111 protein-coding genes, 4 tRNA genes and 1 rRNA gene (1 of these 116 cut by a window edge) are annotated in these 112,444 nt (G+C 55.7%); 69 read left to right on the forward strand and 47 right to left on the reverse strand.

Annotation, left to right across the window (positions count from 1 at the left end; all coding sequences use genetic code 11):
- The first annotated feature begins 1 nt into the window (after position 1).
- Positions 2-117: ribosomal RNA gene (gene rrf / locus K5E19_RS12310) — 5S ribosomal RNA — on the forward strand.
- A 220-nt stretch (positions 118-337) separates the two neighbouring features.
- Here the strand turns inward: rrf and K5E19_RS12315 are convergent.
- Positions 338-413, reverse strand: a tRNA-Phe gene (locus K5E19_RS12315).
- A 169-nt stretch (positions 414-582) separates the two neighbouring features.
- Between K5E19_RS12315 and K5E19_RS12320 the strand changes: the two genes are divergently transcribed.
- The gene (locus tag K5E19_RS12320; RefSeq protein ID WP_219324273.1) at positions 583-1,428 is read left to right on the forward strand and encodes an AraC family transcriptional regulator; all 846 of its coding nucleotides are present in this window, start codon (positions 583-585) and stop codon (positions 1,426-1,428) included.
- A 36-nt stretch (positions 1,429-1,464) separates the two neighbouring features.
- On the forward strand, positions 1,465-2,055 hold the full coding sequence (locus K5E19_RS12325; RefSeq protein WP_221551456.1) for a LysE family translocator: 591 nt from the start codon (positions 1,465-1,467) through the stop codon (positions 2,053-2,055).
- Here K5E19_RS12325 and K5E19_RS12330 read toward each other — a convergent pair.
- From K5E19_RS12330 to aspA, 5 genes are all read right to left on the reverse strand, one after another.
- Positions 2,052-2,627, reverse strand: coding sequence for a transcriptional regulator (locus tag K5E19_RS12330; protein WP_089601520.1), 576 nt, complete (start codon positions 2,625-2,627; stop codon positions 2,052-2,054). The two genes, K5E19_RS12325 and K5E19_RS12330, sit on opposite strands and share 4 nt — an antisense overlap.
- A 49-nt stretch (positions 2,628-2,676) precedes the next feature.
- A complete protein-coding gene (locus K5E19_RS12335; RefSeq protein WP_221551457.1) occupies positions 2,677-4,392 on the reverse strand; it encodes a protein-disulfide reductase DsbD in 1,716 nt (571 codons plus the stop codon).
- Entirely contained in the window at positions 4,368-4,691 is a 324-nt protein-coding gene (cutA, locus tag K5E19_RS12340) for a divalent cation tolerance protein CutA (protein ID WP_221551459.1), read from the reverse strand. Before cutA ends, K5E19_RS12335 begins: the two co-directional genes overlap by 25 nt.
- 113 nt (positions 4,692-4,804) lie before the next feature.
- Positions 4,805-6,106 (reverse strand): anaerobic C4-dicarboxylate transporter, encoded by a 1,302-nt coding sequence (locus K5E19_RS12345; protein WP_221551461.1) that lies wholly within the window; start codon positions 6,104-6,106, stop codon positions 4,805-4,807.
- A gap of 117 nt (positions 6,107-6,223) precedes the next feature.
- Positions 6,224-7,660 (reverse strand): aspartate ammonia-lyase, encoded by a 1,437-nt coding sequence (aspA, locus tag K5E19_RS12350; protein WP_010427776.1) that lies wholly within the window; start codon positions 7,658-7,660, stop codon positions 6,224-6,226.
- Between the two features lie 335 nt (positions 7,661-7,995).
- On the opposite strand from aspA, the gene K5E19_RS12355 reads away from it, so the two are divergent.
- On the forward strand, positions 7,996-8,460 hold the full coding sequence (locus tag K5E19_RS12355; protein WP_010427775.1) for an FxsA family protein: 465 nt from the start codon (positions 7,996-7,998) through the stop codon (positions 8,458-8,460).
- A gap of 32 nt (positions 8,461-8,492) precedes the next feature.
- Here K5E19_RS12355 and yjeH read toward each other — a convergent pair whose 3' ends face one another.
- A complete protein-coding gene (gene yjeH / locus K5E19_RS12360) occupies positions 8,493-9,734 on the reverse strand; it encodes an L-methionine/branched-chain amino acid transporter (protein WP_221551462.1) in 1,242 nt (413 codons plus the stop codon).
- A 178-nt stretch (positions 9,735-9,912) separates the two neighbouring features.
- On the opposite strand from yjeH, the gene K5E19_RS12365 reads away from it, so the two are divergent.
- From K5E19_RS12365 to K5E19_RS12375, 3 genes are all read left to right on the forward strand, one after another.
- On the forward strand, positions 9,913-10,206 hold the full coding sequence (locus K5E19_RS12365; protein ID WP_003855929.1) for a co-chaperone GroES: 294 nt from the start codon (positions 9,913-9,915) through the stop codon (positions 10,204-10,206).
- 39 nt (positions 10,207-10,245) lie between these two features.
- Positions 10,246-11,889: a chaperonin GroEL gene (gene groL, locus K5E19_RS12370; RefSeq protein WP_010427772.1), complete on the forward strand. Its 1,644-nt coding sequence runs from the start codon at positions 10,246-10,248 to the stop codon at positions 11,887-11,889.
- Positions 11,890-12,023: 134 nt separating this feature from the next.
- Positions 12,024-12,377, forward strand: coding sequence for a DUF4156 domain-containing protein (locus tag K5E19_RS12375; protein ID WP_010427771.1), 354 nt, complete (start codon positions 12,024-12,026; stop codon positions 12,375-12,377).
- Positions 12,378-12,443: 66 nt separating this feature from the next.
- On the opposite strand, the gene epmB is transcribed toward K5E19_RS12375, so the two are convergent.
- Complete coding sequence (gene epmB / locus K5E19_RS12380) at positions 12,444-13,472, reverse strand: EF-P beta-lysylation protein EpmB (RefSeq protein WP_221551464.1); 1,029 nt, start codon at positions 13,470-13,472, stop codon at positions 12,444-12,446.
- Between the two features lie 40 nt (positions 13,473-13,512).
- Here epmB and efp point away from each other — a divergent pair, with 40 nt between their 5' ends.
- The 3 genes from efp (at position 13,513) to ecnB (ending at position 14,524) form a co-directional block, all read left to right on the forward strand.
- On the forward strand, positions 13,513-14,079 hold the full coding sequence (efp, locus tag K5E19_RS12385) for an elongation factor P (protein WP_010427766.1): 567 nt from the start codon (positions 13,513-13,515) through the stop codon (positions 14,077-14,079).
- A 58-nt stretch (positions 14,080-14,137) separates the two neighbouring features.
- Positions 14,138-14,269, forward strand: coding sequence for an entericidin A/B family lipoprotein (locus K5E19_RS12390; RefSeq protein ID WP_010427765.1), 132 nt, complete (start codon positions 14,138-14,140; stop codon positions 14,267-14,269).
- 108 nt (positions 14,270-14,377) lie between these two features.
- Positions 14,378-14,524, forward strand: coding sequence for a lipoprotein toxin entericidin B (gene ecnB / locus K5E19_RS12395; RefSeq protein ID WP_003855942.1), 147 nt, complete (start codon positions 14,378-14,380; stop codon positions 14,522-14,524).
- A 40-nt stretch (positions 14,525-14,564) separates the two neighbouring features.
- On the opposite strand, the gene K5E19_RS12400 is transcribed toward ecnB, so the two are convergent.
- The gene (locus K5E19_RS12400; RefSeq protein ID WP_221551466.1) at positions 14,565-15,164 is read right to left on the reverse strand and encodes a LuxR C-terminal-related transcriptional regulator; all 600 of its coding nucleotides are present in this window, start codon (positions 15,162-15,164) and stop codon (positions 14,565-14,567) included.
- A 262-nt stretch (positions 15,165-15,426) separates the two neighbouring features.
- Between K5E19_RS12400 and sugE the strand changes: the two genes are divergently transcribed.
- Positions 15,427-15,744: a quaternary ammonium compound efflux SMR transporter SugE gene (sugE, locus tag K5E19_RS12405; RefSeq protein ID WP_100165646.1), complete on the forward strand. Its 318-nt coding sequence runs from the start codon at positions 15,427-15,429 to the stop codon at positions 15,742-15,744.
- Here the strand turns inward: sugE and K5E19_RS12410 are convergent.
- Positions 15,741-16,271 (reverse strand): lipocalin family protein, encoded by a 531-nt coding sequence (locus K5E19_RS12410; RefSeq protein ID WP_221551468.1) that lies wholly within the window; start codon positions 16,269-16,271, stop codon positions 15,741-15,743. The two genes, sugE and K5E19_RS12410, sit on opposite strands and share 4 nt — an antisense overlap.
- Positions 16,272-16,406: 135 nt before the next feature.
- Positions 16,407-17,552, reverse strand: a complete 1,146-nt coding sequence (gene blaACT, locus K5E19_RS12415; protein WP_221551469.1) for an ACT family cephalosporin-hydrolyzing class C beta-lactamase — start codon at positions 17,550-17,552, stop codon at positions 16,407-16,409.
- 132 nt (positions 17,553-17,684) lie between these two features.
- Between blaACT and ampR the strand changes: the two genes are divergently transcribed.
- Positions 17,685-18,560 carry a LysR family transcriptional regulator AmpR gene (gene ampR / locus K5E19_RS12420; protein ID WP_221551470.1) on the forward strand — a complete coding sequence of 292 codons (876 nt, stop codon included), beginning with the start codon at positions 17,685-17,687 and terminating at the stop codon, positions 18,558-18,560.
- Positions 18,561-18,589: 29 nt separating this feature from the next.
- On the opposite strand, the gene frdD is transcribed toward ampR, so the two are convergent.
- From frdD to frdA, 4 genes are read right to left on the reverse strand one after another with little or no spacing between them, the layout of a single operon-like run.
- The gene (frdD, locus tag K5E19_RS12425; protein WP_221551471.1) at positions 18,590-18,949 is read right to left on the reverse strand and encodes a fumarate reductase subunit FrdD; all 360 of its coding nucleotides are present in this window, start codon (positions 18,947-18,949) and stop codon (positions 18,590-18,592) included.
- Positions 18,950-18,959: 10 nt separating this feature from the next.
- Positions 18,960-19,355 carry a fumarate reductase subunit FrdC gene (gene frdC, locus K5E19_RS12430; RefSeq protein WP_010427752.1) on the reverse strand — a complete coding sequence of 132 codons (396 nt, stop codon included), beginning with the start codon at positions 19,353-19,355 and terminating at the stop codon, positions 18,960-18,962.
- A 10-nt stretch (positions 19,356-19,365) separates the two neighbouring features.
- A complete protein-coding gene (locus K5E19_RS12435) occupies positions 19,366-20,100 on the reverse strand; it encodes a succinate dehydrogenase/fumarate reductase iron-sulfur subunit (RefSeq protein ID WP_221551472.1) in 735 nt (244 codons plus the stop codon).
- Complete coding sequence (frdA, locus tag K5E19_RS12440; RefSeq protein ID WP_089600273.1) at positions 20,093-21,883, reverse strand: fumarate reductase (quinol) flavoprotein subunit; 1,791 nt, start codon at positions 21,881-21,883, stop codon at positions 20,093-20,095. Before frdA ends, K5E19_RS12435 begins: the two co-directional genes overlap by 8 nt.
- Positions 21,884-22,193: 310 nt before the next feature.
- Here frdA and epmA point away from each other — a divergent pair, with 310 nt between their 5' ends.
- Positions 22,194-23,171: an elongation factor P--(R)-beta-lysine ligase gene (gene epmA, locus K5E19_RS12445; RefSeq protein ID WP_010427746.1), complete on the forward strand. Its 978-nt coding sequence runs from the start codon at positions 22,194-22,196 to the stop codon at positions 23,169-23,171.
- Between the two features lie 195 nt (positions 23,172-23,366).
- Positions 23,367-24,866 carry a glutamate/gamma-aminobutyrate family transporter YjeM gene (gene yjeM / locus K5E19_RS12450; RefSeq protein ID WP_221551473.1) on the forward strand — a complete coding sequence of 500 codons (1,500 nt, stop codon included), beginning with the start codon at positions 23,367-23,369 and terminating at the stop codon, positions 24,864-24,866.
- A gap of 36 nt (positions 24,867-24,902) precedes the next feature.
- On the opposite strand, the gene mscM is transcribed toward yjeM, so the two are convergent.
- From mscM to rsgA, 3 genes are all read right to left on the reverse strand, one after another.
- Complete coding sequence (mscM, locus tag K5E19_RS12455; protein WP_221551474.1) at positions 24,903-28,226, reverse strand: miniconductance mechanosensitive channel MscM; 3,324 nt, start codon at positions 28,224-28,226, stop codon at positions 24,903-24,905.
- A gap of 19 nt (positions 28,227-28,245) precedes the next feature.
- Positions 28,246-29,214, reverse strand: a complete 969-nt coding sequence (asd, locus tag K5E19_RS12460) for an archaetidylserine decarboxylase (protein WP_221551475.1) — start codon at positions 29,212-29,214, stop codon at positions 28,246-28,248.
- 97 nt (positions 29,215-29,311) lie between these two features.
- On the reverse strand, positions 29,312-30,364 hold the full coding sequence (rsgA, locus tag K5E19_RS12465) for a small ribosomal subunit biogenesis GTPase RsgA (protein WP_010427739.1): 1,053 nt from the start codon (positions 30,362-30,364) through the stop codon (positions 29,312-29,314).
- A gap of 107 nt (positions 30,365-30,471) precedes the next feature.
- On the opposite strand from rsgA, the gene orn reads away from it, so the two are divergent.
- From orn to K5E19_RS12485, 4 genes are all read left to right on the forward strand, one after another.
- Positions 30,472-31,017, forward strand: coding sequence for an oligoribonuclease (gene orn, locus K5E19_RS12470; RefSeq protein WP_089600925.1), 546 nt, complete (start codon positions 30,472-30,474; stop codon positions 31,015-31,017).
- Between the two features lie 196 nt (positions 31,018-31,213).
- A tRNA-Gly gene (locus tag K5E19_RS12475) sits at positions 31,214-31,289 on the forward strand.
- A gap of 44 nt (positions 31,290-31,333) precedes the next feature.
- Positions 31,334-31,409, forward strand: a tRNA-Gly gene (locus K5E19_RS12480).
- Positions 31,410-31,454: 45 nt separating this feature from the next.
- Positions 31,455-31,530: transfer RNA gene (locus tag K5E19_RS12485), tRNA-Gly, on the forward strand.
- A 269-nt stretch (positions 31,531-31,799) separates the two neighbouring features.
- On the opposite strand, the gene queG is transcribed toward K5E19_RS12485, so the two are convergent.
- The gene (gene queG / locus K5E19_RS12490) at positions 31,800-32,939 is read right to left on the reverse strand and encodes a tRNA epoxyqueuosine(34) reductase QueG (RefSeq protein WP_221551476.1); all 1,140 of its coding nucleotides are present in this window, start codon (positions 32,937-32,939) and stop codon (positions 31,800-31,802) included.
- On the opposite strand from queG, the gene nnr reads away from it, so the two are divergent.
- From nnr to rlmB, 14 genes are all read left to right on the forward strand, one after another.
- Positions 32,938-34,461 (forward strand): bifunctional ADP-dependent NAD(P)H-hydrate dehydratase/NAD(P)H-hydrate epimerase, encoded by a 1,524-nt coding sequence (nnr, locus tag K5E19_RS12495; protein WP_221551478.1) that lies wholly within the window; start codon positions 32,938-32,940, stop codon positions 34,459-34,461. The two genes, queG and nnr, sit on opposite strands and share 2 nt — an antisense overlap.
- A complete protein-coding gene (gene tsaE / locus K5E19_RS12500; RefSeq protein ID WP_221551480.1) occupies positions 34,454-34,915 on the forward strand; it encodes a tRNA (adenosine(37)-N6)-threonylcarbamoyltransferase complex ATPase subunit type 1 TsaE in 462 nt (153 codons plus the stop codon). Before nnr ends, tsaE begins: the two co-directional genes overlap by 8 nt.
- A 16-nt stretch (positions 34,916-34,931) precedes the next feature.
- Positions 34,932-36,272, forward strand: coding sequence for an N-acetylmuramoyl-L-alanine amidase AmiB (amiB, locus tag K5E19_RS12505; RefSeq protein WP_221551482.1), 1,341 nt, complete (start codon positions 34,932-34,934; stop codon positions 36,270-36,272).
- A gap of 9 nt (positions 36,273-36,281) precedes the next feature.
- The gene (mutL, locus tag K5E19_RS12510) at positions 36,282-38,126 is read left to right on the forward strand and encodes a DNA mismatch repair endonuclease MutL (protein ID WP_221551483.1); all 1,845 of its coding nucleotides are present in this window, start codon (positions 36,282-36,284) and stop codon (positions 38,124-38,126) included.
- Entirely contained in the window at positions 38,119-39,069 is a 951-nt protein-coding gene (miaA, locus tag K5E19_RS12515; RefSeq protein WP_221551484.1) for a tRNA (adenosine(37)-N6)-dimethylallyltransferase MiaA, read from the forward strand. The genes mutL and miaA overlap by 8 nt, the downstream gene beginning before the upstream one ends.
- A gap of 85 nt (positions 39,070-39,154) precedes the next feature.
- Positions 39,155-39,466, forward strand: a complete 312-nt coding sequence (gene hfq, locus K5E19_RS12520; protein WP_008502919.1) for an RNA chaperone Hfq — start codon at positions 39,155-39,157, stop codon at positions 39,464-39,466.
- 74 nt (positions 39,467-39,540) lie between these two features.
- Entirely contained in the window at positions 39,541-40,821 is a 1,281-nt protein-coding gene (gene hflX / locus K5E19_RS12525; RefSeq protein WP_010427502.1) for a ribosome rescue GTPase HflX, read from the forward strand.
- Between the two features lie 56 nt (positions 40,822-40,877).
- Positions 40,878-42,137, forward strand: coding sequence for an FtsH protease activity modulator HflK (gene hflK, locus K5E19_RS12530; RefSeq protein WP_042713437.1), 1,260 nt, complete (start codon positions 40,878-40,880; stop codon positions 42,135-42,137).
- 2 nt (positions 42,138-42,139) lie between these two features.
- A complete protein-coding gene (gene hflC, locus K5E19_RS12535) occupies positions 42,140-43,144 on the forward strand; it encodes a protease modulator HflC (protein WP_010427498.1) in 1,005 nt (334 codons plus the stop codon).
- A 71-nt stretch (positions 43,145-43,215) separates the two neighbouring features.
- Positions 43,216-43,413, forward strand: coding sequence for a DUF2065 domain-containing protein (locus tag K5E19_RS12540; protein WP_063450929.1), 198 nt, complete (start codon positions 43,216-43,218; stop codon positions 43,411-43,413).
- 104 nt (positions 43,414-43,517) lie between these two features.
- Complete coding sequence (locus K5E19_RS12545) at positions 43,518-44,816, forward strand: adenylosuccinate synthase (RefSeq protein WP_042713442.1); 1,299 nt, start codon at positions 43,518-43,520, stop codon at positions 44,814-44,816.
- Between the two features lie 202 nt (positions 44,817-45,018).
- The gene (nsrR, locus tag K5E19_RS12550; protein ID WP_023334253.1) at positions 45,019-45,444 is read left to right on the forward strand and encodes a nitric oxide-sensing transcriptional repressor NsrR; all 426 of its coding nucleotides are present in this window, start codon (positions 45,019-45,021) and stop codon (positions 45,442-45,444) included.
- Positions 45,445-45,482: 38 nt separating this feature from the next.
- On the forward strand, positions 45,483-47,927 hold the full coding sequence (gene rnr, locus K5E19_RS12555) for a ribonuclease R (protein WP_221551485.1): 2,445 nt from the start codon (positions 45,483-45,485) through the stop codon (positions 47,925-47,927).
- 66 nt (positions 47,928-47,993) lie between these two features.
- Positions 47,994-48,728 (forward strand): 23S rRNA (guanosine(2251)-2'-O)-methyltransferase RlmB, encoded by a 735-nt coding sequence (gene rlmB / locus K5E19_RS12560; protein ID WP_010427468.1) that lies wholly within the window; start codon positions 47,994-47,996, stop codon positions 48,726-48,728.
- Between the two features lie 90 nt (positions 48,729-48,818).
- On the opposite strand, the gene K5E19_RS12565 is transcribed toward rlmB, so the two are convergent.
- Positions 48,819-50,093 carry an MFS transporter gene (locus K5E19_RS12565; protein WP_163354268.1) on the reverse strand — a complete coding sequence of 425 codons (1,275 nt, stop codon included), beginning with the start codon at positions 50,091-50,093 and terminating at the stop codon, positions 48,819-48,821.
- A gap of 193 nt (positions 50,094-50,286) precedes the next feature.
- Here K5E19_RS12565 and K5E19_RS12570 point away from each other — a divergent pair, with 193 nt between their 5' ends.
- Positions 50,287-51,909: an isovaleryl-CoA dehydrogenase gene (locus K5E19_RS12570; protein WP_221551486.1), complete on the forward strand. Its 1,623-nt coding sequence runs from the start codon at positions 50,287-50,289 to the stop codon at positions 51,907-51,909.
- Here K5E19_RS12570 and K5E19_RS12575 read toward each other — a convergent pair.
- From K5E19_RS12575 to bsmA, 3 genes are all read right to left on the reverse strand, one after another.
- Positions 51,906-53,837, reverse strand: a complete 1,932-nt coding sequence (locus K5E19_RS12575) for a methyl-accepting chemotaxis protein (RefSeq protein ID WP_221551487.1) — start codon at positions 53,835-53,837, stop codon at positions 51,906-51,908. The two genes, K5E19_RS12570 and K5E19_RS12575, sit on opposite strands and share 4 nt — an antisense overlap.
- A 170-nt stretch (positions 53,838-54,007) precedes the next feature.
- A complete protein-coding gene (gene yjfN / locus K5E19_RS12580) occupies positions 54,008-54,283 on the reverse strand; it encodes a DUF1471 family protease activator YjfN (RefSeq protein WP_139157912.1) in 276 nt (91 codons plus the stop codon).
- A 148-nt stretch (positions 54,284-54,431) separates the two neighbouring features.
- The gene (gene bsmA, locus K5E19_RS12585) at positions 54,432-54,761 is read right to left on the reverse strand and encodes a biofilm peroxide resistance protein BsmA (protein WP_221551488.1); all 330 of its coding nucleotides are present in this window, start codon (positions 54,759-54,761) and stop codon (positions 54,432-54,434) included.
- Positions 54,762-54,899: 138 nt separating this feature from the next.
- On the opposite strand from bsmA, the gene yjfP reads away from it, so the two are divergent.
- Entirely contained in the window at positions 54,900-55,622 is a 723-nt protein-coding gene (yjfP, locus tag K5E19_RS12590) for an esterase (protein WP_221551490.1), read from the forward strand.
- On the opposite strand, the gene ulaR is transcribed toward yjfP, so the two are convergent.
- Both ulaR and ulaG read right to left on the reverse strand, forming a co-directional pair.
- A complete protein-coding gene (gene ulaR / locus K5E19_RS12595; RefSeq protein ID WP_221551492.1) occupies positions 55,619-56,374 on the reverse strand; it encodes an HTH-type transcriptional regulator UlaR in 756 nt (251 codons plus the stop codon). The genes yjfP and ulaR overlap by 4 nt on opposite strands.
- Positions 56,375-56,484: 110 nt before the next feature.
- Positions 56,485-57,549 carry an L-ascorbate 6-phosphate lactonase gene (ulaG, locus tag K5E19_RS12600; protein ID WP_010427455.1) on the reverse strand — a complete coding sequence of 355 codons (1,065 nt, stop codon included), beginning with the start codon at positions 57,547-57,549 and terminating at the stop codon, positions 56,485-56,487.
- Positions 57,550-57,907: 358 nt separating this feature from the next.
- Between ulaG and ulaA the strand changes: the two genes are divergently transcribed.
- From ulaA to K5E19_RS12630, 6 genes are read left to right on the forward strand one after another with little or no spacing between them, the layout of a single operon-like run.
- Positions 57,908-59,308 carry a PTS ascorbate transporter subunit IIC gene (gene ulaA / locus K5E19_RS12605; RefSeq protein ID WP_221551494.1) on the forward strand — a complete coding sequence of 467 codons (1,401 nt, stop codon included), beginning with the start codon at positions 57,908-57,910 and terminating at the stop codon, positions 59,306-59,308.
- 12 nt (positions 59,309-59,320) lie between these two features.
- Positions 59,321-59,626, forward strand: coding sequence for a PTS ascorbate transporter subunit IIB (gene ulaB / locus K5E19_RS12610; protein ID WP_221551495.1), 306 nt, complete (start codon positions 59,321-59,323; stop codon positions 59,624-59,626).
- 9 nt (positions 59,627-59,635) lie between these two features.
- Entirely contained in the window at positions 59,636-60,103 is a 468-nt protein-coding gene (gene ulaC, locus K5E19_RS12615; RefSeq protein WP_221551496.1) for a PTS ascorbate transporter subunit IIA, read from the forward strand.
- A gap of 12 nt (positions 60,104-60,115) precedes the next feature.
- Positions 60,116-60,766, forward strand: coding sequence for a 3-keto-L-gulonate-6-phosphate decarboxylase UlaD (ulaD, locus tag K5E19_RS12620; RefSeq protein WP_023334265.1), 651 nt, complete (start codon positions 60,116-60,118; stop codon positions 60,764-60,766).
- Positions 60,767-60,775: 9 nt separating this feature from the next.
- Positions 60,776-61,636 carry an L-ribulose-5-phosphate 3-epimerase gene (locus K5E19_RS12625; protein ID WP_221551497.1) on the forward strand — a complete coding sequence of 287 codons (861 nt, stop codon included), beginning with the start codon at positions 60,776-60,778 and terminating at the stop codon, positions 61,634-61,636.
- Positions 61,629-62,315 (forward strand): L-ribulose-5-phosphate 4-epimerase, encoded by a 687-nt coding sequence (locus tag K5E19_RS12630; RefSeq protein WP_221551498.1) that lies wholly within the window; start codon positions 61,629-61,631, stop codon positions 62,313-62,315. The genes K5E19_RS12625 and K5E19_RS12630 overlap by 8 nt, the downstream gene beginning before the upstream one ends.
- A gap of 139 nt (positions 62,316-62,454) precedes the next feature.
- Here K5E19_RS12630 and yjfY read toward each other — a convergent pair whose 3' ends face one another.
- A complete protein-coding gene (gene yjfY / locus K5E19_RS12635) occupies positions 62,455-62,730 on the reverse strand; it encodes a DUF1471 family protein YjfY (protein ID WP_221551499.1) in 276 nt (91 codons plus the stop codon).
- 343 nt (positions 62,731-63,073) lie between these two features.
- On the opposite strand from yjfY, the gene rpsF reads away from it, so the two are divergent.
- From rpsF to K5E19_RS12660, 5 genes are all read left to right on the forward strand, one after another.
- Positions 63,074-63,469, forward strand: a complete 396-nt coding sequence (gene rpsF, locus K5E19_RS12640) for a 30S ribosomal protein S6 (RefSeq protein ID WP_014068637.1) — start codon at positions 63,074-63,076, stop codon at positions 63,467-63,469.
- Between the two features lie 6 nt (positions 63,470-63,475).
- Positions 63,476-63,790 carry a primosomal replication protein N gene (gene priB, locus K5E19_RS12645; protein ID WP_008502895.1) on the forward strand — a complete coding sequence of 105 codons (315 nt, stop codon included), beginning with the start codon at positions 63,476-63,478 and terminating at the stop codon, positions 63,788-63,790.
- A gap of 4 nt (positions 63,791-63,794) precedes the next feature.
- On the forward strand, positions 63,795-64,022 hold the full coding sequence (gene rpsR / locus K5E19_RS12650; RefSeq protein ID WP_000135199.1) for a 30S ribosomal protein S18: 228 nt from the start codon (positions 63,795-63,797) through the stop codon (positions 64,020-64,022).
- A gap of 41 nt (positions 64,023-64,063) precedes the next feature.
- Complete coding sequence (gene rplI / locus K5E19_RS12655) at positions 64,064-64,513, forward strand: 50S ribosomal protein L9 (RefSeq protein WP_008502894.1); 450 nt, start codon at positions 64,064-64,066, stop codon at positions 64,511-64,513.
- 152 nt (positions 64,514-64,665) lie between these two features.
- Entirely contained in the window at positions 64,666-65,595 is a 930-nt protein-coding gene (locus tag K5E19_RS12660) for a DMT family transporter (RefSeq protein WP_221551500.1), read from the forward strand.
- 45 nt (positions 65,596-65,640) lie between these two features.
- On the opposite strand, the gene K5E19_RS12665 is transcribed toward K5E19_RS12660, so the two are convergent.
- A complete protein-coding gene (locus K5E19_RS12665; protein ID WP_221551501.1) occupies positions 65,641-66,276 on the reverse strand; it encodes an OapA family protein in 636 nt (211 codons plus the stop codon).
- 233 nt (positions 66,277-66,509) lie between these two features.
- On the opposite strand from K5E19_RS12665, the gene fklB reads away from it, so the two are divergent.
- Both fklB and cycA read left to right on the forward strand, forming a co-directional pair.
- Positions 66,510-67,130, forward strand: coding sequence for an FKBP-type peptidyl-prolyl cis-trans isomerase (gene fklB, locus K5E19_RS12670; protein WP_172411118.1), 621 nt, complete (start codon positions 66,510-66,512; stop codon positions 67,128-67,130).
- A 311-nt stretch (positions 67,131-67,441) separates the two neighbouring features.
- Positions 67,442-68,851: a D-serine/D-alanine/glycine transporter gene (gene cycA, locus K5E19_RS12675; protein ID WP_221551503.1), complete on the forward strand. Its 1,410-nt coding sequence runs from the start codon at positions 67,442-67,444 to the stop codon at positions 68,849-68,851.
- Positions 68,852-68,936: 85 nt separating this feature from the next.
- Here the strand turns inward: cycA and ytfE are convergent, their stop codons facing one another.
- Positions 68,937-69,599 (reverse strand): iron-sulfur cluster repair protein YtfE, encoded by a 663-nt coding sequence (gene ytfE, locus K5E19_RS12680; RefSeq protein WP_221551504.1) that lies wholly within the window; start codon positions 69,597-69,599, stop codon positions 68,937-68,939.
- A 244-nt stretch (positions 69,600-69,843) separates the two neighbouring features.
- Between ytfE and K5E19_RS12685 the strand changes: the two genes are divergently transcribed.
- Entirely contained in the window at positions 69,844-71,493 is a 1,650-nt protein-coding gene (locus K5E19_RS12685; protein WP_221551505.1) for a methyl-accepting chemotaxis protein, read from the forward strand.
- An 87-nt stretch (positions 71,494-71,580) separates the two neighbouring features.
- On the opposite strand, the gene K5E19_RS12690 is transcribed toward K5E19_RS12685, so the two are convergent.
- From K5E19_RS12690 to K5E19_RS12700, 3 genes are all read right to left on the reverse strand, one after another.
- A complete protein-coding gene (locus K5E19_RS12690; protein ID WP_221551661.1) occupies positions 71,581-72,546 on the reverse strand; it encodes a DMT family transporter in 966 nt (321 codons plus the stop codon).
- Positions 72,547-72,621: 75 nt separating this feature from the next.
- The gene (locus K5E19_RS12695; protein ID WP_221551506.1) at positions 72,622-73,446 is read right to left on the reverse strand and encodes an AraC family transcriptional regulator; all 825 of its coding nucleotides are present in this window, start codon (positions 73,444-73,446) and stop codon (positions 72,622-72,624) included.
- A gap of 81 nt (positions 73,447-73,527) precedes the next feature.
- Positions 73,528-74,376 (reverse strand): SDR family oxidoreductase, encoded by an 849-nt coding sequence (locus K5E19_RS12700; protein ID WP_221551507.1) that lies wholly within the window; start codon positions 74,374-74,376, stop codon positions 73,528-73,530.
- Positions 74,377-74,460: 84 nt separating this feature from the next.
- On the opposite strand from K5E19_RS12700, the gene K5E19_RS12705 reads away from it, so the two are divergent.
- Positions 74,461-74,847 (forward strand): helix-turn-helix domain-containing protein, encoded by a 387-nt coding sequence (locus K5E19_RS12705; protein WP_221551508.1) that lies wholly within the window; start codon positions 74,461-74,463, stop codon positions 74,845-74,847.
- Positions 74,848-74,945: 98 nt separating this feature from the next.
- On the opposite strand, the gene K5E19_RS12710 is transcribed toward K5E19_RS12705, so the two are convergent.
- On the reverse strand, positions 74,946-76,889 hold the full coding sequence (locus K5E19_RS12710) for a bifunctional 2',3'-cyclic-nucleotide 2'-phosphodiesterase/3'-nucleotidase (protein WP_221551509.1): 1,944 nt from the start codon (positions 76,887-76,889) through the stop codon (positions 74,946-74,948).
- A 190-nt stretch (positions 76,890-77,079) separates the two neighbouring features.
- Here K5E19_RS12710 and cysQ point away from each other — a divergent pair, with 190 nt between their 5' ends.
- Positions 77,080-77,820: a 3'(2'),5'-bisphosphate nucleotidase CysQ gene (gene cysQ, locus K5E19_RS12715; RefSeq protein WP_221551510.1), complete on the forward strand. Its 741-nt coding sequence runs from the start codon at positions 77,080-77,082 to the stop codon at positions 77,818-77,820.
- Here the strand turns inward: cysQ and K5E19_RS12720 are convergent.
- Complete coding sequence (locus tag K5E19_RS12720; protein ID WP_221551511.1) at positions 77,814-78,371, reverse strand: YtfJ family protein; 558 nt, start codon at positions 78,369-78,371, stop codon at positions 77,814-77,816. The two genes, cysQ and K5E19_RS12720, sit on opposite strands and share 7 nt — an antisense overlap.
- A 325-nt stretch (positions 78,372-78,696) precedes the next feature.
- On the opposite strand from K5E19_RS12720, the gene K5E19_RS12725 reads away from it, so the two are divergent.
- Positions 78,697-78,903, forward strand: a complete 207-nt coding sequence (locus K5E19_RS12725) for a DUF1107 domain-containing protein (RefSeq protein WP_003856054.1) — start codon at positions 78,697-78,699, stop codon at positions 78,901-78,903.
- Between the two features lie 70 nt (positions 78,904-78,973).
- On the opposite strand, the gene K5E19_RS12730 is transcribed toward K5E19_RS12725, so the two are convergent.
- From K5E19_RS12730 to K5E19_RS12755, 6 genes are all read right to left on the reverse strand, one after another.
- Positions 78,974-80,311 (reverse strand): hemolysin family protein, encoded by a 1,338-nt coding sequence (locus tag K5E19_RS12730; protein ID WP_221551512.1) that lies wholly within the window; start codon positions 80,309-80,311, stop codon positions 78,974-78,976.
- A 196-nt stretch (positions 80,312-80,507) separates the two neighbouring features.
- Entirely contained in the window at positions 80,508-82,055 is a 1,548-nt protein-coding gene (locus K5E19_RS12735) for an MFS transporter (RefSeq protein WP_221551514.1), read from the reverse strand.
- Between the two features lie 79 nt (positions 82,056-82,134).
- Entirely contained in the window at positions 82,135-83,157 is a 1,023-nt protein-coding gene (locus K5E19_RS12740) for a Gfo/Idh/MocA family protein (RefSeq protein WP_221551516.1), read from the reverse strand.
- Positions 83,158-83,168: 11 nt separating this feature from the next.
- Complete coding sequence (locus tag K5E19_RS12745; protein WP_221551518.1) at positions 83,169-84,236, reverse strand: Gfo/Idh/MocA family protein; 1,068 nt, start codon at positions 84,234-84,236, stop codon at positions 83,169-83,171.
- On the reverse strand, positions 84,233-85,417 hold the full coding sequence (locus K5E19_RS12750) for a Gfo/Idh/MocA family protein (protein ID WP_221551519.1): 1,185 nt from the start codon (positions 85,415-85,417) through the stop codon (positions 84,233-84,235). Before K5E19_RS12750 ends, K5E19_RS12745 begins: the two co-directional genes overlap by 4 nt.
- Positions 85,418-85,433: 16 nt before the next feature.
- A complete protein-coding gene (locus tag K5E19_RS12755) occupies positions 85,434-86,585 on the reverse strand; it encodes a Gfo/Idh/MocA family protein (protein ID WP_221551521.1) in 1,152 nt (383 codons plus the stop codon).
- 192 nt (positions 86,586-86,777) lie between these two features.
- Here K5E19_RS12755 and K5E19_RS12760 point away from each other — a divergent pair, with 192 nt between their 5' ends.
- Positions 86,778-87,836 carry a LacI family DNA-binding transcriptional regulator gene (locus tag K5E19_RS12760; RefSeq protein WP_221551662.1) on the forward strand — a complete coding sequence of 353 codons (1,059 nt, stop codon included), beginning with the start codon at positions 86,778-86,780 and terminating at the stop codon, positions 87,834-87,836.
- On the opposite strand, the gene msrA is transcribed toward K5E19_RS12760, so the two are convergent.
- Positions 87,837-88,478 carry a peptide-methionine (S)-S-oxide reductase MsrA gene (gene msrA / locus K5E19_RS12765; protein ID WP_010427407.1) on the reverse strand — a complete coding sequence of 214 codons (642 nt, stop codon included), beginning with the start codon at positions 88,476-88,478 and terminating at the stop codon, positions 87,837-87,839.
- Positions 88,479-88,703: 225 nt separating this feature from the next.
- Between msrA and tamA the strand changes: the two genes are divergently transcribed.
- From tamA to K5E19_RS12780, 3 genes are read left to right on the forward strand one after another with little or no spacing between them, the layout of a single operon-like run.
- Positions 88,704-90,437 carry an autotransporter assembly complex protein TamA gene (gene tamA / locus K5E19_RS12770; protein ID WP_221551522.1) on the forward strand — a complete coding sequence of 578 codons (1,734 nt, stop codon included), beginning with the start codon at positions 88,704-88,706 and terminating at the stop codon, positions 90,435-90,437.
- Positions 90,434-94,210, forward strand: a complete 3,777-nt coding sequence (gene tamB, locus K5E19_RS12775; RefSeq protein WP_221551525.1) for an autotransporter assembly complex protein TamB — start codon at positions 90,434-90,436, stop codon at positions 94,208-94,210. Before tamA ends, tamB begins: the two co-directional genes overlap by 4 nt.
- A gap of 2 nt (positions 94,211-94,212) precedes the next feature.
- Positions 94,213-94,557, forward strand: coding sequence for a gamma-glutamylcyclotransferase (locus tag K5E19_RS12780; protein WP_010427401.1), 345 nt, complete (start codon positions 94,213-94,215; stop codon positions 94,555-94,557).
- Between the two features lie 314 nt (positions 94,558-94,871).
- Here K5E19_RS12780 and K5E19_RS12785 read toward each other — a convergent pair whose 3' ends face one another.
- The 3 genes from K5E19_RS12785 to ppa all read right to left on the reverse strand — a co-directional run bounded on the left by K5E19_RS12785 (position 94,872) and on the right by ppa (position 96,677).
- Positions 94,872-95,342 (reverse strand): hypothetical protein, encoded by a 471-nt coding sequence (locus tag K5E19_RS12785; protein WP_221551527.1) that lies wholly within the window; start codon positions 95,340-95,342, stop codon positions 94,872-94,874.
- Positions 95,339-95,923, reverse strand: a complete 585-nt coding sequence (locus tag K5E19_RS12790; protein WP_221551529.1) for a hypothetical protein — start codon at positions 95,921-95,923, stop codon at positions 95,339-95,341. Before K5E19_RS12790 ends, K5E19_RS12785 begins: the two co-directional genes overlap by 4 nt.
- 223 nt (positions 95,924-96,146) lie before the next feature.
- Positions 96,147-96,677 carry an inorganic diphosphatase gene (gene ppa / locus K5E19_RS12795; protein ID WP_020684412.1) on the reverse strand — a complete coding sequence of 177 codons (531 nt, stop codon included), beginning with the start codon at positions 96,675-96,677 and terminating at the stop codon, positions 96,147-96,149.
- A 309-nt stretch (positions 96,678-96,986) separates the two neighbouring features.
- Here ppa and ytfQ point away from each other — a divergent pair, with 309 nt between their 5' ends.
- The 5 genes from ytfQ to K5E19_RS12820 all read left to right on the forward strand — a co-directional run bounded on the left by ytfQ (position 96,987) and on the right by K5E19_RS12820 (position 103,200).
- Positions 96,987-97,943, forward strand: coding sequence for a galactofuranose ABC transporter substrate-binding protein YtfQ (gene ytfQ, locus K5E19_RS12800; RefSeq protein ID WP_014882271.1), 957 nt, complete (start codon positions 96,987-96,989; stop codon positions 97,941-97,943).
- A 65-nt stretch (positions 97,944-98,008) separates the two neighbouring features.
- Positions 98,009-99,511, forward strand: coding sequence for a galactofuranose ABC transporter, ATP-binding protein YtfR (gene ytfR, locus K5E19_RS12805; RefSeq protein ID WP_221551531.1), 1,503 nt, complete (start codon positions 98,009-98,011; stop codon positions 99,509-99,511).
- Positions 99,512-99,521: 10 nt separating this feature from the next.
- Positions 99,522-100,547 (forward strand): galactofuranose ABC transporter, ATP-binding protein YtfT, encoded by a 1,026-nt coding sequence (ytfT, locus tag K5E19_RS12810; protein WP_221551533.1) that lies wholly within the window; start codon positions 99,522-99,524, stop codon positions 100,545-100,547.
- The gene (gene yjfF / locus K5E19_RS12815) at positions 100,534-101,535 is read left to right on the forward strand and encodes a galactofuranose ABC transporter, permease protein YjfF (RefSeq protein WP_023334296.1); all 1,002 of its coding nucleotides are present in this window, start codon (positions 100,534-100,536) and stop codon (positions 101,533-101,535) included. The genes ytfT and yjfF overlap by 14 nt, the downstream gene beginning before the upstream one ends.
- 93 nt (positions 101,536-101,628) lie before the next feature.
- On the forward strand, positions 101,629-103,200 hold the full coding sequence (locus K5E19_RS12820) for a methyl-accepting chemotaxis protein (RefSeq protein ID WP_221551535.1): 1,572 nt from the start codon (positions 101,629-101,631) through the stop codon (positions 103,198-103,200).
- Here the strand turns inward: K5E19_RS12820 and K5E19_RS12825 are convergent.
- Positions 103,172-103,528 (reverse strand): LysR family transcriptional regulator, encoded by a 357-nt coding sequence (locus K5E19_RS12825; RefSeq protein WP_221551537.1) that lies wholly within the window; start codon positions 103,526-103,528, stop codon positions 103,172-103,174. The genes K5E19_RS12820 and K5E19_RS12825 overlap by 29 nt on opposite strands.
- Before the next feature lie 148 nt (positions 103,529-103,676).
- Positions 103,677-104,675 (reverse strand): class 1 fructose-bisphosphatase, encoded by a 999-nt coding sequence (fbp, locus tag K5E19_RS12830; RefSeq protein ID WP_010427386.1) that lies wholly within the window; start codon positions 104,673-104,675, stop codon positions 103,677-103,679.
- Positions 104,676-104,872: 197 nt separating this feature from the next.
- Here fbp and mpl point away from each other — a divergent pair, with 197 nt between their 5' ends.
- Positions 104,873-106,252, forward strand: coding sequence for a UDP-N-acetylmuramate:L-alanyl-gamma-D-glutamyl-meso-diaminopimelate ligase (gene mpl / locus K5E19_RS12835; protein ID WP_221551539.1), 1,380 nt, complete (start codon positions 104,873-104,875; stop codon positions 106,250-106,252).
- A 102-nt stretch (positions 106,253-106,354) separates the two neighbouring features.
- Here the strand turns inward: mpl and yjgA are convergent, their stop codons facing one another.
- Complete coding sequence (gene yjgA / locus K5E19_RS12840; protein WP_042713463.1) at positions 106,355-106,906, reverse strand: ribosome biogenesis factor YjgA; 552 nt, start codon at positions 106,904-106,906, stop codon at positions 106,355-106,357.
- A 95-nt stretch (positions 106,907-107,001) separates the two neighbouring features.
- Here yjgA and pmbA point away from each other — a divergent pair, with 95 nt between their 5' ends.
- Entirely contained in the window at positions 107,002-108,354 is a 1,353-nt protein-coding gene (pmbA, locus tag K5E19_RS12845) for a metalloprotease PmbA (RefSeq protein ID WP_063430236.1), read from the forward strand.
- A 41-nt stretch (positions 108,355-108,395) separates the two neighbouring features.
- The gene (gene cybC, locus K5E19_RS12850; protein WP_221551540.1) at positions 108,396-108,782 is read left to right on the forward strand and encodes a cytochrome b562; all 387 of its coding nucleotides are present in this window, start codon (positions 108,396-108,398) and stop codon (positions 108,780-108,782) included.
- A 70-nt stretch (positions 108,783-108,852) separates the two neighbouring features.
- Here cybC and K5E19_RS12855 read toward each other — a convergent pair whose 3' ends face one another.
- Complete coding sequence (locus K5E19_RS12855; RefSeq protein WP_045908049.1) at positions 108,853-109,008, reverse strand: Hok/Gef family protein; 156 nt, start codon at positions 109,006-109,008, stop codon at positions 108,853-108,855.
- Positions 109,009-109,424: 416 nt separating this feature from the next.
- Here K5E19_RS12855 and K5E19_RS12860 point away from each other — a divergent pair, with 416 nt between their 5' ends.
- The 6 genes in view from K5E19_RS12860 to K5E19_RS12885 are tightly spaced (at most 42 nt apart) and all read left to right on the forward strand, a layout consistent with a single transcriptional unit that may run on beyond the window.
- Positions 109,425-109,763, forward strand: a complete 339-nt coding sequence (locus K5E19_RS12860) for a glycine dehydrogenase (RefSeq protein ID WP_221551541.1) — start codon at positions 109,425-109,427, stop codon at positions 109,761-109,763.
- Between the two features lie 10 nt (positions 109,764-109,773).
- On the forward strand, positions 109,774-110,136 hold the full coding sequence (locus K5E19_RS12865; RefSeq protein ID WP_010427372.1) for an SFCGS family glycine-rich protein: 363 nt from the start codon (positions 109,774-109,776) through the stop codon (positions 110,134-110,136).
- A 2-nt stretch (positions 110,137-110,138) separates the two neighbouring features.
- Positions 110,139-110,438 carry a DUF4312 family protein gene (locus K5E19_RS12870; protein WP_006810338.1) on the forward strand — a complete coding sequence of 100 codons (300 nt, stop codon included), beginning with the start codon at positions 110,139-110,141 and terminating at the stop codon, positions 110,436-110,438.
- A 22-nt stretch (positions 110,439-110,460) separates the two neighbouring features.
- The gene (locus K5E19_RS12875) at positions 110,461-111,237 is read left to right on the forward strand and encodes a DUF4311 domain-containing protein (RefSeq protein ID WP_008501408.1); all 777 of its coding nucleotides are present in this window, start codon (positions 110,461-110,463) and stop codon (positions 111,235-111,237) included.
- Between the two features lie 13 nt (positions 111,238-111,250).
- Positions 111,251-111,892 carry a DUF4310 family protein gene (locus K5E19_RS12880; RefSeq protein WP_023310183.1) on the forward strand — a complete coding sequence of 214 codons (642 nt, stop codon included), beginning with the start codon at positions 111,251-111,253 and terminating at the stop codon, positions 111,890-111,892.
- A gap of 42 nt (positions 111,893-111,934) precedes the next feature.
- A protein-coding gene (locus tag K5E19_RS12885; RefSeq protein WP_221551542.1) for an amidohydrolase/deacetylase family metallohydrolase crosses the window boundary here: on the forward strand, positions 111,935-112,444 show its beginning. 624 nt of this gene lie beyond the right edge of the window; 510 of the gene's 1,134 nt are visible here — the first part of the coding sequence; the start codon lies at positions 111,935-111,937; its stop codon lies beyond the right edge, outside the window.

The raw sequence follows: 112,444 nt of genomic DNA on the forward strand, positions 1-112,444 counted from the left end.
GCCTGGCGGCTTTAGCGCGGTGGTCCCACCTGACCCCATGCCGAACTCAGAAGTGAAACGCCGTAGCGCCGATGGTAGTGTGGGGTCTCCCCATGTGAGAGTAGGGAACTGCCAGGCATCAATTAAGAAGAACCCCGTACCGTAAGGTGCGGGGTTTTTTGCTTTGTGCGTAGAAAAAACCAGTAGCGCTGCGGGCTTAGTAGGCCGGATAAGGCAAAGCCGCCATCCGGCAACGCAGGCCGCACGATCCCACGACAAAGAGAAACAAGAATACAAAGAAGGGATTTATAAACGCAGAAAAGCAAAAACCCAGCCATAGGCTGGGTTCTTTAAATAGTGGTGCCCGGACTCGGAATCGAACCAAGGACACGGGGATTTTCAATCCCCTGCTCTACCGACTGAGCTATCCGGGCAACGGAGCGCATTAAACCGCAATCACGCCCGATCGTCAACATTATTTCGGGAAAAGCTGTTCAACTGCTTAAGTTTGCGGCAATCTGTCCGCTTTCGCCGTGAAAATGCACAAATCTTCCAGACAGTACCTGTGTGATACGGCAATGCTGAGAGTAAGAGGAGGGCAGTATGACGAATGACTGGCTTGAACTGCGTCAGCATGCAGATACGGGTATTGAGACGATTAAAGCGCATTTCGAAGGGCATGCCTTTGATCCGCACTGGCACGATAGCTATCTGGTAGGGATAACCCTCTCCGGCACGCAGCAGTTTCATTGCCGCCGTGAGCGTCATCGTAGCCAGCCGGGCGACGCATTTCTCCTCGAGCCTGGAGAAATTCACGACGGAGATGCGCCTGTAGAGGGCGGTTTTACCTATCTGACCTTCTATCTTGATGAGCGCTGGCTTACCCATGCGCTACAGGGGCTCTACGAATCGACTCCCGGGAGTTATTCACTCCACTTTGCCCAAACGCTGACGCGGGAGCCGCAGCTGGTGCGCGCTATCGGTGAGACATTCTCTACCCTGCATAATGACGAGATGAAAATCGTTCAGCAGAGCACAATGGATAATCTGCTCTCCCGGATCACCGCCCATTGTCACTGGCGTAAGAAATTGCCGTCGCAGTTACAAAGCGCTGCCGTGGCGCATCGTGCGCGCGACTATCTCTATGCCCATATCGGTGAGAACGTCGGGCTGTCAGACCTTGCGCGCGAGACGGGCACGGATCGCTTTACCCTGACGCGCTGTTTCAAGCGCGAGTTCAACCTGGCGCCCCACGCGTGGCTTATTCAGCTGCGTCTGGCAAAGGCCCGACAGCTGCTGGCGCGCGGCGACCAGCCCGTAGATGTAGCTGCCGCAGTGGGTTTTGCCGATCAAAGCCATCTGGGGCGATGGTTTCAACGGGCTTACCGTATCTCTCCTGCACACTACCGCCGGTTGTGCACAAACCTTCCAGACGTTTCCAAAAAATAACGGCACATTCATGGCTCTAATAAAAAGGAGCCACCTGTGAGTTTGATACCCTTTCTGTTGTTCGCATTTGTCGCCTCCATTACGCCGGGGCCAACCAATATCCTGGTGCTGACGAACAGCCAGCACTTTGGCGTAAAAAATACCCTACCTTCTATTCTGGGCGGGTGTATCGCGGCCAGTGCGATCGTGCTGGTATCAGGCGCGGGCGCAGGAGAAGTGCTGCGTCAGTATCCTCTGATACGTCAGATAATGAGCTGGGCAGGCGTGCTGTGGCTAAGCTGGATGAGCTGGCAGCTGTTTCGCGCTCCGGCCGCCCGTCTTTCCGCTGAGAACCGTATCCGATTCACCGCTCAGGCGGCGGCGCTGCTGCAGATCGTGAACCCCAAAACCTGGATGATGGCGCTGGCGGTCGTCAGTCTGTTTGCCCCTGCTGGCGACCATGCATTGCGGGATATTGCGCTAATGGCGCTATGGTTTCTGCTGATCTCAATAGTCTGTTTGATGTGCTGGGCGTGGTTGGGTAAAGCGGTGAACCGAATTTTTCGCACCACCGTGGCGATGGTGCGGTTTCAGCGCCTGATGGCGCTGTGTCTTCTCGTCTCTGCCTGGGCGGGCATCCTGGCTTAGGTCAGTGCTCCGCCCATACGGCATTGAGCGAATCGCAGAATGTCCTCCGCCAGACGGTGAGCGGTATCCACGTCGGCTTGGCTACGGTTCACCAGCATGCGGCTCAGGCAACCCTCCAGCACCAGCTCCATCTGCTTCGCCACCATCGCCGGGTCATCGACTTCCAGCGTGGTCAGCAGCTCGTGGGTGAAGTCATGCGCAGCCCGTTTTTGCTGATCCGCCAACTGGTGGATAGGATGGCCTGGGTCGGGAAAATAAGTGCAGGCGGCAATGAACAGACAGCCCGGATAACGGTTGTTGCTGACGCATTCCGTCAGAGCGGTATAGCGAGCCAGCAGCTTTTGCTCTGCCGTGAGCTCTTCATTCAACATCAACTGCCTGCGCCAGATATCCACCTGCTGGCTGAGATAGCGCAGGGCGTCATAGAGCAGCGCCTCTTTATCGGGCCAGAAGCGGGTAAGCTCGTCCAGAGGGTAATCGATACGGTCGGCGACCATCTCAAGCGTGGTGCTGGCGATCCCTTGAATCTCAAGTAATTGCAGGGCTTGTCCCAGTACGTCTTCACGTTGCACGGTTTTCTCCTCCGTTATGCCCAACGGTTTGTCCCGTTTAGAGTGTTGTTTACGGTTGGCGATTGCGCAAATGCGCGCTGAACGCCGTTGCATCCATAAACCCGGTTACACGCTGCATCGGCTGCTCTTCGCCTTGCTCATTGAAGAACAGAATCGTTGGCAGCCCAAGAACGTTAAGTTGTTTTAGCAGCGCTTTGTCCTGCGCATTATTGGCCGTCACATTCGCCTGGAGAAGGACAGTTTCTTTCAGAGCTTGTTGTACCTGTGGATCGCTAAAGGTGTATTTTTCAAACTCTTTACAGGCGACACACCAGTCGGCATAGAGATCGAGCATCACCGGTTTGCCTTTGGCTTGCGTCAGGGCGGCGTTGAGTTCATCCACGTTATTAATCTGCGTGAAATTCAGGTGCGCCTGCGTCTGGCTAACGGGTGAGTCGAACGCCCAATCCTGTAGCGGACGTACGCTCACCAGCGCGGCAGCCAGCAGAATAATTTGCACCATGCGCATCCACGCTTTTTTTGCCCCCAGGCTGACGATAAATGCCCACGCGAAGAAGGCCACGCCGAGCATTGCCCACAGGCGAATGCCCCAGGCGTCACCGACAATACGCTCCAGCAGGAACACAGGCAACGCCAGGATCACAAAGCCAAACGCGGTTTTTACCGTCTCCATCCACGGGCCACTCTTCGGCAACAGACGGTTGCCAAACACCGTCACCAGAATCAGTGGCAGGCCCATGCCGAGTGCATAGAGGTACAACGTCCCGCCGCCGAGCCACATATTGCCGCTCTGGGCGATGTACAGCAGGATGGCGCTCAGCGGCGCGGTGGTGCAGGGGGAGCAGATCAGCCCTGCTATCGCGCCCATCGCGAACACTCCGCCTGCCGATCCGCCCTGCTGACGGTTACTCATCAGCGTTAAGCGAGTTTGCAGCGAGGAGGGCAGCTGCAGCGTGAACAGGCCAAACATCGACAGCGCCAGCAGGATAAACACCGCAGAGAGGCCTATAAGCACGTAAGGGTGCTGAAGGGCAGCCTGGAACTGCAATCCGGCAGCGGCGACGACGAGGCCGAGCGCGGTGTAGGTGAGCGCCATACCCTGCACGTAAATGAACGCCAGCAGTAACGCACGGGCCGTGGAGAGGCGTTGTTTGCCTCCCAGCACGATGCCTGAAATAAGCGGGTACATTGGCAGGACGCATGGCGTAAAGGCGATGCCGATGCCAATCAGTAAGGCCCACAGCGCCGAGAATGGAAGGTCTGATGCGGCTTCGCCTTCTCCTTCCCCACTCACCCTGGCCCTCTCCCCTGAGGGGAGAGGGGAAATAGCGGCGGCGGCTTTCACTTCGCTGAGGGGCACGACCTTCGTTTCCGGCGGATAGCAGAATCCCGCGTCGGCGCAGCCCTGATACGTCACCGTCAGCGTTGCGCCTTTATCGGCCTTATTCACCGTAACGGGCACGCTTAAGCGCTGGCGGTAGATTTCACTCTTACCGTAGAACTCGTCCTCGTGCCACTCGCCCGCGGGCATCTGCAGTGCGCCCACCTTAGCCCGGGCAGGCGTAATGCTCACCTGCTTGCGGTAGAGGTAATAACCCTCTTTCACCTGCCAGGTAAGATTGAGATCGTGCTGGTTTTGTTGAAAGTCGAAAACGAACGCCTGGTCGGCAGGAATAAAGTTCGAACGGCCGGGCGCGTCAAACAACCCGGCAAAAGCTGACGTGCTGCACAGCAGCAGGATCAGCGTAAGGAAGCGTTGAGCCATGTGAGATAGTCGTTATCGCCATGGACCACTGGCAGCACCAGCAGTTCCGGAGTTTGGTAAGGATGATGAGATTTGAGGCAGTCGAGTAGCGCCTGCTGATTCGCCAGATTGGTTTTGAGCAACATCTGAACTTCGTACTCCTGCTCCAGCTTGCCTTCCCAGTAATAAAGGGAGGTGGCACCGGGGAGGAGCGTCACGCAGGCAGCCAGTTTTTCGGCCAGCACTTTGGCGGCGAGATCCTGGGCAGAGGCTTCATCAGGGGCGGTACACAGTACGACAACAGCATCAGGCGTGTTCACAAGTCGACCTCCTCATCACGAAAGTCTTCACTATATCACGCAAGGCGGTTGGTCATTAATGAAACGGGCCGCAGAGCGGCCCGATTTTAACTATTTTTACAACGGCAATTCGTTTACAGCACAACGCCGCCGATGATAAAGCCGAGGATCACGCAAAGCGTAATGGCGACGACGCCCGGGATCAGGAACGCGTGGTTAAACACGTACTTACCGATACGGGTGGAGCCGGTGTCATCCATTTCAACCGCCGCCAGCAGGGTTGGGTAGGTTGGGAGTACGAACAGCGCAGAAACCGCCGCGAAAGAGGCAATCGCCGTCAGCGGCGTCACACCCAGCATCAGTGCCGCAGGCATCAGCGCTTTGGTGGTGGCGGCCTGAGAGTAGAGCAGGGTCGCGGCAAAGAACAGCACTACCGCCAGCAGCCACGGATAGTTGTGCAGCAGGTCGCCCGCAACGGTCTGGATGTCACTGATGTGCGCTTTCACGAAGGTGTCACCGAGCCAGGCCACGCCCAGCACGCAGACGCAGGCGCTCATACCGGATTTGAAGGTGCTGGCGTTCAGCACTTCGCTGGTGTCGATTTTACAGGTGATGCTAATCAGCGTTGCGATGGTCAGCATGAACACCACAATTGCTTCGTTACGCGGCAGGACCGGGTTCTGAATCAGCCCTACGGTGTCGCTGATGGCGGTCGCGTAGAACATCACGGCGACAATACCGATCAGGAACAGCAGCACGGAGCGTTTTGCGTGTGGCTTCAGCTCGAAGACCTGGCTACCGCGCAACTTCACTTCACCCTTGGCAAGGCGTTCCTGATAAACCGGATCGTCTTTCAGCTCAGCACCGAGGAAGTTACACAGCACCGCGGTGATCATCACCGCAATCAGCGTCACCGGGATACAGATCGCCAGCAGCGTCAGATAGCTAACGCCCATCGGCTCAAGGATACCGGCGAAGAAGACCACCGCAGCGGAAATCGGTGAGGCGGTAATCGCAATCTGGGACGCGACGACGGCAATAGAGAGCGGTCGAGACGGGCGAATGCCTTGTTCCTTCGCCACTTCAGTAATCACTGGCAGCGTAGAAAAAGCGGTGTGGCCCGTACCGGCGAGAATGGTCATAAACCAGGTCACCAGTGGGGCAAGGAAGGTAATGTATTTTGGATGGCGGCGCAGCATACGCTCCGCCAGGCTCACCAGGTAGTCCATACCGCCTGCGACCTGCATGGCCGCGATAGCGGCAATAACTGCCATGATGATTTCGATAACGTCAAAAGGGATTGCGCCGGGTTTGATCTGAAAGATAAGGGTAAGAACGAGCACCCCGAGACCGCCGGCAAAACCGATGCCGATCCCCCCGAGTCGTGCGCCCAAATAAATCGCCAACAAGACGATGACGAGTTCTGCTCCAAACATAAGTGCCTTCCTTGTTTATTAACAAGTTGATATTGAAATGTTGTGTAATTGGTAATGCTTAAAAAGAAAAAAGGCACGTCACAAGTGACGTGCCTTTCGGAAGCTTAGCCTGAACTGTTACTGTTCGCTTTCATCGGTATATCGTTTCGCTTTATACGCCGGGTGCATCAGGTTCTGGGCCGAGAAGATATCGTCCAGCTCGGCTTCGGTCAACAGTCCGCGCTCAAGCACGACCTCACGCACGCTCTTACCGGTTTCGGCACAAATCTTACCGACGATATCGCCGTTGTGGTGGCCGATGAACGGGTTGAGGTAGGTGACGATCCCGATGGAGTTATAGACGTAACCTTCACACACTTCTTTATTCGCGGTGATGCCGTTGATGCATTTTTCCAGCAGGTTATAGCAGGCGTTGGTCAGGATGTGAATAGATTCAAACATCGCCTGGCCAATCACTGGCTCCATCACGTTCAGCTGCAGCTGACCGGCTTCAGAGGCCATGGTCACGGTGGTGTCGTTACCAATGACTTTGAAGCAAACCTGATTGACCACTTCCGGCACAACCGGGTTCACCTTGGCTGGCATGATGGACGAACCGGCCTGCAGTTCTGGCAGGTTGATCTCGTTCAGACCCGCGCGCGGGCCCGAGGAGAGCAGGCGCAGGTCGTTACAGATTTTGGACAGTTTCACCGCCAGACGTTTCAGGGCGCTGTGAACCATGACGTATGCGCCGCAGTCGGACGTCGCTTCAATCAGGTCTTCCGCAGGGACAACGGCCAGGTTAGAGACTTCAGCCAGCTTCTGTACCGCCAGCTGCTGATAGCCGTCTGGCGTGTTCAGGCGTGTACCGATGGCGGTTGCGCCCAGGTTCACTTCGAGCAGCAGCTCAGAGGTGCGCAGCAGGTTTTTGGTCTCTTCATTCAGCAGCACGTTAAACGCGTGGAATTCCTGACCGAGGGTCATGGGTACTGCATCCTGCAACTGGGTACGACCCATTTTCAGGATATCCTGGAACTCAACCGCTTTACGCTGGAAGCCATCGCCCAACTGGTTGATCGCGTCTACCAGTTTCACCACAGAAGCATAAACCGCGATGCGAAAGCCGGTTGGGTAAGCGTCGTTGGTAGACTGACACTTGTTAACGTGGTCATTCGGGTTGAGGTACTGGTATTCACCTTTCTGGTGACCCATCAGCTCCAGGCCAATGTTTGCCAGCACTTCGTTGGTATTCATGTTGACGGAGGTGCCCGCGCCGCCCTGGTAGACGTCAACCGGGAACTGGTCCATGCATTTGCCGTTGTTCAGCACTTCATCGCACGCGGCGATAATCGCATTTGCAGCGCTTTTAGGAATGGTTTGCAGCTCTTTGTTTGCCAGTGCTGCGGCTTTCTTCACCATCACCATGCCACGGACAAATTCAGGGATGTCGCTGATTTTGCTGTTGCTGATGTAGAAGTTTTCAATCGCTCTCAGAGTGTGAACACCGTAGTAGGCATCCGCTGGAACTTCCCTGGTACCCAACAAGTCTTCTTCGATACGAATGTTGTTTAACATGTGAACCTTCTTTTCAAGCTGCCGATGGATTGTACTAAACACACAGTATATATGTGGTTTTGAATATTTTCTGACCGACGATTATTCCCTCAATCGGCCAGATGCTCGAGATCATATGCTGATGATAGCGAATTGCCGTAAGCTGGATCACTTATTATCGAGCCGATTCCATGATAATTATTAATCTGTGAAATGGGTCACCGCTTTAATATTTCCAAAAAAAATATCCGTGCAAACCGATTGAATTTTGGCTAACCGTCGCCATCTCTAAAAAACGCGTTTTGCGAACACATTCAGACAGGGGCCAGATGGCGCCTGCCCTACAGGAGATGCCAGTGCGCTGGATACCGTTTATTGCTTTCTTTCTCTATGTTTACATTGAGATTTCCATTTTCATTCAGGTTGCCCACGTGCTGGGCGTCCTGCTGACGCTGATTCTGGTGATCTTCACCTCCGTCATCGGCATGTCGCTGGTGCGTAATCAGGGTTTCAAAAATTTCCTGTTAATGCAGCAGAAGATGGCTGCGGGCGAAAGCCCGGCAGCCGAGATGATCAAAAGCGTATCGCTGATTATTGCGGGCCTGCTGCTGATCCTGCCGGGGTTCTTCACCGATTTCCTCGGCCTGTTGCTGCTGTTACCGCCGGTGCAGAAGCACCTGACCATGAAGCTGCTGCCGCATCTGCGTTTCAGCCGCATGCCGGGTGGTGGGTTCAGCACCGGGCCGGGCGATACCTTTGAAGGGGAGTATCAGCGCAAGGATGACCAGCGCGACCGTTTAGACCATAAAGACGATCGGTGATTTTTTTGCCCGGTGGCGCTTCGCTACCGGGCCTACCAGCGCGCGCCGCGCTTCGGCAAAAACAGCCACAGCCCTGCCAGCATGGCAATCGCGTACAGACTCTTCCATCCCACCATCGCCAGCAGCAGAAGGCAAAGCACGCCCCCGACGACCGCCAGCGCTTTATAGCGACCTTTCAGCAGACGACAACCCGCCAGCATGCACAGCAGGTAGATCATGATGAAAATGCCGTTGGCATAGATAATCAGCGCGTCCAGATTGATATCCAGCGCGTAAATGCACAGCGAGCTCAGGACGCAGCAGCCCAGTACGGCATTCAGGGCATTCAGCGGAAGCTGGCGTTTAGACAGGCGCGCGAGGCGATTCTCAGGTTTGTCGAGCGCCTGCGACCACACCAGCCGGGCAAAGCTCTGGATATAGATATTCAGGCTGGCAAAACAGGCCAGATAGCCGATGACGCAGGCGACCCACAGCGCTTTCACGCCGAACAGTTCCACCACGATACCCGGCAGCGATGCAGCAGCGGCGAGATCCGCACCGAACGCGTCGAAGTGTAATACCAGCACGGTGCACGCCCAATAGACCGTACCCGCCAGCAGCAAGCCAATCATCAGCGCGCGGGGGAAATCGCGCTCAGGCTGCTTAAATTCCGACGCCAGATGGGCAAAGGCTTCCAGGCCCACAAAACACCAGAACATGACGGAGAGCGCGGCGAAAAGCTGTGAATGGTCGACGTCCGTTACCGCCGGAAAGGGAATTTCTTTGATTGTGATGTCGCCCGCCCACCAGATAGCGGCCACGAGCGCGACAATCAGCACCGCAACCAGCGTCTGCAGGTTGGCGCTGGAGCTGGCTCCGCGCGAGCCCACCCACCAGACGAGAGCCAGCGTGCCCAGTTCGGCCAGCAACAACTGCTCGTTGTGCCAGCCAAACAGCGCCTGACCAAAGCCGGTCGCAATATGCAACGCCGCAGGAAGGCCAACGGGAATGACGGAGAGAAACAGCCAGCCGGTGACGCGCTCAAGGCGCGGACCAAACGCCATGCCGACAAAATGCGCCACGCCGCCCGCGCTGGGAAAATGCCGTCCGAGGATGGCGAAGACAATTGCCACCGGGAAAACCAGCACAATCAACACAGGCCATGCCCACAGGCTGTTATTTCCCGCCACCAGCGCTGCCAGGGCGGGTACGGCAAACACGCCCGTGCCTAACAAGGAGGTGGAGAGTAAGCCAACGCCCTGTGCCAGCCCCAACTCCTGCTTGAGTCCACTCATTTCCATCGTCCTGCCACCAACAAAAGAGAGGCGATGGTAACACTTTCGCAAATTTTTTTTCGATTCCCCCTTGAAGGGGGAAAAAGCTATCCCCATCTCTCAGGGCACTAGCCGGAAAACCGCGTGCGGCCCGGCGTCATCCATAACTGATAATGACTTTCTCAAAGGAGAGCTATCAATGAGTATTCGTCCGTTACATGATCGTGTGATCGTCAAACGTAAAGAAGTTGAAACCAAGTCTGCTGGCGGCATCGTTCTGACCGGTTCTGCGGCAGCCAAATCAACGCGTGGCGAAATCATCGCTGTCGGTAAGGGCCGCATCCTGGAAAACGGAACTGTGCAGCCGCTGGACGTTAAAGTTGGTGACATCGTCATTTTCAACGATGGCTACGGCGTGAAATCCGAGAAGATCGACAATGAAGAAGTGTTGATCATGTCCGAGAGCGACATTCTGGCAATTGTTGAAGCGTAATTTACGCACGAAACTGTACGAATTTGAGGAAATAAGAACATGGCAGCTAAAGACGTAAAATTCGGTAACGACGCTCGTGTAAAAATGCTCCGCGGCGTAAACGTACTGGCAGACGCAGTGAAAGTGACCCTGGGTCCGAAAGGTCGTAACGTAGTGCTGGACAAATCCTTCGGCGCGCCAACCATCACCAAAGATGGTGTTTCTGTTGCACGTGAAATCGAGCTGGAAGACAAGTTCGAAAACATGGGCGCGCAGATGGTGAAAGAAGTGGCCTCTAAAGCGAACGACGCTGCAGGCGACGGTACCACCACCGCGACCGTACTGGCACAGGCTATCATCACTGAAGGTCTGAAAGCCGTTGCTGCGGGCATGAACCCAATGGATCTGAAACGTGGTATCGACAAAGCTGTCGCATCCGCTGTTGAAGAACTGAAAGCGCTGTCCGTACCGTGCTCTGACTCTAAAGCTATTGCTCAGGTTGGTACCATCTCCGCTAACTCCGACGAAACCGTAGGTAAACTGATCGCAGAAGCGATGGACAAAGTCGGTAAAGAAGGCGTGATCACCGTTGAAGACGGTACCGGTCTGGAAGACGAACTGGACGTGGTTGAAGGTATGCAGTTCGACCGCGGTTACCTGTCCCCATACTTCATCAACAAGCCAGAGACTGGCGCTGTTGAGCTGGAAAGCCCGTTCATCCTGCTGGCTGACAAGAAAATCTCCAACATCCGCGAAATGCTGCCAGTGCTGGAAGCCGTTGCGAAAGCAGGCAAGCCGCTGGTTATCATCGCTGAAGATGTTGAAGGCGAAGCGCTGGCGACCCTGGTGGTTAACACCATGCGCGGCATCGTGAAAGTGGCTGCGGTTAAAGCACCTGGCTTCGGCGATCGCCGTAAAGCGATGCTGCAGGATATCGCTACCCTGACCGGCGGTACCGTGATCTCTGAAGAGATCGGTATGGAGCTGGAAAAAGCGACCCTGGAAGACCTCGGCCAGGCGAAACGCGTTGTGATCAACAAAGACACCACCACCATCATCGATGGCGTGGGTGAAGAAGCCGCTATTCAGGGCCGCGTTGGTCAGATCCGTAAGCAGATCGAAGAAGCAACTTCTGACTACGACCGTGAAAAACTGCAGGAGCGCGTAGCGAAACTGGCTGGCGGCGTTGCGGTAATCAAAGTCGGTGCAGCGACCGAAGTTGAAATGAAAGAGAAAAAAGCACGCGTTGACGATGCCCTGCACGCGACCCGTGCTGCGGTAGAAGAAGGCGTGGTTGCTGGTGGTGGTGTTGCGCTGGTGCGTGTTGCCGCTAAGCTGGCTGGCCTGACCGCACAGAACGAAGATCAGAACGTAGGTATCAAAGTTGCGCTGCGCGCAATGGAAGCACCTCTGCGTCAGATCGTGTCCAACGCCGGTGAAGAGCCATCTGTTGTGACCAACAACGTGAAAGCGGGCGAAGGTAACTACGGTTACAACGCAGCAACTGAAGAATACGGCAACATGATCGACTTCGGTATCCTGGACCCAACAAAAGTAACTCGTTCTGCTCTGCAGTACGCGGCTTCTGTTGCTGGCCTGATGATCACCACCGAGTGCATGGTGACCGACCTGCCAAAAGGCGACGCGCCTGACTTAGGTGCTGCTGGTATGGGCGGCATGGGCGGTATGGGCGGCATGATGTAATCGTGCGCTTTACCTCTTAGAATGTGAAAAACCCCCGGGCAGAAATGCTCGGGGGTTTTTCTTTTGGTCATCTTTTAGGTATAAGATTTACACACGGACAACTACTGTCCAGCTTATTGAAAACGAGGAATAACATGCGCGTAAAAGTCTGTGCAGGGATTGTAGGGGCAGCGTTGCTGCTGGCGGGTTGTAGCTCCAGCAATGAGCTGTCGGCAGCGGGCCAGGGCGTTCGCTTTGTGGAAGATAAGCCGGGCAGTGAATGCCAGCTGTTAGGCACGGCAACCGGTGAGCAAAGCAACTGGATGTCAGGTCAGCATGGCGAAGAAGGTGGCTCTATGCGCGGTGCGGCGAATGCCCTGCGTAACCAGGCTGCGGCAATGGGCGGTAACGTGATTTACGGCGTGAGCAGCCCAACGCAGGGGATGCTATCAAGCTTCGTCCCGACCGCCAGCCAGATGAACGGCCAGGTCTATAAGTGCCCGAACTGAGTTAACTTGCTGATGGCGCTGCGCCCGGACCCCATAGGGCAGGGAAGCGTAGCGCCACCTGCCTTTTTAGTTCTGCCGCAGCTGCAAATCCAGCGGCGTCTTGCTCGGCTCGCCGCCAATCTCGCGTGCCAGCTTCGGCACCATATAGCCTGAAACCAGCGTTAACAGTTCGCGCATAATCTGCCGGGCTTCTTCATCCGTCACCATGAAATGTGCAGCGCCCTGGACGCGATCCAGTACGTGCAGGTAATAGGGCATCACGCCCGCATCAAATAATGCATTGCTCAAATCTGCCAGCACGCGGGCGCTATCATTTACGCCGCGCAGCAGCACGCTCTGGTTCAGCAGCGTCACGCCTGCTTTACGCAGACGCGCCATCGCTGCACGAAATTCATCGTCAATTTCGTTTGCGTGGTTGATATGGTTCACCAGCAGCACCTGTAAACGCGACTGCTCAAGGCGGGAAACCAGTCCATCGGTGATCCGCGCCGGAATAACAATCGGCAAACGGCTGTGAATGCGCAGACGCTTAATATGCGGGATGGCTTCCAGCTGCGTCAGCAGCCAGTCCAGCTCGTGATCTTTCGCCATCAGCGGGTCGCCGCCGGAAAAAATAATCTCATCCAGCTCAGGATGGGCGGCGATATAGTCCAGCGCGACCTGCCAGTTGCGTTTATTGCCCTGATTGTCGGCATACGGGAAGTGCCGACGGAAGCAATAACGACAATTTACCGCACAGCCGCCTTTTACCAGCAGCAGGGCGCGGTTGAGGTACTTGTGCAGTAAACCCGGCACCACGCTGTTCTGTTCTTCCAGCGGATCGGTGCTGTAACCCGGCGCGGTGACAAACTCATCCTGCAAAGTAAGCGTTTGTTTTAATAGCGGATCGTCGGGGTTGCCTTTCTCCATCCGCGCCACAAACGCACGGGGAACGCGCAGGGCAAAAAGGCGCTTTGCCTCGCGGCCTGCAAGCAACTCTTCGTGTTGATCGAGGTCTAAAAGACGCAGCAATTCATCAGGACTGGTGATTACATCGGCAAGTTGCGATAACCAATCTTCTCTGGACGGGGTGTTTAGGGTTACAATATGCGCCATTTTGTGGCTTAGCTACCAGTTAACAAATTTAGAGGGCCTTATGGCAACGTACTATAGCAACGATTTTCGTGCTGGTCTTAAAATCATGATGGACGGCGAACCGTACGCGGTTGAAGCCAGCGAATTCGTTAAACCAGGTAAAGGCCAGGCATTCGCACGCGTTAAGCTGCGCCGCCTGCTGACCGGTACCCGTGTTGAGAAAACCTTCAAGTCTACTGACTCTGCTGAAGGCGCTGATGTTGTTGATATGAACCTGACCTATCTGTACAACGACGGTGAGTTCTATCATTTCATGAACAACTCTACTTTCGAACAGCTGTCTGCTGATGAGAAAGCTGTAGGCGACAGCGCTAAATGGCTGCTGGATCAGGCTGAGTGCATCGTGACCCTGTGGAACGGCCAGCCTATCGCTGTGACCCCACCAAACTTCGTAGAACTGGAAATCGTTGAAACCGATCCAGGTCTGAAAGGTGACACCGCAGGTACCGGCGGTAAGCCAGCTAAACTGTCTACCGGCGCAGTGGTTAAAGTTCCGCTGTTCGTACAGACTGGCGAAGTGATCAAAGTGGATACCCGCTCCGGCGAATACGTGTCCCGCGTGAAGTAATTTACGTCATGACTGAAGGCGCAGCGCCCGCTGCGCCTGATTTTTGCAGGCAGGGATGATGAAACGTACCGTTAAAATTCTGCTTCTGTTAGCGCTGACCAGCGCAATCCTTTCTGGATGCAACACCGCGCGCGGCGTGGGTGAAGACATCAAAGATCTTGGCCACGTCATTTCTAATGCAGCCAGCTAATTTCGTCTAATTTTCTTAAAAATGCTTCCTGCGCCGTCAAATGACGGGATCTTGTCTATCCTTAAGTTGCTATACACAAAACAACTTTGGCTATAAAAGGAAGATATTATGGTTAAGAAAACAATTGCAGCGATCTTTTCTGTTCTGGTGCTTTCTTCTGTACTGACTGCATGTAATACCACCCGCGGTGTAGGGGAAGATATCTCCGATGGTGGCAATGCTATTTCTGGTGCAGCCACCAAAGCTCAGAACTAATGACGCACTGACGGTACGGCGCACTACTCTTACCGTACCGTCAATTCTCTGCTTCCTGCAGGGATAAAAACGGTGAATAGCGCGTGTCCATATGCAGCTTCATCCTGATATTGCGTTTGTAGGTATAAACCGTTTTTCCGTTAATACTTAAATGGCTGGCAATCTTCTGGTTGCTCGCGCCGTCCATCCACAGCGTTAGCACTTTCTCCTCCTGACGTGTCAGCAGCGGGGCCGCAATCTGCGGCACTTCAACGCTTGCGCATGACGTCAGCGCGTCATTAATCACCATCGCGACCTCTTCCAGATCGGCATTTTTTAACAGTGAAGCCCATACCGGAAATTGTGTCAGGTAGTTGGTCATGCCTTGCTCTTCGCCCGACTGGAGTAAAATAAAGGGCTGCGTTTCGCTGGCAACCATCAGGGAAGAAAGTTGCTGAAAATGATGAAAATCGTGTCGAAAACCGTGTAGGTCAGCGATAACCAGTGTCGGTTTCCACTGGAGGATATGCTCTCTGGCGAGGAAGAGATTATTCAACCCGGTCACGACGAAGTGACCCGGAAAAAGACCAGAATGATTGAGCCATGCTTCAAAACCCGTGCGGGTGAAGTGGCAACGGTCAATCAAAAGAATTTTGAACATATTGGATTCGCAGTCGGCTAGTGGTTTGGCTTCCTGCCATCAGAAAGCACATCATCATAGAGAAGTCGGATGAGTGATAAATGCCTGAACTTCGCGCCATACTGCGGCTATTTCTTGCCTTAACATATTCAGCACAAAAGGATTGAAAAAAAAGCGCACTCTATCCAAAATATTGAGCGTAATCTCTGCCTTTCGGGACGACCCGTAAGCGCTTCTTTCACCGGGGACGGCCCCAACTTGTACTTAAGTTAAGGAGCCTGAAATGTCCTGGATTATTCTTTTCATTGCCGGTTTGCTCGAAGTGGTTTGGGCAATTGGTCTGAAATATACCCACGGTTTTACCCGCCTGACGCCCAGCGTCATTACCGTTACCGCAATGATTGTCAGTATTGTCATGCTGTCATGGGCAATGCGTACCCTGCCTGTTGGGACGGCTTATGCGGTCTGGACTGGAATTGGAGCGGTAGGCGCGGCCATCACCGGCATTCTGTTGCTGGGAGAGTCAGCGAGTCTGGCGCGTATTGCCAGCCTCGCCCTGATTGTTGCCGGGATCGTTGGCCTGAAGCTCAGCACGCATTAATGCGGCTGTTTGACCCAAACTAATTTCGATACATCAAACCCTTGCCGGGTCGCCACGTCCAGCATCTGCTGTTTCATTTCAGGTGAAATGGTCGGTGTGCGGGAGAGTATCCACAGGTAGTCGCGATCCGGCCCGCACACTAACGCGTGACGATATTCTCTGTCGAGTGCAATCACGTTATATCCCCCGTAGAACGGGCCGATGAAAGAGACTTTCAACGCGGCACGGCTCGCGTCGCCAGTGAAGTACGCCTTGCCAACCGACTGTTGCCACATCGCCCGGTCCGGGTTGTAACCACGGTTAACGACCTGAATACCGCCGTCATCCATTGAACTGTAATGTGCTGTGACTTTTTCTAAACCGCGCTCGAACCGATGATCCATTCGGGCGATTTCATACCAGGTTCCAAGGAAGCGTTGTGAATCGAAAGGCGTGACGACGGTAACGCCGGATGGTGGGGTAGGGGAACTGCAGGCAACCACTAAAAACGCGGCTGTCACTGCGGCGATAACAGGCAGAATGCGCATAGGTGTTTCCTTACTGTTTTCTGTTAAGTGTAGATTACAGCAAGGAAAATGTGGTTTTTGTGCGGTGTGTTTCGCCGGGTGACCATCCCGTGGATTTTGTAGGCCGGGTAAGCGTTAGCGCCACCCGGCAATGTTTTACTGCAGCGCGTCGAGGATACGGTATGCCACCTCAACGCGTGCCGGGTTCGGATAGCTCTTGTTCGCCAGCATCACGATGCCAAGCTGCTTCTCCGGGATAAAGGCCACATAGCTGCCGAACCCGCCGGTGGAGCCGGTTTTGTGCACCCATGAGGCTTTTACCGGAGGTGCCGGAGGATCCACTTCTCTCGCAGGCTGTGGTGCCAGCGCGACCTTATTGTCACTGCCTTCAACCACGGTTTTGGCATCGACCGGCCAGTTAAGCATTTCCCAACCTAACCCTTGATACATGGCCCCCACGCGCCAGTAGCGCGACTGCGCCAGCGTAATGCCTTGCTTAAGCGATGCATCCTGAACGTTATTCGGAGCCATATTGGCCATCACCCAGCTCGCCATATCCTGCACGTTGGTTTTCACGCCATAGGCTTCGGCGTCCAGCATGCCTGGTGACACGTGTACCGCTTTACCGTCACGGTATCCCCAGGCGTAATGCGCCTCTTCCGCTTTCGGAACGTTGATCCACGTATGGTCGAGCCCGAGCGGTTTAAAGACCCGCGTAGTCATGGCCTGTTCAAAGCTCATGCCGGAAGGCTTAACCGCCAGCGCGCCAAACAGGCCGATGCTGGTGTTCGCATACAGTCGCGTGGTGCCCGGCTTCCACTGCGGCTGCCATGTCTGGTAAAAGTGCAGCAGCGACGCGCTGTCTGTCGCCTCATCCGGCACCTGGAGCGGTAACCCTCCTGCGGTATAGGTCGCCAGATCCAGCAGGTGAATCCCCTGCCACTGCTTGCCCGTCAGTTCAGGCCAGTATTTGGTTACCGGATCGTCCAGCGAAATCTCGCCGCGAGCAATGGCATCGCCACCCAATACGCCGGTGAAAGTTTTACTGATAGAACCCAGTTCGAACAGGGTTTGCGGGGTAACAGATTTGTTCGCCGCAACATCGGCTTTACCGAAGGTAAAGTAGTGCGGCTGACCCTGATAGATCACGGCAACCGCCATGCCCGGAATGGACTGCGCTTTCATCAGGGGGGTAATGCTTTTTTCCACCACGTCAGCCAGCTGTTTCTCTGACATCGCCGCAGCAAGGCTGGAGCATGAAACGCCGAGCAACAGGGCGCAATAAAGGGATTTTTTGATCATCAGTTATCTTCCATAATCGCGGTTCAGGGGAGTGTCCGGGCCCATCAGACGAGCGTAGTCTGTGGGATTTGACTGTGGCTGACAAACGGTTAAATTTAGCATTAGCTGTTAATTTTTCTAACGGAACGACAGATGACACGAAGCTACCTCCCTCTCAACTCGCTTCGTGCTTTCGAAGCGGCCGCCAGGCATCTTAGTTTTACGCATGCTGCCATTGAGCTCAATGTGACCCATTCAGCCATTAGCCAACACGTGAAGGCGCTGGAGCAGCACCTGCACTGCCAGCTGTTCGTTCGCGTTTCCCGTGGGCTGATGTTGACCACAGAAGGCGAGAATTTACTGCCGGTGCTGAACGATTCGTTCGATCGTATCGCCGGAATGCTGGATCGCTTTGCTAGCCAGCGCGCTCAGGAGAAGCTCAAAATAGGTGTGGTAGGGACCTTTGCCACGGGGGTTTTATTCTCTGAGCTTGCGGACTTTCGTCGCTGCTATCCGCATATTGATCTTCAACTTTCTACCCATAACAATCGCGTCGATCCGGCGGCTGAAGGGCTTGATTACACCATTCGCTACGGTGGCGGCGCGTGGCATGGAACCGATGCTGAATTCCTTTGCCCTGCGCCGCTGTCTCCGCTCTGTACACCCGACATTGCCTCCTGCCTAAAAAGCCCGGCAGATATCCTGAAGTTTACCCTGCTGCGCTCCTACCGGCGCGACGAATGGTCGGCATGGATGCAGGCCGCGGGTGAACATCCCCCCTCGCCGACGCACCGGGTGATGGTGTTTGATTCGTCCGTGACCATGCTGGAAGCCGCTCTGGCGGGCGTGGGAATAGCCATCGCGCCTGTCGATATGTTTAGCCATTTGCTGAACAGCGAGCGTATCGTGCAGCCGTTTGCGACGCAGATAGACTTGGGCAGCTACTGGCTGACGCGACTACAATCGCGGGCAGAAACCCCCGCAATGCGCGAGTTTTCCCAGTGGCTGGTGGGGAAGATTCAGAAATAAAAGGCCCGCCGAATGGCGGGCCTGAAGCGTCAGATGGTGACCACCGCAATCAGCGTCACCACGGTCAGGATGGTTGCCAGACCGTAGAACACCCATTTACCGTTCGGTACATGGATTTTCAGGTCATGCATCGCATGGTGAATACGGTGCAGACCACACCACAGCGGCAGGACGATCATCAGGAAGATGAACACGCGGCCGATAAAACTGCTCGCGAAGGCCAGTACGCGCTCGTAGCCCAGTGCATCGCCCGGGAACAGCCCCAGCGGCAGCATAATGCCGACCAGCAGGATAATGACCGGCGCGATGATGGCGCTCCACATGCCACCTGCGCCGAACAGTCCCCAGAAGACCGGCTCGTCAGAACGTTTTGGATTTGGATTGATCACAGGTGTCTCCTTACCAGAACAGTGCGACGAACAGAATGACCACAGTGACCAGAATCGTCACTGCCCAGAGCCCTTTAATCACCGGCTCTGGCCCCATTTTTTCGCCTTTAACGATAATGTTCGCCGCTTTTGGCGCCAGTTCAAACCAGGTTTTGGTATGAAGCAGCGCGGCCGCGAGTACGATCAGGTTCAGCACAACGATGATCGGGTTTTGCAGGAAACCGACAAAGCTGGCCCAGGTTTCCGGACCGTGTTTGAGGGCGAAAACTCCGTACATCAGCTCAAGGCTGAACCAGACCGCCGGTACAGCCGTGCCTTCACGCAGCATATAGAAGCGATAAAACGGCAGGTTTTTCCACCAGGTGGACGGCATTGGCCGTACATAGGCTTTGCGTTTAGTCGTCATCATGCACTCCTTAGCGTGGTTTCAGGGTAGCGATAAGAAAGTCTTTCGAGCTTTCCACTTTACCCTGCTGAATAGCGGCGGCCGGGTCGACGTGCTTCGGACAGACTTCTGAGCAGTAGCCCACAAAGGTACAGCTCCAGACGCCGTTCTGGCTGTTTAGCTGCGCCATACGTTCTTTTTTACCGTGGTCACGGCTGTCTTCGTTATAGCGGTGCGCCAGGGTAATGGCGGCCGGGCCAATGAACTCCTTGTTCAGGCCAAACTGTGGACAGGCGGCGTAGCACAGGCCGCAGTTGATGCAGCCGGAGAACTGATGGTATTTCTCCATCTGAGCCGGCGTCTGGGTGTTTGGCCCCTGATCCGGCGTGCGTGGGTTACCAATGATGTACGGCTTAATGGCTTCCAGGCTTTCGATAAAGTGGGTCATATCGACCACCAGATCGCGTTCAATCGGGAAGTTGCCCAGGGCTTCAACCTTAATGCCTTTGGTGTACTCGCGCAGGAAGGTCTTACAGGCCAGCTTCGGCACCTTGTTGACCATCATGCCGCAGGAGCCACAGATGGCCATGCGGCAGGACCAGCGGTAGCTCAGGTCTGGCGCCAGGTTATCTTTGATATAGCCGAGCGCATCCAGCAGGGAGGTTTGCTCGTCATAAGGGACTTCATAGAAAGCGCTGTGCGGTGCGGCGTCCACTTCCGGGTTGTAGCGCACCACTTCAACTTTCAGTTTTTGCATCTCAGCCATTCGCCTTCTCCTTCTTCTCGGCGTCTTCTGCTTCTGCACCGTAAACGCGCTTCGCCGGTGGCAGCGTGGTGATTTTCACGTCGCTGTAGTCCAGACGGGTAGTGCCATCCGCATCGCGCCAGGCGAGGGTATGTTTCAGGAAGTTGACGTCATCTCGTTCGGTACAGCCTTCATCAAGGCGCTGGTGCGCGCCGCGCGATTCTTTACGCGCCAGCGCGGAGTGCGCCATACATTCCGCGACGTTCAGACCGTGACCCAGCTCGATGGTGTAGAGCAGGTCGGTGTTGAAGACGCTGGAGGTGTCGGTGATGCGCACGCGCTTGAAGCGCTCCTGCAGCTCTGCCAGCTTGTCGACGGTTTTCTGCATCAGCTCCGGCGTACGGTAGATACCGCAGCCTTCTTCCATCGACAGGCCCATTTCATCGCGGATCTTAGACCAGTTCTCGTTACCTTCCTGATTCACCAGATCCTTCAGGCGTTTTTCAACGTCTGCGACCTGCGCATCCAGCGCGGCACCGTTGGCTTCACCTGCGGTAGCCGCCCGCTCCATTGCGCGTTCGCCCGCCATGCGGCCAAAGACGACCAGTTCTGCCAGCGAGTTAGACCCGAGACGGTTCGCACCGTGCAGGCCCACAGAGGAACACTCGCCGACGGCGAACAGTCCTTTGATGCGGGTTTCGCACTGCTGATCGGTTTCGATACCGCCCATGGTGTAGTGCGCGGTTGGACGCACCGGAATCGGCTCTTTCACCGGGTCAACGCCCACGTAGGCTTTTGCCAGCTCGCAGATGAACGGCAGACGCTCCAGCAGTTTCTTCTCGCCGAGGTGACGCAGGTCGAGATAGACCACATCGCCGCGCGGCGTGGAGATGGTGTTGCCTTTGCGCCATTCGTGCCAGAAGGCCTGAGACACTTTGTCGCGCGGACCGAGTTCCATGTATTTGTTCTTCGGCTCGCCGAGCGGGGTTTCCGGGCCCATGCCGTAATCCTGCAGATAGCGGTAGCCGTTTTTATTGACCAGGATACCGCCTTCACCGCGGCAGCCTTCCGTCATCAGAATGCCGGAGCCCGGCAGACCGGTTGGGTGATACTGCACAAACTCCATATCGCGCAGCGGCACGCCGTGGCTGAGCGCCATGCCCATGCCGTCGCCGGTGACGATGCCGCCGTTGGTGTTGTAGCGATAAACGCGGCCTGCACCACCTGTTGCCATCACCACGGCTTTCGCGCGGATCTGGACAAGCGTGCCTTCCATCATGTTCATCGCCACCAGGCCGCGCGCCTCGCCGTCATCGACCAGAATGTCGAGAACGAAATGTTCATCAAAGCGTTGAATTTGCGGGAACTGAAGGGAGGTCTGGAACAGGGTGTGCAGCATATGGAAGCCGGTCTTATCGGCGGCGAACCAGGTGCGTTCAATCTTCATTCCGCCGAAGCGGCGAACGTTGACGCTGCCGTCCGGACGTCGACTCCACGGACATCCCCACTGCTCAAGCTGGGTCATTTCCGTAGGACAGTGGTGCACGAAGTAGTCAACGACATCCTGCTCGCAAAGCCAGTCGCCCCCTGCAACCGTGTCGTGGAAATGGTATTCGAAGCTGTCATGATCCTGCGCAACGGCGGCGGATCCTCCTTCTGCAGCAACCGTATGGCTACGCATGGGATAGACTTTTGAAATCAGTGCGATTTTAGCGTTGGGATTAGCTTGTGCTGCAGCAATTGCAGCGCGTAATCCCGCTCCGCCAGCGCCTATTACGGCAAGATCGGCTTGAAAAGTTTGCACGACATTCCTCCAGATTTTTGTTTTTCCGCAATGCGTTGAACTAAAGGTAGCTCACCTGTCCGAGCGGACAATTGCGAAAGCGATTCCACTGCTCCTTTATGGGTAAAACAGTATAACCGTATGGATGTGGGGGAAATTTGACGTGTTCGATTTTTTTGCTGTTCAGTGCGGTGATTTATCATCGTTATTGATGTATTCCGTCACGTTATTATCTTCGCAGTGAAAAAGGCGCTTTTACCGCGCAAAATTTGTCTCCGCCCCAGCTTACGAGTAGACTTCGTGCCCTTGTCTGAAAATCGGAGAATGACTCATGAGCGAAACGGCCACCTGGCAGCCGAGCGCATCCATCCCAAACCTGTTAAAACGCGCAGCAGTAATGGCGGAGATCCGCCGCTTCTTTGCTGACCGCGGTGTTCTGGAGGTGGAAACCCCGTGCATGAGTCAGGCAACGGTAACGGATATTCATCTGGTCCCGTTTGAAACCCGTTTTGTTGGCCCAGGCCATTCTCAGGGTATGAATCTGTATCTGATGACCAGCCCGGAATACCACATGAAGCGCCTGCTGGCGGCGGGCTGCGGTCCGGTATATCAGCTGTGCCGCAGCTTCCGTAATGAAGAGATGGGTCGTCACCACAACCCGGAATTCACCATGCTGGAGTGGTACCGCCCGCATTATGATATGTATCGCCTGATGAACGAGGTGGACGATCTGCTGCAGCAGGTACTGGACTGCTCAGAAGCGGAAACGCTCTCCTATCAGCAGGCTTTCCAGCGTTGTCTGGAAATCGATCCTCTGTCAGCGGATAAGGCCCAACTGCGTGAAGTGGCGGCAAAGCTGGATCTGAGCAACGTGGCGGATACCGAGGAAGATCGCGATACGCTGCTGCAGCTGCTTTTCACCTTTGGCGTGGAACCGCAGATTGGCAAGGATCGTCCGACGTTTGTTTATCACTTCCCGGCAAGCCAGGCTTCACTGGCGCAGATCAGCACCGAAGACCACCGCGTGGCGGAACGTTTTGAGGTTTATTATAAAGGTATTGAGCTGGCGAACGGTTTCCACGAACTGACTGACGCGCGCGAACAGCAGCAGCGTTTTGAGCAGGATAACCGTAAGCGTGCCGCGCGCGGTCTGCCGCAGCAGCCGATTGATACCAACCTCCTGGAGGCGTTAAAAGCCGGCCTGCCGGATTGTTCTGGTGTGGCGCTGGGCGTTGACCGTCTGGTGATGCTGGCGCTGGGGGCAGAACAGCTTGGCGATGTGATTGCCTTTACGGTCGATCGCGCCTGATAAAATGCCGGGTGGCGTTGCGCTTACCCGGCCTGCCATTCCTGTCAATTAACCTTTCCATTTCCGCACAACAACATTAAAAACTGCCACTTTCTCTATACACGGGTCTTTTTCTTAATTTGCCCCTTATAGACACAATATTCATCCGGTCTTCTGCTACCATCCGCGCAATTTAATTCCTCTTCGGATGGTTCTATGTCCCAGTCACTTAAAAAGATGACCCTCACCGGGCTCATCCTGATGATTTTTACCTCGGTCTTTGGCTTCGCCAACAGCCCGTCGGCCTTCTACCTGATGGGCTACAGCGCGACGCCATTTTATATCGTCTCTGCGCTATTCTTCTTCATTCCGTTTGCGCTGATGATGGCGGAAATGGGATCGGCCTATCGCAAAGAAGAGGGCGGGATCTATTCGTGGATGAACAACAGCGTTGGCCCGCGCTATGCGTTTATCGGCACGTTTATGTGGTTCTCCTCTTACGTCGTCTGGATGGTCAGTACGGCCGCGAAAGTGTGGGTTCCATTCTCGACGTTTGTGTTCGGTGCCGATAAAACCCAGGTCTGGTCGCTGGCGGGCCTCAGTTCTACGCAGGTGGTGGGGATTCTGGCGGTCTGCTGGATGGTTGTTGTAACGCTGGTGGCGTCTAAAGGCATCAACAAAATAGCCCGGATTACCGCTGTGGGCGGGATCTCGGTTATGGGATTGAATCTGGTACTGCTGCTGGCGAGCATCGCTATCCTGTGCCTGAACGGTGGTCATTTCGCGCAGGAGGTGAACTTTGCCTCCTCGCCAAATCCGAGCTACCAGTCCGGGCTCGCCATGCTCTCCTTCGTGGTATTTGCCATCTTCGCTTATGGCGGTATTGAAGCCGTAGGCGGCCTGGTTGATAAGACGGAGAACCCGGAAAAGAATTTTGCGAAAGGCATTATTTTTGCCGCCATCGTCATTTCCATTGGCTATTCGCTAGCGATTTTCCTCTGGGGCGTCAGCACCAACTGGCAGCAGGTACTGAGCAACAACACTACCAACCTCGGGAACATCACCTATGTTCTGATGAAAAGTCTGGGCATGACGCTGGGGCAGGCGATGAACCTGACGCCGGACGCGTCGACGATGATGGGCATTTGGTTTGCGCGCATCACCGGGCTGTCGATGTTCCTTGCGTATACGGGCGCGTTCTTCACGCTGATTTACTCTCCGCTGAAAGCGATTATTCAGGGTACGCCAAAAGCGCTGTGGCCAGCGCGCATGACGCAGTTGAATCCAACCGGCATGCCCGCTAACGCTATGTGGATGCAGTGTCTGCTGGTGTGCGTTTTCATTCTGCTGGTGTCGTTTGGTGGAGATACGGCGTCAGCGTTTTACAACAAGCTGACCCTGATGGCGAACGTCTCGATGACGCTCCCGTATCTGTTCCTGACGCTCGCGTTCCCGTTCTTTAAGGCGAAGCAGGGGCTGGAACGTCCGTTCGTAATTTTCAAAACCCGCGCAACAACGCTGCTGGCAACCACGGTGGTGGTGCTGGTGGTGGCGTTTGCCAATATATTCACCGTGATCCAGCCCATCATTGAGGCAGGTGACTGGAACAGCGCGCTGTGGATGGTTGGCGGTCCGATCTTCTTCTCGCTGCTGGCGATGGGGATTTATGAAAATTATCGTCGTCGCTCGATGGCGTACGTCGCGGAAGTCGCGTAGCGGTAAAACGCCCCTCCCCGAAGGGAGGGGCGAGTATTACAAACTTCCTGCCGGGCGCTTGCGCCCCGCTGATGACAGCGTTCTTGAGGTTTTAGTCCCGCCGAGGCTTTCCAGACGCATCTGGAACGGTGGGAACGGCATATCAATCCCGTGCTCGCGGAAGCCAGCCAGAATGAGCTGGTGGATCTCATGGCGTAACGGCATGCGGTGTCCCATCTCGGCGGCGTAGATACGCAGCTCGAAGATCTGAATCCCCTGCTGTAAATCCACAAGGAATACTTCCGGCGGCGGGTTGTCGATCACCAGCGAGCAGCGCTCTGCCGCGGTGTACAGGATCTGCGTCACCTCTTCGCTGTTGGCATCAGACGGTGCCGGCACGGTCAGCACCACACGAGTAACGGAATCTGACAGCGACCAGTTGATAAACTGCTCGGTGATAAACGCCTTGTTCGGGACGATGATCTCTTTACGGTCCCAGTCGCTGATCGTGGTGGCACGCGTATTGATCTTCGTGACGCTACCGGTCAAATCGCGGATGGTCACTGTATCGCCAATACGGATCGGCTTCTCAAACAAAATGATCAGACCGGAAACGAAGTTGGCAAAAATCTCCTGCAGACCAAAGCCCAGCCCCACGGTCAGGGCGGCGACCAGCCACTGCAGTTTTGACCACTCAATACCAATCATCGAGAAACCAACCAGCCCACCAAACAGCATGATCAGATACTTGGTGATGGTGGTAATGGCATAGCCGGTGCCGGGGGTTAAATCCAGGTGCTGCAGCAGCGCCAGCTCCAGAAGAGCAGGGAAGTTACGTATCAGCTGCGTGGTAATGATCAGAACCAAAATCGCAATCAGAACGGCACCTAAGGTTATCGGCTCCAGACTTTCAACGCCCTGCACCGTGGACGTCACATCCCACAACGAGATGTTCTCCAGGAAGCCAAACGCCGAGTGTATTTCCGACCAGAGAAAAATCACTGACAACAGCGCAACCAGCATCAGGATGGAACGCACCAGCCGCAATGACTGGGTACTGATGGTATCCAGATCGATTTCGACGTCGTCGGCATCCGTTGTGCCTTCAGTACTGTTGACGTGGTTTGGCTCTTCTTCACCGCGTGCGCGCTGGGCCAGAATTTCGGCGCGGCGATGCTTGGCCCGGTCAAACGCCAGACGACGACGCTGGATCAGCATTCCGCGGCGGATGACATGGTAGACGACCAGCAGCAGGAACCAGATGGCGACGGAGGTTTCAAGACGTGCCAGCAGCGCCTGCGCGGTTGCCAGATATCCCACGGCTGCGGCCAGAATGGCCACCAAAGGCGCGGAGAGCATCAGGTTCCACAGCATGCGGTTGAGCATGTTATCGCCGCTGCCCGTCTTATCGAGATACAGCGGAATGCCGGCGCGTTTAAGGCTGAGTTTCACCACTGCCAGCGCGCCGCAGATGAGGATAAAGCAGAGACGGCCCAGCGAACCGGAGAACTCCCGGTCATTGAGGTTATCGAACATGATCAGCGCCATGATTAGCGGCACGATCAGACCGATGCTCATCAGGTAGTAACGCATGCCGCGCGCGACGCGGCTGCGCGGCCAGCCAAAGTGGGCGACAAACAGACCGTTTGGTCGCGCGAAGGTGGCGCAAATCATCACGACCCACAGCAGGGGCACGGTGGCGGTGACGCCATCGCCAATCGCCACCGCAAGCGGGTAGGGCCAGGCCTCGCGCAGGCCGTATCCCAGCGTCATCCACAGCACCGGCAGCGGTGAAGCAACAAGAATCGACCAGAAGACGGTACGCAGCGTCAGCCAGAAGTGATCCTGCGTCACTTTCCCGACGCGCGCGCTGGAACGTTCGAGGAAGCGCGTAAAGTGCCTGCGGGAGTAGATGCTGAAGCCCACCAGAATCAGCGCGCCCAGCAGCGGGAAGATGGTCTCCTTACTGGTAATCATCATCACGCTGGCCTGGCCTAACTGACTGAAGGTATCGAGCGAAATCAGGCGGCGCAGATCCTGCACAATCTCTATTGGCCATGAGAAGGTCATTGGCCGCACGTCGGACGTCCAGAAGAGATAACGGTGCGTCGCCTCGTTGACCTCTTTCAGCGCATCTTCCAGCTGGCTATTCGACACTTTCAGCTTGGTGAGTTCGAGGATCAGCGTATCGCCGCCCTGCAGCAGAGAGTTCAGCAGTTCGCGCTGCGTGCGCAACTGGGCTTCGAGAATGCGGTTTTGCTCACCGGTAAGCGGTTGTCCATCGGCCTGGCGGATCTGGCGGATTTGCGGCTGCTTATTGAGAAGGTCTTCAAAATGCAGGCGCTGGACGCGCAGTTGCGCCATCTCGGTATCAAGCTGCTGCGGCTTTGGCATTTCCGGCAGGCGGGCTACCTGGGCGCGTAAGGCTTCGCCGAGAAGGTTGGAGGACCCCAGCCACTGGGACTGCTCACGCAGGGTGTTAAGCGCCTGGCGCACTTGCAGCGTTTGATTGGTCGCCTGTCGCTGCTGCGACGCAACCAAATCCATACGCTGCGCCTGCTGGTTTAGCGCGGCTGAAAGCTCGCGGTTGACCTTGAATTGTTCGTTGATACCTGCAGGCAGGTTTTCGCTGTTTTCAGCGAGCAGTTCTGTACTTTCCAGCGCCCGTTCGGCTTCACGCTGGCGCTGACTGTTCAGCTGATTGCGCAGGGCCTGAAGGTAGGCATCAAGCTGCTCGCTCTGCTTTTGCGCCAGTTCAGCGCGCATGCGTGACAGCTCCTGACGGTTGTTAGCAGAAAGCTGCGCCAGCTCGAGTTCATCCACAAGGGCCTTCAGGCGAGCCGATTCTGCCTGCAGGCCTAGATTTTGTGCCTGAGCCTGCGGGGTGTTGCCGCTTTGCGTACCTACGCGACGCTCAACTTCATTAAGCTGGCGGCGGGCGTCAGTTTGCTGCTGTGGAAGCTGGCTGAGTGAGTCGGCGATTTCACGCGCGCGCTCCTGTTCTTGCTGCGCCTGGCGGCTCTTTTCCAGAAGCTGGCTGCTGACCTGGAGGATCTCCTGGTTGAGCGCATCGGAGGTTAAGCCCGCAGGAACATCACGCGGTTCGTCCCGCAGATTATTAAGCTGCGCGCGAAGTGTCTGCGAGAGTTTGGGGAAGTTGTCGATAACCTGCTGGTATTGCTGGGCACGCTCGAGGGAGCCTTTTCGCTCCTCAAGCGCGTTCAGTGCAGACTGGAGCGACTCGACGGTCTCTGGCTGAGCGGGTTTCGCCGCTTTTGCCTGCTCCAGTTCCTGGGTTATCTGTTTGGCGTCGGGGGCTGTCGCTGCGTACGCCCCCATGCTGAGGCACCAGGCCATCAGTAGAACGATAATCGGGCGCACGTCAGCGGTCCTTCTGTTGTTAGCCTTCGTCTTTTTTGTCGTCAACCAGCGGGCTGGCGTCATGCTCGGCGTTGATCTCTTCTTCAGGCAGCGGCGCAGGTTCTGCGTGCGGCGTCACGAAGGTTTCGGTAGAAATCGCCAGCGGCTGGCCCAGCTTGGTCACCGACAGGCTTTCGAGCTGTTCTACCAGGTTCACTTTACCCGGTGCAAACAGGTTGATCACGGTAGAGCCCAGCTTAAAGCGGCCCATTTCCTGACCTTTCAGCAGGGCCACAGAGCCTTCCGCTTCACCGGCAGGCCAGGTCCAGCGTTTGATCACGCCTTCGCGCGGTGGGGTGATGGTGCCCGCCCAGACGGTTTCGATACTGCCTACAATGGTAGCACCCACCAGAATCTGTGCCATTGGGCCAAATTCAGTATCAAACAGGCAGATGACGCGCTCGTTACGTGCGAACAGGTTCGGAACGTTCTGGGCGGTCAGGTGGTTCACGGAGAACAGATCCCCCGGCACGTAGATCATCTCACGCAGGATACCGTTACACGGCATGTGTACGCGGTGATAGTCGCGCGGCGACAGGTAGGTGGTCGCGAAGGAACCGTTACGGAACAGATCCGCCATCAGGTAGTTACCTGCCAGCAGCGCCTCCAGGGTGTAGTTATGGCCTTTGGCCTGCAGAATTTTGTCGTCTTCGATTTTACCGAGCTGGCTAATCACGCCATCCGCGGGCATCACCAGCACGTTAGGATCGGTATTTAACGGGCGCACTTCATCGCGCAACGGGCGCACGAAGAATTCGTTAAACGTGCGGTAGCTGGCGGTGTCCGGCTTCTGCGCCTCTTTCATGTCGACCTTGTAGTATTTCACGAACAGGTCGATGACCAGTTTGGTCAGCCAGCCCGCTCGTTTGCTCGCGCCCCAGCCCGCCAGGCGAGTGAGCCACAGTTTTGGCAGAATGTATTGAAGCGAAAGTTTGAATGAGTTTAACAAGGTAGCCTCCAGGCCATTGTTTTGTCGTTCCTGATCCGGCGGAAAAGCGCCGGAACCTGAAAAAAGGGGACGATTTTAGCGATGCTTAGCTTAGTTGTCAGTTATCAGAATCAGAAAAGTTTTTACGCGTTTTTACGTCTTCCATGCTCTCAAGAATGCGGTGATAGTTTTCGAAGCGGGTTTCCGCAATTTCACCGTTCTCAACCGCCTCGCGGATAGCGCAGCCAGGGTCGTTGTCGTGCTTACAGTCGCGATATTTGCAAGCGCCTAAATAGTCATGGAATTCGACAAACCCGTTGAAGATTTGTTCCGGCTCAAGGTGCCACAGACCAAACTCACGCACGCCCGGCGAGTCAATCACGTCGCCGCCGTGCGGGAAGTGATAAAGACGCGAGGCGGTGGTGGTGTGCTGGCCAAGACCCGAAACGTTGGACACATCGTTGGTCAGGATCTCTTGCTGGAGGCCGAGAAGGTTGTTCAGCAGGCTCGATTTACCTACGCCTGATTGACCCGCAAAGATACTGATTCGGTCGGTCAGCGCTTCTTCTAACGGCTTCAGGCCATCTTTGGTGTGGCTGGAAACCATCAGAACGCGATAGCCGATCTTGCGATAGATATCCATCTGCTCATTTACGAAGGCCATGCCGTCGTCATCCAGCAGATCGATCTTGTTCAATACGATGATTGGTTCAACCTGCAGCGTTTCGCAGGCGACAAGGTAACGGTCGATGATGTTGAGCGAAAGCTCAGGCAAAATCGCCGAAACGATGACGATCTGGTTAATATTGGCGGCAATGGGTTTAACACCGTCGTAGAAATCAGGACGGGTCAGCACCGACGTGCGTTCATGCACGGCTTCAACGATGCCTTTTACCGTGACCCCTTCAGCGGCTTCTTTACCCGGACGCCAGACAACACGATCGCCGGTTACCAGTGAACGGATAGTGCGACGGATATTGCAACGGTGGATATCCCCGTCGGCGGATTCGACATCGGCATGCATACCAAAACGGCTAATCACGACGCCCTCTGTCGCTTCACCAAACAGGTTGTCGTCGTAATCCGGCTTCTCCGAAGTGGTTTTAAGACGGCGCTGGTGGTTGGCGTTTACGCGGCGCTGCTGCCCTTTGGAGAGTTTATTTTTACTCAATCGCGCTGGCTCCTGGTCGCCCGTAAGGGGCAAAACCTCTATGATACACTCTAATTAATACTAGTTAACCTGCTACTGCCGGTTATGCGAGAAGGGTGGAAAATAACATGAGCGCGGATGAAAACAACCTGATTTGGATCGATCTTGAAATGACCGGGCTGGATCCCGAGCGCGATCGCATTATTGAAATTGCAACGCTGGTCACCGATGCCAACCTGAATATTCTGGCTGAAGGGCCCACCATCGCGGTACATCAGTCTGACGATCAACTTGCGCTGATGGATGAATGGAACGTGCGTACCCATACCGGTAGCGGGCTGGTAGAGCGCGTGAAGGCCAGCACCCAGGGCGACCGCGAAGCAGAGCTGGCAACCATTGAATTCCTGAAACAGTGGGTTCCGGCGGGCAAATCGCCTATCTGCGGTAACAGCATTGGTCAGGATCGTCGCTTCCTGTTTAAGTACATGCCGGAGCTGGAATCCTATTTCCACTACCGCTATCTGGATGTTAGTACCCTGAAAGAGCTGGCGCGCCGCTGGAAACCGGAAATTCTCGATGGCTTTAAAAAGCAGGGAACACACCAGGCAATGGACGACATTCGCGAGTCGGTTGCGGAGCTGGCGTACTACCGCGAAAACTTTATAAAGCTGTGATTTTGAGACCCGGCGCCTTGCGCAGCCGGGTTTTTGTCGTTAAATTGTGCAGCTTGCCGATTAATTAAGCATTTGAACGGAATTTCAAAAAAATCGCTTTAAGGGGGGTTGCAGCTAAAAGGATTTCTCGTATAATGCGCCTCCCGTAACGACAGAGAATTACACGTTACGACAGCAACAAAAGCAGTACAGATTTGCGGGAATAGCTCAGTTGGTAGAGCACGACCTTGCCAAGGTCGGGGTCGCGAGTTCGAGTCTCGTTTCCCGCTCCAAAATTTGAAAGTATCTCCGGATACGCCAGCACCAGAACACCCAAGCGGGAATAGCTCAGTTGGTAGAGCACGACCTTGCCAAGGTCGGGGTCGCGAGTTCGAGTCTCGTTTCCCGCTCCAAAATTTGAAAGTATCGCAAGATACGCACAGCACCAGAACACCCAAGCGGGAATAGCTCAGTTGGTAGAGCACGACCTTGCCAAGGTCGGGGTCGCGAGTTCGAGTCTCGTTTCCCGCTCCAAATTCTTCTTATATCCAAATTATCCACAGCGAAATGCTTCGTTGGGGACGTTTTCTATTTCATCTGAAATACTCTTGTAAACAGAGTTATCCACAGAACCTGCCGTTTATCTGTGAGTGCCAAACGCTTCGCAGGGTGAATAGTATTTCTATAACGCCATGATTTATAAGAATGAAATTTCATTTCAAGATGTTAGTGAGATCACTTGACCTCTTAGCCAGCCCTGATGGCGCTTGAGTTTGTAATTTTATACACAGGCTGTGAATAGTTCAGGCGTCCCGCGTTAGCCCTTTTTCGATCACCCTCACCAGGCGCTGTTTCTTTGGTAACTGCACTTCGACCACGCAGGCGTTTCGCTTCTCAATTTGCTGTGCAACCGCCCATTCTATGTGTTCATCAAGAAGTGGGTGCTCACCTCTACGGCTTTCGAGTGCCTGAATATTCGCTTCATCCCACGGGGCATTGCCCAGCGCAACGGCAACATTTCGCAGCCAGCGCAAATGACCGATACGGCGAATGGCCGAACCTTCCGTCACTTTCAGGAACCAGGCTTCTGTCCAGGCGAACAGCTCAATAAGCGGTGGCGCATGCAGCGCCTTACGCGGGCTGAAATCCTCTTCGTCCGTGAGCTGCGAATAGCGGTTCCACGGACAGATCAACTGGCAGTCGTCGCAGCCGTAGATCCGGTTGCCGATAAGCGGTCGGAACTCTTCAGGGATCGCACCTTCCAGTTCAATAGTGAGATAGGAGATGCAGCGGCGCGCATCAACGGTATAAGGCTCGACGATGGCGCCCGTCGGGCAGATGGTCATGCAGGCCACGCAGCGGCCGCAGCCTTCTTCTACCGGGCCGTCTACCGGCAGCGGTAAATCTATCAGCAGTTCACCCAGGAAAAAGAACGATCCGGCGTCGCGGCTAAGGATAAGTGAGTGCTTACCTGTCCAGCCAAGCCCCGCTTTTTCAGCGATCGGGCGCTCAAGAATAGGCGCGGAATCCACAAAGGGTCTAAAATTCAGCGAAACACAGTGCTGCTGAATCATTTCCCCAAGCTTTTTTAAACGGTTGCGCAGAAGCTTATGGTAGTCACGCCCCAGAGCATACCGGCTGACGTAACCTAAAGAGGGATTTTTGAGCGTGCGCGCAAAGGCTGCATTGGCGGGCAGGTAGTTCATGCGCACGCTGATGACGCGTAATGTGCCCGGCAACAGCTCGTGTGGACGAGCGCGCATCATGCCGTGACGCGCCATCCACTCCATCTCGCCGTGGTACTGTTTGTCCAGCCACGCCTGCAGTTTCGGCTCGCTGGCGGAGAGGTCGGTATCGGTGATGCCCACCTTCTGGAAGCCAAGCTCAGCACCCCACTGTTTTATATTTAGCGCTAACTGATTGAGATCGAGGGGCTGTGACATGACGGACCATACGGTGAAGAAAAACCCCACAAGTATACCACATTCCATCTGGCATGCGGATGACCTCCGACGCGCCGAAAAAGAGGCAGCAGACAGCCTCGGCATTACCCTTTATGAACTGATGCTGCGCGCGGGCGAGGCGGCGTTTAACGTTGCCCGCAGCGCGTACCCGCTGGCCGCACACTGGCTCATTTTATGTGGGCACGGTAATAACGGCGGCGATGGTTATGTCGTCGCCCGTCTGGCCGTGGCGGCAGGTCTTCGCGTCACGTTACTGGCCGTTGAGAGTGAACATCCCTTGCCGGAAGAAGCCAGCGCGGCGCGAGAGGCATGGCTGAACGCAGGCGGCGTGATTCATGCGCCAGATATCGTCTGGCCGGAAGCGGTGGATCTGGTCGTTGATGGCCTGCTGGGCACCGGTCTGATGCGCGCGCCCCGCGACAACATTGCCGCGCTGATTGAGCGTGCTAACGCGCATCCCGCACCGGTGGTGGCGCTGGACATCCCCTCTGGACTGCTCGCGCAAACCGGCGCGACGCCGGGGGCGGTGATTCATGCGTCACATACTGTCACCTTTATTGCCCTGAAACCGGGTCTGCTAACCGGAAAAGCGCGGGATGTGGTGGGGAAACTGCATCACAACGCGTTGGGGCTTGAAAGCTGGCTGGCGGGACAGGATACGTTAGTTTCACGATATGACCCCGCACAACTGACCCGATGGCTACCGCCGCGCCGTCCAACCTCCCATAAGGGCGATCACGGCAGGCTGGTGATTATTGGCGGCGACCATGGTACGGCAGGTGCGATTCGCATGACCGGCGAGGCGGCGCTGCGCTGCGGTGCCGGTTTAGTGCGGGTGTTAACGCGTAGTGACAATATCATCCCGATTATTACCGCCCGACCGGAACTGATGGTTCATGAGCTTACGCCCCAGGCGCTGGAAGAGAGCCTCGAATGGGCCGATGTCGTGGTGATTGGCCCCGGGCTGGGGCAGCAGGCATGGGGTAAACAAGCCCTGCAAAAGGTCGAGAATTTTCGTAAACCGATGCTGTGGGATGCTGACGCGCTTAACCTTCTGGCAATAAACCCGGATAAGCGTCACAATCGCATTCTGACGCCACACCCCGGCGAAGCCGCGCGCCTGCTTAACTGCAGCGTGGCAGAAATTGAAAGCGATCGCTTACTTTCTGCCCAGCGTCTGGTAAAACGTTACGGAGGTGTTGCTGTTTTGAAAGGGGCGGGAACCGTTGTCGCCAGCGAGGATGCATTGGGTATTATCGATGCCGGAAATCCGGGCATGGCGAGCGGGGGCATGGGCGATGTGTTGTCTGGCATCATTGGCGCATTGCTCGGACAGAAACTTCCCCTTTATGATGCAGCCTGTGCGGGCTGTGTGGCCCACGGCGCAGCGGCTGACCAGCTTGCTGCACGCTATGGTACGCGCGGTATGCTGGCCACCGATCTTTTTTGCACGCTACAGCGTGTTGTTAACCCGGATGTGATTGACGTAGAAAATGACTAATCGAGCGATTCCTTTACCTGATGAACAAGCCACTTTAGATCTCGGCAAGCGCGTGGCGCAGGCCTGTCAGGGGGCAACCGTCATTTATCTTTATGGTGATTTAGGCGCGGGTAAAACCACCTTCAGCCGGGGTTTTTTGCAGGCGTTAGGCCATAACGGGAACGTAAAAAGCCCGACCTACACGCTCGTCGAGCCTTACACCCTGGACAATCTCATGGTGTACCACTTTGATTTATACCGTCTTGCGGATCCTGAGGAGCTGGAATTTATGGGGATCCGTGATTATTTTGCCAACGATGCCATCTGCCTGGTGGAGTGGCCGCAACAAGGTGCGGGTGTGCTGCCTGACCCGGATGTCGAAATTCACTTAGATTACCAGGCACAAGGGCGTGAGGCACGCATCAGTGCTGTTTCCTCATCGGGCAGTTCCTTACTGGCGCGACTGGCCGGTTAAGCGTAGGGATGACGGGATGAAAAATCGCGTTAAAGGTTGGTTATTGGCTGCCACGGTGCTGCTGTGCGCGCAGGCCGGGGCGGCGAGCCTCTCAGATATTCAGGTGTCGAACGGGGAAAGTCAGGCCCGGATCACCTTCAGCTTTATGGGCGATCCTGAGTATGCATTCTCACAGCCAGACAGCCACAGCGTGGCGCTGGATATTAAACAAACGGGCGTGATCCAGGGGCTGCCGCTCCAGTTCAGTGGCAACAATCTGGTGAAAAGCATTCGTTCCGGTACGCCTAAAGACACTCAATCACTGCGGCTGGTTGTCGATCTGACTGAAAAGGGTAAAACCCGAGCGGTGAAGCAGCAAAACGGTGCCAATTATACGGTGGTCTTTACCATCAATGCCGACGCACCGCCGCCACCGCCGCCTGCGCCAGTGGTGGCGAAGCGCGTGGAAGAACCTGTGTATACGCCGCGTCCTTCAGAACCTGCCCGTAATCCGTTTAAGTCGCAAAACGATCGCATCACAGCGGCAACCAGCAGTAATACGGTGACGCGTCCGGCGGCCAGCGCACGACGCGCGGCGGTCAGCGGTGACAAAGTGATCATCGCCATCGATGCAGGTCACGGCGGGCAGGATCCGGGCGCAATTGGCCCGGGCGGTACACGAGAGAAAAACGTTACCATCGCGGTAGCCCGCAAGCTCAGGACGCTGTTAAACGACGATCCAATGTTCAAAGGCGTGCTCACTCGCGACGGCGACTATTTTATCTCCGTAATGGGGCGCTCGGACGTGGCGCGTAAGCAAAACGCAAACTTCCTGGTCTCCATCCACGCGGATGCCGCGCCGAATCGCAGCGCGACCGGTGCCTCTGTTTGGGTACTGTCGAACCGTCGCGCCAACAGCGAAATGGCCAACTGGCTGGAAGAACATGAGAAGCAGTCCGAACTGCTGGGTGGCGCAGGGGACGTGCTGGCGAACAGCCAGTCTGACCCGTATCTCAGCCAGGCGGTGCTGGATTTACAGTTCGGTCATTCCCAGCGCGTCGGGTATGATGTCGCCACTAACGTACTGAACCAGCTGCAGGGCATCGGGGCATTGCACAAGCGCCGTCCGGAACATGCCAGCCTCGGCGTTCTGCGCTCGCCGGATATTCCGTCCATCCTGGTTGAGACGGGCTTTATCAGCAACAACGGTGAAGAGCGCCTGCTGGGAAGCGACAGTTACCAGCAGCAGATTGCCGAAGCGATTTATAACGGTCTGCGTAAATATTTTGAAGCCCATCCGCTTCAGTCCGCACCGCAAAGCGGTGCAGGCCAGACGGCCAGTGCCGCGCTGCCGGGTGAGATGACCGCCACAAATTAAGGAGAATTCATGCCGATTCAGGTTCTACCGCCGCAGCTCGCGAACCAAATCGCCGCCGGTGAGGTGGTGGAGCGCCCTGCGTCGGTGGTGAAGGAACTGGTGGAAAACAGCCTCGATGCGGGGGCAACCCGCATTGATATTGATATCGAACGCGGTGGCGCAAAGCTTATTCGCATTCGTGACAACGGCTGTGGCATCAAAAAAGACGAGCTGGCGCTGGCGCTGGCGCGTCACGCCACCAGTAAAATTGCCTCTCTGGACGATCTGGAAGCCATTATCAGCCTTGGTTTTCGCGGCGAAGCGCTGGCGAGCATCAGTTCCGTCTCCCGCTTAACGCTGACCTCCCGTACGGCGGAACAGCAGGAGGCCTGGCAGGCCTACGCTGAAGGGCGCGATATGGACGTCACGGTCAAACCTGCGGCGCACCCTGTCGGCACCACGCTCGAAGTACTGGACCTGTTCTATAACACCCCAGCCCGACGCAAGTTCATGCGTACCGAGAAGACCGAATTCGGACACATTGATGAGATCATTCGCCGTATCGCGCTGGCGCGTTTCGATGTCACCATCAATCTCAGCCATAACGGCAAGGTGATGCGTCAGTATCGTGCGGTGGCGGAAGGTGGGCAGAAGGAGCGCCGGTTAGGTGCTATCTGCGGCACGCCGTTCCTGGAAAAAGCGCTGGCGATTGAGTGGCAGCATGGCGATCTGGCGCTGCGCGGCTGGGTGGCCGATCCGAACGTGAGCAGCGCCGCCTTTGCCGAGATCCAGTACTGCTACGTAAATGGCCGCATGATGCGCGACCGCCTGATCAACCACGCCATTCGTCAGGCCTGTGAAGACAAGCTCGGCGCGGATCAACAGCCCGCGTTTGTGCTTTATCTGGAGATCGACCCCCATCAGGTGGATGTGAACGTCCACCCTGCCAAGCATGAGGTGCGGTTCCACCAGTCTCGTCTGGTTCATGACTTTATTTATCAAGGTGTTGTCACGGTATTGCAGAAGCAGGCTGAGCCAACGCTGCCGCTGGAAAACGACGCCCCGGTACCGCGTCCGCTGCCGGAAAACCGGGTGGCGGCGGGCCGTAACCACTTTGCTGAACCCGCCGCTGCCCGCGAACCGGCGGCACCGCGTTTCTCAGCGGCAGGCAGTGCGCCTCGCCCTACGGGCGCGAACTACCCCAACGCTCAGCCGGGTTATCAAAAGCAGCAGGGGGCGTTGTACCGCAAACTGCTTGATACGCCCGCCGTGGAACGTAAAGAGCATATCGAGGTGTCGCAACCTTCACTGGACGGGCATAGCCAGAGCTTTGGTCGTGTGCTGACGATTGTTGCGCCGGACGTAGCATTGCTCGAACGCGAGGGGAAATTGATGCTGCTGGCGTTGCCGGTCGCGGAACGCTGGCTTAAACAGGCGCAGCTGACGCCGGGGGAAAACGCAGCCTGTGCGCAGCCGTTGCTGATCCCGGTTCGGTTAAAAATATCCCCTGAAGAAACAGGGGTTTTGCAGCGTGCACAGGCGCTTCTTGCCGAAATGGGCATTGAAATCGTGCTGGAAGCGCAGCATGTGACAATTCGCGCAGTGCCTTTACCCTTACGCCAACAAAATTTACAAAACTTGATTCCTGAACTGATAGGCTACCTGGCGCAGCAAACGTCGTTTGATGCCGCCAACACCGCGCAGTGGATCGCTCGCCATCTGGCTAGCGAACACTCACCATGGAGTATGGCGCAGGCGATTACCGTGTTGGCAGAGGTTGAACGCCTTTGCCCACATCTGGTGAAAACGCCGCCGGGTGGATTATTACAACCTGTTGATATAAAAACGGCGATGACCGCCCTGAGACATGATTGACGTAAGTAAGGCGAGCCTGCCTAAGGCGATTTTTTTAATGGGCCCTACGGCCTCCGGTAAAACAGCGTTAGCCATTGAGTTACGTAAAGTTTTGCCTGTAGAGTTGATTAGCGTGGATTCCGCCCTCATCTATCGAGGGATGGACATCGGTACGGCGAAGCCAGACGCAGACGAACTGCGCGCGGCACCGCACCGTTTGCTGGATATACTCGACCCGGCTCAGGCCTATTCCGCAGCAGATTTTCGCCGCGATGCCTTAGCCGAGATGGCCGACATTACCGCAGCGGGACGAATCCCGCTACTGGTTGGCGGAACCATGCTCTACTTCAAGGCGCTGCTGGAGGGGTTATCGCCTCTGCCATCGGCAGATCCGGAAGTACGAGCCAGGATTGAGCAGCAGGCGGCAGAGCAGGGATGGGACGTTTTGCACCAGCAACTGGCGGAGATTGACCCGGTTGCGGCAGCGCGAATCCATCCGAATGATCCGCAAAGGCTTTCCCGGGCACTGGAAGTTTTTTTCATTTCGGGTAAAACTTTAACGGAACTGACGCAAACGTCAGGAGACGCTCTGCCGTATCAGGTGCATCAGTTCGCCATCGCCCCGGCGAGCCGTGAACTGCTCCATCAACGAATTGAGCAGCGTTTTCATCAGATGTTGGCTTCAGATTTTGAAGCAGAAGTGCGGGCGCTATTTGCCCGTGGAGATTTGCATACGGACATGCCTTCCGTTCGTTGTGTGGGATACCGCCAGATGTGGTCGTATCTTGAAGGTGAGATTTCATACGATGAAATGGTTTATCGAGGTGTTTGCGCCACGAGACAGTTAGCGAAGCGCCAGATCACCTGGCTGCGCGGTTGGGAGGGCGTTCACTGGTTAGACAGTGAAAAGCCGCAACAGGCGTTAAACGAAGTGATTGAGGTTGTTGGTGATATCGCTGACTGAATGTGTACAATTGAGACGTATCGTGCGCAATTTTTCAGAATCGCAAGGTTCTAAGTACAAAACAAGCATATAAGGAAAAGATAGAATGGCTAAGGGGCAATCTTTACAAGATCCGTTCCTGAACGCATTGCGTCGGGAACGTGTTCCAGTTTCTATTTATTTGGTGAATGGTATTAAGCTGCAAGGTCAGATTGAGTCTTTCGATCAGTTCGTGATTCTGTTGAAAAACACGGTCAGTCAGATGGTCTACAAGCACGCTATTTCTACTGTTGTTCCGTCCCGTCCGGTATCTCATCACAGCAATAACGCTGGCGGCGGCACTGGTAGTAACTACCATCATGGCAGCAACGCGCAAGGTTCTTCAACGCCTGCGCAGGACAGCGACGAGACCGAATAAGGTTTCGCACTGTTATCCACACGGGGAGCCAGGGATCCTGCGTTCCCCGCTGATCTTTTTAGAGAGGTTTACGCTTGTTTGACCGTTATGATGCCGGTGAGCAGGCGGTGCTGGTACACATCTATTTTTCGCAAGACAAAGATATGGAAGACCTCCAGGAGTTTGAATCTCTGGTCTCTTCCGCCGGTGTCGAAGCAATGCAGGTGATTACCGGTAGCCGTAAAGCGCCGCACCCAAAGTATTTTGTTGGTGAAGGTAAAGCAGTCGAAATTGCGGATGCCGTAAAAGCAACCGGCGCGTCAGTCGTGTTGTTTGATCATGCGCTGTCTCCAGCCCAGGAGCGCAACCTGGAAGCCCTTTGCGAATGCCGTGTTATCGATCGCACGGGATTGATTTTAGATATTTTTGCTCAGCGTGCGCGTACCCACGAAGGTAAGCTGCAGGTTGAGCTGGCGCAGCTGCGCCATCTGGCAACGCGTCTTGTGCGTGGCTGGACACACCTTGAAAGACAAAAAGGCGGGATTGGTTTGCGCGGCCCGGGTGAAACCCAGCTCGAAACTGACCGTCGTTTGCTGCGTGGCCGTATTACCCAGATCCTCTCACGTCTGGAAAGAGTCGAGAAACAGCGTGAGCAGGGACGTCGGGCGCGAACGAAAGCCGATATCCCGACGGTGTCGCTGGTGGGATATACCAACGCCGGTAAATCCACCCTGTTTAACCAGATCACCGAGGCCCAGGTTTATGCCGCAGACCAGCTGTTTGCGACCCTGGACCCGACGCTGCGCCGTATTGACGTTGCAGACGTCGGTGAGACGGTGCTGGCGGATACCGTAGGGTTTATCCGTCATTTGCCGCATGACCTGGTGGCGGCGTTTAAAGCGACATTGCAGGAGACGCGACAGGCGACCCTGCTGCTGCACGTCATTGATGCGGCAGACGTGCGCGTGCAGGAGAACATCGACGCGGTGAACGTGGTGCTCGAAGAGATCGACGCCCACGAAATCCCAACGCTGTTGGTGATGAACAAGATCGATATGCTGGACGATTTCGAACCGCGTATCGACAGAGATGAAGAGAACAAACCGATTCGGGTCTGGCTTTCTGCCCAGACCGGTATCGGTGTGCCACTGCTTTTCCAGGCTTTGACAGAACGTCTTTCCGGTGAGGTCGCCCAGCACACGCTGCGATTGCCGCCACAGGAAGGCAGGCTGCGCAGCCGGTTTTATCAGCTTCAGGCGATAGAAAAAGAGTGGATGGAGGATGACGGCAGCGTGGGGATGCAGGTGCGTATGCCGATCGTTGACTGGCGTCGCCTCTGTAAACAAGAACCTGCGCTGGCGGACTATATCGTCTGATCAGAAAGGGGAAGCCTGAATAATTCGCCCTTGCATAACAAATATGGAGCATATACATGGCGTGGAATCAGCCCGGTAATAACGGACAAGACCGCGACCCGTGGGGAAGCAGCAATAATCAAGGCGGCAACTCTGGGGGAAATGGCAACAAAGGTGGTCGCGAGCAGGGGCCGCCGGATCTGGATGATATCTTCCGCAAGCTGAGCAAAAAGCTCGGTGGCCTTGGCGGAGGAAAAGGTTCTGGCTCGGGTGGTAATTCCACTCAGAGTCCGCGCCCGCCAATGGGTGGCCGCGTAGTGGGCATTGTGGCCGCTGCGGTGGTAATCATCTGGGCAGCCAGCGGGTTCTACACCATTAAAGAAGCAGAACGTGGCGTGGTCACTCGTTTCGGTAAGTTCAGCCATCTGGTTGAACCGGGCCTGAACTGGAAACCGACCTTCGTTGACAACGTCACCGCGGTTAACGTGGAGTCCGTCCGTGAACTGGCGGCATCTGGCGTGATGTTGACCTCTGACGAGAACGTCGTGCGCGTTGAGATGAACGTGCAGTACCGCGTAACCGATCCTGAGCGTTATCTGTTTAGCGTGACCAGCGCTGATGACAGCCTGCGTCAGGCGACCGACAGCGCCCTGCGTGGCGTGATCGGCAAGTACACCATGGACCGTATTCTGACCGAAGGTCGTACCGTTATTCGTAGCGATACCCAGCGCGAGCTGGAAGAGACCATTCGTCCATACAACATGGGTATCACCCTGCTGGACGTCAACTTCCAGGCTGCGCGTCCGCCGGAAGAGGTGAAAGCCGCATTTGACGATGCGATTGCTGCACGTGAAAACGAACAGCAGTACATCCGTGAAGCTGAAGCGTACACCAACGAAGTTCAGCCGCGTGCTAACGGTCAGGCGCAGCGTATTCTGGAAGAAGCACGCGCGTATAAGACTCAGACCATCCTGGAAGCGCAGGGTGAAGTGGCTCGCTTCGCGAAGATCCTGCCGGAGTATAAAGCGGCACCGGAAATTACCCGCGAGCGTCTGTATATCGAGACCATGGAAAAAGTGCTGAGCCACACCCGCAAAGTGTTGGTTAACGACAGCAAAGGCGGAAACCTGATGGTCCTGCCGCTGGACCAGATGCTGAAAGGCGGTTCTGCACCGGCTGCGAAAGACACCAGCGGTGCAAATAACCTGCTGCGTCTGCCACCAGCCTCTTCAGGCAGCGCCAGCGCGAACACAACGCCTTCTTCGAACGATGGTGACATTATGGACCAACGCCGTGCTAACGCGCAGCGTAACGACTACCAGCGTCAGGGGGAATAAGGATGCGTAAGTCAGTTATTGCGATCATCGTCATCGTACTGGTCGTGCTTTATACCTCGATCTTTGTGGTGAAAGAAGGCGAGCGTGGGATCAAATTCCAGTTCAGCAGCGTCGTGCGTGATGGTGACAAACGCCCGGTGATTTACGAACCGGGTCTGCACTTCAAGGTGCCTTTCATTCAGTCCGTGAAAACACTTGATGCGCGTATCCAGACCATGGATAACCAGGCCGACCGTTTCGTGACCAAAGAGAAGAAAGACCTGATCGTTGATTCCTATATCAAATGGCGTATCAGCGACTTTAGCCGTTACTTCCTGGCAACGGGCGGTGGCGATGTTTCTCAGGCAGAAGTGCTGTTGAAACGTAAGTTCTCTGACCGTCTGCGTTCTGAGATTGGTCGTCTGGATGTGAAAGACATCGTGACCGACTCCCGCGGTCGTCTGACGCTGGAAGTACGTGATGCGCTGAACTCCGGTACAGCGGGCACGGAAGACGAAGTGGAAACGCCAGCAGCGGATGACGCGATTGCTAAAGCCGCTGAACGCGTTCAGGCTGAAACCAACGGTAAAGTGCCGGTGATCAACCCGAACAGTATGGCCGCGCTGGGTATCGAAGTCGTTGACGTGCGTATCAAGCAAATCAACCTGCCAGCGGAAGTGTCCGAGGCGATCTACAACCGTATGCGCGCCGAGCGTGAAGCGGTAGCCCGTCGTCACCGTTCACAGGGTCAGGAAGAGGCTGAGAAGCTGCGTGCCGCTGCGGACTACGAAGTGACCAAGACGCTTGCAGAGTCTGAACGTCAGGGTCGTATCCTGCGCGGTGAAGGCGATGCCGAAGCGGCGAAGCTGTTTGCTGATGCCTTCAGTCAGGATCCAGACTTCTACGCCTTTATCCGTAGCCTGCGTGCTTACGAGAATAGTTTCCAGAGCAACCAGGATGTGATGGTGCTCAGCCCGGACAGCGATTTCTTCCGTTATATGAAGACGCCGACTAACGCAACGCGATAAACTCAGGCTCGTTTGAGTATTCAAACCACCGCTCTCAACGGAGCGGTGGTTTTCTTTTATAAGGACTAAAAATGAATTCAACGATCTGGCTCGCGCTGGCCCTGGTTTTGGTGCTTGAAGGTCTTGGACCGATGCTTTATCCGCGCGCCTGGCGTCGAATGATCGCGACGATGAGCCAATTGCCGGATACTATTTTGCGTCGTTTTGGCGGCGGTCTTGTGGTTGCGGGTATCGTTATCTACTACATGTTGAGGAAAACGATTGGCTGATCAAAAAGTAGGCGCAATCGGCGTATTTTGAGGTCAAAAAGTGCTGTATATCTGAAAAAGCGATGGTAGAATCCATTTTTAAGCAAACGGTGATTTTGAAAAAAATGGGTAACAACGTCGTCGTACTGGGCACCCAATGGGGTGACGAAGGTAAAGGGAAGATTGTTGATCTTCTGACTGAACGGGCTAAATATGTTGTACGCTACCAGGGCGGTCACAACGCAGGCCATACTCTCGTAATCAACGGTGAAAAAACCGTCCTCCATCTTATTCCATCAGGCATTCTTCGCGAAAACGTCACCAGCATCATCGGTAACGGCGTTGTGCTGTCTCCTGCTGCGCTGATGAAAGAGATGAAAGGTCTGGAAGACCGTGGTATCCCTGTTCGTGAGCGTCTGCTGCTCTCCGAAGCCTGCCCGCTGATCCTGGATTATCACGTGGCGCTGGACGTAGCGCGTGAAAAAGCACGTGGCGCGAAAGCGATCGGTACCACCGGTCGTGGTATCGGCCCGGCTTACGAAGATAAAGTTGCACGTCGCGGTCTGCGCGTGGGCGATCTCTTCGACAAAGCGACCTTCGCTGAAAAACTGAAAGAAGTGATGGAATATCACAACTTCCAGCTGGTGAACTTCTACAAAGCTGACGCTGTTGACTACCAGAAAGTGCTGGATGACGTCATGGCGGTGGCTGACATTCTGACCGGTATGGTTGTGGATGTGTCCGATCTGCTGGACCAGGCGCGCAAGCGTGGCGATTTCGTCATGTTCGAAGGTGCGCAGGGTACGCTGCTGGACATCGACCATGGTACCTATCCGTACGTAACCTCCTCTAACACCACCGCGGGTGGCGTGGCGACCGGCTCTGGCCTGGGTCCACGTTATGTGGATTACGTTCTGGGCATCATCAAAGCGTACTCCACTCGTGTGGGTGCGGGTCCATTCCCGACCGAGCTGTTTGATGAAACCGGCGAGTTCCTGTGCAAGCAGGGTAACGAGTTTGGCGCGACCACCGGTCGTCGTCGTCGTACCGGCTGGCTGGATGCGGTTGCAGTGCGTCGTGCAGTGCAGATCAACTCCCTGTCTGGCTTCTGCCTGACCAAGCTGGACGTACTGGACGGCCTGAAAGAAGTGAAAATCTGCGTAGGCTACCGTATGCCAGATGGTCGCGAAGTGACCACCACTCCGCTGGCTGCTGACGACTGGGAAGGCATCGAGCCAATCTACGAAACCATGCCGGGCTGGTCTGAGACCACTTTCGGTGTGAAAGAGCGTAGCGGCCTGCCGCAGGCGGCGCTGGATTACATCAAGCGTATTGAAGAACTGACCGAAGTGCCGATCGATATTATTTCTACCGGCCCGGATCGTACTGAAACGATGATCCTGCGCGACCCGTTCGACGCATAATGATGGTTTCGCCCGGCGGCGCTGCGCTTGCCGGGCCTACAAAACCCATCGTAGGCCGGATAAGCAACGCGCATCCGGCTTTTTCGTCCTCCTTCCCCCTTTCAGTTCAAATAAATTAGCCCCTAACTATCTGGCTGGTTTATCATCATTAATGAATATCTCTGCGGTTTGACCGCGTTTTCCCTTTTTTCCTGAGGTTGATGTGCAGTTAACAAGTTTCACCGATTACGGCTTACGTGCGCTGATTTACATGGCGTCGTTACCCGAGGGGAAGATGACCAGCATCTCTGAAGTCACAGAGGTCTACGGCGTATCCCGTAATCATATGGTCAAAATAATCAATCAACTTAGTCGTGCCGGATACGTTGCTGCCGTCCGCGGGAAGAATGGTGGGATCCGTCTCGGTAAACCGGCACAGAGTATTCGTGTGGGCGATGTGGTACGTGAACTGGAGCCGCTGTCTCTGGTGAACTGCAGCAGCGAGTTCTGCCACATCACGCCCGCTTGCCGCCTGAAAAAGGCGCTTTCAAAGGCCGTGCAAAGTTTTCTCATGGAACTGGATAACTACACGCTGGCCGATTTGGTTGAAGAGAATCAACCGCTTTATAAATTATTGCTGGTGGAATGAAGAAAATTTCCACCGGAGCTGACAACGGAGGAACCGACATGTCACATGATCCTTTCCAGGAACGCGAAGCCGAAAAATACGCGAATCCTATTCCCAGCCGCGAGTTCATTATTGAACACTTAACAAAACGCGAAAAACCCGCCAATCGTGAAGAACTTGCCGTTGAATTAAACATTGAAGGTGAAGAGCAAATTGAAGCCCTTCGCCGTCGCCTGCGTGCGATGGAGCGCGACGGGCAGCTGGTCTTTACCCGCCGCCAGTGCTACGCGCTGCCAGAACGTCTCGATCTGCTGAAAGGGACCGTCATTGGTCACCGCGATGGCTTCGGCTTCCTGCGCGTGGAAGGCCGCAAAGACGATCTGTACCTCTCATCTGAGCAGATGAAGATGTGTATCCACGGCGATCAGATCCTGGCGCAGCCGCTGGGCGCGGACCGTAAAGGCCGCCGCGAAGCGCGCGTGGTACGCGTTCTGGTGCCAAAAACCAGCCAGATCGTCGGCCGCTACTTTACCGACGCGGGCGTGGGCTTTGTGGTACCGGACGACAGCCGCCTGAGCTTCGACATTCTGATCCCTCCTGAAGAGGTGATGGGTGCACGCATGGGCTTTGTGGTGGTGGTGGAACTCACCCAGCGTCCAACGCGCCGCACCAAAGCCGTAGGTAAAATCGTCGAAGTGCTGGGCGATAACATGGGCACTACCATGGCCGTTGATATGGCACTGCGTACCCATGAGATCCCTTACGTCTGGCCGAAAGCGGTTGAAGATCAGATCGAAAGCCTGCGCGAAGAAGTGCCGGAAGAGTCCAAAGTGGGCCGCGTGGATCTGCGCTCCCTGCCGCTGGTCACTATCGATGGTGAAGATGCCCGCGACTTCGATGACGCCGTATACTGTGAGAAAAAACGCGGTGGCGGCTGGCGTCTGTGGGTCGCTATTGCAGACGTAAGCTACTATGTTCGTCCGCACACCCCGCTGGATAACGAAGCGCGCAGCCGCGGTACCTCGGTCTACTTCCCGTCGCAGGTCGTGCCGATGCTGCCGGAAGTGCTCTCTAACGGCCTGTGCTCCCTGAACCCGCAGGTTGACCGCCTCTGTATGGTTTGCGAGATGACCATCTCCACCAAGGGGCGCTTAACCGGCTACAAGTTCTACGAAGCGGTGATGAGCTCGCACGCGCGTCTGACCTATACCAAGGTCTGGCATATGCTGCAGGGCGACCAGGATCTGCGCGAACAGTACGCGCCGCTGGTCAAACACATCGAAGAGCTGCATAACCTCTACAAAACGCTGGATCAGGCGCGCGAAGAGCGCGGCGGTATTTCGTTTGAGAGTGAAGAAGCGAAATTCATTTTCAACGCGGAACGCCGCATTGAGCGTATTGAGCAGACCCAGCGTAACGATGCGCATAAGCTTATCGAAGAGTGTATGATTCTGGCGAACATCTCGGCGGCGCGATTCGTCGAGAAAGCCAAAGAGCCTGCGCTGTTCCGTATTCACGATAAGCCGACCACGGAAGCCATTACGTCGTTCCGCTCCGTGCTGGCTGAACTGGGTCTGGAACTGCCTGGCGGTAACAAGCCAGAGCCGCGCGACTACGCCGAGCTGCTGGAGTCCATTGGCGACCGTCCTGACGCAGAAATGCTGCAGACCATGCTGCTGCGCTCGATGAAGCAGGCGATTTACGATCCGGAAAACCGGGGACACTTCGGCCTGGCGCTGCAGTCTTACGCGCACTTCACCTCGCCGATCCGTCGTTATCCTGACCTTTCTCTGCACCGTGCGATCAAGTATCTGCTGGCGCAGGAGCAGGGCCACAAAGGGAACACCACCGAAACCGGCGGCTACCACTATTCGATGGAAGAGATGCTGCAGCTGGGTCAGCACTGCTCCATGGCCGAACGTCGTGCCGATGAAGCAACCCGCGACGTGGCGGACTGGCTGAAGTGTGACTTTATGCTCGATCAGGTAGGCAACGTCTTTAAAGGCGTGATTGCCAGCGTGACCGGCTTTGGTTTCTTCGTTCGTCTGGACGAGCTGTTCATCGACGGTCTGGTGCACGTCTCCAGCCTGGATAACGACTACTACCGCTTTGACCAGGTCGGTCAGCGCCTGATTGGCGAATCTGGCGGCCAGACCTATCGTTTGGGTGACCGTGTGGAAGTGAAGGTCGAAGCCGTGAATATGGATGACCGTAAAATCGACTTCAGCCTGATCTCCAGCGAGCGCGCGCCGCGTAACGTCGGTAAAACCGAGCGTGAAAGGGCGAAAAAAACCGGTAACGGTAAACCGGGCGGCGGTAAACGTCGTCAGGCTGGCAAGAAGGTAAACTTCGAGCCGGACAGCGCGTTCCGCGGCGAGAAGAAACAGAAGCCGAAGGCGGCGAAGAAAGAAGCCCGTTCAGCGAAAAAACCTTCCGCGAAAACGCAGAAAATCGCTGCCGCCACCAAAGCGAAGCGCGCGGCCAAGAAAAAGCAGGCGGAGTAAATTCTCCCCTCACCCTGACCCTCTCCCCAACGGGGGGAGGGGAAATACTTATTACGAGAACCATCAATGAGTGAAATGATTTACGGCATCCACGCGGTGCAGGCCCTTCTCGAGCGCGCACCGGAGCGTTTTCAGGAAGTGTTTATTCTGAAAGGGCGTGAAGATAAGCGTCTGATGCCGCTGATCCACGCGCTGGAAGCACAGGGCGTGGTGATCCAGCTGGCGAATCGCCAGTTCCTGGATGAGAAAAGCGAAGGAGCGGTTCACCAGGGGATCATTGCCCGCGTGAAGCCGGGTCGTCAGTATCAGGAAAACGATCTGCCGGATCTGATTGCCGAGCTGGATAATCCGTTCTTCCTGATCCTCGATGGCGTTACCGATCCGCATAACCTCGGTGCCTGCCTGCGCAGCGCGGATGCAGCGGGCGTGCACGCGGTGATCGTGCCGAAAGATCGCTCCGCACAGCTAAACGCGACGGCGAAGAAAGTGGCCTGCGGCGCGGCGGAAAACGTTCCGCTGATCCGCGTGACCAACCTGGCGCGCACCATGCGTCTGCTGCAGGAAGAGAACATCTGGATCGTCGGTACCGCCGGTGAAGCGGATCATACTCTGTACCAGAGCAAAATGACCGGCCGTCTGGCGCTGGTGATGGGTGCGGAAGGCGAAGGCATGCGTCGTCTGACCCGCGAGCACTGCGACGAGCTGATCAGCATCCCGATGGCGGGCAGCGTGTCGTCCCTGAACGTTTCTGTTGCGACGGGCATCTGCCTGTTTGAAGCGGTGCGTCAGCGCGGAGAATAAACAGCAAGGCCGTCCACAGGACGGCCTTTTGTGTTTTCTCCCTCTCCCCGTGGGAGAGGGCCGGGGTGAGGGCACCAGACGGTGACATACTCACTCCTCTAACGACCGCAAATGGTCATCCTTCCTCAGCGTCATCAGCGCGAAAATACTCACTACCGCCGTCGCCATCACGTAATACGCCGGAATATCCAGGTTGCCCGTCTGCTTAATCAACCCGGTAATAATCAACCCCGCACATCCAGAGAAAATCGCGTTCGATAAAGAGTAGGCCAGCCCCAGCCCCGTATAGCGCACGCGCGTCGGGAACATCTCTGAAAGCATCGCCGGGCCCGGACCCGCCAGCATCCCGACCAGACCGCCCGCAATCAGCACCACTACAGCCTTCACCGCCAGAGTGCTGGACTCCGCCTGCAGGATTTTCAGCAGCGGCAGGGCGAGGATCAGCAGCAGCGCGGTGGCGATAATCATCACCGTGCGGCGCCCGATCCGGTCACTCAGGATCCCCGACGGAATAATCGTCAGCGCAAACCCAATATTCGAAATCACCGCTATCAGCAGCGCCTGGTTAAACCCGGTGTGCAGCGCCGACTGCAGATAGGTCGGCATAATCACCAGGTAGGTATACCCCGCCGCAGACCAGACCATTACTCGGCCAATCCCCATCACGATGGCCCGGAGCGTGGCGGCAGTATCCGCCTGAGCAACAGCCGGTTTGTCCTGCTGCTGCACAAAGCTTGGCGTCTCCTCCATGCTGACACGAAGCCACAGCGCAACGACGCCCATAGGCAGTGCCAGGAAGAACGGAATGCGCCAGCCCCATTCGTGGAGGGCTTCCGGCGTGAGGAGGGCGGAGAGCAGCGCCACGATGCCTGCGCCCGCCAGCAGCCCCAGCGCCACGGTGAAGGACTGCCACGCGCCGTACAGGCCACGCTTGCCGCGCGGGGCGAACTCCGTCATCAGCGAGACCGCACCGCCGTACTCGCCGCCCGCGAACAGCCCCTGCAGGATGCGCAGCAGCGTAATAATGAGCGGCGCGGCAATCCCGATGCTGGCATAGACCGGCACAATGCCGATGGCGGCGGTAGCGAGCGTCATCAGCACCAGCACAATGATGAGCGTCGGCTTACGGCCAATCCGGTCGCCGATGCGGCCAAACACCACCGCACCCAGCGGGCGGAAGAAGAAGGCGATGGCAAACGAGGCGTAGGTGAGGATCAGGCTGGTCAGCCCCGCTTCTCCTTCAAGCTGGAAGAAGTTTTTCGCAATCACGGTCGCCAGAAAACCGTAGACCGCAAACTCATACCACTCGATAAAGTTACCAATGGAGCCTGCAATTAATGCTCGCTTGTGCGCATCCGGTTGCATAACGATCCTCACTGAAAAGGGTAAGAATAAATTATTCAACAAAAGCGAAGTCATGAAATAGTTTATTCTTATGTTCTGTGAGCTATTTCACGAATGATATCAGCGGGATCGTGAACGTGTGACTCCCCTCCCATGCAGCGTGCGCGCGGTCTGTCCATACTTATCGTCATTGCCACTGAAGGAGGGAGACAGCATGCACTGGCAGACCCACACCGTTTTCAATCAACCGGCGCCGCTTTCCAACAGCAACCTTTTCCTCTCAGACTGCGCACTGCGCGATGCGGTCGCGCGTGAAGGAGCCGAGTGGGATATCGAACTTCTCGCCAGCATTGGCCAGCAGCTGGGTACGGCGGAGTCGCTGGAGCTGGGCAGGCTGGCAAACGTCAACCCGCCCGAGCTGTTACGCTATGACGCCACGGGGGAGCGGCTGGACGACGTCCGTTTTCATCCTGCATGGCACCTGCTGATGCAGGGGCTTTGCGCCAACCGCGTGCATAACCTGGCATGGGAAGAGGAGGCGCGTAAAGGGTCGTTTGTCGCTCGCGCCGCGCGCTTTGTGCTTCATGCTCAGGTTGAGGCGGGCACGCTGTGCCCGGTCACCATGACGTTCGCCGCCACGCCGCTCCTGCAGCAGGCGCTCCCCAAAACGTTCCATGACTGGCTCACGCCGCTGCTCAGCGATCGCTACGATCCGCATCTGGCCCCCGGCGCGCAAAAGCGCGGCCTGCTGATCGGTATGGGGATGACGGAAAAGCAGGGCGGCTCAGACGTGCTCAGCAACACCACCAAAGCGGAAAAATGCAGCGACGGCAGCTACCGCCTGGTGGGGCACAAATGGTTTTTCTCCGTCCCGCAAAGCGATGCGCACCTGGTGCTGGCCCAGGCGAAAGGCGGGCTATCCTGCTTTTTTGTGCCGCGCTTTTTGCCTGACGGACAACGCAACGCCGTCCGGCTGGAGCGCCTCAAGGACAAGCTCGGGAATCGCTCCAACGCCAGCAGCGAGGCGGAATTCCTCGATGCCTCCGGCTGGCTGCTGGGGGAAGAGGGCGAAGGGGTACGGCAGATACTCAAAATGGGCGGTCTGACGCGCTTTGACTGCGCGCTGGGCAGCCACGGACTGATGCGTCGGGCGCTCTCGGTGGCGCTTTATCATGCCCATCAGCGGCAAACTTTCGGCAAAAACCTCATCGACCAGCCGCTAATGCGCGAAGTGTTAAGCCGGATGGCGCTGGTGCTGGAGGGGCAAACTGCACTGCTGTTCCGCCTGGCCCGCGCGTGGGACAAACGTGCCGATCCGCAAGAGGCCGCCTGGGCGCGGCTTTTCACTCCGGCGGCGAAATTTATCGTATGTAAAGCGGGCATCCCGTTTGTCGCTGAGGCGATGGAGGTGCTGGGTGGGATCGGATATTGCGAAGAGAGCGAGCTTCCCCGTTTGTACCGTGAGATGCCGGTCAACAGCATCTGGGAAGGGTCAGGCAATATCATGTGCCTGGACGTGCTGCGCGTGCTGGCGAAGCAGCCAGGGATCCACGACCTGCTTGCCGATGAGTTTGCGCAGGTAAAAGGGCAGGACAGACATTTCGACCGCAGCTGGCGACAGCTACAGCAAAAACTGCGTAAGCCGCAGGAGGCACAGGGCAGGGAGATTGCTCAACAGCTCTTTTTACTGGGTGCCGGAAGCCAGATGCTGCGACACGCTTCACCGCCCGTGGCGCAGGCGTGGTGCCGCATGATGCTGGACACCCGTGGCGGAACGCTAATGAGCGAGCAGGTGCAAAATGACCTGCTGCTGCGCGCCACGGGCCGGGTCGGTTAGCCTTTTAGCTGGAACAGGCTGACCAGTTGGGTGAGGTGTGAGCCTTTCTCGTGCAGCGTGTGTGCCGTCTGCTCGCTGCGCGAGACGCGGTCGGCGTTGATGTGCGACGCTTCGCCGATGTGCGTCATGGCAAGATTTACCTGCCCGATCCCTGCGGATTGTTCGCGGGAAGCGTGGTTGATCTCGGTAACCAGCTGGCTGATGTTATCGATATGAACAATGATGGCGTCCATCGCCAGACGCGTCTTTTCTGACAGCGCGTGGCCTTCGCTTACCTTGTTCAGCGTATCGCCAATCAGGTGTTCAATCTCCTTCACCGCGTTGGCGCTGCGTGCCGCCAGGGCGCGAACCTCCTGCGCCACCACGGCGAAGCCTTTGCCATGTTCGCCCGCGCGAGCTGCTTCGACCGCCGCATTCAGCGCCAGAATGTTAGTCTGGAACGCGATGGACTCAATCACGCGGGTGATGTCCTCAATGCGTTTTGAGGCATCGCGGATATCATCCATGGTAGACACCGCGTGAGAGACCGTTTCGCCGCCCTGATGCACCGCGCGGGAGGTTTCACCCACCAGCTGCTGCGTTTGCTCCATGTTGGCGGCATTTTGCTGCACTGTGGCGGCCAATTGCTCCATGCTGGCGGAGGTCTCCTCCACGCTGCTGGCCTGCTTGTTGATCTGCTCGGAGATTTCTCCAGTGTCGGAAGCCAGCGCATTGGTGCCTAAATGGATCTCGCCCGCGGCCTCACGCACCTGCAGGACAATTTTTTGCAGCCCATCGCCAATACCGTTGATGGCATCAACCAGCTGGCCGACCTCATCCTGACGCGTTACGGGCAGGCTGGCGCGCAGATCGCCTGCGGCATACTGGCGGGCCAGCGCGATCACGTTACGCAGCGGGCGGGTCAGCATCCGGCGAATGAGCATCACAAACAGGCCCGCGAAGAGCACGGAAAGCGCCACGCCCGCCAGCAGGAACCGGTCACGCATGGCGTTGACGCTTGAGAGAAGGACCGATTTATCCACTTCCCCCACGATGGTCCAGTTCCAGCCCGGCAGCGGCGTATAGGCCATTTTCAGCGTGCGGCCGTCGTCGCTTACGCGCTCCAGCGTGCCGGAGGCGTCACTCAGCAGCTGCTGTTGGGTAGCGCTGTCCCACTTCGGCAGCTGCCCCTCTTCACTGCCGTGGAACAGGAACTGCCCGCGCGTTTTGCCGTTGCTGCGGTCCAGCACATAAAAGTGCCCGCTCTCGCCCAGCCGACGGTTGAGGATTTTCTCACGCATAACGTTCCAGGAATGTGTGATATCCACTCCAACAAAGATGATCCCAATGACCTGGCCTTCACCATTTTTAACCGGCTGGTACTGGGTGATGTAGCGTTTACCAAACAACAGCGCCAGGCCACGGTAAACCTCGCCCCTGGTGACGGCAGCAAACGCCGGGCTGGTCGTATCCAGAAGAGTTCCCATCGCCCGGTCGCCATTCTCTTTGCGCAGGGAGGTGGCAACGCGAATAAAGTCGTTACCGCTGCGCACGAACAGCGTGGAGATTGCACCCGTACGATTCAGAAAGTCGTCAGAAAATGCATTATTTTCATGCAGTTCAGATTCACCGCCTTTCAGCAAAGGCACATTGATCCCGCTAATGGTGCGGGTCTGACTATTATCAACCGTAAATGGCTGAGGCAGGAAAGTGGTGAAGAGCCGGGTATAGCTTTCGACCTCTTCGCTCAGACTGGTATTGAACATCTGCACCATATCGACCATTCCGGTGGACTGGTTATGCAAATCTTCGACGGCAAGCTCTTCAAGCTGCTGGCTGGCTTTATGGCTGAGCAGAAAAGTGAAAAGCAGAAACAGAATGGCGACACTCACGCCGGTCAACAGCGATAGCTTAGTGCCCAGACCCGCACGGCGGAAAGGATTGATCATAAATTGCTCATCATTGAAAAGGTATGCCTGTTCAACGGCAGAGCAGCGATAACATTTATGCTATTAATGTAACAAAATGTTATTTATTTGTTTTTGGATGGTTTTGAAAAAGATAAAAGATTTGCAAAACCGAAAAGCCACTAAAATTAAGTGGCTTTTATCGGGAGGGACTAAACATAGAGGATGGCTTGTACCCGCCAATGATCGACATGGTTATCTTCCTGCATCTGGATAATGCGATACCAGGAAGCGCCTTGTTCATCGGCTTTTAATGCAACTACACGTTCAACGTCTTGCGGGCTTCCCGAAATATTATTCACGGAAATCTGGCCTATTTCATTCAGGCCAGTCACGCAATCAGCACTGGCGAATTCAGCTGATTGTGCGGTTGTGCTCACAAGGCCAGCTGAGAGCAACAGTGTGGTCAAGGCAAGAGTTCGTTTCATCGTCAGCTCCATTTCACATGTCTCCGGTATCCGCCGGGCAATCCATCGCGAATAAACTCACTTCCATTGGTGCAGGCATGGAGTTTATTGTGGACAGGAAAATGTCTATGGACGCAAAGCAGTGTAAATGTCGTTCAAACGATCGCCATTACTTACGGTACAAAATCGCCTGTGAGTACCACTGTCCCGTAATGATGGTTTCGTCGATCATAATGATGACGTAATAATCTGCTTTGGCGGCGGCGGCTTGTGCTTCAATAGAGGCTTCCGCGTCATCCGGGGAACCGCGAACCAACGCGGAGACGGTGCCCATTCGCTGTAATCCTTCAGTCTGATTACGACGAATTTCCTGTGGGTGATCGGCGACCGGCGGAGCGGGTTGCGGTGTTCCCTGCAGCGCACTACAGGCACTGAGCAGAAACACAAACAATAAAGCAGCAAACCTGCGCATAACCATATCTCGTTTCCTGATAGCCATAGTGTAGTTGCCTGTCAGTTTAGTTTTGGGGGAATGTTCCCGAAGTGTTATCTGAGGCGAAGATTTCGAATGAAAATATCCAGAAACCGTAATCCAGCTCTCAAACATTATGAATCATTCATCAATACAGGACCGACAATGATTGAACTCGAAACGCGACGCCTTGACGACCTCGAAATATTACATGCTTTCCCCACCGGAAAAAGTGAGCAGCCGCTGCCGGTTGTGGTTTTTTATCATGGGTTTACCTCGTCAAAGCTGGTCTATAGCTATTTTGCCGTGGCGCTGGCGCAGGCTGGATTTCGCGTTGTAATGCCGGATGCTCCGGATCATGGCGCGCGATTTTCGGGTAATGAGCAGGCGCGACTCGGCCAGTTCTGGCAAATCCTGCACGGTAGCCTGACGGAATTCGCAGGGCTGCGCGATGCGCTTTTCGAAGCCGGGCTGGTGGAAAACGATCGCCTGGCCGTCGCTGGGGCGTCAATGGGGGGGATGACGGCGCTGGGGATCATGACACATCATCCGGAGGTGAAATCCGTCGCTTGCCTGATGGGTTCGGGCTACTTCACTTCCCTCTCGCAGACGCTGTTTCCCTCGCAGAACCCAAAAGAGATTGAAGCGGCGCTGGCGGAATGGGACGTCACCCATGCGTTACCGCACCTGGCCAATCGACCGCTGCTGCTGTGGCACGGCGACTCGGATGATGTGGTTCCGCCTGAGGGAACTTTCCGTTTACAGCAGGCGTTAAAGAGTGAAGGGCTGGACGGCAATTTAACCTGCCTTTGGGAGGCGGGCGTTCGTCACCGTATTACGCCGACGGCGCTGGATGCCACGGTGAGCTTTTTCCGCCAGCACCTTTAAACCCGAAGAACTTTGACCCCTTGATCTTCCAGCTTCTGGAGGATTTCCGGGTTGGCATTTTTACCGGTGATCACCATGTCGATTTGCTCGGCACGGCTGAACAGCATGCCTGCGCGCTCGCCCACTTTGCTGCTGTCGACCAGCACCACGAGTTTGCCTACCACGTTAAGCATGTTTTGCTCCGCCATCGCGGTCAGCATGTCGGTTTTATACAGCCCATCCGTGGTCAGGCCTTTACCGCTGGTGAACATCCAGTGTCCGGCGTAGAGGCTATTTTCACTGTCCTGCGGGCTAAGGGTGATGGACTGGCTTTTGTTGTACTGGCCACCCATGATCACCACGCTCTCATGCTCCTGATCGATGAGATAGTTGGCGAGCGGTAAGTAGTTGGTGATGATTTGCACCGGCTTGCCGCACATTTCACGACCCAGCAGAAACGCCGTGGAGCCGCAGTTGATGACCACGCTCTCACCGGGATTCACCAGCTGCGACGCGGCTCTGGCGATCCGTACTTTTTCATCATGATTTTGCGCCTGATGAATATTCATCGGCGTCCAGCGCGGACGCTGCTGGCTGATAGCTTCCGCACCGTTGCGGACCTTTTTCAGTTTGCCACTTTCATCCAGCTTGTTGATGTCCCGCCGGGCGGTTGCCGGAGAAATGCCTAAACGTTCGATCACTTTCTCAACGGTGATAAACCCTGTTTGCGCCAGGAGTTCCAGTAAAATTTGATGTCGTTGCGCTTCCGTCATGAGCTATTCCGATAAGAATTGATTTGAAAAGATGATATTTGAAATAGCGTGAAATTACTAAAATAAATATGAAATCGCCAGACACAAGGTCTGGCGATTTGGCTTCACAATCAGAGGAAGGACTTGAATGGCAGGTCAGGCTCAATGGTGAAGCAATCATCGAAACCACGTGGATAGTGATATTCGAGATTGTCTTTGTCCAGCGGCCAGGTGAACTTGCCACCAACCTGCCAGATGAACGGCTTGAAGCCATACTTCAGGCGGTCTTTTTTCATTTCCCACAGCACGCGGATTTCCTGCGGGTCTGCCTGGAAGTTTGACCAGATATCATGGTGGAACGGAATAACCACTTTGGTGTTCAGCGCTTCGGCCATGCGCAGCATATCGGCGCTGGTCATTTTGTCAGTGATGCCGCGTGGGTTCTCACCGTAGGAGCCCAGCGCCACGTCGATCTGGTGCTCGTTACCGTGCTTCGCATAGTAGTTGGAGTAGTGGGAGTCACCGCTGTGGTACAGAGAACCGCCAGGGGTTTTGAACAGGTAGTTCACCGCACGCTCGTCCATACCATCTGGCAGCACGCCAGCTGCTTTCTGATCGGCAGGCAGGGTGATCAATGCTGTACGGTCAAAGGCGTCCAGCGCGTGGATTTCAATGTCTTTAATTTTTACTACATCGCCCGGTTTCATCACGATGCAGCGCTCTTTCGGCACACCCCAGCCGATCCACAGATCCACGCAGGTCTGCGGCCCAATGAACGGCACATCGTCCGCGCAGTTTTGCATCACCGCGGCCGCCACGTTCACGTCGATATGATCGTTGTGATCGTGGGTAGAGAGGACGGCGTCGATCTGACGAATCGCAAACGGATCTAGCACAAACGGTGTAGTACGCAGGTTCGGCTGCAGTTTTTCCACGCCGGCCATGCGCTGCATCTGATGGCCTTTTTTCATCAGCGGGTTGCCGTGACTCTGTTTACCGGTGCCGCACCAGAAATCGACGCAGATATTGGCGCCACCCTCTGATTTCAGCCAGATACCGGTACAGCCCAGCCACCACATTGCAAATGTGCCAGGAGCAACCTGTTCCTGCTCGATCTCTTCATTCAGCCAGCTACCCCATTCCGGGAAGGTGCTCAGAATCCATGATTCACGGGTGATGGTGTTCACTTTACTCATCGTTTTGACTCCTGGTTTAATCAAAAGTAATCACAATGTGATTTGTTGTGATTAATGCTGGCATCATTTGACGCGTTTTGCAATGGCGGAAATGGTGAATTTTATCTGCTCGACTTCACGGATTATCCGCTTTTAACTTGTTAGACTATCCCGTATTAATCATTAATTGTATGAATTATAAGGATTAATTGATTGTTTATGTACGGTAGTGAAAATCATTACTAACACCATGGAAATAATTTGCGTGATACGTCACAAATAATCAAATCCAATCTTGTGGTGATTATTTGTGATTAATAGAGTGATGACACCAACCACACAGGGATTGACCCTCGTGTTCTCATTTCTGGAGAGAGTTATGGAGATCCTCTACAACGTCTTTACCGTGTTCTTTAATCAGGTAATGACCAACGCCCCGCTGCTGCTGGGTATCGTGACGTGCCTGGGCTATATCCTGCTGCGAAAAAGCGTCAGTGTGATTATCAAAGGCACCATCAAAACCATTATTGGTTTTATGCTGCTGCAGGCGGGTTCAGGCATTCTGACCAGCACCTTTAAGCCGGTCGTCGCCAAAATGTCGGAAGTGTATGGCATTAACGGCGCTATCTCTGATACCTACGCATCCATGATGGCGACCATTGAACGCATGGGTGATGCCTATAGCTGGGTGGGGTATGCGGTTCTGCTCGCGCTGGCCCTGAACATCATTTACGTTCTGCTGCGCCGTATCACCGGCATTCGAACCATCATGCTGACCGGCCACATCATGTTCCAGCAGGCGGGGCTGATCGCGGTTTCTTTCTATATCTTCGGCTACCCAATGTGGACCACGATTATCTGCACCGCGGTGCTGGTTTCGCTCTACTGGGGTATCACCTCCAACATGATGTACAAGCCAACCCAGGAAGTGACTGACGGCTGCGGCTTCTCCATCGGTCATCAGCAGCAGTTCGCTGCCTGGGTTGCTTACAAAGTTGCGCCGTATCTGGGCAAAAAAGAAGAGAGCGTTGAAGACCTTAAGCTGCCGGGCTGGCTGAATATCTTCCACGACAACATCGTTTCAACGGCGATTGTAATGACCATCTTCTTCGGCGCCATACTGCTCTCCTTCGGTATTGACGTCGTTCAGGCGATGGCGGGTAAAACCCACTGGACGGTCTATATCCTGCAGACCGGCTTCTCCTTCGCGGTGGCTATTTTCATCATCACTCAGGGCGTGCGTATGTTCGTCGCCGAACTGTCGGAAGCCTTCAACGGTATCTCCCAACGCCTGATCCCCGGTGCGGTACTGGCAATTGACTGTGCCGCTATCTATAGCTTCGCGCCAAACGCGGTGGTCTGGGGCTTTATGTGGGGCACCATCGGCCAGCTGATTGCGGTAGGCATCCTGGTCGGCTGCGGCTCCTCAATCCTGATTATTCCTGGCTTTATCCCGATGTTCTTCTCTAACGCCACCATCGGCGTGTTTGCTAACCACTTCGGCGGCTGGCGCGCAGCGCTCAAGATCTGCCTGGTGATGGGCATGATTGAAATCTTCGGTTGCGTGTGGGCGGTCAAGCTCACCGGTATGAGCGCCTGGATGGGCATGGCGGACTGGTCAATTCTGGCACCGCCGATGATGCAGGGCTTTGCCTCCGTCGGACTTGTCTTTATGGCCGTCATCATTCTGATTGCACTGGCTTATATGTTCTTCGCTGGCCGTTCGCTGCGAGCTGAAGAAGATGCGGAAAAACAAACAGCAGAAGTGTCTGCTCATTAAGGAGTTTCGATTATGACCGTACGTATCCTGGCTGTATGTGGCAATGGGCAAGGCAGCTCCATGATCATGAAGATGAAAGTGGATCAGTTTTTAACCCAGTCAAACATCGACCACTCGGTGAACAGCTGCGCAGTGGGCGAATACAAAAGTGAGCTGAACGGCGCAGACATCATTATCGCGTCTACCCACATCGCCGGTGAAATCACCGTGACGGGCAACAAATATGTGGTGGGCGTGCGCAACATGCTGTCGCCTGCGGATTTCGGCCCAAAACTGCTGGAAGTGATCAAAGAGCACTTCCCTCAAGACGTGAAGTAAGGACGAAACATGAAATTACGTGATTCGCTGGCAGAGAATAACTCCATCCTTTTACAGGCTGAGGCCAGCACCTGGCAGGAAGCGGTGAAGCTGAGCGTGGATCTGCTGGTTAAGGCTGACGTTGTCGAGCCGCGTTACTACCAGGCCATTCTTGAAGGCGTGGCGCAGCATGGCCCTTACTTTGTGATAGCGCCAGGGCTGGCAATGCCGCACGGGCGCCCTGAAGAGGGCGTGAAGAAAACTGGCTTCGCGCTGGTAACGCTGAAAACGCCGCTGGTCTTTAACCATGAAGACAACGACCCGGTCGATATTCTGATCACCATGGCCGCCGTGGATGCCAATACCCACCAGGAGGTGGGCATCATGCAGATCGTCAATCTGTTTGATGATGAAGCCAATTTTGACCGTTTACGCGCCTGCCGTACCGAGCAGGAAGTGCTGGATTTAATTGATAACGCCACTGCGGCGGCAGTCTAAGAGGAATTGAACATGTCATTACCAATGTTGCAGGTTGCGCTGGATAACCAAACTCTGTCCCACGCTTACGAAACCACCCGCCTGATCGCGGAAGAAGTCGACATCATCGAAGTGGGTACCATTCTGTGCGTAGGCGAGGGCGTTCGCGCCGTTCGTGACCTGAAAGCGCTCTATCCGCATAAAATCGTGCTGGCAGATGCCAAGATCGCCGATGCAGGCAAAATCCTTTCCCGCATGTGCTTTGAAGCGAATGCTGACTGGGTCACCGTGATCTGCTGTGCAGATATCAACACCGCGAAAGGCGCGCTGGACGTAGCGAAAGAGTTTAACGGCGACGTGCAGATTGAACTGACTGGCTTCTGGACCTGGGAGCAGGCGCAGGAGTGGCGCGATGCGGGTATTCAGCAGGTAGTGTACCACCGTAGCCGTGATGCGCAGGCTGCAGGCGTGGCCTGGGGCGAAGCAGATATCAGCGCCATCAAACGTCTGGCGGACATGGGCTTCAAAGTGACCGTCACCGGCGGCCTGGCGCTGGAAGATCTGCCGCTGTTCCAGGGCATTCCAATTCATGTCTTTATTGCCGGTCGTAGCATTCGTGATGCGGCGTCTCCGGTGGAAGCGGCGCGTCAGTTTAAACGCTCAATCGCTCAGCTTTGGGGATAAGGAGCGGGTATGTTGTCAAAACAGGTCCCGCTTGGCATCTATGAAAAGGCACTCCCCGCGGGGGAGTGCTGGCTGGAGCGGTTGCAACTGGCAAAACAGCTGGGCTTCGATTTTGTTGAAATGTCCGTGGATGAGACAGACGAACGCCTCTCTCGCCTCGACTGGAGCCGTGAACAGCGGCTCGCACTGGTGAGCGCCATTGCTGAAACGGGCGTGCGCGTGCCGTCAATGTGTCTGAGCGCCCACCGTCGTTTTCCGCTCGGCAGCGAAGATGATGCCGTGCGTGCGCAGGGGCTGGAGATCATGCGTAAAGCCATTCGCTTTGCGCAGGATGTCGGTATCCGCGTGATCCAACTGGCGGGTTATGACGTTTACTATCAGGAAGCCAACGATGAAACGCGCCGTCGTTTCCGTGACGGCCTGAAAGAGAGCGTTGAGATGGCAAGCCGCGCGCAGGTCACGCTGGCGATGGAGATCATGGACTACCCGTTGATGAACTCCATCAGCAAGGCGCTGGGCTACGCGCACTATCTCAATAACCCGTGGTTCCAGCTTTATCCGGATATCGGCAACCTGTCTGCATGGGATAACGACGTGCAGATGGAGCTGCAGGCGGGCATCGGTCATATCGTGGCGGTTCACGTTAAAGATACCCGTCCAGGCGTGTTCAAAAATGTTCCGTTCGGCACCGGGGTGGTGGATTTCGAACGGTGCTTCGAAACGCTCAAACAGACAGGCTATTGCGGGCCTTACCTGATTGAGATGTGGAGTGAAACGTCGGACGACCCGGCTGCGGAAGTGGCGAAGGCGCGGGACTGGGTGCGCGAGCGTATGGCGCGGGCAGGGTTGCTGGAGGTTGAACATGCTTAAGCTTAAACAGCAGGTATTTGAAGCCAACATGGATCTGCCGCGCTATGGTCTGGTCACGTTCACCTGGGGCAACGTCAGTGCGATTGACCGCGAGCAGGGGCTGATCGTGATTAAGCCGAGCGGTGTGGCGTATGACACCATGAAAGCAGACGATATGGTGGTGGTGGATCTCGAAGGGCGTGTCGTTGACGGCAAATGGCGGCCTTCATCAGATACCGCAACCCATCTGGCGCTTTATCAGCGTTATCCATCCCTTGGCGGCGTGGTGCATACCCACTCCACGCACGCGACGGCCTGGGCACAGGCGGGGCTGCCCATCCCGGCGCTGGGCACGACCCACGCGGACTACTTCTTTGGCGACATTCCCTGCACGCGCGCATTAACGCAGGCTGAAGTGGAAGGCGAGTACGAGCTCAACACCGGGAAGGTCATCATCGAAACGTTGGGCGAAAGTGAACCGCTGCATACGCCGGGTATTGTCGTGTATCAGCACGGTCCGTTCGCCTGGGGAAAAGATGCTCATGACGCGGTACATAATGCCGTGGTGATGGAAGAGGTGGCCAAAATGGCGTGGATTGCCCGCGACATCAACCCGCAGCTTCAGGGCATTGATGATTACCTGATGAATAAGCATTTTATGCGTAAGCATGGCCCGAATGCCTATTACGGGCAGAAGTGAATAAGTGCTCTGGAATACCAAAAACAGTTGTAACCGGTGGTATTCCGGAGCCATTCGCAAAAAAAGCCCCCGGGCAGGGGGCAAGTCAAACTATGGCTATGTTCTCTTTGTTGGCTTTCCTGGTGCTAGCGTTAAAGCGTTATCGGTAAATATCTGCACTGGCGTGCATGTTGCCGTTGCTGCCGGGTTCACGGGTTAACATCACGTGATAATAGGTTGCACCCTGAGCATCGGTTTCTTCATTGAGTGCCTGATCTGCTTCACTTTCTGTGGCGAAATTATGATTGATATAGATTACGCCTAAGCTTTGCACATCATCCATATTTCTGGCCTGTCGGCCGTCTATCTTGATGGCTGCCGTTGCGTTTGCACTGAGCAAAAGCGCAGCCAATACGGTAATTGCGATTTTTTTCATGATATGCGCTCCACGACTGCGTGCTGTGTGACGGTTTGTCCTGCTCCTTCTGGGTTTGGATGGGCTCTGATTAAAGTGTAATCGCTTATCGCTGCGCGATGAGTGACCATTTCTGATGGTGTTGTTCAAAAAAACAACGCTTCTCGATGTGATTAATTTTAAATCACCGACTTAGACCCGCTTCGCGCTTTGTGCGAATTATTTGTGCAATCAGCTTGAGTTTCCAGGGGCGCGCAAGTATTATGACGCGTCAATTTTTCAGCCGACCTTTAACACGTTCCTTGCCTCCCCGGGCCTCGGCTGACCCAGACAGGAGGCTGAATAATCCGTAAGGAGCAATTCGATGCGTCATTACGAAATCGTTTTTATGGTCCATCCTGACCAGAGCGAACAGGTTCCGGGTATGATCGAGCGTTACTCTGCTGCCATCACTGGTGCAGAAGGTACGATCCACCGTCTGGAAGACTGGGGCCGCCGTCAGCTGGCTTACCCGATCAACAAACTGCACAAAGCACACTACGTTCTGATGAACGTTGAAGCGCCGCAGGAAGTGATCGATGAGCTGGAAACTACCTTCCGCTTCAACGATGCCGTTATCCGCAGCATGGTTATGCGTACCAAAAACGCAGTTACCGAAGCATCTCCGATGGTTAAAGCGAAAGACGAGCGCCGTGAGCGTCGCGATGATTTCGCAAACGAAACCGCAGATGATTCTGATGCTGGGGATTCTGAAGAGTAATTTCTGATGACCAACCGTCTGGCGTTGTCCGGCATCGTATGCAGGGCTCCCCTTCGAAAGGTCAGTCCATCAGGAATTCCGCATTGCCAGTTCGTGCTTGAGCATCGTTCTGTGCAAGAGGAAGCCGGGTTTCACCGGCAGGCGTGGTGCCAAATGCCCGTTATTATTAGCGGACACGAAAACCAGGCCATTACTCACAGTTTAACGGTCGGTAGCGCAGTAATCGTTCAGGGGTTCATCTCTTGCCACAAGGCAAAGAACGGCCTGAGCAAAATGGTTCTGCATGCCGAGCAGATTGATTTGATAGATTCTGGAGACTAGCCATATGGCACGTTATTTCCGTCGTCGCAAGTTCTGCCGTTTCACCGCGGAAGGCGTTCAAGAGATCGACTATAAAGATATCGCAACGCTGAAAAACTACATCACCGAAAGCGGTAAGATTGTCCCAAGCCGTATCACCGGTACTCGTGCAAAATATCAGCGTCAGCTGGCTCGCGCTATCAAACGCGCTCGCTACCTGTCCCTGCTGCCGTACACTGATCGTCATCAGTAATCGGGCACGGTCCATTAATACGACTTTAAGAGGATAAGGTAATGCAAGTTATTCTGCTTGATAAAGTAGCAAACCTGGGCAGCCTGGGTGATCAGGTTAACGTTAAAGCGGGTTACGCACGTAACTTCCTGGTTCCACAGGGTAAAGCTGTTCCAGCTACTAAGAAAAACGTAGAGTTTTTCGAAGCACGTCGCGCTGAACTGGAAGCCAAACTGGCTGACGTTCTGGCGGCTGCTAACGCTCGCGCTGAAGCAATCAACGCACTGGGCACTGTTACCATCGCGTCTAAAGCTGGCGACGAAGGTAAACTGTTCGGTTCCATCGGTACCCGCGATATCGCTGATGCAGTTTCTGCAGCAGGCGTTAAAGTGGCTAAGAGCGAAGTTCGTCTGCCGAACGGCGTTCTGCGTACCACTGGTGAGCACGAAGTTGACTTCCAGGTTCACAGCGAAGTGTTCGCTAAACTGGTTGTTAACGTTGTAGCTGAGTAATTTTTTACTCTGCTCGCGTCGAAGCGCCGGCCTTGTGCCGGCGTTTTGCTTTTCTGGGAGACCAGAAATCATCATTTCTTCTTGTATGGTAACGAATCCTGTCGCATTCTCTGATAATAAATTGAAACGCAATTTTATTTATGAGATTTGTCATGGATACCGCTCTGCCCACGCCTGTTTTTGCTCGCCGAAATGTGGCCTATGCCTGCGCCACGCTCTGCTGTCTGCTTTGGGGTAGCTCTTACCCAGCCATTAAAAGTGGTTATGAGCTTTTCCAGATCGCAACCGATGATATTCCATCGAAAGTGGTGTTTGCCGGATACCGTTTCCTGTTTGCCGGTGCACTGCTGCTGCTGTTTGCGCTGGCCCAACGAAAACCGATAGGCAGGCTTACGCCCACGCAGTTTGGCCAGCTCACCCTCCTCGGGCTGACCCAGACGACTATTCAGTACACTTTCTTCTATATAGGCCTGGCCTACACGACGGGGGTGAACGGGTCGATCATGAACGCTACCGGGACTTTCTTCAGCGTGCTGTTGGCGCACTTTATCTACCACAACGACAAACTCAGCTATAACAAAACGCTGGGCTGTATTCTCGGGTTTGCCGGGGTGATGCTGGTGAACTTCCACAGCGGCTTGAGCGATTTTCAGTTTGTCTGGAACGGCGACGGGTTTGTGGTGCTGGCTGCTTTTATTCTTTCTGCCGCCACGCTGTACGGGAAGCGTATTTCCCAGACCGTTGACCCCACGGTGATGACCGGATGGCAGCTGGCGATAGGCGGGGCTGTGCTGGTTGCGGGAGGTTATGCCACGGGAGGGACGCTGGAGGTGCACAGCATGAAGGCCGTTGCGGTGCTGGGATACCTGACGCTGCTCTCTTCGGTAGCGTTTGCCCTCTGGAGCGCGCTGCTGAAAGTGAATCGCGTGAGTATGATTGCCCCGTTCAACTTTGTCATCCCTGTTGCGGGGACGGTGCTGTCGGCAATCTTCCTCGGTGAAAATATTCTGGATATCAAATATGCGATTGCGCTGGTGCTGGTCTGCTCGGGGATTTGGTGGGTGAACAAGCGGAGTGCCTGAGAACCGTGTGCCGGGTGGCGGCTACGCCTTACCCGGCCTACAGAACTAGCGTGCTCTGATAAAACTGCCGTCCGGCTGACGGGTAAACAGCACCTGCTGACCATTTCCGGTATCAATCGTTAACCCGGTTACCACGCCGCTGGCGTTCTGGCGGATCTGCACCATCTGGCCGTTTTGCAGGTTACTCAGCGGCTTGCCTGCACCTTCCACCTGCGCCATGGCGTAAACGTCAGTCGCAGGCAGGTTGTGGTCGCGGAACAGCTGCGCGAGCGTTTTACCCGGCTCAACGCGATAGGAACGCCACTGCTGCTCAATGCCTGTCGGCTGCTGAACCTGTGGCGCAGCGGCCTGCTCCTGCGGTTGTTCTTCCTGAACGGGTTCAGGCTCTACAGGAGCGACCTGACCCGGATCGTTGGATGGCGTCACCAGCTGCGTCTGCATGGGCTGCGCGTCCGGCTGCGGTCGCGTTTGCGACTGGATATCCAGCTGCGCATTGCGGGTCACCGGCGCGGTATCCACGTTGTCGCCGCCGGAAGGAAGCAGGAAGCCCACGATCACCAGCAGCGCGCCAATGATAATGCCTCTGCGGTGCATAGGGGGCAGCGGGTCCATGATGCGAAAATTGTCCGGCGCCTGCCAGATTTTCGCCAGGGTAGGTTTCAGTTCAAATCGCCCGGGCATGGCACTCCTCCTGCTCCGCGTATTTTTTATCCTGTGCCCCGAAGTATAGTTTGCTAACTGCCTGAACGGCGTAGTAAACCCGACATCCGTGACATCAGTTCGGGATTAATCCTGGTTATCTCTATTGTTTCTGTTTCGCCGCAGTTTGTCACCTTTACTTAAGACAAAGTTTTACCCATAAGGGCATGGCTGATATGCTGCCCGCTACTTTAAATGTGATGGAAGGAAAACCCATGACCACCCCGACTTTTGACACTATCGAAGCGCAGGCAAGCTACGGCATCGGCTTGCAGGTAGGACAGCAGCTGAGCGAATCCGGCCTGGAAGGTCTGTTACCGGAAGCGCTGGTGGCGGGTATCGCTGACGCGCTGGAAGGCAATCATCCGGCTGTTCCGGTTGACGTTGTGCACCGTGCGCTGCGTGAAATTCACGAACGTGCTGACGCCGTGCGTCGCGCGCGCTTCGAAGAGATGGCCGCAGAAGGCGTGAAATATCTGGAAGAGAACCGCGAGCGCGAAGGCGTGAACAGCACCGAATCGGGCCTGCAGTTCCGCGTGATCAACCAGGGTGACGGCGCGATCCCGGCACGTACCGACCACGTTCGCGTTCACTACACCGGTAAGCTGATCGACGGTACCGTGTTCGACAGCTCCGTGGCGCGCGGCGAACCGGCTGAATTCCCGGTTAACGGCGTTATCGCGGGCTGGATCGAAGCGCTGACCCTGATGCCAGTGGGCTCCAAGTGGGAACTGACTATTCCTCAGAACCTGGCCTATGGCGAGCGTGGCGCGGGTGCGTCCATTCCGCCATTCAGCACCCTGGTCTTTGAAGTCGAGCTGCTGGAAATCCTGTAATCGGCTTTTCTTATTTCCTCTCTCCAGTCGGGGAGAGGAATATAGTGTGAAAACCTATAGTTACGACGTAATCAATATTTTATGTTGCAAACGAAACTGTTGCGTGTATTTTTGTGAACTGTTTCGCGCTGTATGAGTGATATGACACTCAATTCCAACATATTATTAACATAATATCTAAATCATAGTATTCATCCCGCCGATTCTTACCTACTATCGAAAAGTCCTTACAAAGGGACCGTCATTTTTTTGACGTTTTTAAAGGCCAGAAGAGCCTTAACAACACAGACAGGCATAAACAGGAAAATTACATGGTAGATCAGGTCAAAGTCGCCGCTACAGAAGAGGCGACGTCTGAACAGTCGCTACGGCGCAATCTCACAAACCGTCATATACAGCTTATCGCCATCGGCGGTGCCATCGGTACCGGGCTGTTTATGGGGTCAGGCAAAACCATCAGTCTTGCCGGGCCGTCGATCATCTTCGTTTATATGATCATCGGTTTTATGCTCTTCTTCGTGATGCGCGCAATGGGTGAATTGCTGCTCTCGAACCTCGAATACAAATCCTTTAGCGACTTCGCTTCTGACCTTCTCGGGCCGTGGGCGGGCTATTTCACCGGCTGGACCTACTGGTTCTGCTGGGTTGTCACCGGTATGGCGGACGTCGTGGCGATTACCGCGTACGCGCAATTCTGGTTCCCCGGCCTCTCGGACTGGGTGGCTTCGCTGGCGGTGATTGTCCTGCTGCTGAGTCTGAACCTCGCCACCGTAAAAATGTTCGGCGAGATGGAATTCTGGTTCGCGATGATCAAAATCGTCGCTATCGTGGGGCTGATTGTTGTGGGCCTGGTGATGGTACTGACGCACTTCCAGTCGCCAACCGGCGTTCAGGCATCGTTTACCCATCTGTGGAATGACGGCGGCTGGTTCCCGAAAGGCATTAGCGGCTTCTTTGCCGGCTTCCAGATCGCGGTATTTGCTTTTGTGGGCATTGAGCTGGTGGGCACCACGGCGGCGGAGACCAAAGATCCCGAGAAGTCTCTCCCGCGCGCCATTAACTCCATTCCGCTGCGTATCATTATGTTCTACGTCTTTGCGCTGGTCATCATTATGTCCGTGACGCCGTGGAGCTCCGTGGTGCCAACCAAGAGCCCGTTCGTTGAGCTGTTCGTGCTGGTGGGCCTGCCTGCTGCCGCGAGCCTGATTAACTTCGTGGTGCTGACCTCAGCGGCTTCATCGGCAAACAGCGGCGTATTCTCTACCAGCCGTATGCTGTTTGGTCTGGCGCAGGAGGGCGTGGCGCCGAGCGCGTTCGCCAAGCTGTCTAAGCGTGCGGTACCGGCAAAAGGGTTGACCTTCTCATGCATGTGCCTGCTGGGCGGCGTGGTGATGCTCTACGTGAACCCAAGCGTGATTGGCGCGTTCACCATGATCACCACGGTCTCTGCGATCCTGTTTATGTTCGTCTGGACCATCATCCTGTGCTCGTACCTGGTGTACCGCAAACAGCGTCCACACCTGCATGAGAAATCGATCTACAAGATGCCGCTGGGCAAGCTGATGTGCTGGGTGTGCATGGCGTTCTTCGTCTTCGTGCTGGTGCTGCTGACGCTGGAAGATGATACCCGTCAGGCGCTGATCGTCACGCCGCTGTGGTTCATCGCACTGGGGCTGGGCTGGATGTTCATCGGTAAGAAACGTATGGCAGGCATGCGTTAAGCATGTTGCCGGGTGGCGCTGACGCTTACCCGGCCTACGTTCGAGGACGTTGTAGGCCCGGTAAGCGCTAGCGCCACCGGGCTTTTTATTTATCAGCTAATGCCCGCGGGAACAGAACGTTATTCTCAAGACTGATGTGTTCCATCAGGTCGTCGATCAGCTCGTTAATGCCGTTGTACATCGCTTTCCAGGTCGTGCACGCTTCCGGCGGCGGCGTGACGTTGTGGGTGGTGTGCTTGATCACTTCCAGCAGTTCACCCGCGTCATCGTGCTCGCTTTCCATCACGCTGATAGGCCCCATCGCCTGGCTTCCCATTCCCTGTTTAATCATCGGGAAGAGGATCTGCTCTTCTTTCATCATGTGGCTGGAAAGCTCTTCGTGCAGCATGGTCAGGTATTTTGCCAGGCCGCGCGGCACGGAGGGTTTGTCGGCATGTACGCGCTCAACTTTCGTGGCCTGCAGGATCAGCTCCGGCAGCTGTTCACGGTGAAGGTCATGGTAACGCACGATGATGTGGTCGATGATTTCCGCGAGCGGGGCGGTTCGCCAGTCTTTATCAACGGGCTGCTCGGCCAGCTGTGCAAGCTCGGCTTCAATCATCTCTACATCCAGGTCTTTACGCGAGGCCGCACGCGCCAGGGTTTGCTTACCGCCGCAGCAGTAATCCATATCGTATTTACGGAACAGCGCAGAAGCGCGAGGGATGGAGAGCGCCAGCTCGCCGAGGGGTTGGTCGCGAAAGGCCATAGGAGTTACCTCGTCATGAATAATATAAGATGCATATTAAATGCATCTTTAAGGCGAGGCTATAACCCTTTAGAGGGAAGGGGGAGAATGAGATGTGGATCACAAAAAAATGTCTCATTTAACTCCCTGAATGGACATAAGAAAGTGCTTTAGAAAGTTTTTAAAGGTGGAGAAACAGTAAACAACCCGCCGCGCCTGCCGATATATCCACGTCAGACAAACCTGCATATAAAAAAGGCATCGCATGTTTAAACGTATAAAAGTCATTACCCTTCTGATTTCGGTGCTGCTTGTGCTCGGCATCATGCAACTGATCTCCGCAGGCATTTTTATCAACGCGCTGAATAACGACAAAGACAACTTCACCGTGTCGCAGCTCTCCAGCAAGAACGTGGCGGAGTTTACCGATGCGTGGATCAGCCTGAATCAGGCTCGCGTCACCCTCAACCGAGGGATGCTGCGTCTGCAAAGCAGCATGGCCTCTCAGATTAACGGCGGTCAGCTGAACGAGCTGGTTAACACCGCGAAAAATCTGCTGGCCAATGCCCAGGTCCATTACGATAAATACTACGCCCTGCCGAATACCCCGGGTCTGGATAAGAATCTGGCCGACCGGCTGGAGGAGCAGTACCGTATATACTCCGCCACGCTGACGCAAATGAACGTTCTGCTGAGCCAGGGCAATCTGGAAGATATGTTCAAGCAGAATGCCGAACAAAAACAGACTGCGATGCAGGCGGTTTACCGCGAGTGGCGCGAAGCGCAGGCAACGCTTACCGATAAAGGCATCCAGGATAACGAAAGCGACTATAAGCGCATCCTGTGGATCCTCTCAGCCGTCATGATTCTCGTCATTGCGGTGATTATCTCCAGCTGGATCGCCATGCGCCGCGTGCTGCTGCTGCCTCTGGAGGACGTCATCAACCATATCCGCGCCATTGCTGCAGGGGATTTGACCCAGCCGATTCAGGCACAGGGTAAAAACGAAATGGCTATCCTGGCGCGCAACGTACAGGAGATGCAAACGTCGCTGGCGAACACCGTGGGCGTGGTGCGTGAAGGTGCAGATACCATTTATACCGGCGCGGGCGAAATCTCTGCGGGCAGTAACGATCTCTCTTCCCGTACCGAGCAGCAGGCCGCGTCTCTGGAAGAGACCGCTGCCAGCATGGAACAGTTGACCGCAACGGTGAAGCAGAACGCCGATAACGCGCGTCAGGCGTCTCGTCTGGCACTGGATGCTTCCTCAACCGCGAAGAAGGGCGGAAGCGTGGTGGAAGGTGTGGTGCGCACGATGGACGAAATCGCCACCAGTTCCAGCAAAATTGCCCAAATTACCAACGTGATCGACGGTATTGCCTTCCAGACCAATATTCTGGCGCTGAACGCGGCGGTGGAAGCGGCGCGCGCGGGCGAGCAGGGGCGTGGCTTTGCGGTCGTCGCGGGCGAAGTGCGTACCCTTGCCCAACGCAGTGCTCAGGCGGCGAAAGAGATTAAGGCGCTGATTGATGATTCCGGCGAGCGCGTGAATGCGGGCTCTCAGTTGGTGAACGAAGCGGGCGCGACGATGGCTGAGATCGTCAATGCGGTCACCCGCGTCACCGACATCATGGGCGAAATTGCCTCGGCCTCTGACGAGCAGAGCCGCGGTATCGATCAGGTCGGTCAGGCGGTGGCGGAGATGGACCGCGTCACCCAGCAGAACGCCTCGCTGGTGGAGGAGTCTGCGGCGGCCGCGGCGGCGCTGGAAGATCAGGCTGCACGCCTGAACGAAGCGGTAGCTGTGTTCAAAATCACCCGCAACCAGGCGGTCAAAGCGGCACCGGTGAAAACCTATGTGCCAAAAGCGCAGCCGGTAGCGACCGCGTCTGAAGCGAACTGGGAAACGTTTTAACATCATGCCGGGTGGCGCTAGCGCTTACCCGGCCTACAATACCGCTCCTCGTAGGCCGGGTAAGGCGTAGCCGCCACCCGGCAAAAATCACATCTCCGACGCCGGAACGACCCTTGGTTTTTCCGGCTTCGCTCTCACCGCTATCACCACTCCTGCGACCAGCAACAAAATTCCACAGGCCGTTAACAGCGGCGGCACGCTCTGGCGCATCAGGAAGGTATACAGCAGCCCGGCCAGGGTTTCGAAGACAATCAGCGGCCCTAAAATCACCGTCGGCAATTTCTGGCTGGCAATATTCCAGCACAGCGCGCCAACCCACGAGCACAGCACCGCAATCGCAACCATTAAGCCAATAAACACCCACGGTCTTGGACCGAAGGGCTGGGCGAAGTCTGGCTGTTGATGGCCTAGCGAGATACAGGCGCCAGCATACCCCACGAGCGAGACGGGTAACGTCACCAGCGCCTGCGCCGTCGCCCACATCATCGGGTGCTTGTCCGGGTTCTCCCGCAGCCAGCGCGCATTGCGCAGGGCATACCAGGCCCAGCACGCTACTGAGACGAACGCTAAAAAGATCCCCGAACCGTAACGCCACAGGCTGAAATCTTCCAGGCTGTGGCGCAGTTCGGCGATATTAACGCACACCAACCCCACTGCGGTGCAGGCCAGTGCAGGGGCCATTTTTGACCAGGCCAGTTTGCCATCGCGGTGGCTGTAGAGCAGATTCGCGAACACAGGAATAACGACCGGTAGCGTGCCGATGATCATGGTCGATACCGGTGCACCGGTGCGCTGTATCGCGCTTGCCAGGCAAACGTAATAGATGAGATTGCCCATCATGGTCAGCGCCAGCGCGGTCGACCAGTCCTGGCGGCTGAGCTGGCGCAGTCGCGCACGCCCCAGCCAGGCCAGCGGCAGAGCTATCAGCCCCAGCGCAAGATAACGCCCCGTGGACTGCAATATTGCCGGATACTCCGGCACTATCAGCGGGCCGACAAAAATCAGCCCCCACATCAAACCTGCAAGCAGGGCATACAACACGCCGCTAATCATTTTTCCATCCACATTGATTTACTTTGCACTCAGTGTAGGAGGGCGAAATACGCGCGTATTGTATGAGATTGCGCATTAGCGCCGGGTGACCTGCTTCTGGTAGCGCACGGGGGTAATGCCGTAACGGCGGGTAAAGGCGCGGGTTAAATGCGACTGGTCGGTCAGCCCGGTTGCCGCAGCCACTTCGGCGGCGGGCATGCCGTGGGTGAGGAACGCTTTGGCGCGCCACAGGCGGATCGCCATCAGCATTTGATGCGGCGTGATGTGAAAATGGGCCTTGAACTGGCGCTGGAAATGGTACGGGCTGAGCGAGACAACGCTTGCCAGCTCGTCCAGCGTCAGAGGGTGCATATAGTTATCGTGTAGATACTCGCGCACGCGTTCGAACCGGTGTGCGCCTTCCTGAATCACTGGCGCGTGATGGGCTAACGGACGGAACGTCTCAATCAGATCCAGCAGCATTCCTTTTTGTGCCAGCGGGTCGTTCGTATGCCACAGGCCGTAAATCAGCTGGCCGATTTGCAGCGAGCGCTGCGGGTCGTAGCGGGTGACATCGCTAAACCACCAGTGACGCAGGCCGGTGACCTCTTCGAGCAGGTCGGGTTCGATATAGACCATCCGGTAGCGCCAGCCGCCTTCGGTGGCTGATTCCCCGGTGTGGATCTCGTCCGGGTTCATGGTGACAACGGATTTCTCGGAGGCCAGGTGCTGGGTCCCGCGATAGCGGAAGCGTTCGGCGCCGGTTTCAATGGTGCCGATACCGAAGGCTTCGTGCGTGTGAGGCTCAAAGGCGTAATCAGAGATATGTGCGTGATAGAGTTCCAGGCCCGGCAGCTGCGCCAGATGGCGAAAGCGCGCGCTGTCTCTCTCATCAATGAACTGTTCCGGTACGCCTTGCACGGTGAACCTCCTCGTGGGTCATCGCTTCATTATCAGAGATGACCCGAGGGGATGCCACAAAAAATAACCTATTTGTAACAATTACAGGATGGCTTTGATACTTTCGGCCAACGGCGTGGTCGGGCGACCGATCAGCTTGCTCAGGGTACGGCTGTCGTCGAACAGACCGCCTTTGGAGGCGCCGGTGTCGGAATCCGCCAGCATATCCGCCAGCCCGGCAGGCAGGCCAACGCCCTTCAGCGCGGCAGCAAAATCGGCTTCGCTCAGGTTCTGATACGCCACAGGCTTACCGCTCTGTTTGCTCAGTTCAGCCGCCAGTTCGCTCAGCGTCCACGCGCTGTCGCCCGCCAGTTCATACACCTTGCCTGCATGACCTTCCTCAGAAACAACCTTGGCTGCCGCCGCCGCGTAATCTGCACGGGTCGCAGAGGCGATTTTCCCTTCGCCAGCGGCACCAATAAACACGCCGTGTTCCAGCGCGGGCGGTGCGCTCGCCAGATAGTTTTCGGTGTACCAGCCGTTGCGAAGCAGGGCATATGGCACGCCAGACTCTGCCAGCGCTTTTTCGGTTTCGACGTGTTCAACGTGAAGGCCGAGCGGCGATTTATCCGCATGCAGCAGGCTGGTGTAGGCGATAAACTTCACGCCAGCCGCTTTGGAGGCGTTAATGACGTTCTGGTGCTGCGCGGCGCGCTGGCCCACTTCGCTGGAGGAGATCAGCAGCAGTTTATCCACGCCGTTCAGCGCGGTCGTGAACGCCGCCTGGTCGGTGTAATCCGCCTGACGAACCACAATACCCTGGTTGCTCAACGCTTCAGCTTTTGCGGGGTTACGCACAATGGCCACAATCTGGCCGGCTGGAACGGTTTTCAGCAGTTCTTCAATAACGAGTTGGCCAAGCTGGCCGGTAGCGCCGGTAATCGCGATCATGATGAATCTCCTTCGTGTTTGTCTGGTGTTGTGGCACACTAGCATTGAAGCTAACTTTTAGTAAGTACGTACAAAAAGGTAAGTATGAAAAAAACGATCCCGACGCTTAGCGAGCAAATGCGCGATGGCAATCTCTTCGCGGAACAGTGCCCATCACGAGACGTGCTTAAGCACGTTACCAGCCGCTGGGGCGTGCTGATCCTGGTGGCGCTACGCGAGGGTACGCATCGCTTTAGCGACCTTCGCCGCAAGATGGGCGGCGTGAGCGAGAAGATGCTGGCCCAGTCGCTTCAGGCGCTGGAGCTGGACGGGTTTGTCGATCGCGTGTCATATCCGGTTGTGCCGCCGCACGTAGAGTATAGTCTGACGCCGCTGGGCGTTGAGGTGAGCGAGAAAGTGGCCGCGCTGGCGGACTGGATTGAGGTGAATACGCCGAAGGTGATGGCGAATCGGGACGATCGTGCGGCGTAAAAGCCGGGTATGTGTGGCCTGATGCCCTCACCCTGACCCTCTCCCACAGGGAGAGGGAACAAACACCAAAAACGGCAACGTGCGTTGCCGTTTTGCTTTTACCTGCTCAAATCCACCTGATAAATCGCGAACCCGATATCATCCGTTGCAACTTTCTTCATCGGATACTGCGACTTGTCCTTAATGAACGCGGCTGCCTTATCTGATGGCGACGTTTCAAAGCGGATGTCCAGTTTCGTCTCGCTGTGGATCGGCGCCAGACGCCAGTTGTTATCCACCGCCGGATGAATTTCGCCCGCCTTCTTCGATTCCGCGCTGATCCATGCCGCCAGCACTGAGCGGTTCTCGTCCGGCGAGGCAAAGGCGATGTGGCTGTCACCCGTTCCGGCAAACTTGCCGCCGTAGGCACGGTAGTTATTGGTCACCACCAGGAAGGAGGCGTTCGGGTCAATTGCCTTGCCGTTGAAGGTCAGGTTTTTGATACGTTCAGCCTGCGGATGAATGGCCTGGCACTCGCCGTCGTATTTGGCTGGCTGAGTAACGTCAATCTGATACTCCACGCCGTCGATCACGTCGAAGTTGTAGGTACGGAACCCGTCCCAGTTAATCAGCGACTGCGGCTTGCTGCTGTTCGGGTCGATCTGGTTGAACTGTCCGGCGGAGCATTCCAGCCACTCTTTCACCTCTTTCCCCGTCGCTTTCACCACGACCAGCGTGTTCGGATAAAGATAGAGATCGGCGGCGTTACGGAACGTCAGTTGGCCTTTTTCGACTTCCACGTAGCTTGCCGGGTCATTCTTGCGTCCACCCACCTTGAACGGTGCTGCGGCTGAAAGCACCGGCAGTTTTGCCAGATCCGGATCGCCCTGAACAAAGTGTTCGGCATAGGCTTTCTGCGCCATGTTGACCACCTGAACGGTTGGGTCATCCTGCACCAGCGCCAGGAAGCTGTACATGTTGTCGGCGGATTTCCCAATCGGCTTGCTGACGAATTCACGGGTTGCGTCGTGGTCATGCTTCAGCACGTCGACCAGTTTTTTATCTTCCCCGACCAGGGATTTTTTGGCTGCCGCATCGTAGATCGGACGCGCTTCCGCTTTTGAATGGGTAACTTTCCAGCTTCCGCCGTCGTTATTTAGCACCAGATCCACCACGCCCAGATGATCGCCCCACATCCCCGGCATCACCGACGGCACGCCGTTGAGCGTCCCTTTCTCGATATCCGCGCCTTTGATGCTGGCGAAATCTTTGCCCGGGAAGACCGCGTGGGCGTGACCGAACAGGATCGCGTCAACGCCCGGGACTTCGCTCAGGTAGTAAACGGAGTTTTCTGCCATAGCCTGGTAAGGATCGGCAGAGAGGCCGGAGTGGGCGACAACCACCACCAGGTCAGCGCCTTTCTCGCGCATTTCCGGCACATACTTGCGCGCGGTTTCGGTGATGTCGTTAACGGTCACTTTCCCGTCGAGGTTGGCTTTATCCCACGTCATGATCTGCGGTGGCACAAAGCCGATATAGCCAATCTTCAGCGTCTGCTTATGACCTTCGCTGTCGACAACCTCGGTCTCTTTAATCAGGTAAGGAGTGAACAGCGGCTTATGGGTCTTAACGTCGATGATATTGGCGTTAACGTACGGGAATTTCGCGCCTGCCAGCGCATCGTGCAGGTATGTCAGACCGTAGTTAAATTCGTGATTGCCGAGGTTGCCGACGGTATAGTCCAGGGTATTCATCGCTTTATAAACCGGATGAATTTCACCCTTTTTCAGCCCTTTCGCGGCCATGTAATCGCCCAATGGGCTACCCTGAATTAAATCCCCGTTATCGACCAGCACGCTGTTTTTCACTTCACCGCGGGCGGCGTTAATCAAACTTGCCGTGCGTACCAGTCCGAATTTTTCGGTAGGCGTATCTTTGTAGTAATCGAAGTCCATCATGTTACTGTGAAGATCGGTCGTTTCCAGAATACGAAGATCCACCGTCGCCGCCTGAACGCTGGCGGCCACCAACGTCGCCAGGAGCGTTGCGCTAAACTTAATCATCAGAAGAGTCCTTTTTTCGATCCAAGCCACAAAAGATTATGTATCTATATCGCGTTGCTTACAGAAGTGTGAATCCTGCCAGAAATAAGGGTAGTGAAACCGGAATTGCTTCACAGATAGCAGAATTGTTCACATTACGATATAAATAAAACAACGAGTTATGACCACTGCGTTAACGAAGAGGTGGAGAATGTTAGATAAAATTTGTCAGCTCGCACGGGATGCGGGTGATGCCATTATGCAAGTGTACGACGGCGAGAAGCCGATGGACGTTGTCAGCAAAGCGGATGACTCCCCGGTCACGGCGGCAGATATCGCGGCGCATGGTGTGATCCTGAAAGGGCTGCAGACCTTAACGCCGGACATCCCCGTCTTGTCAGAAGAAGCGCCGCAGGGCTGGGACGAGCGCCAGCACTGGCAGCGTTACTGGCTGGTGGATCCGCTGGACGGAACGAAAGAGTTCATTAAGCGCAACGGTGAGTTTACCGTCAACATCGCCCTGATTGAGAAGGGAAAAGCGGTGCTCGGCGTGGTCTACGCGCCGGTGATGAAGGTAATGTACAGCGCTGCGGAAGGTAAAGCCTGGAAGGAAGAGTGCGGCGTGCGTAAGCAGATTCAGGTGCGTGATGCGCGTCCACCGCTGGTGGTGATCAGCCGTTCCCACAGCGACAGCGAACTGCAGGAGTATCTGCAGCAGCTGGGTGAACACCAGACGACGTCAATTGGTTCATCGCTCAAGTTCTGCCTGGTGGCGGAAGGACACGCGCAGCTTTATCCGCGATTTGGGCCAACCAACGTCTGGGATACGGCGGCAGGGCACGCGGTAGCGGCGGCGGCCGGTGCGCATGTTCATGACTGGCAGGGCAAGCCGCTGGACTATACCCCGCGCGAATCATTCCTCAACCCTGGCTTCCGGGTGTCGATTTACTGAGCCAGCAGTTTGTGCAGCAGAGCAACCACCTGCTGCACCTCCTCCTGTGTTAAGCCTCCGTCCTTCACCCACTGCACGCGTCCCTCTTTATCGAGTACCACAATCGCAGAACTCTCTTCTTCCAGCTGCCACGCCTTACGCGTCACGCCGTTGCTGTCGACGATAAACTGCGACCACGGGTAGAGCTTTTTATTGCTCTCCAGGCTTGAGCGCACGAACATGCCGGAGCCGGGAATGGCATCGTCGGTATTCACAATGGTGGTGGTCTGGTAGCGATCGTGCGGGAATTTTGCGGCCTTGATCGCTTCCACCAGGTTGGCATTTTTCTCTTTTGCGGATGTACGACCAGCAATATGTTGTACAACTCTCACTTTGCCCGCGAGCTGCGCGCTATTCCAGGCTTTGTAGCTAAACTTATCATTGTCGAGAATCAATTCTCCCCGGTCAGCAATGCCGACTGGCGGTACGCGTTGTCCTTTTTCAATCGAGTGAGCGCAAGCCCACAGGGGCAGCAGCAGGCAGGTTGCTGCAAGGATATTACGTAGGGTCATGGTGTTTCCTTTTTTGTTAGCAGGTGATCCGACCACTTGGTCTTACGCTTTTAATCATAAGTGCGATCAATGGGGTTTTCCCGCAATCCCGATGCCAGTTTGCGGGTGAACGCACATATCCATGAAAAAACGACGGCTTATACTGCCCTGAGTCACGGTTTGCAAAGATTATTCTGAATAATTGTAATCAAACGGTAAATAAACTTATGCACACTGGGTAACAACGTAGTTCTGGTCTATAGTCATTGGGCAATAAAATTTGCGCTCAGGACAGTCGGGCCGATTGTGGCACCGCAAGAGCGTATGATTCGCAGGAGATACAAGAATGAAAATTTTCCAACGCTACAACCCGCTTCAGGTGGCGAAGTACGTGAAGATCCTGTTCCGTGGACGGTTGTATATCAAGGATGTTGGCGCTTTTGAATTTGATAAGGGCAAAATCCTTATCCCAAAAGTGAAGGACAAACAGCACCTGTCTGTGATGTCCGAAGTCAACCGTCAGGTTATGCGTCTGCAGACTGAGATGGCTTAACCAACGTGCTATGCAGTAGTTAAAAAGACGGCTCCCAATGGGAGCCGTTGATGTATGTGGGGCAGGGACTTTACGCCGACACCTTCTCTTCCGCATCCGGCAGCTTCGGCACCAGCACGGTCGGTTTGTTATCAATGCGCGTCACCAGCAGTTGGTCGATGCGGTAGTTATCAATATCCACCACTTCAAACTTGTAGCCGGAGAACTTCACCGAGTCGGTGCGTTTCGGGATTTTACGCAGCATAAACATCATAAAGCCGCCGATGGTTTCGTAGTTGCCCGACTGCGGGAACTCGTCGATATCCAGCACGCGCATTACGTCTTCAATCGGCGTGCCGCCATCGATCAGCCATGAGTTATCGTCACGCTGAACAATCTGCTCTTCCAGACCCTGGCCCACCAGGTCGCCCATCAGCGTGGTCATCACGTCGTTCAGGGTGATAATACCCACCACCAGCGCGTATTCGTTCATGATCACCGCGAAGTCTTCCCCGGCGGTTTTGAAACTTTCCAGCGCTTCTGAGAGTGTCAGGGTGTCCGGCACAATCAGGGTATTGCGGATCTGCACGCCGCTGTTGAGCGCCAGGCTCTGGTTTGCCAGCACGCGGTTCAGCAGATCTTTGGAGTCGACGTAACCGATGATGTGGTCAATATCTTCATTACAGACCAGGAACTTAGAGTGCGGATGCTGCGCCACTTTGTTCTTCAGGCTCTGCTCGTCTTCGTGTAAATCGAACCAGATAATGTTCTCACGGCCCGTCATGGAAGACGGCACGGTACGGGATTCCAGTTCGAAAACGTTCTCAATCAGCTCGTGCTCTTGCTTGCGCAGCACCCCGGCCAGCGCCCCGGCTTCTACAACCGCATAAATGTCGTCAGACGTGATGTCGTCTTTACGCACCATCGGCAGCTTAAAGATGCGGAAAATCACGTTCGCCAGGCCGTTGAAGAACCACACCAGCGGGCGGAAAACGTACAGGCAGAAGCGCATCGGGTTGATGATACGCAAAGCCACGGCTTCTGGCGCAATCATACCGATGCGTTTCGGGGTCAGGTCTGCGAAGAGGATAAACAGGCCAGTCACCAGCGAGAAGGAGAGGATAAAGCTCAGCTGTTCGGCCAGCTCAGCGGACATATACCGCACAAACAGGCTATAAAACGCCGGGGAAAACGCCGCATCACCCACGATACCGCCGAGAATGGCGACCGCGTTAAGGCCAATCTGCACCACGGTGAAGAACATGCCGGGGTTTTCCTGCATTTTCAGGATGCGCGTGGCGTTGATGTTGCCTTCATCGGCAAGCAGCTTAAGTTTGATTTTACGGGACGCGGCCAGCGAGATCTCGGATATCGAGAAAAATGCACTGACGGCAATAAGGCAAAGTATTACTAAAATACTGTTTAACATAGTTTATCCGGCTTCTCGCCAGATCCTCAGAAGGGGAGTTGATACCATTTGTGTGAAGACACATTGAACGTCAGCTCGTAGCGTTGAGCCGATTATTTCAGCGGGTAGTATAGCGTAAAGAGATGTAAATCTGCCAGAGGTCACATTTTGGGCAAAAAAAGGCCGGGCAGGCGGGGAGCCTGCCCGGCATATGTCGCTATTTGACGGTCGACAGCGGGACGTTACCCACTGCACGGCGCGTTGCATCGCCTCCCCACACCTGGTCATACTCGTAGCCCGTCAGCTGCTTGATCACCACGCGGGTCTTCTCGTCGCAGTCGCGATAATCGCCGCCCAATTTGCGCCGGGCAATTTCTTTGAGCAGCAGCTTGTGTGTCTCACGAGTCAGCTTGAATTTGTATGTCGTGAAGAAGCTGACGGCCAGCAGGGCTGCCGTGGCGAAGATCATCAGTCCGATAATGGCACCCAGCGCGCTTTCAGGCTGCGCACCGCTTCCCTTCACGAAGCCGGATTCCTGCAGCACCAGGCCGATAATCATGATGGCAATCGCCACGGTGCTTTTGCGGGTCAGAACCATCACCCCGGCAAAAATCCCTTCGCGGCGCTGCTGCGTGACCATCTCGTCAATGTCCGGGATAAAGCTGTAGATATTCCAGGGGATGTAATACAGGCCGGAACGTGCCGCACCCAGCAGGATAAAGACCGCAGAGAAGAGCAGCGTCGGCACCTGCGTTTTGGTGAGGTAGACCGTAAACAGGAACGCCAGCACCAGGAAGATACAGCCGTACGAGAGCCGCAGGGCGGCAGAAGGCGTCATGTTCAGCCGGTTCAACAGCAGCATAAACCCATAGGTGCCCGGTACCGAGGCAAAGGCCGCAATACTCAGCCAGCCTGAAACCGCAGAAGCATCCTGGCTCAGGCAATAAACCACGTAATAGGTAAAGACGGAACCGAATACATCCATTGCGGTAAAGGAAAAAATATAGATGAGAATATGCAGGCGGAAGGCGCGGATGCGGAATGACGAAAAGAGATCAAGCACCAGATATTTTAAGTGATTCCCCAGGCCGCCTTTACGCTGATTATCCACCTTGAAGTTCGATTCCTGATGGACATCTTTCGCTTCCCAGGTGGTGTACCAGGTAATAAATACCGCGATGCAGAACACGCAGGAAAATATCAGCCCGGTGAGGGTATAGGTAAACGGATTATCTTTTCCCGTGAACTGCATAATCACGCCGGGAACGGAAACCGCAAGAAAACCGCCCAGCTGAGAGCAGATCATCCGCACGCCCGAAAGACGGCTACGCTCTTCGTAGCGGTTGGTCATTTCCGCCGCCAGCGTCTCCCAGGGGACTAACACCATCGCCGACAGCAGTTCGATAGAGAGATAGGTGCCCAGGTAATACCAGTATCCCATGTCCGTCATCCACAGCAGGGCGTAGAGAAACATTAACGGGGAACTGAGTAATAAAAAGAAGCGGCGACGACCGAATTTGCGTCCAAGCCAGGTATCCCCGAAATTATCGGTGATATAGCCCATAATCGGACTTAATAACGCATCAATGACGCGGGCAATGGCAAATATTGAGCCCGCTTCTATCACAGAGAGCCCGCAATAGGTGGTGTAAAAAAAGAGCAGCCAGGTGCCGATAATGGCGAAAGCGCCTCCGCCAAACAGATCGGTTATGCCGTAGCCAAGCGCCACGCCATAACCAACTCTACGTTCAGTTGGTTTGACCATAATAATATCCAGTGTAGGGTAATGTTTAACCTGTATTTCAGGTCGTGTTTTTATTAACGTCTGGATTACACATTACGTTCTAGTTATTGATATCTATCCATTGTCGTCGTTGAGATGAACGATATATAGCCTCCACAATCGTGAGTGATTTTCCGGCTTCACGGATATCGGTGTAATCCTTGTTTCCGGGGTGAATAAGGGCGTGATAAAAGTGACGGATCGCCTGCTGATGTCCCAGCCCCCAGTAGCTTTTGACCGAGCCGTCGGGGGAGTCGTCGCTTGCCAGCTGAAGGCGTTCGCCCGGCGTGACGCGCCAGAGAATATTGTTCTCCAGCAGCAGCGAGCCGTGTTCACAGTGGATCTCCAGCAAGAGAGGGGAATCCGTGGTGTGGCAGTTAGTGGCATAAAACAGCCCGCGCGCGCCGTTGGCGAAGTGAAGCGTCGCCATCGCGCTGTCTTCGCCTTCGGTCACGTCCGCCAGCTCGCCGCGATCAACCACGCCTTTCAGCCGCGTGACGCCGCCGCCAAACCACTGCATCAGGTCGAGCGTGTGGATCGCCTGGTTGATCAGCAGGCTGCCGCCTTCTGTCGCCAGCTGCCCGCGCCACGGGCTGTCGGTGTAATACGCGCCTGAGCGTGACCAGGTTAGCACCGCCTTGATGCTGAGCATCTTACCCAGCCCGCCATCGGCTAGCTCCTGACGAATGCGCAGGCTGGTCGGGTTGAGTCGGTTCTGGTAGCAGACGCCAAGCTGCCCCTTCGCCTGCTCAACGGCGCGGGCGATATCAGCGAGTTCAGTGCCGTTCATGCCGACCGGCTTTTCACTGAAAACGTGCTTCCCGGTGGCCAGCGCCGCCAGGATCATGCTTTTATGTTCAAAGTGAGGCGTGCAGATATGCACCACGTCGATGCTGTCATCCAGCAGCATTTCCCGGTAATCCTGATAAAAGCGGCACTGATAGTCCATCGCCAGCTTCAACCCTTTGACGCTGTCGATATCCACCAGCGCGCGTAGCGCCACCTCGGGCAGCTGGCGTAGGGCATTCACATGGCAGCCGTGGATCGCGCCGCCGCCAATAATTGCCGTCTTCAGGATCGTCATCGTCGTTCCCCTTATCCGGCTGCGTTGGCAAGCATCTGAGCCTTCACGCACAGTTCGGCAGCCTTGAAAGCGTGTGCCTGCGTCATGGCGTTTTCGGTGCGGTGCAGACAGTCGAGGATCAGTTCGCCAAAGAACGGGAACCCGACCTGTCCGGCAACCGGGTAGCGGAATTCCCCCTCTTTATTGACGAGATAAACCACGTCCTGCTCACCGCGGGTGAGGTCGACGTATTTGCGGATCTCGATATACCCGTCGGTGCCGAGCAGCGTCAGGCGTCCGTCGCCCCAGGTGGAGAGCCCGTCCGGCGTAAACCAGTCGCAGCGGAAATAGCCGCTGGCCCCGTTTTCGCCTTTGATCATCGCGTCGCCGAAATCTTCAAACGCCGGATACTGCGGATGGTTGAAATTGCGAGCCTGGCTGGCGACCACGCATGCCTCACTGTTGCCCGTGTAAAACAAGAACTGCTCGATCTGGTGGCTGCCGATATCGCACAGAATGCCGCCGAAGTAGCGACGATCGTAGAACCAGTCCGGGCGGCCCGTTCCTTCCCGGTGCGGGCCAGTTCCCAGGGTTTGCACCACGCGCCCAATCGCTCCCTGCTGCACCAGCTGTCCGGCAAAAACCGCGCTCTCGACGTGCAGGCGTTCGCTGTAGTACACCGCGTATTTCCGTCCGGTTTTTTCCACCATCGCTTTGGCATCGGCCAGCTGTTCAAGGGTGGTGAGCGGCGCTTTGTCGGTGAAGTAATCCTTGCCTGCCGCCATGGCTTTCAGCCCCAGCGCGCAGCGCTCGGACGGGATGGCCGCACCCGCAACCAGACGCACCTCGTCATCGTCGAGGATCGCCTCCAGCGACTCCGCCACTTTTGCCTGCGGGTACTGCTGGATAAATTTATCCACTTTGGCCGGATCGGGGTCGTACACCCATTTCAGGGTGGCCCCGGCTTCTATCAGGCCGTTACTCATCCCGTAGATATGGCCGTGGTCGAGCGCGGCGGCGGCGAAGACGAATTCACCTTCGCGGACAACCGGCTGCGGTTTGCCCACCGGGGCGTAGTTCATTCCGTCATGCTTGTTCATGGTGTCACTCCTTTATCCAGATCTTTGCCAAGGGGAATCGCACCCACTTCGCTGAAGTTGGCGACGCTGGCGGATTTTTCATAAAAACGGGGGGCGAGGGCGTTGGTTCCGCCGGTACGGTAAAACGGGTCATCGCGCTGAATCGGCAGCGTGACCACGCTGCGGGTAATGGCGGATTTATAGATCGCGGTAATCAGCTCCAGCGAACGTTTGCCCTGCAGGCCATCCACCAGCGGCGCCGTGCCGTGCTCGATGGCATAAAGCAGGTCATCGATCTGCCCGGTGTGCAGCGTCCACTCGAGCCTCGGCGTCTCCTGAAAAACGGCGTTGAGCTGCGCTTCTCGCTGCTGGTCGTTAGTCTCCTGCGGGAAGCCGTTATCGGCGCTGACGCTGGCAAAGGCTTGCCACGGCGCGGAGATGCGCGCCTTATCGCCCTGAATGATAATTTTCTGATCTTCGCCGTGGTGCACGACCGAGGCGGTCAACTGCGTGAGCGCGCCGCTGGGGTATTTGAAAATCGCGGCGCTGAGGTCTTCCACCTCGGCGTTGTCGTGCGCCACGTTGGTCATCATCGCCACCACCTCGGACGGGAAGCCGAGCATCCACTGAATGGCGTCGATGTGGTGCACCGCGTGGTTAAGGGTGCAGCCGCCGCCCTCCTTTTCCCAGGTGCCGCGCCACCAGAGGTCGTAGTAGCAGTGACCGCGCCACCAGAAGGAGTCCACCTGCGCGTGGCAGATTTTTCCCGCGAGGCCGGAGTCCAGCGCCGCTTTTAAGCGCCAGAAGGCATCGGTAAAGCGGTTCTGGGCAATGATGGCGAGCGTTTTGCCGCTGGCCTGCTGGGCGGCGATCATCGCGTCGCACTCCTCCAGCGAGGCGGCCATCGGTTTTTCGCACAGTACGTGACAGCCAGCATTGAGCGCGTCGATGCTGATTTCTGCGTGGACGTAGGGCGGCGTGCAGACGTCGACGATGTCGACATTCGGCTCAGATTCCAGCATCTGCTGGTGGCTTTCATACACGCGGGCATCTGCCAGGCCGTAGCGCGCTTTTTTCTCTTCCGCTTTTTCCGGGTAGATATCCACCAGCGCGACGATCCGGCAGCGCGGACCAAACTGCAAATAGCCCTGAATATGGTTATGCGAGATATTCCCCGTTCCCACAATAGCGACATTTAACATCGTTTCTTCTCCGGAGTTACCAGGTGCCGGAGGCATCCAGCGTGACGCTGGCTGTCTCTTTAGCCACTGAGGTGCTGATGCGCTGCTGAAGCAGGCGCAGATACTGTTTTTCATTGAGCGGCAGCTCGACCCAGTCGTCTGTCCAGGTGGAGAGGTGCATGGCGTTGGAGAGCGTGAGCCCATTGATCCCTTCCAGACCCGGCGCAATCAGCGGTTCGCCGCGCAGGATGGCCGCGCAGAAGTTGGCGGTAATGACGTGATGTTCGCTGCATTCAGGGGGGACGGGGATCGAGACTTCCCAGCACTCAGGCTCCCCAAAGCCGTTCTCCCAGCGGGCGTTAAAGGCGGTTTCGGATTCGCGCAGTCGCCAATAGCGCAGTTTCCCCTCCTCGACGACCACTTTGCCGCGGTCGCCCGCTATTTCCAGGCGGTTGGTGCCCGGCGTTTCCGCCACGGTGGTGATAAACACGCCCGTCGCGCCGTTGGCATACTCGGCGTAGGCGGTGACCTCGTCTTCCACTTCGATATCACGATGCTTACCGAACTGGCAGAAGGCGCGCAGGCGGACCGGCATGCCGACCAGCCACTGCCAGAGATCGAGCTGATGCGGGTCCTGGTTGAGCAGCACGCCGCCGCCTTCACCTTTCCAGGTGGCGCGCCAGCCGCCGGAGTTGTAGTAGCTCTGCGAGCGATACCAGTTGGTGATGATCCAGTTTGAACGGCGGATTTCACCCAGCTCGCCGCTGTCGATCAGATCTTTCACCTTCTGGTAGAGCGGATTCGGGCGTTGGTTGTACATGATGCCGAACACCACGTCGCAGGCCTGGGCGCAGGCGTTCATCTCCTTAACCTGCGCCGTATACACGCCCGCCGGTTTTTCACACAGGGTATGGATGCCGTTGCGCATCGCCAGCATCGACAGGCGCGGGTGCTCATAGTGCGGCGTGGCGACAATGACCGCATCGATAAGCCCGCTCTGGAGCATCTCCTGCGCATCGCTGAACAGTGGGAGGGTGCCGACCAACTCACGAATGGCCGGATGCTTTTCCAGCGCGTTATCGCAAACAGCCGCCAGGCAGGCGTCGCTGACGGTACCTGCCAGTAAATAGCGCGCGTGAACCGTGCCGATATTACCTATACCAATAATGCCAAAACGTACCTTCTCCATGTCTCACCTTAATTTCAGTCGAAAAGAGTGATGACCGGAAAATAGGAAAGCTCAGGCGCAGCGACAATGTGTTTTTGTGAGAATACTCGCAAGGTCAATAAGTAAACTCCAACCATTTTGAAATTTGGTTTTAAAATCAATGCGCTGTTTCTGCAAATATTTGCAAAAACTGATTGGGAGCGAGGTCACACTATGGCGGGTAAGTTAAAAATGGAGGAAATTTCCTCCCTGACGGGCTATTCCGTTAGCACAGTTTCAAGGGTGCTAAGCGGGAAGTCATATACCAGCGATAAGGCCCGGGAAGCGATTGTTCGCACCGCGCGGGAATTAGGTGTCCTTGAATCCATGGCAAGCGGGCGGCTATTAATTAACGGTATCGCTGTTTTTGCGCCGGAAAGAACCTTTCAGGGACGCGGCGATATTTTTTATCTCGAAGTGACCAAAGGAATAGCCGAAGCCAGCGCGCCGCATAATGTCTGGGTCAGTTATAGCGGATTAGAAGAACAGCACGCCGATGTAAAACTGTTTCTGGAAAAGGCCAGCCATAAAAATATCAACGCGATAATTATCATTGGCACGGATGATTCCACCATATTTAAACTGGCCAGCACGCTCAATAAACCCTGCGTGTTAATTAATTCCGTCGACAGGGATCGGGTGCTGGATTCCGTTTCGCCCGACCATCGGGCCATTGGTTTTACCGCCATGCAGCACCTTTTTGAGCAGGGACACCGCCGGGTGCTGACCTTAACGTGCCTGCGGCGGGATACGCTCTATGCTCGCCTGGATGGGATCAAAGAGGCGTACCGCCATTTTCACATTGCCTTTGAGCCTCGACGTGATTTGCTCGTGACGGAGTGGTTTACCGCAGATGAGGCGGAACAGGCGCTGGATGAGTGGCTGAAGAGCCATGATAAAGCGCAGTGGCCGGAGGTGATTTTCCCCAACAGTACCAGCATGGTGGAAGGTGTGATCAGAGCGTTGACGCGTCACGGGCTTCGTATCCCGGAAGACATTTCACTCATCACCACCGATTTTGCCTGGAATTTAGCGCACCGCCTGGAAAAACCGGTCACCGGTGTCACGGTGCCCTGTCGTGAACTGGGCATAGAAGCGGTGCATTTGCTGCAAACGCGGCTCAACCGACCCCAGGCGCCGGTTTACAATTTGCTCTTGCAGGGGAAAGTGATGGATTTTGGTTCGGTGAGTAATGCGACGCGCCACGCGGCTCGCGTGGCGCTAGACCAGTGATCAGGCCAGCTGTGGCGGCAGGCAGACGCCGATGCCTCCGATTCCGCAGTAGCCGTACGGATTTTTATGCAAATACTGCTGATGATCGTCCTCGGCATAATAGAACGGCTTCGCGGTGGTGATTTCCGTGGTCACCTCGCGCGTATCGCCCGCGTCATGCATGGCTTTCTGAAAACGCTCAAGGCTGGCGCGCGCGGCGGCATCCTGCTCAGGTGTGAGCGGATAAATGGCCGAACGGTACTGGGTGCCGTGATCGTTACCCTGACGCATGCCCTGCGCCGGGTCGTGATTTTCCCAGAACACCTGCAGCAGTTGTTCGTAGCTGATGATGGCCGGGTCATACACCACGCGAACCGCTTCCGCGTGGCCGGTATCACCGGAGCACACTTCGCGGTAGGTTGGGTTTGGCGTGTAACCGCCCGTGTAGCCTGCTGCGGTACTGTACACGCCGGGCAGTTGCCAGAACAAACGTTCAACTCCCCAGAAGCAGCCCATGGCGAACAGGGCGATCTCCATTCCATCAGGAACGTTTGTCATTGAATGGTTGTTTACGGCGTGTAAGGTTGCCACAGGCATAGGGGTGTTGCGTCCCGGTAATGCATCTGCTTGTGAAACCAGATGCTTTTTGTCGAATAAACTCACGATGGTGCCTCCCGGGTAGCGATGTTTCGGTTAAGGTTGTCACGAAGCGTTTAATTGAACACAATAAATGCGCTGAATGAGTCTAGATTTAATCATAAGAAATATTTGGGTGTTACACCCATTTTCAACCCACGATTTGGGTTTTTGGCTAACAGGCCGTTTTTTTGCCGCAGAGCGGCATTTCATTTGCTTCCAGGGTGGAAACAGGGATATTCAGGAGAAAACGTGACAAAAATCCGCCAGTTATGTTTGGTCAGTGTATTGCTGACAAGCGGGGTTGCCAGCGCGGCGAATGTCCGTTTGCAGGTTGAGGGGTTATCCGGGGCGCTGGAAAAAAACGTGCGCGCGCAGCTATCGACGATCCAGAGTGACGAAGTGACGCCGGACCGGCGTTTTCGCGCGCGCGTGGATGACGCGATCCGCGAAGGGCTGAAGGCGCTGGGGTATTACGAACCCACCATTGATTTCGACCTCCGCCCGCCGCCAAAGAAGGGGCGTCAGGTGCTGATTGCCCGCGTCTCAGCGGGTGAGCCAGTATTGATTGGCGGTACCAACGTGGTGCTGCGCGGCGGTGCGCGTACGGATCGGGATTACCTGGATCTGCTGAGTACCCGTCCTAAAGTTGGCACCGTTCTGAATCATGGCGACTACGATCATTTTAAAAAATCCTTAACCAACGTCGCGCTACGTAAAGGCTATTTCGACAGTCAGTTTAATAAAAGCCAGCTTGGCGTGGCGCTCGAGAGGCGTCAGGCGTTCTGGGACATCGACTACGACAGCGGCGAACGCTATCGTTTTGGCGATGTGACGTTCGAAGGGTCGCAAATCCGTGAAGAGTACCTGCAAAATCTGGTGCCGTTTAAAAAAGGTGACTATTACCAGTCGAGCGATCTGGGCGAACTCAACCGTCGTTTATCGGCCACCGGCTGGTTTAACTCGGTGATTGTTGCCCCAGAATTTGAAAAATCGCGCAAAACCAAAGTATTGCCGCTGCATGGTGTGGTCTCTCCGCGTACCGAGAATACAATTGAGACCGGTGTGGGCTACTCGACGGACGTTGGCCCGCGCGTGAAAGCCTCGTGGAAAAAGCCGTGGATGAACTCCTACGGTCACAGCCTGACCACCAGCGTTAGCCTTTCCGCCCCCGAGCAGCAGCTGGATTTCAGCTACAAAATGCCGCTGCTGAAAAATCCGCTTGAGCAGTATTACCTTTTGCAGGGTGGTTTTAAGCGCACCGACCTGAACGACACCGAGCAGGACTCGACGACGTTTGCGGTATCACGCTTCTGGGATCTCTCCAGCGGCTGGCAGCGCGCGATCAACCTGCGCTGGAGTCTCGATCACTTTACCCAGGCCAACGTCACCAACACCACCATGCTGCTGTATCCGGGCGTGATGATCAGCCGTACCCGCTCGCGCGGTGGCCTGATGCCGACCTGGGGCGACTCGCAGCGCTACTCCATCGACTATTCCAACTCCGCCTGGGGCTCCGACGTGGATTTCTCCGTCGTGCAGGCGCAAAACGTCTGGATCCGTACGCTGTATGACAAACACCGCTTTGTGATGCGCGGCAACCTCGGCTGGATTGAAACGGGTGATTTCGAACGCGTTCCGCCGGACCTGCGTTTCTTCGCCGGGGGCGACCGCAGCATTCGCGGGTATAAGTACAAGTCAATCTCACCTGAAAACGACAAAGGCCAGCTGACCGGGGCCTCTAAACTGGCGACCGGCTCGCTGGAGTATCAGTACAACGTCAGCGGCAAGTGGTGGGGAGCCATGTTTGTTGACAGCGGTGAAGCGGTGAACGATATCCGCACCAGCGATTTCAAAACCGGCGCGGGCGTTGGCGTGCGCTGGCAGTCGCCCGTCGGGCCCATCAAGCTCGATTTCGCCGTGCCGGTGGGCGACAAAGACGAACACGGTTTACAGTTTTACATCGGTCTGGGGCCTGAATTATGAGTTTATGGAAGAAGATAAGCCTCGGCGTACTGATTTTTATCGTGCTGCTGCTCGGTACGGTGGCATTTCTGGTGGGCACCACCTCCGGCCTGCATCTGCTGTTTAACGCGGCGAACCGCTGGGTGCCGGGGCTGGAAATTGGCCAGGTGACGGGCGGCTGGCGCGACCTGCGTCTGAAGAACATCCGCTATGAGCAGCCGGGCGTGGCCGTTAATGCGGGCGAATTCCATCTGGCCGTGAAGCTGGGCTGCCTGCGTGACAGCAAGCTCTGCGTCAACGATCTGTCGCTTAAAGACGTCAACGTGGCGATAGATTCGAAAAAAATGCCGAAGTCTGCGCCGGTCGAGGAAGAGGACAGCGGCCCGCTGAATCTCTCCACGCCGTACCCGATTGCGCTCTATCGGGTGGCGCTGGATAACGTCAATATCAAAATCGACGACACCACCGTATCCGTGATGGATTTCACCTCCGGCCTGCGCTGGCAGGAGAAAAACCTCACCCTGACGCCAACGTCCCTGCAGGGGCTGCTGATCGCGCTGCCGAAAGTGGCCGACGTGGCGCAGGAAGAGATCGTCGAGCCGAAGATCCAGAACCCGCAGCCGGAAGAGAAGCCGCTGGGTGAAACGCTGAAAGATCTCTTCTCGAAACCGGTTCTGCCGGAGATGACCGACGTGCATCTGCCGCTGAACCTCAACATTGAGGAATTCAAAGGCGAACAGCTGCGCCTGACGGGCGATACCGACCTCACGGTCTATAACATGCTGCTGAAAGTCAGCAGCATTGACGGCAATATGAAGCTCGACGCGCTGGATATCGACACCAATCAGGGCTCCATCAATGCGTCAGGGAATGCCCTGCTGCGCGACAACTGGCCGGTGGATATCACCCTCAACAGCGTGCTTAACATCGACCCGCTCAAGGGCGAAAAGGTGAAGGTCAAAGTCGGCGGCGCGCTGCGCGAGAAGCTGGAGTTTGGCGTTAACCTTTCCGGCCCGGTGGATATGGTGTTGCGTGGGCAAACCCAGCTGGCGGAAGCCGGTTTACCGCTCAACCTGGAGATCGTCAGCAAGCAGCTTTACTGGCCGTTCACCGGCGAAAAACAGTTCCAGGCCGATGACCTGAAGCTGAAGCTGAGCGGCAAGATGACCGATTACACGTTGTCGTTCCGCACCGCGGTGAAGGGGCAGGGCGTACCGCCCGCGAACATCACGCTGGATGCGAAGGGCAACGAGCAGCAGGTCAACCTCGACAAGCTGACCGTCGCGGCGCTGGAAGGCAAAACCGAGCTGACCGCGCTGCTCGACTGGCAGCAGGCGATCAGCTGGCGCGGCGAGCTGAAGCTGACGGGCATTAACACCGCCAAAGAGGTGCCGGACTGGCCGTCGAAACTGGATGGCCTGATTAAAACCCGCGGCAGCCTTTACGGCGGCACCTGGCAGATGGACGTACCGGAAATCAAGCTCACCGGGAACGTGAAGCAGAACAAGGTTAACGTTGAAGGCTCGTTGAAAGGCAACAGCTATCTGCAGTGGATCATCCCGGGGCTGCACGTGGCGCTGGGCCGCAACACGGCGGATATCAAAGGCGAGCTGGGCGTGAAGGATCTCAACCTGGATGCCACCATCGACGCGCCGAATCTGGATAACGCCCTGCCGGGTCTTGGCGGCACGGCGAAAGGATTGGTGAAGGTGCGCGGTACGGTGGAGGCGCCGCAGCTGCTGGCGGATATCACCGCCAATAACCTGCGCTGGCAGGAGTTGAGCGTGGCCCGTGTCCGCGTGGAAGGGGATGTGAAATCCACCGATCAGATTGGCGGCAACCTGAACCTGCGCGTGGAACGTATCTCCCAGCCGGATGTGAACATCAATCTGGTGACGCTGGAAGCCAAAGGCAACGAGAAGCAGCATGACCTCCAGCTGCGCGTGCAGGGCGAGCCGGTCTCCGGCCAGCTTCACCTGACGGGAAGCTTCGACCGTAAAGCGGAACGCTGGAAAGGGCAACTGGATAACACCCGCTTCAGTACGCCGGTTGGGCCGCTGGCGCTATCGCGCTCCATTGCGCTGGACTACCGCAACGCCGAGCAGAAGATCAGCATTGGGCCACACTGCTGGACCAATCCTAACGCTGAACTTTGCGTGCCGCAGACCATCGATGCGGGCGCGGAAGGGCGCGCGCAGATCAACCTCAACCGCTTCGATCTGGCGATGCTGAAGCCGTTTATGCCGGACACGACCCAGGCCAGCGGCGTCTTCAGCGGTAAAGCGGATGTCGCATGGGACACCACCAAAGAGGGGCTGCCGCAGGGTAGCGTGACGCTCTCCGGGCGTAACGTGAAGGTGACGCAGGAAGTCAACGACGCGCCGCTGCCGGTGGCGTTCGACACCCTGAACCTGAGTGCCGATCTGCATAACAACCGTGCTGAGCTGGGATGGACCATCCGCCTGACCAACAACGGTCAGCTAGACGGACAGGTGCTGGTTACCGATCCGCAAGGGCGGCGCAATCTCGGCGGTAATGTGAATATCCGCAACTTCAACCTGGCGATGGTGAACCCCATTTTCGCGCGCGGGGAAAAAGCCGAGGGGCTGCTAAATGCCAATTTGCGCCTGGCCGGTAACGCGGAAAGCCCGCAACTGTTTGGTCAGCTGCGGCTTAGCGGTGTGGATATCGACGGTAACTTTATGCCGTTCGACATGCAGCCGAGCCAGATTGCACTGAACTTTAACGGCATGAGTTCGACGCTGAGCGGCTCGGTACTGACCCAGCAGGGGCAAATTAATCTGAGCGGTGATGCAGACTGGAGCCAGCTTGATAACTGGCGCGCACGCATCGCGGCGAAGGGGAGCCGGGTGCGCATCACCGTACCGCCGATGGTGCGTCTGGATGTCTCACCTGACGTCGTCTTCGAGGCGACACCGAGCCTGTTCACCCTGGACGGACGCGTGGACGTGCCGTGGGCGCGTATCGTGGTTCATGAGGTACCGGAAAGTGCAGTCGGCGTCTCCAGTGATGAAGTTATGCTCAGTGAAAATCTGAAACCTGTTGAACAACAGAGCGCAGGCATACCGATCAATAGTAATCTTATCGTGCACGTGGGGAATAACGTGCGGTTGGATGCGTTTGGGCTGAAGGCGAGACTCACGGGCGATCTGAAAGTAGCGCAGGATAAACAAGGGCTGGGCCTCAACGGGCAAATCAATATTCCTGAAGGGCGTTTCCACGCTTATGGTCAGGATCTGATTGTGCGTAAAGGTGAGCTGCTGTTCTCCGGTCCACCGGATCAGCCGCTGCTCAATATCGAAGCCATTCGTAACCCTGAAGCGACTGAAAATGATGTGATTGCTGGCGTGCGCGTCACCGGCTCTGCCGACGAACCCAAAGCGGAGATCTTCTCTGACCCGGCTATGTCGCAGCAAGAAGCACTTTCTTATCTCCTGCGTGGACAGGGACTGGATAGCGAACAAGGCGATGGTGCGGCGATGACATCAATGTTAGTGGGTCTGGGGGTTGCACAAAGTGGTCAGGTTGTGGGTAAAATCGGCGAGACGTTCGGCGTAAGCAATCTGGCGCTGGACACCCAGGGCGTGGGTGACTCCTCGCAGGTGGTGGTCAGCGGCTATGTACTGCCGGGTCTGCAGGTAAAATACGGTGTGGGGATCTTTGACTCACTGGCAACACTCACGCTACGCTATCGCCTGATGCCTAAGCTATATCTGGAAGCAGTGTCCGGCGTAGACCAGGCACTTGATCTGCTCTATCAGTTTGAGTTTTAGCAATGCGAATATTTGTGTACGGCAGTTTACGAACCAAGCAAGGCAACAGTCACTGGATGACCAATGCCCTGCTGCTGGGGAATTACAATATCGAGAACTACCAGTTGTACAGTCTGGGCCACTATCCAGGCGCGGTTCCGGGCGAAGGAACAGTACAGGGTGAAGTTTATCGTATTGATAACGCTACGCTTGCCGAACTTGATGCCTTGCGCACCAGGGGCGGTGAATACGCTCGCCAGTTGATCCAGACGCCATACGGAAGTGCGTGGATGTACGTTTATCAGCGTCCTGTTGATGGGCTAACGCGGATTGAAAGCGGTAACTGGTTAGACAGAGACCAGTACTGAAAAAAACAACGCCACCGTGAGGTGGCGTTGTTTTTTTGTTCCTTCAACTCTCTTCTGTATCCCGGCGTTGGGTTAAGAAAAGAGGAACGAACAGCATGACGTACGGGGCAATAAGCCATAAAAAACACAAGGCGCGTGAACGGCCATAGTAGTTTATGCACCGCGTATTGCTTGAAATGACGGGCAGGAAAAACAGTAAAAACAGCAAAATCGCATAATCGCTTCGATAAGGGATCCATAAGTAAAACAAAAACCAGGCAAGCTGGAATGTCATGATACAGAGATACTGCCATTTGCTGTCTTTGCCGTAACAGTCAAACGCCTTTATGTAGCCCATCTTTATGCTTTGAAGAAAGAAACTTAGCATGTATAACGCTCACGATCGCGACGGTCAGGAGTGTGCTTGTCAGCAACGCCCCTAAAAAATAGCTGTTGGTGATATCGGTAGCACCCGAGCTTAAAGTATGCAATTTACTATATCCTCTATCTACTGCAACAAAAAGAGTATATAACCCGATGTTAATGCCGAACTGAAGCAGACAAGAAACGACGATATTTCTGGGGATTCTTTTTAAGAGAGTGAGTAATGCATAAATAATGCTTGATGATAAAGCGAAGTAAAGCCCGTTAAATAAACTAGATAGTAAGGCGCTATTTATTCCGCTGGATATTAAATTATCGCTTCCATAGTACCATGACAGATATTCAACATAAGTACTTCTTCCAAAGATAAAGGAGGCAATAACAAGGACGAATATGCTCACGATATGGCTTTTCTTACTCATAATTTTGCTCCCTTTGATAGCAGCTCCTTCATCGTTTTACTGGCTTCTAGCTGATCTTTGATTATGGCAAGGTCACGAGTATTGTGGTTATATTTTGCAATAGCGGTTGGCGTACCCTTACCACCATTGTCCATAAAGAAGACAATATCCTTACGCCCATAAAGAAGAACTTGTGGGATGGGATCACGCCCATAATTCATCGCCTGCGGAAGGGAGTGGATAGACTCTGTCGTGAGGAAGCGAGGAATATTTTCATGCTCAATATTACCTAAAGGCGTTGTGGCAACAAGGGAGCCGATAAAATCGGTCGTATACACTAACGCATCTGTATCCTTGGTCGTTACTTTTGAACCCGTAATATATTTTATCTGTTGCCAAAGGGTAATATCTTTAGGGGTAACCTTAACACCATCCATAAACATATCTTGCTTGCGTTTTAGCTGAATGACAGTACGGTGCACCTGTGTCAAAGAGGGGCTGATTTCCCCAATAGAAGGCATAAGACCATCGCGGGAATACAGCCGTTCAATGATAAAATAAATTCCAGTTGGGCGTGCAACATCAATGTTAATGGATGACATATGAATCCTGTAATGTATGGGGATTAATGTTCATCATGACAGTATCTTGTGAATAGCCATGCTATTCAACCACCCCCGCCATAAATGATAGGGGTGTCTTTTCTTTTTTTATATATCCATCGAAAAGGAATGGGATTCTTCTTAAAAAATCCGTTTGTGCTACTTTTAATCAGAGGAATAAAAAAGCCCCGACTCGCGGGGCTTTATCGATCGGCAGTAAGAATTACTTCTTAGCAGCGCGTTCGAAAGAGGCGATGATTTCTGCTTTCGCCGCTTCTGCATTGTCCCAGCCGTCAACTTTAACCCATTTGCCTTTTTCGAGGTCTTTGTAGTGCTCGAAGAAGTGGCTGATCTGCGCTTTCAGCAGCTCTGGCAGGTCGTTCACATCTTTGATGTGATCGTACTCTTTGCTCAGCTTGGTGTGCGGTACCGCAACCAGTTTCGCATCTTCACCGGCTTCGTCGGTCATTTTCAGCACGCCAACTGGACGGCAGCGAATGACTGAGCCTGGCTGCAGTGGGTATGGTGTTGGGACCAGCACGTCAACCGGATCTCCGTCCAGAGACAGGGTGTTGTTGATGTAGCCGTAGTTGCACGGGTAGAACATCGCGGTAGACATAAAGCGGTCAACGAACAGCGCACCAGTGTCTTTGTCGATTTCGTATTTGATAGGATCTGCGTTAGCCGGGATTTCGATAACTACGTAGATGTCTTCTGGCAGTTCTTTACCCGCAGGGACGTTGAGTAAGCTCATGTCGGTGTCCTTTAAAATGGATGGTAAACAAGTGGCAGGTATTATAGCCAACTCGCGCTGAATGTCTCCGCCTGTTTTCGCCATCTTCCCTCGTTAGCCCCACTTTTCAGACCGTTTCCATGACAGGAAAATCCATAAACTCAGCCGCATTTTTAATGGTGAAATGAAAGCGATTACAAACTTGTGATTAACGTTTTATTCACTTTTCCGAAGTGTGATGTAACGCAATTCGTTACATATTTCATTGGCTATAGTCATTTCGCAGAACATCTTTTAACCAACAATAACTCACCCTACGAGGACGTTCATATGTGGAAGCGCTTACTTCTTGTCACAGCAGTTTCGGCAGCCATGTCGTCTATGGCGATGGCCGCACCTTTAACCGTAGGTTTTTCGCAAGTCGGCTCTGAATCCGGCTGGCGCGCGGCAGAAACCAACGTCGCGAAAAGCGAGGCCCAGAAACGCGGGATCACGTTGAAAATCGCCGATGGTCAGCAAAAACAAGAGAACCAAATCAAGGCCGTACGCTCCTTTATCGCTCAGGGCGTAGATGCCATCTTTATTGCGCCGGTTGTAGCGACCGGCTGGGAACCCGTGCTGAAGGAAGCGAAAGACGCGGAGATCCCGGTCTTTCTGCTCGACCGTTCCATCGATGTCAAAGACAAATCCCTCTATATGACCACCGTGACGGCCAATAACGTGCTTGAAGGACAATTAATTGGCGACTGGCTGGTGAAGCAGGTCGACGGCAAGCCGTGTAACGTCGTTGAGCTGCAGGGCACCGTCGGGGCGAGCGTGGCCATCGACCGTAAGAAAGGATTTGCTGAAGCCATCGCCAAAGCGCCAAACATCAAAATTATCCGTTCTCAGTCCGGTGACTTTACCCGCAGTAAAGGTAAAGAGGTTATGGAGAGCTTCATTAAGGCTGAAAACAACGGCAAGAACATCTGCATGGTTTACGCCCACAACGATGACATGGTGATCGGGGCGATTCAGGCGATTAAAGAAGCGGGCCTGAAGCCGGGCAAAGATATCCTCACCGGCTCTATCGACGGCGTGCCGGACATCTACAAAGCGATGATCGACGGCGAAGCCAACGCCAGCGTGGAGCTGACGCCAAACATGGCGGGCCCGGCATTCGACGCGCTGGAGAAATTCAAAAAAGACGGCACCATGCCTGAGAAGGTGACGGTCACCAAGTCCACGCTCTACCTGCCTGACACGGCGAAAGAAGAGTTAGAGAAGAAGAAAAATATGGGCTACTGATCCAGTGAAATTGCCGGGTGGCGCTGCGCTTACCCGGCCTACGGGAACGTGCCGGGGACGTAAATATGAATACTGAACAACACCAGGAAATCCTCCGCACAGAGGGCTTGAGTAAATTCTTCCCCGGCGTAAAGGCGCTGGATAGCGTTGATTTCAGCCTGCGGCGCGGCGAGATTATGGCGCTGCTGGGCGAGAACGGCGCGGGAAAATCGACGCTGATTAAAGCGCTGACCGGCGTGTATCACGCCGATCGCGGCACCATCTGGCTGGAAGGCAACGCCATTTCGCCAAAAAATACCGCCCATGCCCAACAGCTGGGGATCGGTACGGTGTACCAGGAAGTGAACCTGCTGCCGAATATGTCGGTGGCGGATAACCTGTTTATTGGCCGTGAGCCACGCCGTTTTGGCCTGCTGCGCCGCAAAGAGATGGAAGCGCGGGCGACAAAGCTGATGGAATCGTACGGCTTCTCCCTCGACGTTCGCGAGCCGCTGAACCGCTTTTCCGTGGCGATGCAGCAGATTGTCGCCATCTGCCGGGCTATCGACCTCTCGGCAAAGGTGCTGATCCTCGACGAACCCACCGCCAGCCTGGATACCCAGGAAGTGGAGATGCTCTTTACCCTGATGCGCCAGCTGCGCGATCAGGGCGTCAGCCTGATCTTCGTTACGCACTTCCTCGATCAGGTGTATGAGGTGAGCGACCGCATTACGGTGCTGCGCAACGGCAGTTTTGTCGGCTGCCGCGAAACCCGCGAGCTGCCGCAGATCGAGCTGGTGAAAATGATGCTGGGCCGCGAGCTGGAAACCAACGCCCTCCAGCGCGCAGGGCGTACGTTGCTGAGCGAGAAACCGGTCGCCGCGTTCAGCGATTACGGCAAGAAAGGGGTGATCTCGCCGTTTAACCTTGAGGTTCGCCCCGGTGAAATTGTTGGCCTGGCGGGCCTGCTTGGCTCAGGCCGAACCGAAACCGCCGAGGTGATCTTCGGGATCAAGCCAGCCGACAGCGGCAGCGCGCTGATCAAGGGCAAACCGCAAACCCTGCGATCGCCGCATCAGGCGTCGTGTCTGGGCGTCGGCTTCTGCCCGGAAGACCGGAAAACGGATGGCATTATTGCCGCGGCCTCGGTGCGGGAAAATATCATTCTTGCGCTACAGGCCCAGCGCGGCTGGCTGCGTCCCATTCCGCGTAAAGAACAAAACGCCATTGCCGAGCGCTTTATCCGTCAGCTGGGCATTCGCACCCCGAGCGCGGAACAGCCCATTGAATTTCTCTCCGGCGGTAACCAGCAGAAGGTTCTCCTCTCCCGCTGGCTGCTGACTAAACCGCAGTTCCTGATCCTCGACGAGCCGACGCGCGGCATTGATGTAGGTGCACACGCCGAAATTATTCGCCTGATCGAAACCCTGTGCGCGGACGGTCTGGCGCTGCTGGTCATTTCGTCCGAGCTGGAGGAGCTGGTGGGTTATGCCGATCGCGTCATTATCATGCGCGATCGCAAGCAGGTGGCAGAGATCCCGCTGGATAAGCTGTCCGTTCCGGCAATCATGAATGCCATCGCGGCGTAAGGAGCTAATCGTGATGTCCCGTTCACTTTCGCAAACCGGTGAGTCAAAGCGCCGCTTTAGCTGGCCGACCGGCACGCCGCAAATCGCGGCGCTGCTGGTGGTGCTGCTGGTGGATAGCCTGGTCGCGCCGCATTTCTTCCAGGTAATCGTGCAGGATGGCCGCCTGTTTGGCAGCCCGATCGATATTTTAAACCGCGCCGCACCCGTCGCGCTGCTGGCGATAGGTATGACGCTGGTGATCGCCACCGGTGGGATTGACCTCTCCGTCGGCGCGGTGATGGCTATCGCCGGGGCCACGGCCGCCTCCATGACCGTGGCCGGACACAGCCTCCCAGTGGTCCTGCTGGCCGCACTCGGCTCCGGAGTATTAGCCGGGCTCTGGAACGGCATTCTGGTGGCGGTGCTGAAAATTCAGCCCTTTGTCGCCACCCTGATTTTAATGGTGGCCGGGCGCGGCGTGGCGCAGCTGATTACCTCCGGGCAGATCGTCACCTTTAACTCCCCGAGCCTGGCGTGGCTCGGGAGCGGCAACCTTCTGTTCTTCCCAACGCCGGTAATTATTGCCCTCGTGACGCTGGTTATCTTTTGGCTCTTTACCCGCAAAACGGCGCTCGGGATGTTTATTGAAGCTGTGGGGATCAACATCCGCGCCGCGCGTAACGCCGGGGTCAACACCCGGCTGATGGTGATGCTGACCTACGTGCTGAGCGGCGTCTGCGCCGCCATTGCCGGGATCATCGTCGCCGCCGATATTCGCGGGGCCGATGCCAACAACGCCGGGCTCTGGCTGGAGCTGGATGCAATCCTCGCGGTAGTGATCGGCGGCGGGTCGCTGATGGGCGGGCGCTTTAACCTGCTGCTCTCGGTGGTGGGGGCGCTGATCATTCAGGGCATGAACACCGGGATCCTGCTCTCGGGATTTCAGCCGGAACTCAACCAGGTGGTGAAAGCGGTGGTCGTGCTCTGCGTGCTGATCGTCCAGTCGCCGCGCTTTGTCAGCATCATTAAGGGGATCCGTGGCCATGATAAAACGTAATTTACCGTTGATGATCACGCTGGGCGTGTTTGTGCTGGGGTATCTCTACTGCCTCACCCAATTTCCCGGTTTCGCCTCGACGCGCGTGATCTGCAATATCCTGACCGATAACGCTTTTTTAGGCATCATCGCCGTCGGCATGACCTTTGTGATCCTCTCCGGCGGGATCGATCTCTCCGTCGGGTCAGTGATCGCATTTACGGGCGTGTTCCTCGCGAAGGCGATCGGCTTCTGGGGGATCTCTCCGCTGGTGGCGTTTCCGCTGGTGCTGGCGATGGGCTGCGCGTTTGGCGCCTTTATGGGGCTGCTGATCGACGCGCTGAAAATCCCGGCCTTTATCATTACCCTCGCAGGGATGTTCTTCCTGCGCGGGGTGAGCTATCTGGTGTCGGAGGAGTCGATCCCGATTAACCACCCCATCTACGACACGCTCTCCAGCCTGGCGTGGAAAATCCCCGGCGGCGGCCGCCTGAGCGCGATGGGGCTGCTGATGCTGGGCGTAGTGGTGATTGGCATCTTCCTCGCCCATCGTACCCGGTTTGGCAATCAGGTTTACGCCATCGGCGGTAACGCCACGTCGGCAAACCTGATGGGGATCTCCACCCGCAGCACCACCATCCGCATCTATATGCTCTCGACCGGCCTGGCGACGCTGGCGGGTATCGTCTTCTCGGTGTATACCCAGGCGGGCTATGCCCTTGCGGGCGTGGGCGTTGAGCTGGATGCGATTGCTTCTGTGGTTATCGGCGGCACGCTGCTCAGCGGCGGGGTAGGTACGGTGCTGGGGACGCTGTTCGGCGTGGCCATCCAGGGGCTGATACAAACCTATATCAACTTTGACGGCACGCTCAGCTCGTGGTGGACGAAGATCGCCATCGGCATTCTGCTGTTTATTTTTATTGCCCTGCAGCGCGGTCTGACGGTGCTCTGGGAGAACCGTCAAAGCTCCCCTGTTACCCGCGTAAACACATCGGTAACAGAGCGATAACACGCTGAATTTGCTTAAAGTCTAAACATTTTCCGGTAGCGGCCGATACTCTTTTTTTATGCCCAGAAATATCTCGCTACCGGAAATAACATCATGCTTAAAACGCTATCGATTCGTACCGGCTTGCTCTCTTTACTGGCCGTTATGACCCTTCTGCTGCTGATTGTCAGCGGCATTGGCATTTATGCCCTCACACAGAGTTCTTCTTCACTGCAGCGTATAAATCACCTTCAGGGTGAGCAGATGGTGCAGCTTAATTCAGGCTATACGCTGATCCTGCGCGCGCGCAATGAGGCGGGCCAGGCCGTCCGAATGATGGAAATTGGTCTGCTGGACGACGCATCCAAATCGGTAAAAAACATCAATCAGGAAATTGCCCAGGCGCAGAAAACGCTGAAAGCCGTGATCGACGGCGGGGTGGCTGACGAGCAGGGACAAAAGCTGCTGGATAACGTGGCGGCGAGTCTGGCAACGTATACCCGGCAGGGCATCAACCCAATGTTGAAAGCCCTGAACGACCAGAGCGCGGACGGTTACTACGACCTGATTGAGAACGCGCTGATTCCGGTGGCAAACAAGTTTGATAACGATATGCAGGCTTTCCAGGCGTGGAGCGAAGCGCGTGGCAAAGCGGAAGTCAGCGCCGTGCAGTCGAGCAAAACCCGCGTACTGATCCTGATCGTTGTCGCCGCACTGCTGACGGCGGGCATTATCCTCCTCGCCTGGCTGGTTCTGCGCCACATGCTGCTGAAGCCGCTCTCTGCATCGATTGCTCAGCTTGAACATGTTGCGGCAGGCGATTTAACCCATACGCTGGCTCCGACGGCCAGCCAGGAATTTAACCGGCTCAACGCGGCCATTGAAGCGATGCGTCAGTCGCTGATGGGATCGGTTCTGCGGGTGCGCGATGCCAGTTCGCAAATTGATACCGGCAGCCGGGAGCTGACGGCGGGGAACATGAACCTGGCCCAGCGCACGGAATCCACCGCGACGTCTCTTGAGCAAACGGCGGCCAGCATGGAAGAAATCACCGCCACGGTGAAACTCAACGCCGACAACGCCGAGCAGGCGCACCAGCTGGCGAAGTCCGTTTCCGACACCGCCGATCACGGCAGCGAAATGGTCTGCTACGTGATTGAAAAAATGCGTGATATCTCCGGCAGCTCGGCGCGCATCGCCGATATCCTGAGCGTAATTGACGGTATTGCCTTCCAGACCAACATTCTGGCGCTGAACGCCTCCGTGGAAGCGGCGCGCGCGGGCGAGCAGGGGCGCGGGTTTGCCGTCGTCGCAGGCGAAGTGCGAAACCTGGCCAGCCGCAGTGCCGACGCGGCGAAAGAGATCCGATCACTTATCAGCGATTCACAAACTCATGTGAATGAGGGGAGCGAGCTGGCACAGCAGGCCGGTGAAACGATGGATGAGATCGCAACAGAAGTACTGCGTATGACTAAACTGATGCGTGAAATTGCGACCGCGTCTCAGGAACAGAGTCGCGGCATTGAGCAGGTGAATATCGCGGTGAATCAGATGGACGAAACGGCGCAGCAAAATGCGGCGCTGGTACAGCAGTCATCCGCCGCGACGCGCTCGCTGGAAGAGCAGTCGCGCGAACTGATGGAAGCCATGTCCTCGTTTAAGCTGACGGCCCAGACGGCTGCATAATCATATTCATCCCTGGTACCTGCGGTGCCAGGGATTTATTCGCCGATGAATTTAACGCATTAATATTATCATGAATATTCCCCATTAATATTTCCAGCGCGCTGGTTAACGCTAACGCTTTTTCAGTGGGTTCAAGATATAAACCTTTACGGTAAAACAGTGGCTCATCAAAGAGTTGATTAAAGCGCTTCAGCGCCAGGCTTACCGCCGGGCGGGACATATCCAGGCGCACGGAGGCTTTCGCCATGCTGCCGCAGCGAACAATTTCAATAAAGACAGGAATAAGATTTAAATCGATGCCGGTATTGGCACGAGAATAGTTTTTCATCGCGAATATGCTCCAGGAAATAATTGCCAAACTGTTATGGAAATAATGCAGGAGCAGGGGTGAAGATTAAAGCGTCTTTTTTATAAACACTTATACGGTAAAATATATAAATGACTGGGAAGCCTTGCGGCTTCCCAGATGAAAGGCGTTACGCGTCCGGATACTCACGGATGAAACGCTCAACGTCTTCAACCATATGGTTGTTGCCGACGAAGAACGAACGGCGCTGGTGCAGGCTTTCCGGCACGATATCCAGAATACGCTCCTTACCGTCGCTCGCCTTGCCGCCCGCCTGTTCAGCGAGGAACGCCATCGGGTTGCATTCGTACAGCAGGCGCAGCTTCCCGTCCGGGTGGCTGGCGGTGCTTGGGTAGAGGTAGATGCCGCCTTTCAGCAGGTTGCGGTGGAAATCAGCGACCAGAGAACCGATATAGCGGGAGGTGTACGGGCGCTGGGTGGCTTTATCTTCTTCCTGGCAGAATTTGATGTACTTCTTCACGCCGCTCGGGAATCGGATGTAGTTGCCTTCGTTGATGGAGTAAGTGTTGCCCTTCTCCGGGAAGCGCATACGTTCCTGGCTCAGGCAGAACACGCCCAGCGACGGATCGTACGTAAAGGCGTGAACGCCGCAGCCGGTGGTGTACACCAGCATGGTGGACGAACCATACACTACATAGCCTGCTGCAACCTGGTTGCTGCCAGGCTGGAGGAAATCTTCTTCGGTGACCGGCGTGCCAACAGGTGTGACGCGGCGGTAGATGGAGAAAATGGTACCGACAGAAACGTTAACGTCGATGTTGGAGGAGCCGTCGAGCGGATCCATCAGGACAACGTATTTCGCGTGTTCGCATCCTTCGAAAACCACAATTTCATCTTCTTCTTCGGAGGCGATACCCGCAACGATGTCGCGCGCGCGCAGTGCAGCTTTCAGTTTTTCATTTGCGAACAGATCGAGTTTCTGTTGAACCTCGCCCTGAACGTTCTCGGCACCGCTGGCACCCAGGATATCGACCAGACCGGCCTTGTTGATATCGCGGTGGATGATCTTAGCGCCCAGCTTTATTGCCGACAGCAAAGCAGTGAGTTCACCGGTAGCATGAGAGAACTCGTGCTGCTTTTCGACAATAAATTCACCTAACGTTTTCATAACACTTTCCCTGCATCTTATGTGAGTAGAGCGATTGTATGTTCACCAAAACGACTAAAGCCCAACAATCTTAACAAATATTCAAATAGTAGCGCACTGGTGAATCGCGCCAGCAAATACGGATTTACCTGAAATGCGTTTCACAGCCGCTAACATGTGAGTAAAATGTGCGCCACATTGAAGAAGGATAGTGACGTATGCGCATTCATATATTGGGGATTTGTGGCACTTTCATGGGCGGACTGGCAATGCTGGCGCGCTCGCTGGGCCATGAAGTAACAGGTTCGGACGCCAATGTGTATCCGCCGATGAGCACGCTTCTGGAAAAGCAGGGCATCTCTCTGATTCAGGGCTACGATGCCAGCCAGCTGGATCCTGAGCCGGATCTGGTGATCATTGGCAACGCCATGACCCGTGGTAACCCATGTGTTGAAGCGGTGCTGGAACGCAATATTCCGTTTATGTCTGGCCCACAGTGGCTGCATGATTTTGTGCTGCGCGACCGCTGGGTTGTTGCCGTTGCCGGTACCCACGGCAAAACCACCACCGCCGGAATGGCGACCTGGATCCTCGAAGCCTGCGGCTATAAGCCAGGCTTTGTAATTGGCGGCGTTCCGGGCAACTTCGACGTTTCTGCACGTCTGGGTGACAGCCCGTTCTTTGTGATCGAAGCCGACGAATACGACTGCGCGTTCTTCGACAAGCGTTCCAAGTTTGTGCATTACTGCCCGCGCACGCTGATCCTCAACAACCTTGAGTTCGATCACGCGGATATCTTTGACGACCTGAAAGCGATCCAGAAACAGTTCCACCACCTGGTGCGCATTGTCCCAGGTCAGGGCCGCATCATCCTGCCGGAGAACGACGTCAACCTGAAGCAAACCATGGCCATGGGCTGCTGGAGCGAGCAGGAGCTGGTGGGCGAGCAGGGCCACTGGCAGGCGAAGAAACTCAACGCCGACGCCTCCGAGTGGGAAGTGCTGCTCGACGGTGAAAAAGTGGGTGAGGTGAAGTGGGGCCTGGTGGGCGAGCACAACATGCACAACGGCCTGATGGCCATTGCTGCGGCCCGTCACGTGGGCGTGCTGCCTGCGGATGCGGCCAACGCGCTGGGCTCGTTCATTAACGCCCGTCGCCGTCTGGAACTGCGCGGCGAAGCGAATGGCGTGACGGTATATGACGATTTCGCGCATCACCCAACCGCCATTCTGGCGACGCTTGCAGCGTTACGCGGCAAGGTTGGCGGCACCGCGCGCATTCTGGCCGTGCTGGAGCCGCGCTCGAACACCATGAAGATGGGCATCTGCAAAGACGATCTCGCGCCTTCGTTAGGACGTGCCGATGAGGTCTTCCTGCTGCAGCCGCAGCATATTCCGTGGCAGGTGGCCGAAGTGGCCGACGCCTGCATTCAGCCTGCGCACTGGAGTGCGGATGTGGATGTCCTGGCGGATATGGTAGTGAAAGCCGCGCAGCCTGGCGACCACATTCTGGTGATGAGCAACGGCGGTTTTGGTGGGATCCATCAGAAGCTGCTGGACGGCCTGGCGAAGAAAGCGGAAGCGGCCGCCGCAGAGTAAAAAAAAGCCCGGTGGCGCTTGCGCTTACCGGGCCCACATTTTGCACGACCTTGTAGGCCGGATAAGGCGTTTACGCCGCCATCCGGCGCAATACCGCAAGGATTACTCGTCGTTCTCAGACAGCTCGCGCAGATACTGGAAAATCAGGCGCGCAGACTTCGGCGGCTTATTCCCTTCTTTCTCTTTCTTCGCGTTGCGGATCAAAGAACGCAGCTGCTGGCGGTCGGCATCCGGCCACAGGTTCAGCACTTCCGGTACGGCATCATCACCCTGTTCAATAAGGCGATCGCGGATCTGCTCAAGCTTGTGGAAAAACGCAACCTGCTGGTTGTGGCGGTTTTTCAGCTTGTCCAGTGCCTGGCGGATCGGATCGACGTCGCGCTGACGCAGCATTTTCCCGATAAGCTGAAGCTGGCGACGACGGCCTTCTTTCTTGATTTTCTGTGCCAGTTCAATGGCATCACGCAGATCCTGGTCGAGCGGGATCTTATCCAGCGCGTTTTTACCCAGTTCTACCATTTCTGCGCCAAGCTGTTTTAACTCTTCGGCGTCACGTTTAATTTCACTTTTACTGACCCAGATGATCTCATCATCTTCGTCTTCGATGTCATCACCGGGAACGTCGTCGAGCCAGTCTTCGGGCTGCTTAGTCATGTCAGGCTCCTTAAAAAAAGAGGCTAATGTTACCAGTTAAGACGCGCACTGAAAAACGGTTCTCTGTTAGACTTCAGATAACTCTCTCTTACAGTATGGCATTTGCGATGAAAGTAACCTCACAAGTTGAAGCGCAGCGTAAGATTCTGGAAGAAGCCGTCTCCACCGCGCTGATGCTTGCTTCAGAAAAATCAGATGGCGCCGAAGTGGCGGTCAGCAAAACCACCGGCATCAGCGTGAGTACCCGCTATGGTGAAGTGGAGAACGTAGAATTCAACAGCGACGGCGCGCTTGGGATCACGGTGTATCACCAGAATCGCAAAGGCAGCGCGTCATCCACCGATCTCAGCCCGGATGCCATTGCCCGTACGGTGCAGGCGGCGCTGGATATCGCCCGTTATACCTCGCCGGATCCTTACGCAGGCGTGGCGGATAAAGAGCTGCTGGCGTTTGATGCGCCGGATCTCGATCTTTTCCATCCGGCGGAAGTAACCCCGGACGAAGCCATTGAACTGGCCGCGCGCGCCGAGCAGGCTTCCCTGCAGGCAGATAAGCGCATCACCAATACCGAAGGCGGCAGCTTCAACAGCCACTACGGCATCAAAGTGTTCGGCAACAGCCACGGCATGCTGCAGGGCTACTGCTCCACCCGTCATTCGCTCTCCAGCTGCGTCATCGCCGAAGAGAACGGTGACATGGAGCGCGACTACGCCTACACCATTGGCCGCGCGCTGGGGGACTTGCAGTCTCCTGAGTGGGTGGGTAAAGAGTGTGCCGAACGCACGCTGTCTCGCCTGTCGCCGCGCAAACTCTCCACCATGAAGGCCCCGGTCATTTTTGCGAATGAAGTGGCAACCGGCCTGTTTGGCCATCTGGTGGGCGCTATCGCGGGCGGCTCGGTTTACCGTAAATCGACCTTCCTGCTCGACTCGCTGGGCAAGCAAATCCTGCCTGAATGGCTGACCATCGAAGAGCATCCGCACCTGCTGAAAGGGCTGGCCTCCACGCCGTTCGACAGCGAAGGCGTTCGCACCGAACGTCGCGATATTATCAAAGACGGTATTCTGACCCAGTGGCTGCTGACCAACTACTCCGCGCGCAAGTTGGGGCTGAAAAGCACAGGTCACGCGGGCGGCATCCACAACTGGCGCATTGCCGGACAGGGCCTGAACTTTGAGCAGATGCTGAAAGAGATGGGCACCGGGTTGGTGGTCACCGAGCTGATGGGCCAGGGCGTAAGCGGCATCACCGGAGACTACTCGCGCGGCGCGGCGGGCTTCTGGGTGGAAAACGGCGAAATTCAGTATCCGGTAAGCGAGATTACGATTGCCGGCAACCTGAAGGACATGTGGCGCAACATCGTTACGGTCGGTAACGATATTGAAACACGTAGCAATATACAGTGTGGTTCTGTACTTCTGCCGGAAATGAAAATCGCCGGCCAGTAATACCCGTAAAGGCGTTTTAATAATAAAAAAGGAAGTGAGCAATGCGTAAACATCTGTTAGCGATCGTCGCGGCTTCAACGCTGGTTCTTGGCTCGTCTGCGTTTGCTGCCGATCTTGAAGACAATATGGACATCCTCAGTGAAAACCTGAAGGTGGTGCAGAAAACGGACAATGCGGCTGACATGAAAGACGCGCTGACCAAAATGCGTGAAGCGGCGCTGGACGCACAAAAAGCGACGCCTCCGAAGCTGGAAAGCAAAGCGGCAGACAGCGCAGAGATGAAAGACTACCGCCACGGCTTTGACGTGCTGGTCGGCCAGATCGACAGCGCGCTGAAGCTGGCTAACGAAGGTAAAGTGAAGGAAGCCCAGGCAGCTGCCGACCAGTTCGTGGCCACGCGCAATACCTATCACAAAAAGTATCGTTAATTGGGTGCCTGAGCTGTACGTCCATTCCCCGTATGCGGAGGCGCATTACGCGCCCCCGCATCCTTGCTCCCTACTGGCCGGAGCGACAATCCATCCGCGCTGTCACTTCAAGCGAGCCGTTTCGAAAACGGATCTCGCACAGTGTTTTCCTCGTCACCAGCGTTAAGATGATTATTGTCAAAGCAACAATCATCAAAACCCGGATAATTGGGGATTGGCGTTTCATGGATGCCTCCTTGCTTTAAAGCGGGCGAGGTAGCGAACTCCACGGTGTGACGTGTCGTTTCGAGCCCCCGCCCTGATTTTCTATCAGGCGGGGCTTTCCACTTTCCGTCCCATGCCTGAGACGGTCAGTCTCAAGCACCCGCTGCCACTCTATCTAATCCCCATAAGAAAACCTTATCCACGTCACATTTCTACGAGCCTGCTCGTAATCTTTTCCGCTTTGCTTACCCCGTTTTTGCCGCTTAATAGCGTGATATTCATCACGCAAATGCGGCGGTTTATCCAGATTCACCGCATTTATGTGGCACAGATCACTGCTGCGGCTCGCCTTTCCACTTCGAAGTGGAAAACAACTCGCTACAAACCATTCCTCTGCAACGTTAGTTTTATTCCAGAGCCATTAACGGGGTAAGACCAGTGATTAACGGAGCGGTAATGAACGACGTTGGGGAACAGGCGGAGCAAACAGAACAGCTCGCGAACACCATGTTGCAGCAGGTTTATGCCCTGCTGGCACGAAACAACATCATCCCCAATGCGGTACAGGAGCAGATGCTCACCTCCCACGTGCGCGCAATGGCGCACCGGTCTGTGACCGGCGAGCCGCTGCCGGAGGTTGAAGCGGAGCTGTTCGACGAAATTTCACCAGATTCAATGCAACTTGCCCGTGAAGTGGTAGCGCAGTTTGGCAACCTTCCTGAAGAAGAAGCCTGGCTGCTCTCCGTTCACTTTGAAGTCGCGAAAGACAACCTTTAAGGAGTAACACATGGAACAGATTACAGTCGTGATTGGCGATCGCCTGGGCAAAGGTCAGAAAGTGGCTGCCGGTGTGGAAAAAGCAGGTGGACGCGCGGTGGTTGTGCCGGGCATGGCGGCGGATATGAAGCTGGGCGACATGATGAAAGCGGAAAACGCCACCTTCGGCATCTCCTTCTGCGGCAGCGGCGGTGCGGGTGCCATCACGGCCCAAACCAAATATGGCTACAAGGCCAAATACGGGATGCGTTCGGTGGAAGAGGGCGTGACCGCCATCAACGAAGGCTGCAACGTGCTGGGTTTCGGCTTTATGGATAAAGAAGAGCTGGGCGAGCGTCTGGTACAGGCGTGGCAGAAGAAATACGGCGCATAAGCATGAAAGAACAGTTCACAACCACGGTGAGGGTGAAGGGGAAAGGCGACGCCAAAGCGCGCGCCTTTGCCGACGCGCTCAACCACGTTCAGGCCGCGGTGATGAAAGCCTCACCGCATATCTTACTGCGTATTGAGCCACAGGATGTGCAGGTCGTTCAGGCGCAAGAAGCGGTGCGTAAAGAAGCGTTTCTGTTCTTCTTTCTGCGCCGGGAAAGACGCACCTACAGCGTGGAGCTGGATGTGACCGTCAACGTGACCGCCATCAATCTTGACCAGGTGGATTTCGTCACGCAACGCTGATTATTCATAAAAGGGCAGACTGATGTTCTTAATTATATTAATAAAATCGCTCATCATTGGCGGCCTGGTTGGCGTCGGTGTCGGAGCCGGGGCTGCACGCATGTTTCATGCGCCTACCACTCAGGGTATGGGCGCGTTTCGTACGTTGGGGGAGCTGAACTCCTGCGAAGGGGATCCGGCGTCCCACTTCTCCTTTGGGTTAGGTTTCTTCTTTAACGCCTGGGCCTCTTCCGTGGCCGCAGGTGCCTTCACACAGGACGTTGACCACCGCATCATCCCGAACTGGGGTGCTGCTGCACTGATGATCAAAAACCGTAACGTCGGCGAAACGCTGCACGACCCGCGCAAAATGGCGATTGCCTGCGGCGTGATCGGCATGATCGTCGTGACCTTCCTGAACCTGACCGCCTCCTCCGTTCCGGCTGCGCTTCAGGTCACCGCCGTCAAGGTGCTGGTGCCTGCGGCTAACCTGCTGGTGAACACCGTCATGCCGGTGATCTTCTGGCTGGCGGCCATCGACGCGGGTAAAAAATCGGGCTTCTGGGCCACCATCTTTGGCGGCGCGGCGCAGCTGATCATGGGCAACGCCGTACCGGGCCTGGTGCTGGGGATCCTGATCGGTAAAGGCGTGGAAGAGAGCGGCTGGAACCACGTCACCAAAGTGATGATGGCGGCGATCGTCCTGCTCTTCGTGCTGAGCGGCTTCTTCCGCGGCTTCGACATGAAGATGATCGAATCCTTCCATCTGACCGTGCCGAACTGGCTCGACATGATCCACAACTCGCTCAGCGGTAAATAACAGGAGCCTCTACATGGAACAGAATAAAGGTTTTTGGTATGCCGACTGGTCGTTCCCGATCTTCGTTGGCCTGCTCTCCTCCGGCGTCTTCGCCGGGACGCACATGTACTACCTCTACGGCATCGGCGCGTTTAACGAAGTGGCCTTCGTGGCGATGCTGAAAGCGGGGATCGATACCGGCGTCTACGGCGCGGTGGCGGCGTTCGGCGCGAGCTTCCTGTTCGCCCGCATTATCGAAGGATCGCTGGTGGGTATTCTCGATATCGGCGGTGCGATCCAGACCGGCGTCGGTCTTGGCGTTCCGGCACTGCTGCTGGGCGCGGGCATCATGTTCCCGGTGACCAACTTCATTGCCGCGCTGATTACCGGCCTGGTGATTGGTCTAGCGATTGGCTACGTCATCATCCTGGCGCGTAAGTTCACCATCAACCAGAGCAACTCCACCTACGGTGCGGACGTGATGATGGGCGCGGGTAACGCCTCCGGCCGCTTCCTCGGGCCGTTGATTATCCTCAGCGCCATGACCGCCTCCATTCCTATCGGCGTCGGTTCCCTGCTGGGTGCGCTGGTGTTCTACATCTGGCAAAAGCCGATCACCGGTGGCGCCATTCTCGGCGCAATGCTGTTGGGCTGGCTGTTCCCGGTCGCCCTTTAATACCCGCGGGCGCTCAGGCGCCCGCCTTATCAGGAGATCCTCATGTTTGATTTACTCCTGCGCCGTGCGCGCCTTGCCGACGATACCCTGACCGATATCGCCATTCAGGACGGGAAGATCGCGGCGCTGGGCGAGATTGACGCCCCCGCGCATAAAACGGTTGAGCTGAACGGCGACGTGTTCGTCAGCGCAGGCTGGATTGACTCCCACGTTCACTGCTACCCGAACTCCCCGATTTACCACGACGAGCCGGACAGCGTGGGCATTGCCACCGGCGTGACCACCGTGGTGGACGCGGGCAGCACCGGCGCCGACGACGTGGACGATTTCTACGAAATCACCCGTAGGGCCTCTACCGAGGTGTTTGCCCTGCTGAACATCTCCCGCGTGGGGCTGATTGCCCAAAACGAACTGGCCAACATGGCGAATATTGACGCCGACGCGGTGAAGCAGGCGGTGAAGCGCCACCCTGATTTTATCGTCGGCCTGAAGGCGCGCATGAGCAGCAGCGTGGTTGGTGAAAACGGCATTACGCCGCTGGAGCGCGCCAAG

Source organism: Enterobacter sp. RIT637 (genome assembly GCF_019718755.1).
Taxonomy (GTDB): Bacteria; Pseudomonadota; Gammaproteobacteria; order Enterobacterales; family Enterobacteriaceae; genus Enterobacter.

What these genes read in the sequence shown, in the direction of transcription:
- yjfP (WP_221551490.1), top strand. Translation starts at nt 54,900, where the DNA reads ATGATTGAACTCGAAACGCGACGCCTTGACGACCTCGAAATATTACAT.
- K5E19_RS12545 (WP_042713442.1), top strand. Translation starts at nt 43,518, where the DNA reads ATGGGTAACAACGTCGTCGTACTGGGCACCCAATGGGGTGACGAAGGT.
- K5E19_RS12880 (WP_023310183.1), top strand. Translation starts at nt 111,251, where the DNA reads ATGGAACAGAATAAAGGTTTTTGGTATGCCGACTGGTCGTTCCCGATC.
- K5E19_RS12750 (WP_221551519.1), bottom strand. Translation starts at nt 85,417, where the DNA reads ATGTTAAATGTCGCTATTGTGGGAACGGGGAATATCTCGCATAACCAT.
- ecnB (WP_003855942.1), top strand. Translation starts at nt 14,378, where the DNA reads ATGGTTAAGAAAACAATTGCAGCGATCTTTTCTGTTCTGGTGCTTTCT.
- K5E19_RS12375 (WP_010427771.1), top strand. Translation starts at nt 12,024, where the DNA reads ATGCGCGTAAAAGTCTGTGCAGGGATTGTAGGGGCAGCGTTGCTGCTG.
- K5E19_RS12725 (WP_003856054.1), top strand. Translation starts at nt 78,697, where the DNA reads ATGAAAATTTTCCAACGCTACAACCCGCTTCAGGTGGCGAAGTACGTG.
- yjfN (WP_139157912.1), bottom strand. Translation starts at nt 54,283, where the DNA reads ATGAAACGAACTCTTGCCTTGACCACACTGTTGCTCTCAGCTGGCCTT.
- K5E19_RS12700 (WP_221551507.1), bottom strand. Translation starts at nt 74,376, where the DNA reads ATGATCGCGATTACCGGCGCTACCGGCCAGCTTGGCCAACTCGTTATT.
- K5E19_RS12730 (WP_221551512.1), bottom strand. Translation starts at nt 80,311, where the DNA reads ATGTTAAACAGTATTTTAGTAATACTTTGCCTTATTGCCGTCAGTGCA.
- frdC (WP_010427752.1), bottom strand. Translation starts at nt 19,355, where the DNA reads ATGACGACTAAACGCAAAGCCTATGTACGGCCAATGCCGTCCACCTGG.
- rpsR (WP_000135199.1), top strand. Translation starts at nt 63,795, where the DNA reads ATGGCACGTTATTTCCGTCGTCGCAAGTTCTGCCGTTTCACCGCGGAA.
- K5E19_RS12865 (WP_010427372.1), top strand. Translation starts at nt 109,774, where the DNA reads ATGGAACAGATTACAGTCGTGATTGGCGATCGCCTGGGCAAAGGTCAG.
- yjgA (WP_042713463.1), bottom strand. Translation starts at nt 106,906, where the DNA reads ATGACTAAGCAGCCCGAAGACTGGCTCGACGACGTTCCCGGTGATGAC.
- K5E19_RS12820 (WP_221551535.1), top strand. Translation starts at nt 101,629, where the DNA reads ATGCTTAAAACGCTATCGATTCGTACCGGCTTGCTCTCTTTACTGGCC.
- cysQ (WP_221551510.1), top strand. Translation starts at nt 77,080, where the DNA reads ATGTTAGATAAAATTTGTCAGCTCGCACGGGATGCGGGTGATGCCATT.
- rpsF (WP_014068637.1), top strand. Translation starts at nt 63,074, where the DNA reads ATGCGTCATTACGAAATCGTTTTTATGGTCCATCCTGACCAGAGCGAA.
- K5E19_RS12625 (WP_221551497.1), top strand. Translation starts at nt 60,776, where the DNA reads ATGTTGTCAAAACAGGTCCCGCTTGGCATCTATGAAAAGGCACTCCCC.
- K5E19_RS12410 (WP_221551468.1), bottom strand. Translation starts at nt 16,271, where the DNA reads ATGCGCATTCTGCCTGTTATCGCCGCAGTGACAGCCGCGTTTTTAGTG.
- K5E19_RS12740 (WP_221551516.1), bottom strand. Translation starts at nt 83,157, where the DNA reads ATGACGATCCTGAAGACGGCAATTATTGGCGGCGGCGCGATCCACGGC.
- ytfE (WP_221551504.1), bottom strand. Translation starts at nt 69,599, where the DNA reads ATGGCCTTTCGCGACCAACCCCTCGGCGAGCTGGCGCTCTCCATCCCT.
- cybC (WP_221551540.1), top strand. Translation starts at nt 108,396, where the DNA reads ATGCGTAAACATCTGTTAGCGATCGTCGCGGCTTCAACGCTGGTTCTT.
- K5E19_RS12435 (WP_221551472.1), bottom strand. Translation starts at nt 20,100, where the DNA reads ATGGCTGAGATGCAAAAACTGAAAGTTGAAGTGGTGCGCTACAACCCG.
- epmA (WP_010427746.1), top strand. Translation starts at nt 22,194, where the DNA reads ATGAGCGAAACGGCCACCTGGCAGCCGAGCGCATCCATCCCAAACCTG.
- ppa (WP_020684412.1), bottom strand. Translation starts at nt 96,677, where the DNA reads ATGAGCTTACTCAACGTCCCTGCGGGTAAAGAACTGCCAGAAGACATC.
- K5E19_RS12755 (WP_221551521.1), bottom strand. Translation starts at nt 86,585, where the DNA reads ATGGAGAAGGTACGTTTTGGCATTATTGGTATAGGTAATATCGGCACG.
- K5E19_RS12575 (WP_221551487.1), bottom strand. Translation starts at nt 53,837, where the DNA reads ATGATCAATCCTTTCCGCCGTGCGGGTCTGGGCACTAAGCTATCGCTG.
- K5E19_RS12825 (WP_221551537.1), bottom strand. Translation starts at nt 103,528, where the DNA reads ATGAAAAACTATTCTCGTGCCAATACCGGCATCGATTTAAATCTTATT.
- rnr (WP_221551485.1), top strand. Translation starts at nt 45,483, where the DNA reads ATGTCACATGATCCTTTCCAGGAACGCGAAGCCGAAAAATACGCGAAT.
- hfq (WP_008502919.1), top strand. Translation starts at nt 39,155, where the DNA reads ATGGCTAAGGGGCAATCTTTACAAGATCCGTTCCTGAACGCATTGCGT.
- K5E19_RS12735 (WP_221551514.1), bottom strand. Translation starts at nt 82,055, where the DNA reads ATGGTCAAACCAACTGAACGTAGAGTTGGTTATGGCGTGGCGCTTGGC.
- groL (WP_010427772.1), top strand. Translation starts at nt 10,246, where the DNA reads ATGGCAGCTAAAGACGTAAAATTCGGTAACGACGCTCGTGTAAAAATG.
- efp (WP_010427766.1), top strand. Translation starts at nt 13,513, where the DNA reads ATGGCAACGTACTATAGCAACGATTTTCGTGCTGGTCTTAAAATCATG.
- K5E19_RS12690 (WP_221551661.1), bottom strand. Translation starts at nt 72,546, where the DNA reads ATGATTAGCGGCGTGTTGTATGCCCTGCTTGCAGGTTTGATGTGGGGG.
- K5E19_RS12855 (WP_045908049.1), bottom strand. Translation starts at nt 109,008, where the DNA reads ATGAAACGCCAATCCCCAATTATCCGGGTTTTGATGATTGTTGCTTTG.
- aspA (WP_010427776.1), bottom strand. Translation starts at nt 7,660, where the DNA reads ATGTTAAACAACATTCGTATCGAAGAAGACTTGTTGGGTACCAGGGAA.
- fbp (WP_010427386.1), bottom strand. Translation starts at nt 104,675, where the DNA reads ATGAAAACGTTAGGTGAATTTATTGTCGAAAAGCAGCACGAGTTCTCT.
- K5E19_RS12565 (WP_163354268.1), bottom strand. Translation starts at nt 50,093, where the DNA reads ATGCAACCGGATGCGCACAAGCGAGCATTAATTGCAGGCTCCATTGGT.
- ulaC (WP_221551496.1), top strand. Translation starts at nt 59,636, where the DNA reads ATGAAATTACGTGATTCGCTGGCAGAGAATAACTCCATCCTTTTACAG.
- K5E19_RS12630 (WP_221551498.1), top strand. Translation starts at nt 61,629, where the DNA reads ATGCTTAAGCTTAAACAGCAGGTATTTGAAGCCAACATGGATCTGCCG.
- ytfQ (WP_014882271.1), top strand. Translation starts at nt 96,987, where the DNA reads ATGTGGAAGCGCTTACTTCTTGTCACAGCAGTTTCGGCAGCCATGTCG.
- K5E19_RS12390 (WP_010427765.1), top strand. Translation starts at nt 14,138, where the DNA reads ATGAAACGTACCGTTAAAATTCTGCTTCTGTTAGCGCTGACCAGCGCA.
- K5E19_RS12720 (WP_221551511.1), bottom strand. Translation starts at nt 78,371, where the DNA reads ATGACCCTACGTAATATCCTTGCAGCAACCTGCCTGCTGCTGCCCCTG.
- K5E19_RS12870 (WP_006810338.1), top strand. Translation starts at nt 110,139, where the DNA reads ATGAAAGAACAGTTCACAACCACGGTGAGGGTGAAGGGGAAAGGCGAC.
- K5E19_RS12570 (WP_221551486.1), top strand. Translation starts at nt 50,287, where the DNA reads ATGCACTGGCAGACCCACACCGTTTTCAATCAACCGGCGCCGCTTTCC.
- mutL (WP_221551483.1), top strand. Translation starts at nt 36,282, where the DNA reads ATGCCGATTCAGGTTCTACCGCCGCAGCTCGCGAACCAAATCGCCGCC.
- mpl (WP_221551539.1), top strand. Translation starts at nt 104,873, where the DNA reads ATGCGCATTCATATATTGGGGATTTGTGGCACTTTCATGGGCGGACTG.
- hflK (WP_042713437.1), top strand. Translation starts at nt 40,878, where the DNA reads ATGGCGTGGAATCAGCCCGGTAATAACGGACAAGACCGCGACCCGTGG.
- rlmB (WP_010427468.1), top strand. Translation starts at nt 47,994, where the DNA reads ATGAGTGAAATGATTTACGGCATCCACGCGGTGCAGGCCCTTCTCGAG.
- K5E19_RS12780 (WP_010427401.1), top strand. Translation starts at nt 94,213, where the DNA reads ATGCGAATATTTGTGTACGGCAGTTTACGAACCAAGCAAGGCAACAGT.
- K5E19_RS12665 (WP_221551501.1), bottom strand. Translation starts at nt 66,276, where the DNA reads ATGCCCGGGCGATTTGAACTGAAACCTACCCTGGCGAAAATCTGGCAG.
- blaACT (WP_221551469.1), bottom strand. Translation starts at nt 17,552, where the DNA reads ATGATCAAAAAATCCCTTTATTGCGCCCTGTTGCTCGGCGTTTCATGC.
- K5E19_RS12785 (WP_221551527.1), bottom strand. Translation starts at nt 95,342, where the DNA reads ATGAGTAAGAAAAGCCATATCGTGAGCATATTCGTCCTTGTTATTGCC.
- ulaA (WP_221551494.1), top strand. Translation starts at nt 57,908, where the DNA reads ATGGAGATCCTCTACAACGTCTTTACCGTGTTCTTTAATCAGGTAATG.
- bsmA (WP_221551488.1), bottom strand. Translation starts at nt 54,761, where the DNA reads ATGGCTATCAGGAAACGAGATATGGTTATGCGCAGGTTTGCTGCTTTA.
- ulaD (WP_023334265.1), top strand. Translation starts at nt 60,116, where the DNA reads ATGTCATTACCAATGTTGCAGGTTGCGCTGGATAACCAAACTCTGTCC.
- K5E19_RS12335 (WP_221551457.1), bottom strand. Translation starts at nt 4,392, where the DNA reads ATGGCTCAACGCTTCCTTACGCTGATCCTGCTGCTGTGCAGCACGTCA.
- priB (WP_008502895.1), top strand. Translation starts at nt 63,476, where the DNA reads ATGACCAACCGTCTGGCGTTGTCCGGCATCGTATGCAGGGCTCCCCTT.
- K5E19_RS12710 (WP_221551509.1), bottom strand. Translation starts at nt 76,889, where the DNA reads ATGATTAAGTTTAGCGCAACGCTCCTGGCGACGTTGGTGGCCGCCAGC.
- K5E19_RS12320 (WP_219324273.1), top strand. Translation starts at nt 583, where the DNA reads ATGACGAATGACTGGCTTGAACTGCGTCAGCATGCAGATACGGGTATT.
- K5E19_RS12745 (WP_221551518.1), bottom strand. Translation starts at nt 84,236, where the DNA reads ATGAACAAGCATGACGGAATGAACTACGCCCCGGTGGGCAAACCGCAG.
- K5E19_RS12705 (WP_221551508.1), top strand. Translation starts at nt 74,461, where the DNA reads ATGAAAAAAACGATCCCGACGCTTAGCGAGCAAATGCGCGATGGCAAT.
- queG (WP_221551476.1), bottom strand. Translation starts at nt 32,939, where the DNA reads ATGTCACAGCCCCTCGATCTCAATCAGTTAGCGCTAAATATAAAACAG.
- K5E19_RS12790 (WP_221551529.1), bottom strand. Translation starts at nt 95,923, where the DNA reads ATGTCATCCATTAACATTGATGTTGCACGCCCAACTGGAATTTATTTT.
- rplI (WP_008502894.1), top strand. Translation starts at nt 64,064, where the DNA reads ATGCAAGTTATTCTGCTTGATAAAGTAGCAAACCTGGGCAGCCTGGGT.
- K5E19_RS12345 (WP_221551461.1), bottom strand. Translation starts at nt 6,106, where the DNA reads ATGTTTGGAGCAGAACTCGTCATCGTCTTGTTGGCGATTTATTTGGGC.
- epmB (WP_221551464.1), bottom strand. Translation starts at nt 13,472, where the DNA reads ATGGCGCATATTGTAACCCTAAACACCCCGTCCAGAGAAGATTGGTTA.
- amiB (WP_221551482.1), top strand. Translation starts at nt 34,932, where the DNA reads ATGAAAAATCGCGTTAAAGGTTGGTTATTGGCTGCCACGGTGCTGCTG.
- hflC (WP_010427498.1), top strand. Translation starts at nt 42,140, where the DNA reads ATGCGTAAGTCAGTTATTGCGATCATCGTCATCGTACTGGTCGTGCTT.
- cycA (WP_221551503.1), top strand. Translation starts at nt 67,442, where the DNA reads ATGGTAGATCAGGTCAAAGTCGCCGCTACAGAAGAGGCGACGTCTGAA.
- yjeM (WP_221551473.1), top strand. Translation starts at nt 23,367, where the DNA reads ATGTCCCAGTCACTTAAAAAGATGACCCTCACCGGGCTCATCCTGATG.
- pmbA (WP_063430236.1), top strand. Translation starts at nt 107,002, where the DNA reads ATGGCATTTGCGATGAAAGTAACCTCACAAGTTGAAGCGCAGCGTAAG.
- ulaG (WP_010427455.1), bottom strand. Translation starts at nt 57,549, where the DNA reads ATGAGTAAAGTGAACACCATCACCCGTGAATCATGGATTCTGAGCACC.
- miaA (WP_221551484.1), top strand. Translation starts at nt 38,119, where the DNA reads ATGATTGACGTAAGTAAGGCGAGCCTGCCTAAGGCGATTTTTTTAATG.
- orn (WP_089600925.1), top strand. Translation starts at nt 30,472, where the DNA reads ATGAGCGCGGATGAAAACAACCTGATTTGGATCGATCTTGAAATGACC.
- K5E19_RS12540 (WP_063450929.1), top strand. Translation starts at nt 43,216, where the DNA reads ATGAATTCAACGATCTGGCTCGCGCTGGCCCTGGTTTTGGTGCTTGAA.
- tsaE (WP_221551480.1), top strand. Translation starts at nt 34,454, where the DNA reads ATGACTAATCGAGCGATTCCTTTACCTGATGAACAAGCCACTTTAGAT.
- ampR (WP_221551470.1), top strand. Translation starts at nt 17,685, where the DNA reads ATGACACGAAGCTACCTCCCTCTCAACTCGCTTCGTGCTTTCGAAGCG.
- tamB (WP_221551525.1), top strand. Translation starts at nt 90,434, where the DNA reads ATGAGTTTATGGAAGAAGATAAGCCTCGGCGTACTGATTTTTATCGTG.
- fklB (WP_172411118.1), top strand. Translation starts at nt 66,510, where the DNA reads ATGACCACCCCGACTTTTGACACTATCGAAGCGCAGGCAAGCTACGGC.
- nnr (WP_221551478.1), top strand. Translation starts at nt 32,938, where the DNA reads ATGACGGACCATACGGTGAAGAAAAACCCCACAAGTATACCACATTCC.
- yjfF (WP_023334296.1), top strand. Translation starts at nt 100,534, where the DNA reads ATGATAAAACGTAATTTACCGTTGATGATCACGCTGGGCGTGTTTGTG.
- K5E19_RS12875 (WP_008501408.1), top strand. Translation starts at nt 110,461, where the DNA reads ATGTTCTTAATTATATTAATAAAATCGCTCATCATTGGCGGCCTGGTT.
- ytfR (WP_221551531.1), top strand. Translation starts at nt 98,009, where the DNA reads ATGAATACTGAACAACACCAGGAAATCCTCCGCACAGAGGGCTTGAGT.
- K5E19_RS12365 (WP_003855929.1), top strand. Translation starts at nt 9,913, where the DNA reads ATGAGTATTCGTCCGTTACATGATCGTGTGATCGTCAAACGTAAAGAA.
- K5E19_RS12400 (WP_221551466.1), bottom strand. Translation starts at nt 15,164, where the DNA reads ATGTTCAAAATTCTTTTGATTGACCGTTGCCACTTCACCCGCACGGGT.
- ulaB (WP_221551495.1), top strand. Translation starts at nt 59,321, where the DNA reads ATGACCGTACGTATCCTGGCTGTATGTGGCAATGGGCAAGGCAGCTCC.
- yjeH (WP_221551462.1), bottom strand. Translation starts at nt 9,734, where the DNA reads ATGAGTGGACTCAAGCAGGAGTTGGGGCTGGCACAGGGCGTTGGCTTA.
- ulaR (WP_221551492.1), bottom strand. Translation starts at nt 56,374, where the DNA reads ATGACGGAAGCGCAACGACATCAAATTTTACTGGAACTCCTGGCGCAA.
- K5E19_RS12660 (WP_221551500.1), top strand. Translation starts at nt 64,666, where the DNA reads ATGGATACCGCTCTGCCCACGCCTGTTTTTGCTCGCCGAAATGTGGCC.
- K5E19_RS12685 (WP_221551505.1), top strand. Translation starts at nt 69,844, where the DNA reads ATGTTTAAACGTATAAAAGTCATTACCCTTCTGATTTCGGTGCTGCTT.
- sugE (WP_100165646.1), top strand. Translation starts at nt 15,427, where the DNA reads ATGTCCTGGATTATTCTTTTCATTGCCGGTTTGCTCGAAGTGGTTTGG.
- yjfY (WP_221551499.1), bottom strand. Translation starts at nt 62,730, where the DNA reads ATGAAAAAAATCGCAATTACCGTATTGGCTGCGCTTTTGCTCAGTGCA.
- K5E19_RS12760 (WP_221551662.1), top strand. Translation starts at nt 86,778, where the DNA reads ATGGCGGGTAAGTTAAAAATGGAGGAAATTTCCTCCCTGACGGGCTAT.